The 114,527-nt window shown below is 61.4% G+C and carries 98 protein-coding genes (2 of these 98 running past the window's edge); 57 read left to right on the top strand and 41 right to left on the bottom strand.

Annotated features, from left to right (window positions below):
• From AC1D11_RS18210 to AC1D11_RS18200, 3 genes are all read right to left on the bottom strand, one after another.
• Positions 1-1,535 carry the 5' portion of a putative 2-aminoethylphosphonate ABC transporter permease subunit gene (locus tag AC1D11_RS18210; protein ID WP_477648791.1) on the bottom strand. The gene continues 181 nt to the left of window position 1, outside the view, so only the first 1,535 of its 1,716 coding nucleotides appear in the window; it begins with the start codon at positions 1,533-1,535; its stop codon lies beyond the left edge, outside the window.
• Positions 1,535-2,587: a putative 2-aminoethylphosphonate ABC transporter ATP-binding protein gene (locus tag AC1D11_RS18205; RefSeq protein ID WP_477648792.1), complete on the bottom strand. Its 1,053-nt coding sequence runs from the start codon at positions 2,585-2,587 to the stop codon at positions 1,535-1,537. Before AC1D11_RS18205 ends, AC1D11_RS18210 begins: the two co-directional genes overlap by 1 nt.
• A gap of 136 nt (positions 2,588-2,723) precedes the next feature.
• Positions 2,724-3,782: a putative 2-aminoethylphosphonate ABC transporter substrate-binding protein gene (locus tag AC1D11_RS18200; protein ID WP_477648793.1), complete on the bottom strand. Its 1,059-nt coding sequence runs from the start codon at positions 3,780-3,782 to the stop codon at positions 2,724-2,726.
• 189 nt (positions 3,783-3,971) lie between these two features.
• On the opposite strand from AC1D11_RS18200, the gene AC1D11_RS18195 reads away from it, so the two are divergent.
• From AC1D11_RS18195 to AC1D11_RS18170, 6 genes are all read left to right on the top strand, one after another.
• Positions 3,972-4,778, top strand: coding sequence for a phosphonate utilization associated transcriptional regulator (locus AC1D11_RS18195; RefSeq protein ID WP_457282058.1), 807 nt, complete (start codon positions 3,972-3,974; stop codon positions 4,776-4,778).
• Positions 4,765-6,003, top strand: coding sequence for a phosphonoacetate hydrolase (gene phnA, locus AC1D11_RS18190; protein WP_477648794.1), 1,239 nt, complete (start codon positions 4,765-4,767; stop codon positions 6,001-6,003). The genes AC1D11_RS18195 and phnA overlap by 14 nt, the downstream gene beginning before the upstream one ends.
• A 95-nt stretch (positions 6,004-6,098) precedes the next feature.
• Positions 6,099-7,520: a phosphonoacetaldehyde dehydrogenase gene (gene phnY, locus AC1D11_RS18185; RefSeq protein ID WP_477648803.1), complete on the top strand. Its 1,422-nt coding sequence runs from the start codon at positions 6,099-6,101 to the stop codon at positions 7,518-7,520.
• 16 nt (positions 7,521-7,536) lie between these two features.
• A complete protein-coding gene (locus AC1D11_RS18180) occupies positions 7,537-8,106 on the top strand; it encodes a phosphonate degradation HD-domain oxygenase (RefSeq protein WP_477648795.1) in 570 nt (189 codons plus the stop codon).
• Entirely contained in the window at positions 8,096-8,953 is an 858-nt protein-coding gene (locus AC1D11_RS18175; RefSeq protein WP_477648796.1) for an EamA family transporter, read from the top strand. The genes AC1D11_RS18180 and AC1D11_RS18175 overlap by 11 nt, the downstream gene beginning before the upstream one ends.
• Before the next feature lie 30 nt (positions 8,954-8,983).
• Entirely contained in the window at positions 8,984-11,407 is a 2,424-nt protein-coding gene (locus AC1D11_RS18170) for a GcvT family protein (protein WP_477648797.1), read from the top strand.
• Between the two features lie 104 nt (positions 11,408-11,511).
• Here the strand turns inward: AC1D11_RS18170 and AC1D11_RS18165 are convergent, their stop codons facing one another.
• From AC1D11_RS18165 to AC1D11_RS18155, 3 genes are all read right to left on the bottom strand, one after another.
• Positions 11,512-12,969 (bottom strand): sensor histidine kinase N-terminal domain-containing protein, encoded by a 1,458-nt coding sequence (locus AC1D11_RS18165; RefSeq protein WP_477648804.1) that lies wholly within the window; start codon positions 12,967-12,969, stop codon positions 11,512-11,514.
• 190 nt (positions 12,970-13,159) lie between these two features.
• Positions 13,160-13,834: a response regulator gene (locus AC1D11_RS18160; RefSeq protein ID WP_007870259.1), complete on the bottom strand. Its 675-nt coding sequence runs from the start codon at positions 13,832-13,834 to the stop codon at positions 13,160-13,162.
• Positions 13,835-13,961: 127 nt separating this feature from the next.
• Complete coding sequence (locus AC1D11_RS18155; RefSeq protein WP_477648798.1) at positions 13,962-14,468, bottom strand: MarR family winged helix-turn-helix transcriptional regulator; 507 nt, start codon at positions 14,466-14,468, stop codon at positions 13,962-13,964.
• Positions 14,469-14,633: 165 nt separating this feature from the next.
• Between AC1D11_RS18155 and recA the strand changes: the two genes are divergently transcribed.
• The 3 genes from recA to AC1D11_RS18140 all read left to right on the top strand — a co-directional run bounded on the left by recA (position 14,634) and on the right by AC1D11_RS18140 (position 18,396).
• Positions 14,634-15,770: a recombinase RecA gene (gene recA / locus AC1D11_RS18150; protein WP_477648799.1), complete on the top strand. Its 1,137-nt coding sequence runs from the start codon at positions 14,634-14,636 to the stop codon at positions 15,768-15,770.
• A gap of 103 nt (positions 15,771-15,873) precedes the next feature.
• The gene (gene recX / locus AC1D11_RS18145) at positions 15,874-16,371 is read left to right on the top strand and encodes a recombination regulator RecX (RefSeq protein ID WP_477651205.1); all 498 of its coding nucleotides are present in this window, start codon (positions 15,874-15,876) and stop codon (positions 16,369-16,371) included.
• Between the two features lie 156 nt (positions 16,372-16,527).
• Positions 16,528-18,396, top strand: a complete 1,869-nt coding sequence (locus tag AC1D11_RS18140; protein ID WP_477650135.1) for a tetratricopeptide repeat protein — start codon at positions 16,528-16,530, stop codon at positions 18,394-18,396.
• A gap of 46 nt (positions 18,397-18,442) precedes the next feature.
• On the opposite strand, the gene argC is transcribed toward AC1D11_RS18140, so the two are convergent.
• Positions 18,443-19,354 carry an N-acetyl-gamma-glutamyl-phosphate reductase gene (argC, locus tag AC1D11_RS18135; RefSeq protein ID WP_477650134.1) on the bottom strand — a complete coding sequence of 304 codons (912 nt, stop codon included), beginning with the start codon at positions 19,352-19,354 and terminating at the stop codon, positions 18,443-18,445.
• 237 nt (positions 19,355-19,591) lie between these two features.
• Between argC and sucC the strand changes: the two genes are divergently transcribed.
• The 13 genes from sucC to AC1D11_RS18070 all read left to right on the top strand — a co-directional run bounded on the left by sucC (position 19,592) and on the right by AC1D11_RS18070 (position 38,052).
• Complete coding sequence (sucC, locus tag AC1D11_RS18130; protein WP_477650133.1) at positions 19,592-20,752, top strand: ADP-forming succinate--CoA ligase subunit beta; 1,161 nt, start codon at positions 19,592-19,594, stop codon at positions 20,750-20,752.
• 16 nt (positions 20,753-20,768) lie between these two features.
• Entirely contained in the window at positions 20,769-21,662 is an 894-nt protein-coding gene (sucD, locus tag AC1D11_RS18125; protein WP_477651204.1) for a succinate--CoA ligase subunit alpha, read from the top strand.
• A gap of 146 nt (positions 21,663-21,808) precedes the next feature.
• A complete protein-coding gene (locus AC1D11_RS18120) occupies positions 21,809-22,510 on the top strand; it encodes a TerC family protein (RefSeq protein WP_477650131.1) in 702 nt (233 codons plus the stop codon).
• Positions 22,511-22,852: 342 nt separating this feature from the next.
• Complete coding sequence (locus tag AC1D11_RS18115; RefSeq protein ID WP_477651203.1) at positions 22,853-25,561, top strand: CHASE2 domain-containing serine/threonine-protein kinase; 2,709 nt, start codon at positions 22,853-22,855, stop codon at positions 25,559-25,561.
• A 13-nt stretch (positions 25,562-25,574) separates the two neighbouring features.
• Entirely contained in the window at positions 25,575-26,360 is a 786-nt protein-coding gene (locus tag AC1D11_RS18110; protein WP_477650671.1) for a Stp1/IreP family PP2C-type Ser/Thr phosphatase, read from the top strand.
• A 37-nt stretch (positions 26,361-26,397) separates the two neighbouring features.
• Positions 26,398-27,054 (top strand): FHA domain-containing protein, encoded by a 657-nt coding sequence (locus AC1D11_RS18105; protein ID WP_477651202.1) that lies wholly within the window; start codon positions 26,398-26,400, stop codon positions 27,052-27,054.
• 59 nt (positions 27,055-27,113) lie between these two features.
• Positions 27,114-29,363, top strand: a complete 2,250-nt coding sequence (locus AC1D11_RS18100; RefSeq protein WP_477650488.1) for a CHASE2 domain-containing protein — start codon at positions 27,114-27,116, stop codon at positions 29,361-29,363.
• A gap of 36 nt (positions 29,364-29,399) precedes the next feature.
• The gene (locus AC1D11_RS18095; RefSeq protein WP_477651201.1) at positions 29,400-30,191 is read left to right on the top strand and encodes a 3',5'-cyclic-nucleotide phosphodiesterase; all 792 of its coding nucleotides are present in this window, start codon (positions 29,400-29,402) and stop codon (positions 30,189-30,191) included.
• Positions 30,188-32,593 carry a GspE/PulE family protein gene (locus AC1D11_RS18090; protein WP_477650590.1) on the top strand — a complete coding sequence of 802 codons (2,406 nt, stop codon included), beginning with the start codon at positions 30,188-30,190 and terminating at the stop codon, positions 32,591-32,593. The genes AC1D11_RS18095 and AC1D11_RS18090 overlap by 4 nt, the downstream gene beginning before the upstream one ends.
• Positions 32,594-32,765: 172 nt before the next feature.
• A complete protein-coding gene (locus AC1D11_RS18085; RefSeq protein WP_477651200.1) occupies positions 32,766-33,266 on the top strand; it encodes a pilin in 501 nt (166 codons plus the stop codon).
• Positions 33,267-33,949: 683 nt separating this feature from the next.
• Positions 33,950-34,450: a pilin gene (locus AC1D11_RS18080; RefSeq protein WP_477651199.1), complete on the top strand. Its 501-nt coding sequence runs from the start codon at positions 33,950-33,952 to the stop codon at positions 34,448-34,450.
• A gap of 233 nt (positions 34,451-34,683) precedes the next feature.
• On the top strand, positions 34,684-36,321 hold the full coding sequence (locus AC1D11_RS18075) for a PglL family O-oligosaccharyltransferase (RefSeq protein WP_477649047.1): 1,638 nt from the start codon (positions 34,684-34,686) through the stop codon (positions 36,319-36,321).
• Positions 36,322-36,450: 129 nt separating this feature from the next.
• Positions 36,451-38,052, top strand: a complete 1,602-nt coding sequence (locus AC1D11_RS18070; RefSeq protein WP_477649046.1) for a PglL family O-oligosaccharyltransferase — start codon at positions 36,451-36,453, stop codon at positions 38,050-38,052.
• Between the two features lie 8 nt (positions 38,053-38,060).
• Here the strand turns inward: AC1D11_RS18070 and moaC are convergent, their stop codons facing one another.
• Complete coding sequence (gene moaC / locus AC1D11_RS18065) at positions 38,061-38,585, bottom strand: cyclic pyranopterin monophosphate synthase MoaC (protein ID WP_477649045.1); 525 nt, start codon at positions 38,583-38,585, stop codon at positions 38,061-38,063.
• Positions 38,586-38,591: 6 nt separating this feature from the next.
• On the opposite strand from moaC, the gene tfpZ reads away from it, so the two are divergent.
• Together tfpZ and AC1D11_RS18055 are read left to right on the top strand one after the other, a co-directional pair.
• Complete coding sequence (gene tfpZ, locus AC1D11_RS18060; RefSeq protein WP_477649044.1) at positions 38,592-39,371, top strand: TfpX/TfpZ family type IV pilin accessory protein; 780 nt, start codon at positions 38,592-38,594, stop codon at positions 39,369-39,371.
• 64 nt (positions 39,372-39,435) lie between these two features.
• The gene (locus AC1D11_RS18055) at positions 39,436-40,989 is read left to right on the top strand and encodes a M48 family metallopeptidase (protein WP_477649048.1); all 1,554 of its coding nucleotides are present in this window, start codon (positions 39,436-39,438) and stop codon (positions 40,987-40,989) included.
• Here AC1D11_RS18055 and AC1D11_RS18050 read toward each other — a convergent pair.
• From AC1D11_RS18050 to AC1D11_RS18040, 3 genes are all read right to left on the bottom strand, one after another.
• On the bottom strand, positions 40,945-41,298 hold the full coding sequence (locus tag AC1D11_RS18050) for a phage holin family protein (protein WP_477649043.1): 354 nt from the start codon (positions 41,296-41,298) through the stop codon (positions 40,945-40,947). The genes AC1D11_RS18055 and AC1D11_RS18050 overlap by 45 nt on opposite strands.
• Positions 41,299-41,465: 167 nt before the next feature.
• Positions 41,466-41,915, bottom strand: coding sequence for a hypothetical protein (locus AC1D11_RS18045; protein WP_477649042.1), 450 nt, complete (start codon positions 41,913-41,915; stop codon positions 41,466-41,468).
• 79 nt (positions 41,916-41,994) lie between these two features.
• Positions 41,995-42,723, bottom strand: coding sequence for a TerC family protein (locus tag AC1D11_RS18040; protein ID WP_477649041.1), 729 nt, complete (start codon positions 42,721-42,723; stop codon positions 41,995-41,997).
• Between the two features lie 493 nt (positions 42,724-43,216).
• Here AC1D11_RS18040 and AC1D11_RS18035 point away from each other — a divergent pair, with 493 nt between their 5' ends.
• Positions 43,217-43,681: a DUF3717 domain-containing protein gene (locus AC1D11_RS18035; RefSeq protein ID WP_477649040.1), complete on the top strand. Its 465-nt coding sequence runs from the start codon at positions 43,217-43,219 to the stop codon at positions 43,679-43,681.
• A 77-nt stretch (positions 43,682-43,758) separates the two neighbouring features.
• Positions 43,759-44,073: a DUF2007 domain-containing protein gene (locus AC1D11_RS18030; protein ID WP_477649039.1), complete on the top strand. Its 315-nt coding sequence runs from the start codon at positions 43,759-43,761 to the stop codon at positions 44,071-44,073.
• 184 nt (positions 44,074-44,257) lie between these two features.
• On the opposite strand, the gene purB is transcribed toward AC1D11_RS18030, so the two are convergent.
• Complete coding sequence (gene purB, locus AC1D11_RS18025) at positions 44,258-45,649, bottom strand: adenylosuccinate lyase (protein ID WP_457282439.1); 1,392 nt, start codon at positions 45,647-45,649, stop codon at positions 44,258-44,260.
• 176 nt (positions 45,650-45,825) lie between these two features.
• On the opposite strand from purB, the gene AC1D11_RS18020 reads away from it, so the two are divergent.
• A complete protein-coding gene (locus AC1D11_RS18020; RefSeq protein WP_457282438.1) occupies positions 45,826-46,443 on the top strand; it encodes a glutathione S-transferase family protein in 618 nt (205 codons plus the stop codon).
• A gap of 641 nt (positions 46,444-47,084) precedes the next feature.
• On the opposite strand, the gene AC1D11_RS18015 is transcribed toward AC1D11_RS18020, so the two are convergent.
• Entirely contained in the window at positions 47,085-47,702 is a 618-nt protein-coding gene (locus AC1D11_RS18015) for a glutathione peroxidase (RefSeq protein WP_477649038.1), read from the bottom strand.
• Between the two features lie 357 nt (positions 47,703-48,059).
• Between AC1D11_RS18015 and AC1D11_RS18010 the strand changes: the two genes are divergently transcribed.
• Genes AC1D11_RS18010 through rfaE2 form a run of 3 tightly spaced genes read left to right on the top strand, consistent with a single transcriptional unit; the run spans position 48,060 to position 49,795 of the window.
• Positions 48,060-48,929, top strand: coding sequence for a ferritin family protein (locus tag AC1D11_RS18010; protein ID WP_457282437.1), 870 nt, complete (start codon positions 48,060-48,062; stop codon positions 48,927-48,929).
• On the top strand, positions 48,929-49,279 hold the full coding sequence (locus AC1D11_RS18005; protein WP_477649037.1) for a Rid family hydrolase: 351 nt from the start codon (positions 48,929-48,931) through the stop codon (positions 49,277-49,279). Before AC1D11_RS18010 ends, AC1D11_RS18005 begins: the two co-directional genes overlap by 1 nt.
• A 9-nt stretch (positions 49,280-49,288) precedes the next feature.
• The gene (gene rfaE2, locus AC1D11_RS18000) at positions 49,289-49,795 is read left to right on the top strand and encodes a D-glycero-beta-D-manno-heptose 1-phosphate adenylyltransferase (protein WP_477649036.1); all 507 of its coding nucleotides are present in this window, start codon (positions 49,289-49,291) and stop codon (positions 49,793-49,795) included.
• A gap of 51 nt (positions 49,796-49,846) precedes the next feature.
• Here the strand turns inward: rfaE2 and AC1D11_RS17995 are convergent, their stop codons facing one another.
• The 8 genes from AC1D11_RS17995 to glnE all read right to left on the bottom strand — a co-directional run bounded on the left by AC1D11_RS17995 (position 49,847) and on the right by glnE (position 62,147).
• Positions 49,847-51,079, bottom strand: coding sequence for a beta-ketoacyl-[acyl-carrier-protein] synthase family protein (locus AC1D11_RS17995; RefSeq protein ID WP_477649035.1), 1,233 nt, complete (start codon positions 51,077-51,079; stop codon positions 49,847-49,849).
• A gap of 27 nt (positions 51,080-51,106) precedes the next feature.
• Positions 51,107-51,346 (bottom strand): acyl carrier protein, encoded by a 240-nt coding sequence (locus AC1D11_RS17990; protein WP_477649034.1) that lies wholly within the window; start codon positions 51,344-51,346, stop codon positions 51,107-51,109.
• Positions 51,347-51,460: 114 nt separating this feature from the next.
• Positions 51,461-52,507: an SDR family oxidoreductase gene (locus AC1D11_RS17985; RefSeq protein WP_477649033.1), complete on the bottom strand. Its 1,047-nt coding sequence runs from the start codon at positions 52,505-52,507 to the stop codon at positions 51,461-51,463.
• A 144-nt stretch (positions 52,508-52,651) separates the two neighbouring features.
• Positions 52,652-55,786 carry an efflux RND transporter permease subunit gene (locus tag AC1D11_RS17980; RefSeq protein ID WP_477649032.1) on the bottom strand — a complete coding sequence of 1,045 codons (3,135 nt, stop codon included), beginning with the start codon at positions 55,784-55,786 and terminating at the stop codon, positions 52,652-52,654.
• 11 nt (positions 55,787-55,797) lie between these two features.
• Positions 55,798-56,976, bottom strand: a complete 1,179-nt coding sequence (locus AC1D11_RS17975) for an efflux RND transporter periplasmic adaptor subunit (protein ID WP_477649031.1) — start codon at positions 56,974-56,976, stop codon at positions 55,798-55,800.
• Between the two features lie 49 nt (positions 56,977-57,025).
• Positions 57,026-58,552 carry an efflux transporter outer membrane subunit gene (locus AC1D11_RS17970; RefSeq protein WP_477649030.1) on the bottom strand — a complete coding sequence of 509 codons (1,527 nt, stop codon included), beginning with the start codon at positions 58,550-58,552 and terminating at the stop codon, positions 57,026-57,028.
• The gene (locus AC1D11_RS17965) at positions 58,539-59,297 is read right to left on the bottom strand and encodes a DUF1956 domain-containing protein (RefSeq protein WP_477649029.1); all 759 of its coding nucleotides are present in this window, start codon (positions 59,295-59,297) and stop codon (positions 58,539-58,541) included. The genes AC1D11_RS17970 and AC1D11_RS17965 overlap by 14 nt, the downstream gene beginning before the upstream one ends.
• A 45-nt stretch (positions 59,298-59,342) precedes the next feature.
• Positions 59,343-62,147, bottom strand: coding sequence for a bifunctional [glutamate--ammonia ligase]-adenylyl-L-tyrosine phosphorylase/[glutamate--ammonia-ligase] adenylyltransferase (glnE, locus tag AC1D11_RS17960; RefSeq protein ID WP_477649028.1), 2,805 nt, complete (start codon positions 62,145-62,147; stop codon positions 59,343-59,345).
• 67 nt (positions 62,148-62,214) lie between these two features.
• Here glnE and AC1D11_RS17955 point away from each other — a divergent pair, with 67 nt between their 5' ends.
• From AC1D11_RS17955 to AC1D11_RS17940, 4 genes are read left to right on the top strand one after another with little or no spacing between them, the layout of a single operon-like run.
• On the top strand, positions 62,215-66,426 hold the full coding sequence (locus AC1D11_RS17955) for a YhdP family protein (RefSeq protein ID WP_477649027.1): 4,212 nt from the start codon (positions 62,215-62,217) through the stop codon (positions 66,424-66,426).
• A gap of 2 nt (positions 66,427-66,428) precedes the next feature.
• A complete protein-coding gene (locus tag AC1D11_RS17950; protein ID WP_477649026.1) occupies positions 66,429-67,235 on the top strand; it encodes a carbon-nitrogen hydrolase family protein in 807 nt (268 codons plus the stop codon).
• Between the two features lie 10 nt (positions 67,236-67,245).
• Positions 67,246-69,339: a two-component system sensor histidine kinase NtrB gene (locus AC1D11_RS17945; RefSeq protein ID WP_477649025.1), complete on the top strand. Its 2,094-nt coding sequence runs from the start codon at positions 67,246-67,248 to the stop codon at positions 69,337-69,339.
• Positions 69,340-69,349: 10 nt separating this feature from the next.
• Positions 69,350-69,976: a response regulator transcription factor gene (locus tag AC1D11_RS17940; protein ID WP_457282424.1), complete on the top strand. Its 627-nt coding sequence runs from the start codon at positions 69,350-69,352 to the stop codon at positions 69,974-69,976.
• Positions 69,977-69,995: 19 nt separating this feature from the next.
• Here AC1D11_RS17940 and AC1D11_RS17935 read toward each other — a convergent pair whose 3' ends face one another.
• A complete protein-coding gene (locus tag AC1D11_RS17935; RefSeq protein WP_477649024.1) occupies positions 69,996-70,199 on the bottom strand; it encodes a hypothetical protein in 204 nt (67 codons plus the stop codon).
• Between AC1D11_RS17935 and mltA the strand changes: the two genes are divergently transcribed.
• Together mltA and AC1D11_RS17925 are read left to right on the top strand one after the other, a co-directional pair.
• On the top strand, positions 70,189-71,334 hold the full coding sequence (gene mltA / locus AC1D11_RS17930; RefSeq protein WP_477649023.1) for a murein transglycosylase A: 1,146 nt from the start codon (positions 70,189-70,191) through the stop codon (positions 71,332-71,334). The two genes, AC1D11_RS17935 and mltA, sit on opposite strands and share 11 nt — an antisense overlap.
• Before the next feature lie 35 nt (positions 71,335-71,369).
• Positions 71,370-71,708, top strand: a complete 339-nt coding sequence (locus AC1D11_RS17925) for a hypothetical protein (RefSeq protein ID WP_477649022.1) — start codon at positions 71,370-71,372, stop codon at positions 71,706-71,708.
• An 81-nt stretch (positions 71,709-71,789) separates the two neighbouring features.
• Here the strand turns inward: AC1D11_RS17925 and AC1D11_RS17920 are convergent, their stop codons facing one another.
• Together AC1D11_RS17920 and AC1D11_RS17915 are read right to left on the bottom strand one after the other, a co-directional pair.
• Positions 71,790-72,446 carry a hypothetical protein gene (locus AC1D11_RS17920; RefSeq protein WP_477649021.1) on the bottom strand — a complete coding sequence of 219 codons (657 nt, stop codon included), beginning with the start codon at positions 72,444-72,446 and terminating at the stop codon, positions 71,790-71,792.
• 135 nt (positions 72,447-72,581) lie between these two features.
• Positions 72,582-73,067: an Lrp/AsnC family transcriptional regulator gene (locus AC1D11_RS17915; RefSeq protein ID WP_477649020.1), complete on the bottom strand. Its 486-nt coding sequence runs from the start codon at positions 73,065-73,067 to the stop codon at positions 72,582-72,584.
• A gap of 185 nt (positions 73,068-73,252) precedes the next feature.
• Here AC1D11_RS17915 and AC1D11_RS17910 point away from each other — a divergent pair, with 185 nt between their 5' ends.
• The 5 genes from AC1D11_RS17910 (at position 73,253) to AC1D11_RS17890 (ending at position 82,817) form a co-directional block, all read left to right on the top strand.
• A complete protein-coding gene (locus AC1D11_RS17910; RefSeq protein ID WP_477649019.1) occupies positions 73,253-76,819 on the top strand; it encodes an indolepyruvate ferredoxin oxidoreductase family protein in 3,567 nt (1,188 codons plus the stop codon).
• A gap of 228 nt (positions 76,820-77,047) precedes the next feature.
• The gene (gene yajC, locus AC1D11_RS17905) at positions 77,048-77,389 is read left to right on the top strand and encodes a preprotein translocase subunit YajC (protein WP_477649018.1); all 342 of its coding nucleotides are present in this window, start codon (positions 77,048-77,050) and stop codon (positions 77,387-77,389) included.
• A 68-nt stretch (positions 77,390-77,457) separates the two neighbouring features.
• The gene (gene secD / locus AC1D11_RS17900) at positions 77,458-79,332 is read left to right on the top strand and encodes a protein translocase subunit SecD (protein WP_477649017.1); all 1,875 of its coding nucleotides are present in this window, start codon (positions 77,458-77,460) and stop codon (positions 79,330-79,332) included.
• Positions 79,333-79,369: 37 nt separating this feature from the next.
• Positions 79,370-80,323, top strand: a complete 954-nt coding sequence (gene secF / locus AC1D11_RS17895; protein WP_477649016.1) for a protein translocase subunit SecF — start codon at positions 79,370-79,372, stop codon at positions 80,321-80,323.
• A 28-nt stretch (positions 80,324-80,351) separates the two neighbouring features.
• Positions 80,352-82,817, top strand: coding sequence for a DUF1631 family protein (locus AC1D11_RS17890; protein WP_477649015.1), 2,466 nt, complete (start codon positions 80,352-80,354; stop codon positions 82,815-82,817).
• A 67-nt stretch (positions 82,818-82,884) separates the two neighbouring features.
• Here AC1D11_RS17890 and AC1D11_RS17885 read toward each other — a convergent pair whose 3' ends face one another.
• The 3 genes from AC1D11_RS17885 to AC1D11_RS17875 all read right to left on the bottom strand — a co-directional run bounded on the left by AC1D11_RS17885 (position 82,885) and on the right by AC1D11_RS17875 (position 85,932).
• Positions 82,885-83,397, bottom strand: a complete 513-nt coding sequence (locus AC1D11_RS17885) for a Smg family protein (protein WP_477649014.1) — start codon at positions 83,395-83,397, stop codon at positions 82,885-82,887.
• Positions 83,398-83,456: 59 nt separating this feature from the next.
• Positions 83,457-84,605 carry a DNA-processing protein DprA gene (gene dprA / locus AC1D11_RS17880; protein WP_477649013.1) on the bottom strand — a complete coding sequence of 383 codons (1,149 nt, stop codon included), beginning with the start codon at positions 84,603-84,605 and terminating at the stop codon, positions 83,457-83,459.
• A 103-nt stretch (positions 84,606-84,708) separates the two neighbouring features.
• Entirely contained in the window at positions 84,709-85,932 is a 1,224-nt protein-coding gene (locus tag AC1D11_RS17875; RefSeq protein WP_477647236.1) for a LysM peptidoglycan-binding domain-containing protein, read from the bottom strand.
• Between the two features lie 217 nt (positions 85,933-86,149).
• On the opposite strand from AC1D11_RS17875, the gene def reads away from it, so the two are divergent.
• The 8 genes from def to AC1D11_RS17835 all read left to right on the top strand — a co-directional run bounded on the left by def (position 86,150) and on the right by AC1D11_RS17835 (position 94,507).
• Complete coding sequence (def, locus tag AC1D11_RS17870; RefSeq protein WP_477647220.1) at positions 86,150-86,671, top strand: peptide deformylase; 522 nt, start codon at positions 86,150-86,152, stop codon at positions 86,669-86,671.
• A gap of 79 nt (positions 86,672-86,750) precedes the next feature.
• Positions 86,751-87,737, top strand: coding sequence for a methionyl-tRNA formyltransferase (gene fmt, locus AC1D11_RS17865; protein WP_477647219.1), 987 nt, complete (start codon positions 86,751-86,753; stop codon positions 87,735-87,737).
• Between the two features lie 34 nt (positions 87,738-87,771).
• Positions 87,772-88,518 carry an AzlC family ABC transporter permease gene (locus AC1D11_RS17860; RefSeq protein WP_477647218.1) on the top strand — a complete coding sequence of 249 codons (747 nt, stop codon included), beginning with the start codon at positions 87,772-87,774 and terminating at the stop codon, positions 88,516-88,518.
• Positions 88,515-88,850: an AzlD domain-containing protein gene (locus AC1D11_RS17855; RefSeq protein ID WP_477647217.1), complete on the top strand. Its 336-nt coding sequence runs from the start codon at positions 88,515-88,517 to the stop codon at positions 88,848-88,850. The genes AC1D11_RS17860 and AC1D11_RS17855 overlap by 4 nt, the downstream gene beginning before the upstream one ends.
• 324 nt (positions 88,851-89,174) lie before the next feature.
• A complete protein-coding gene (locus AC1D11_RS17850; protein ID WP_477647216.1) occupies positions 89,175-90,368 on the top strand; it encodes a phosphoglycerate kinase in 1,194 nt (397 codons plus the stop codon).
• A 178-nt stretch (positions 90,369-90,546) separates the two neighbouring features.
• The gene (gene pyk, locus AC1D11_RS17845) at positions 90,547-91,980 is read left to right on the top strand and encodes a pyruvate kinase (RefSeq protein ID WP_477647235.1); all 1,434 of its coding nucleotides are present in this window, start codon (positions 90,547-90,549) and stop codon (positions 91,978-91,980) included.
• Between the two features lie 431 nt (positions 91,981-92,411).
• The gene (fba, locus tag AC1D11_RS17840; RefSeq protein WP_477647215.1) at positions 92,412-93,476 is read left to right on the top strand and encodes a class II fructose-bisphosphate aldolase; all 1,065 of its coding nucleotides are present in this window, start codon (positions 92,412-92,414) and stop codon (positions 93,474-93,476) included.
• A 122-nt stretch (positions 93,477-93,598) separates the two neighbouring features.
• Positions 93,599-94,507: a phosphoribosylaminoimidazolesuccinocarboxamide synthase gene (locus AC1D11_RS17835; RefSeq protein ID WP_477647214.1), complete on the top strand. Its 909-nt coding sequence runs from the start codon at positions 93,599-93,601 to the stop codon at positions 94,505-94,507.
• Between the two features lie 112 nt (positions 94,508-94,619).
• Here the strand turns inward: AC1D11_RS17835 and trxA are convergent, their stop codons facing one another.
• Complete coding sequence (gene trxA, locus AC1D11_RS17830; RefSeq protein WP_477647213.1) at positions 94,620-95,519, bottom strand: thioredoxin; 900 nt, start codon at positions 95,517-95,519, stop codon at positions 94,620-94,622.
• Positions 95,520-95,687: 168 nt separating this feature from the next.
• Between trxA and purE the strand changes: the two genes are divergently transcribed.
• Genes purE through AC1D11_RS17815 form a run of 3 tightly spaced genes read left to right on the top strand, consistent with a single transcriptional unit; the run spans position 95,688 to position 98,463 of the window.
• Positions 95,688-96,209: a 5-(carboxyamino)imidazole ribonucleotide mutase gene (gene purE / locus AC1D11_RS17825; protein WP_477647212.1), complete on the top strand. Its 522-nt coding sequence runs from the start codon at positions 95,688-95,690 to the stop codon at positions 96,207-96,209.
• A complete protein-coding gene (locus AC1D11_RS17820; RefSeq protein ID WP_477647211.1) occupies positions 96,206-97,474 on the top strand; it encodes a 5-(carboxyamino)imidazole ribonucleotide synthase in 1,269 nt (422 codons plus the stop codon). The genes purE and AC1D11_RS17820 overlap by 4 nt, the downstream gene beginning before the upstream one ends.
• On the top strand, positions 97,474-98,463 hold the full coding sequence (locus AC1D11_RS17815; RefSeq protein ID WP_477647210.1) for an L-threonylcarbamoyladenylate synthase: 990 nt from the start codon (positions 97,474-97,476) through the stop codon (positions 98,461-98,463). The genes AC1D11_RS17820 and AC1D11_RS17815 overlap by 1 nt, the downstream gene beginning before the upstream one ends.
• Before the next feature lie 197 nt (positions 98,464-98,660).
• Here the strand turns inward: AC1D11_RS17815 and AC1D11_RS17810 are convergent, their stop codons facing one another.
• Together AC1D11_RS17810 and dacB are read right to left on the bottom strand one after the other, a co-directional pair.
• Positions 98,661-98,924 carry a SemiSWEET transporter gene (locus AC1D11_RS17810; RefSeq protein WP_457282398.1) on the bottom strand — a complete coding sequence of 88 codons (264 nt, stop codon included), beginning with the start codon at positions 98,922-98,924 and terminating at the stop codon, positions 98,661-98,663.
• Positions 98,921-100,426: a D-alanyl-D-alanine carboxypeptidase/D-alanyl-D-alanine endopeptidase gene (gene dacB, locus AC1D11_RS17805; protein ID WP_477647209.1), complete on the bottom strand. Its 1,506-nt coding sequence runs from the start codon at positions 100,424-100,426 to the stop codon at positions 98,921-98,923. Before dacB ends, AC1D11_RS17810 begins: the two co-directional genes overlap by 4 nt.
• Before the next feature lie 176 nt (positions 100,427-100,602).
• On the opposite strand from dacB, the gene tsaB reads away from it, so the two are divergent.
• Genes tsaB through AC1D11_RS17790 form a run of 3 tightly spaced genes read left to right on the top strand, consistent with a single transcriptional unit; the run spans position 100,603 to position 102,619 of the window.
• Positions 100,603-101,358, top strand: coding sequence for a tRNA (adenosine(37)-N6)-threonylcarbamoyltransferase complex dimerization subunit type 1 TsaB (tsaB, locus tag AC1D11_RS17800; protein ID WP_477647208.1), 756 nt, complete (start codon positions 100,603-100,605; stop codon positions 101,356-101,358).
• Complete coding sequence (rimI, locus tag AC1D11_RS17795; RefSeq protein ID WP_477647207.1) at positions 101,355-101,834, top strand: ribosomal protein S18-alanine N-acetyltransferase; 480 nt, start codon at positions 101,355-101,357, stop codon at positions 101,832-101,834. The genes tsaB and rimI overlap by 4 nt, the downstream gene beginning before the upstream one ends.
• Positions 101,831-102,619, top strand: coding sequence for a uracil-DNA glycosylase family protein (locus AC1D11_RS17790; protein ID WP_477647206.1), 789 nt, complete (start codon positions 101,831-101,833; stop codon positions 102,617-102,619). The genes rimI and AC1D11_RS17790 overlap by 4 nt, the downstream gene beginning before the upstream one ends.
• A gap of 153 nt (positions 102,620-102,772) precedes the next feature.
• On the opposite strand, the gene AC1D11_RS17785 is transcribed toward AC1D11_RS17790, so the two are convergent.
• The 3 genes from AC1D11_RS17785 to AC1D11_RS17775 form a co-directional block, all read right to left on the bottom strand.
• Positions 102,773-103,663, bottom strand: a complete 891-nt coding sequence (locus AC1D11_RS17785; protein ID WP_477647205.1) for a DMT family transporter — start codon at positions 103,661-103,663, stop codon at positions 102,773-102,775.
• 234 nt (positions 103,664-103,897) lie between these two features.
• On the bottom strand, positions 103,898-104,677 hold the full coding sequence (locus AC1D11_RS17780; RefSeq protein WP_477647204.1) for a hypothetical protein: 780 nt from the start codon (positions 104,675-104,677) through the stop codon (positions 103,898-103,900).
• A 21-nt stretch (positions 104,678-104,698) separates the two neighbouring features.
• Positions 104,699-105,523, bottom strand: a complete 825-nt coding sequence (locus AC1D11_RS17775; protein ID WP_477647234.1) for a cupin-like domain-containing protein — start codon at positions 105,521-105,523, stop codon at positions 104,699-104,701.
• 270 nt (positions 105,524-105,793) lie between these two features.
• On the opposite strand from AC1D11_RS17775, the gene pyrF reads away from it, so the two are divergent.
• Positions 105,794-106,633, top strand: a complete 840-nt coding sequence (gene pyrF / locus AC1D11_RS17770) for an orotidine-5'-phosphate decarboxylase (protein ID WP_477647203.1) — start codon at positions 105,794-105,796, stop codon at positions 106,631-106,633.
• 703 nt (positions 106,634-107,336) lie between these two features.
• Here the strand turns inward: pyrF and AC1D11_RS17765 are convergent.
• Positions 107,337-107,981, bottom strand: coding sequence for an NAD(P)-dependent oxidoreductase (locus tag AC1D11_RS17765; RefSeq protein WP_477647202.1), 645 nt, complete (start codon positions 107,979-107,981; stop codon positions 107,337-107,339).
• Between the two features lie 98 nt (positions 107,982-108,079).
• Between AC1D11_RS17765 and AC1D11_RS17760 the strand changes: the two genes are divergently transcribed.
• Positions 108,080-109,006: a LysR family transcriptional regulator gene (locus AC1D11_RS17760; RefSeq protein ID WP_477647201.1), complete on the top strand. Its 927-nt coding sequence runs from the start codon at positions 108,080-108,082 to the stop codon at positions 109,004-109,006.
• Here AC1D11_RS17760 and AC1D11_RS17755 read toward each other — a convergent pair.
• From AC1D11_RS17755 to AC1D11_RS17725, 7 genes are all read right to left on the bottom strand, one after another.
• Entirely contained in the window at positions 108,981-109,901 is a 921-nt protein-coding gene (locus AC1D11_RS17755) for an EamA family transporter (protein ID WP_477647200.1), read from the bottom strand. The two genes, AC1D11_RS17760 and AC1D11_RS17755, sit on opposite strands and share 26 nt — an antisense overlap.
• Positions 109,902-109,918: 17 nt before the next feature.
• Positions 109,919-110,365, bottom strand: coding sequence for an acyl-CoA thioesterase (locus AC1D11_RS17750; RefSeq protein ID WP_477647199.1), 447 nt, complete (start codon positions 110,363-110,365; stop codon positions 109,919-109,921).
• Positions 110,366-110,393: 28 nt separating this feature from the next.
• On the bottom strand, positions 110,394-111,365 hold the full coding sequence (locus AC1D11_RS17745) for a dipeptidase (RefSeq protein WP_477647198.1): 972 nt from the start codon (positions 111,363-111,365) through the stop codon (positions 110,394-110,396).
• 73 nt (positions 111,366-111,438) lie between these two features.
• Positions 111,439-112,203: an ABC transporter ATP-binding protein gene (locus tag AC1D11_RS17740; RefSeq protein WP_477647233.1), complete on the bottom strand. Its 765-nt coding sequence runs from the start codon at positions 112,201-112,203 to the stop codon at positions 111,439-111,441.
• A gap of 23 nt (positions 112,204-112,226) precedes the next feature.
• The gene (locus AC1D11_RS17735) at positions 112,227-113,075 is read right to left on the bottom strand and encodes an ABC transporter ATP-binding protein (protein WP_477647197.1); all 849 of its coding nucleotides are present in this window, start codon (positions 113,073-113,075) and stop codon (positions 112,227-112,229) included.
• Positions 113,072-113,986, bottom strand: a complete 915-nt coding sequence (gene nikC / locus AC1D11_RS17730) for a nickel transporter permease (RefSeq protein ID WP_477647196.1) — start codon at positions 113,984-113,986, stop codon at positions 113,072-113,074. Before nikC ends, AC1D11_RS17735 begins: the two co-directional genes overlap by 4 nt.
• A protein-coding gene (locus AC1D11_RS17725) for an ABC transporter permease (protein ID WP_457282384.1) crosses the window boundary here: on the bottom strand, positions 113,983-114,527 show its final stretch. The gene runs 550 nt beyond the window's last position; the window shows 545 of its 1,095 coding nt (coding positions 551-1,095); the start codon falls outside the window, past its right edge; it ends in the stop codon at positions 113,983-113,985. The genes nikC and AC1D11_RS17725 overlap by 4 nt, the downstream gene beginning before the upstream one ends.

The following is a 114,527-nucleotide window of genomic DNA, read 5'->3' as shown; positions in this document are numbered from 1 at the left end:
GAATAGAGAAACACCACGGCAGAGATGGTGGTCATGGCGTTGATGAAGAAGTAGCGCGCAATGTCGACCAGCGCCGGCGTGCAGATAGGCAGGGTGACGCGCCAGAAGGTCTTGAAGAAGGGTACCTTGAGCGAGGCGCTGACGGCTTCAAATTCGCCATCAAGGCTCTTGAGTGCGGTTACGGCTGTCAGGTGGCCGGTGGTGTAGAAGTGCACGATGGTGCACAGCGTAAGCAGGGTCAGCGTGTGGTACAGGCCGTTCAGCGGATTGCCGGGCGCATTGAAAAAGAAGATGTAGCCCAGGCCCAGCACCAGGCCGGGTACGGCCATGGGCAACATGGCCAGCATGCGCACAAAGCCGCGCAGGCCGTCCATGCCTTTGGTTTTTTCGAGCAGGTAGGCGCTGCAAAACACCAGCGCGGTGCCGAAGAAGGCCGTGCCCGCAGCCATCTTCAGGCTGTTGAGAAAACCGACACCGACTTCCGCGTCGATCAGGCCCATGGTGTAGTGGCGCAGGCTGGGCGTTAGGTTGTAGGGCCAGAAGCTGGCGAAGGATGCGAACACCGCCATGCCCAGCATGGCCAGCACCAGGAAGGCGATGGCGCAGCAGTACAGCGTCATGACCCGGTCGTAGCCGAGCGAAGGCGTGGGTCGGTAGGGCACGGCACGCGCCGTCAGCATCGCGGTCTGGCGTTTGCTGACGTAGCTGTCCACCGCGAATGTCAGGACGGCGGGCGCCAGCAACAGGATGGCGACCACTGCGCCCTTGGCGAAATCCTGCTGGCCGATCACCAGCTTGAAAACGTCGGTGGCCAGCACATTGAAGTTGCCGCCTATCACCTTGGGAATGCCGAAGTCCGTCATGACCAGCGTGAAGGTGACGAGCGCTGCGGAGATGAGACCGTATTTGGCGCCGGGCAGCGTGATGGTGAAGAACTTGCGCCTGGCGCTGGTGCCCATGGCATTGGCTGCCTCGTACAGCCGAGCGTCGGACAGGCTGAGCGCGGTAACCAGAATCATCAGCGCATGCGGAAACACCGCAAAACATTCGGCCACCACAATGCCGGGCGCACCATAAATCTGGTCGATACCGATACCCTGCATCCAGCCCTTGAGCACCCCCTGGTTGCCAAACCAGTAAATCAGCGAAATGGCTGACAGCAGGGAAGGTGCCAGCAGGGGAACCAGCGTGATGCCGCGAAACAGCGCCTTGTATTGCATGCACGAACGGGTCAGCGCATAGGCAAAACCAAACGCCAGGGGTACCGCAATCAGGGTGACGGCGCCCGAAATCCAGAGACTGTTCCACAGGCTTTCCAGTAGAGCCGGAGTCTTGGCGTACTCGATGAAGTTGTCAAGCCAGATGAAATCCCCGGCCTTGTCCTGTACGGCCTGCTGCAGGATCGCCAGCAGCGGGGCTGCCAGAAACGCTATCAAAATAATAGCCGCCAGCGCAAGGGCAGCGTAGGCCAGGTGGTCAATCCAGTGCACGCGCTGCCGCACCAGGGGCAAAGCAGGAGGTGTGTAGACGGGCATCAGAACACCTTGATGCGCTCTGGCAGCAACTTGAGGGGGAGGGTCGAGCCTACCTGCAAGGATTGCTCCGACAGGAAATTGAGCGAGAGGTAAACCGTGAGCTTGTGGTTGCCCAGTGCTGGAGAGGCCACGTGAACGTGGCAGAAGGAGCCGAGGAATTCGATCTTTTCAATGACGGCGTCGAACACGTGGGCATCGCCCACCGCAATGGGGCGGGCCAGCACATCTTCAGGACGCAGGTAAACCTTGACCTCGCGGTCGGTGCCGTCGCAAGGCAGGCACAAGGTGCCGAACCTCATCTGGCCACCGCTGACCTGCGCCGGCATGACATTGACCTTGCCGACAAAGTCCGCCACAAAGGGCGAAGCCGGCTCGCGGTAAATCTCCATCGGTGTTCCCACCTGTTCGATCAGGCCGTGGTTCATCACCACAATGCGGTCGGCGACGCTTAAAGCTTCTTCCTGGTCGTGCGTCACCATGATGGTGGTCACGCCCAGTTTTTGCTGCAGCGCACGGATCTCCTGTCGCAGGCGTACGCGCTCCAGCGCATCGAGCGCTGACAGGGGCTCGTCCAGCAGCAGCAAGCCTGGAGATGTGGCGAGCGCGCGCGCCAGCGCAATGCGCTGCTGCTGGCCGCCCGAGAGCTGGCTGGGATATTTCGCTTCGCTGCCCGGCAGGCCCACCAGCTTGACCAGCTCGCTCACGCGTTGGGCCGCTTCAGCCTTGGGCGTCTTGCGATTGACCAGCCCATAAGCCACGTTGTCCGCCACGCTCAGATTGGGAAACAGTGCATAACTCTGAAACACGATGCCGTAGTCCCGCAAAGCCGGCGGCAGCCGCGAGATGTCACGGCCACCCTGGTGCACTTCACCCGAAGTCTGCACTTCCAGCCCGGCAATGATGCGCAACAACGTCGTCTTGCCGCAACCCGAAGGCCCCAGAAAGCAAACGAACTCGCCCTTGCGGATGTCCAGGTTGATGTCTTGCAGCGCGGTGAAGGCACCGAATTCCTTGCGGATATGGCGCAGGTTCAGAAAAGTGTCGTTGTTCATTCGTGGGTCATACGTGTATTACCTGAACGGTCGGCGCCAGTGCAAAGGGCAAGCGGCGGCGTGGAACCGGCTCCGCCGGGCCACAGCGGCTGTCCCCCTGAGGGGGAGAGGCGGCCGACAGGCCGCCTACAGGGGGCTACTTCTTCTCTGTTTTGGAGTTATAGCGCTTCGTCCACTCGTTCAAAATGCGCTCGCGGTTGTCCGCTGCCCAGCTGAAATCCATCTTGACGAGGCGGGCCTCATAGTCTTTTGGCACATTGGCCAGCGGCGGCGCCAGTCCCGGCTGCGCGGTGATCGCGAAGTTTTTGCCGTACAGCATCATGGCGTCCTTGCTGGACGCCCAGTCAGCCAGTTTCTTGGCGGCGTCCAGCTTCTTGGTGCCCTTGTGGATGGCAAAGGCTTCCAGGTCCCAGCCCAGGCCTTCCTTGGGGAACACCAGATCAATCGGCGCTCCCTTGGCCTTGTTGGTGTTGCCGCGGTATTCAAACGAAATGCCCGCCAGGAATTCTCCGGAGGCGGCCATGTTGCAGGGCTTGGAACCCGAATGGGTGTACTGCGCAATGTTTTCGTGCAGGGCGTCCATGTACTTCCAGCCGCCGCCCTTGCCGTCCTTGTCGCCGAAAAGCGTGAGCCAGGCGGTCACGTCGAAGTAGCCGGTGCCGCTGGAGGCTGGGTTGGGCATGACGATCTGGCCTTTGTAAATGGGCTTGGTCAGGTCCTGCCAGGTCTCGGGTGTGGGAATGTTTTTCTTCTTGGCTTCGACGGTGTTGAAGCACACGGTGGCGCCCCACACGTCCATGCCGAACCAGGCGGGGACTTTTTTCTTGTCGCGGTACTGGCTCATGATGCCGTCAAGGTTGATCGGCGCGTAGGGTTCGAGCATGCCCTGCTTGTCGAGCAGGGCCAGGCTGGAGGCGGCCACACCCATGATGGTGTCGGCCTGGGGGTTGGATTTTTCGGCGAGCAGTTTGGCGGTGATCACACCGGTCGAGTCGCGGACCCATTTGATTTCGATATCGGGGTAGACCTTGTTGAAGCCCTCTTGATAGGCCTTGATCTGGTCGGTTTCCAGCGCGGTGTAGACCAGCAGCTGGGTTTTCTGGGCGAATGCGCTGGTGGCAGCGGTGAGCAGGCCAAAAAAGCCGATAAGAGCGATCGCCTTTGGCAGGGATTTGAGATGGGTAGCCAGCTGCATAAAAAGTCCTTTGTGGAAAACCTGCAATGTTGTGACCTGTTCGTGTCGGGGCAGTGACACTGCGATGACCAACCTGTGTTCAGGTCATATCAACCCAGCTCAATATTTATTTAACGCTGCCCCTTTTATCTTGTCAATTGTTTTTTGCAGATTGTTGACAATCCTGTGTTTTGTGCTTCAATGCAGGGCATGAATGCCGTGTTCCATCCCACTATCGCGCTGTTGCAGACCAGTTCCCTCACCACGGTGGTGCAGCAGGAAATCGAGCGCGCCATTCTTGTTGGCGAATACGAACCGGGCAGCAAGCTCATTGAAGCGGCGCTGGCCGAAAAAATGGGCGTCTCCCGCGGGCCGGTGCGTGAAGCCTTCCGGATGCTGGAGGAAGCGGGCCTGGTGCGCAACGAAAAAAATCGCGGCGTCTTCGTGCGTGACATTCCCATCGAGGAAGCCGTCGAGATTTTCGACCTGCGCGCCGCGATGGACGAACTCGTAGGCCGCCAGCTCGCGAGGAACATCACGCCGGCCCAGCTCAAGGAAATCCGGGGTCTCGTCGACTCGATGGAAAAGGCCGTCAAGGCAGAAGATGCCTACAACTATCACCTGCTTAATTTGAAATTCCACGACCGGCTGGTTGAAATGGCCGGCAACAGCAAGCTCACGGCCATTTATCGCAAGCTCATCAAGGAGCTGTCGCTGTTCCGGCGCCTGAACCTGGCCGACGGCTGGCTCATGCCGATCTCGGCCAACGAACACCGGCAGATCGTCAAGGCCATCGCCTCCGGTGACGCGGACGTCGCAGGCCGGGCCATGTATGACCACGTGATCGAGAGCAAAGAGCGCACGATTGAAAACGACCTGCGGCGACAGGCGCGCCTGCAGGCCAGCCCCGCTGCCCGTGCGGCACAGGCCAGGGCGTCGCATCTTGTCGATGACGACATCGCAAAAGGCCCAGAGAAAAACATGGACAAGGGAAGGCTCCAACGTGGCAGTCGCTGATCAAAAGACCGAAGTGAAAGTCAATGGCCGGGCGTACCGGTTGCCGACCCAGCCCGTTGTGGTGGTGTGCGTTGACGGCTGCGAGCCCGACTACCTGGCGCAGGCCGTGGCCACCGGCCACATGCCGTGGCTCAAGCGCACCCTGGCGCTGGGTTCGGGCCTGACGGGTGATTGCGTGGTGCCCAGCTTTACCAACCCCAACAACCTGTCCATCGTGACGGGCGCACCGCCCAGCGTGCACGGCATCTGCGGCAACTACCTGTTCGATACCGCCACCGACACCGAGGTCATGATGAATGACCCAAAGTGGCTGCGTGCGCCCACGCTGCTGGCGGCCCTTGCAGACGCGGGCAAGTCCCTGGCGGTGGTGACAGCCAAAGACAAGTTGCGCAAGCTGCTGGGCCACAAGATGAAGGGCATCTGCTTTTCGTCCGAGAAGGCCGACCAGGTCACGCTGGAAGAAAACGGCATTGAAGACGTGCTGGGCCTTGTGGGCCAGCCGCTACCCAGTGTCTACAGCGCAGACCTGTCGGAGTTCGTGTTTGCCGCCGGCGTCAAGATCATGCAGAAATACAAACCCGATGTGATGTACCTGTCGACCACCGACTACGTGCAGCACAAGCACGCGCCCGGCACCGACGGCGCCAATTCCTTCTACCGCATGATGGACGGCTATATGCAGCAGCTCGACGACCTGGGTTGCGTGATCGTCCTCACGGCCGACCACGGCATGAATGCCAAGGTCGCCATGGACGGCACGCCCGACGTGATCTACCTGCAGGACTGGTTTGACAGCTGGCTGGGCGCGGGCGTTGCGCGTGTGATTCTTCCGATCACCGACCCCTATGTGGTGCATCACGGCGCGCTGGGATCCTTCGCCACGGTCTACCTGCCCGAGGGCACAAACATCGAGGCCGCCCGCAAGCGGCTGGCGGGGCTCAAGGGCATGGAGCTGGTGCTTTCACGTGAACAGGCCGCCGAGCGCTTCGAACTCCCGGCAGACCGGATCGGCGACATTGTGGCGGTGTCCGAACGTTTCACCGTGATCGGTACGTCGGTCTCGCGCCACGATCTCTCTGCGCTCGAAGTGCCTTTGCGGTCCCACGGCGGCATGAGCGAGCAGCGTGTCCCGCTGATCGTGAACCGGGACCTGCCGGGCCTGAACCGCAACCGGCGGTTTCGCAATTTCGATGCCTTCGACCTGGCGCTCAATTACGCCCAATAGATATCCGGCAACAAACGCAAGACCTGTCCGCACATAACCTGTTTGAAAGCTGCAGAGTGATTGACCAGTACATCCGCGACCACCAGCTCAACGCCATGCGACTGGCCGGCCGCAAGGTTGGTGCCGGCCGGACCGGTGACCGCGCGATCGAGGTGTTCGATCCGTACACGGCCAAGCTGCTGGGGAGCGTGCCCAAGGCCACGCTGGAAGAAGTCCGTGAAACCTTCGCCAAGGCACACGTCTGCAAACCTCAATTGAGCCGTTATGAACGCGCAGCCATCCTCAACCGTGCGGCGGCCATTGTCCAGTCCCGGTTGATGGAGGTCGCGAATCTCATCACGGCGGAGGCAGGGCTGTGCCTGAAGGACTCCATCTACGAAGCAGGCCGTGTCAGTGACGTGCTGCTCTTCGGCGCAACCGAGGTGCTCAAGGACGACGGCCAGATCTTCAGCTGCGACCTCACGCCGCACGGCAAGAAGCGCCGCGTCTACACGCACCGCTCCCCGCTGCTGGGCGTGATCACCGCCATCACGCCTTTCAACCACCCGATGAACCAGGTGGCGCACAAGGTGGTGCCCAGCATCGCGACCAACAACCGCATGGTGCTCAAGCCGTCCGAGAAAGTGCCTTTCTCTGCCCTCCTGTTCGCCGACATCCTTTATGAGGCGGGTTTGCCCCCCGAAATGCTCAGTGTGGTGACGGGCGACCCGCGCGAGATTGCGGACGAATTGATCACCAACCCGCTGGTCGACCTGGTGACATTTACGGGCGGCGTGGCCATCGGCAAGTACATCGCCGGCAAGGCAGGCTACCGGCGCGTGGTGCTGGAGCTGGGCGGCAACGACCCCATCATCGTGATGGAAGATGCCGATCTCAACGAGGCCTCCACGCTGGCCGTGCAAGGTTCCTATAAAAATTCAGGCCAGCGCTGTACGGCCATCAAGCGGCTCATGGTGCATGAGGCAGTGGCGGGCGAATTTGTGGAGCAGGTGCTGGCCAAGACCCTGGCCTGGAAATATGGCGACCCGGCCGACAAGGCCAACGACATGGGCACGGTGATTGATGAGCCGGCGGCCATGCTGTTTGAGTCACGTGTGAATGAAGCGGTGGCGCAGGGCGCGAAATTATTGGCGGGCAACCACAGGCGCGGCGCGCTTTACTCACCCACGTTGATCGATCATGTGTCGCCGCAGATGACGGTGGCGCGCGAGGAGACCTTTGGACCGGTGTCCCCGGTGATCCGCTTCAAAAACATTGACGAAGCCATCCAGATTTCGAACGGCACGGCCTACGGTCTTTCAAGTGCTGTTTGCACCAACCGCCTGGACTACATCAACCGGTTTGTCAGCGAGCTGCATGTCGGCACCGTCAATGTGCGCGAGGTGCCTGGGTATCGCCTGGAGCTCACGCCCTTCGGCGGCATCAAGGATTCAGGCCTGGGCTATAAAGAGGGCGTGCAGGAAGCGATCAAGAGTTTCACCAACCTCAAGACCTACTCGCTCCCCTGGAATGCCTGACCTGTGAGGAATCTACATGCTGAACTTTGACGACATCGAACAACTCTTCAAAGAGCGCGGCGGCGAGCAATACAGCGGCGAACCCGTAACGCAGCTCCAGCACGCGTTACAGACTGCGGCGCTCGGCGAAGCCGAAGGCGCGAGCGATGCGCTGGTGACCGCGGCGCTGTTGCATGACCTGGGGCACCTGTTGCATGACCTGGGCGAAACGCCGTCGCTGCGTGGTGTGGACGACGTGCATCAGTACCGCGCACTGCCTTTTTTGCGGGGTCTTTTCCCCGACGAGGTGCTGGACGCCATCAAGCTGCATGTGGACGCCAAGCGCTATCTGTGCGCGGCGCGGCGCGGCTACCATTCCAGCCTTTCAGCAGATTCCAAACGCAGCCTGCAGTTGCAGGGCGGCATCTTTTCAGCTGAAGAAGCGGCGCACTTCATCGCGCAGCCCGGTGCCGGGGATGCGGTGAAGCTGCGCCTCTGGGACGATCTCGCGAAAGATGCGCACAAGGCCACGCCGCCACTGGCGCACTACCTGGCACGGGCCAGGCGCTGTGCCCTTCCCGCCGCAGAGCCCTCGCTTGCCGCCTGAAATCCTGGCCCTGACCTGGCCGGTGCTGGGCGCCGTGCTGTTTGGCGCGCTACTGCACGCAGGCTGGAATGCCCTGGTGAAATCCAGTGCCGACAAGGCGCTGGACATGGCGGTTATCCACCTGATCGGGTCGGTGCTGGCGTTGCCGCTGGTGCTGCTGGTCGGCTGGCCGCGGGCTGAGGCCTGGCCATTCATCGGCGCATCGGTACTGATTCACATCGGCTACTACATTGCCACCACGCGCGCCTACCAGCATGGCGACCTGGGCCTGACCTACCCGCTGATGCGCGGCGTAGCGCCGCTGCTGGTGGCGCTGTCGGCCAGTTTCACCCTGGGTGAAACGCTCACGCCGCTGGCCTGGGCAGGCATCCTGGGTATTTGCTGCGGTGTGCTGGTGCTGGGCCTGAGCCGCCACGCCCTGCATGCGCCCAAGGCCGTCGGTTTTGCGCTGGCCAACGCCGTCATCATTGCCGTCTACACCGTGGTCGATGGGCTGGGTGTCCGCGCTTCAGGCAACGCGTTGCAATACGTTGCGGCTCTCTTCCTGTTTGATGGCTGGCCATTCGGCCTGCTGATGATGGCGCGGCGGGGGCGCGCCATGGGCCACTATGCGCTGCATCGCTGGCCGGTGGCCACCGGCGGTGCGCTGGCATCGTTGGGCTCCTACGGAATCGCGCTGTGGGCCATGACGCGCGCGCCCGTGGCTACGGTGGCGGCGTTGCGCGAGACTTCGGTGCTGTTCGCGGTGCTGCTGGGTTGCTGGCTGCTGAAAGAAGTTTTTACCGTGCGCCGCTTTGTCGGCACGTGCGCCATCGTCGGCGGCGTAATGGCGATACGGCTAGCTTGATCAAAACTTCCAATCTTTGAGGCATACGCCATGACCACCACGACGCTTCCTAGCCATGCAGAGATCGTGATCGTGGGTGGCGGCATTGCCGGCTGTTCTGTGGCCTATCACCTGGCCAAACTGGGCAAGACAGACGTGCTGCTGCTCGAGCAGGGCAAGCTCACCAGCGGAACCACCTGGCATGCGGCCGGCCTGGTCGGCCAGATGCGGCCCAACCGCAACATGACGCAGATGAGCAAATACGGCATTGAGCTGTATGCGTCTCTGGAAGCCGAGACAGGTCTGGCCACTGGCTGGAAACAATGCGGCAGCGTCAACGTCGCGAGCACGCCCGAGCGCATGAAGGTGCTCAAAAAGCAGGTCGCCATGGCCAACAGTTTTGGCGTGGAGTGCCATGAGATCTCGCTGCAGGAAGCCGGCGACAAATACCCAATCATGCGCATCGATGACCTGCAGGGCGCGATCTGGCTGCCGGGCGACGGCAAGGCCAATCCGGCGGACCTCTGCATGTCGCTGGCCAAGGGCGCGCGCAACCGCGGCGTGAAGATGGTTGAAGGCATCGAGGTGACCGGTGTCATCATTGAAAACGGCAGGGCTGTGGGCGTGAAGACCGCGCAGGGTGACGTGCGCTGCGAAGTCGTCGTCAATTGCGCCGGCCAATGGGCGCGGCAGTTCGGCAAACTCGCGGGCGTGAATGTGCCGCTGTATTCGGCCGAGCATTTCTACATCGTCACCGGCAAGATTCCGGGCGTGCACCCCATGCTGCCGGTCATGCGCGACCCGGACGGCTACATCTACTACAAGGAAGAAGTCGGCGGCCTGGTGATGGGCGGCTTTGAACCCCAGGCCAAACCCTGGAAGATGGACCCGATTCCGGCGACCTTCCAGTTTGAGCTGCTGGACGAAGACTGGGACCAGTTCGAGCCGCTGATGACCGCAGCCATGCACCGCACGCCCTGCCTGGAGACGGCCGAAATCAAGATGCTGCTCAACGGGCCGGAGAGTTTTACGCCCGACGGCAACTTCATCCTGGGTGAGGCGCCTGAACTGCGCAACTACTTTGTCTGCGCGGGTTTCAACTCCGCCGGCATTGCCAACAGCGGCGGCGCGGGCCGGCTCATGGCCGAATGGATTGTGGGTGGCGAGCCCAGCACCGATTTGTGGGACGTGGACATACGCCGTTTCGGCAGCTTCACCGGCAACCGCAAGGCCCTGGCGGAACGCACCGGCGAGACTTTGGGCCTGCACTACGCCATGCGCTGGCCGAGGCAGGAACTGGAAACGGCGCGGCCGTTGCGTACCTCACCGCTGTACGACATCCTGGCCGCCAGGGGCGCGGAGTTCGGCAGCAAGAATGGCTGGGAGCGTGCAAGCTATTTCAGGCCGAAGGGCCAGGCGCGCCCGAAATACTCCCTCGACAAACCGGTCTGGCTACCCTGGATGATTGAGGAGCAAAAAGCCACGCGCGAAGCCGTGGCGCTCTACGACCAGACCTCGTTCTCCAAATACCTGTTGCAGGGCCGCGATGCGCTGGCCGTGTTGCAGCGCCTGTGCGCCAACGAGATGGACGTGCCTGTCGGCAAGATGGTCTACACCGCAATGCTCAATGAGTGCGGTGGCTTTGAAAGTGACTTGACCGTGATGAGGCAAGCCGCGAACCAATTCCTCATCATCACCGGCTCTGCGCAAACGGTAAGGGACTTCGACTGGATCACGCGGCACATCGGCGAGGCGGAGCATGCGGTGCTCACCGATATGTCTGCGATGTACTCGGTGCTGTCGGTGATGGGGCCTAAGGCGCGCGAGTTGCTGGCGCTCGTTAGCCCGGACGACCTGTCGCCCGAGGCGTTGAAGTTCTCATGGACGAAGGACATCGACGTGGGCTTTGCCCGCGTGCGCGCCGCCCGCATGAGCTATGTGGGCGGGCCGGGCTTTGAGCTGTACACGCCGATCGAAATGGCGCGCCATGTGTACCTGGCGCTGATGGAGGCCGGCAAGGCTCTCGGTATTCGTGATGCAGGCTACTACGCGCTGGATGCGCTGCGCATCGAGCAAGGCCGGCGCGCCTGGGGCGCAGAGCTCGGCCCGGACGAAACGCCGTGGGAGGCGGGGTTGGCCTTCAGCGTCAGGCTCGACAAGCCGGCTGACTTTATCGGCAAGGCCGCGTTGCTCAATTCACAGGGGCTGGCGCTGCGCAAGAAACTGGTCACGCTGGTGTTTGACACGCCGGATGCCTTTGCCTGGGGCGGCGAGGCGATTGTGATGGACGGGCAAATGGTGGGCGAAATTTCGTCGGTCGGCTGGAGTCCGCTGGCCGGCGCCTGCGTGGCCCTGGGGTATGTGCGCGGCCGCAGTGCCAACCAGCCGCATGCCGGCACACCGGCGCAAATCGAGCTGTGGGGCGAGCGCATCGGTGTGAAGCTCTACGACAAGTGGCCAATCGTGAAATCTTGATTGCTATGCTTTTAGGAGCTGCCTGCGCCCGTCGTTTCTGGGCAAGAAGCCGATTTGGCTCAAGAATTTGCAAAAAAAACGCCACGGGGATAGCGCTGTTGCCGCTACGCCATGTCAGGTAAATCCATGCCGACAAAACGCACGGTGACACGCGTGCCCGGCGTTTGTGGATGACCCGCCAAGGCCGCGTCTTCAATCGTGATGGTGGCACCGTGTTGCTTGGCGATTTCCAGGACGATGGCCAGGCCCAGGCCGGAGCCGTCGACGTTGGTGCCCAGCGTGCGGTAGAACGGCTGGAACACCAGCTCGCGCTCCGACTCCAGAATGCCCGGCCCCGAGTCTTCTACCAGCAGCACCAGCACGCCGCTGAAGCGGTCGGTCATCAGCCGCAGTGTGACCTGTCCTTTTTCGGGCGTGTAGTTGATGGCGTTGTCCAGCAGGTTGCGCACCAGTTCCTTGAGCAGGGTCGGGTTGCCTTCCAGTTGCGTCGCCTGCTCGCCGGCGGCGGGCCCGTCGTAGCCAAGATCGATCTGTTTTTCAAGAGCACGCGGCACCGAGTCGGCCATCACTTCCGAGACGATGTGCACCAGGTCGATGTGCAGCTTGGCGAGGCTGCGGCCCGTGGTTTCGGCGCGTGCCAGCGCCAGCAGCTGGTTGACAGTGTGGGTGGCGCGTATGCTGGCGCGGCCGATATGCTTGAGCGACTTTTTGAGTTCGTCGGCATCGGTTTCTCGCTGCGCCAGGTCGGCCTGCATGCGCAGGCCCGCCAGCGGTGTCTTCAACTGATGCGCGGCATCGGCGAGAAAGCGCTTCTGCGTGGTCAGTGAGACCTTGAGACGGCTCAGCAAATCATTGATGGAGGACACCAGCGGTGCTACCTCTTCCGGCACCGCGGTTTCATCGAGCGGGCTCATGTCGTCGGACTTGCGTGCGCGGATGCGTTTTTCGAGCTGGGCCAGAGGCTTGATGCCGCGCACCAGTGCCAGCCACACCAGCAGCACGGCCAGCGGCAGCGTCACGAACTGCGGCACCATGGTGCCCTTGACGATCTCGGTGGCCAAGGTCTTGCGTTTTTCCAGCGTTTCGGCCACTTGCACCAGCACCATCTGGGTGGGGGCAGCTTCGGATGTGCCAGCGCCCTTGTCGCTGCGCGGTGCAGCCGCCTTGCCTGTCGGCGCCGGTGCTTTGACCTCGACCTTGAGCCAGGTGTAGGCCACACGCACATCTTCGCCCTGGATCAGGTCTTCGCGCAGCCGCACCTCGCCGTTGATGGGCTTGTCTTCATCGGGCGGCATCGGCAGGTCGTGCTCGCCGCTGAGCAGTTCGCCTTGCGTGCCCACGACCTGGTAATAGACCAGGTCGGTATCATCGGCGCGCAGGATTTCACGCGCAGGCGCCGTCAGGTTGAACTGCACCTGGTTGTTCTTGACCGCCACCAGCTTGGCCAGTGCCTGCACGTTGTATTCAAGCGCACGGTCAAAAGGCTTGCCGGCAATGTTCTGCGCCACCAGCCAGGTCAGCGCCAGGCTGATCGGCCACAGCAGCAGCAGCGGCGTGAGCATCCAGTCGAGGATTTCGCCGAAGAGGCTGCGGCGTTCGCGTTGAAAGAGCCGTAATGCCACAGCTAAAGCGCAATGGCGTTGTCTTCAAGCCAGCAGGAGCCGCGGAACCGGCTTTGCCGGGCCGCAGGCGGGGCGGCCCCCCCGGGGGGCAGGGAACTACACGAAGTGAGTGACCGTGAGGGCTCCATTTCTAGCCGGGAATCTTTTCAAGGCAGTAACCGAGCCCGCGCACCGTCGCAATCCGCACCGGACCCTTTTCAATCTTCTTGCGGAGCCGGTGGATGTACACCTCGATCGCGTTGTTGCTGACTTCTTCACCCCATTCGCAGAGGCGCTCGACCAGCTGGTCCTTGCTGACAAGGCGGCCGGCGCGTTGCAGCAGCACTTCGAGCAAGCCAAGCTCTCGCGCCGACAGCTCCAGCATCTGGCCGTCAATGGTGGCCACGCGGCCGGCCTGGTCGTACACCAGCGGGCCGTGCTTGATGGTGCTGCTGGCGCCGCCCATGCCGCGGCGGATCAGCGCCCGCACACGGGCTTCGAGTTCCTGCAGTGAAAACGGTTTGGCCATGTAGTCGTCGGCGCCGTAGTCCAGGCCTTTGACGCGTTCTTCCACGCTGTCTGCGGCGGTCAGGATCAGCACCGGCATGGCCGAGCCGCGGGCGCGCAGTCGCTTGAGCACTTCCAGCCCGTGCATGCGCGGCAGGCCCAGGTCCAGGATCAGCAGATCGAATTCGGTGTTGGTAAGCAGCGCGGCGTCGGCTTCGGTGCCGCTGGCCACGTGGTCGGCTGCCGCACCGGAGGCGCGCAAAGTGCGCAGCAGGCCGTCGGCCAGGACCTGGTCATCTTCGGCAATCAGGATACGCATGGTTGTCTCCGGGTGGGGCGGCAGCGCCTGCTGCGCCGCAAGTTAGTGTGTTTGCCCGAATTTTAGGCGCTTGCGTCTGTCCCAGGTGCAGGGAGTTACACGCGGTGAGCGACCGTGGGTGCCACATTCAGCCTGCATATGCTTCCAGTCCCAGCGCCACCACTGTGGCCACATCATGCCCGACGGCCTGGCGGAACTCGTCTTCGGCTTGGCGCACCGCCCGGTGAAAGGCTTCCAGCCAGAGCAGGCCCGATTCGGTGAACACCACCTGGCGCGCGCGTTTGTCGTGCGGGTCGGGCTGGCGCGTCACCAAACCCCAGGCTTCGCATTGGTCGACGAGGTCGCCCATGGCCTGCTTGCTCATGCCGGCGCTTTGCGCGAGATCCGTCAGGCGCGAGCCGCCCACGGCCAGGTGGCGTGTGATGTGGATATGCGCTGCGCCGACCTGGTCTCGTGCGGCGAGGTTTGAGAGCGCCAGCGGCACTTCGATGCTGCTGGCCATCAGCGCCAATACACGCTCGTCGAAGCGGCGCAGGGCGTGGCCCATGAGTCGACCCAGATGGGTTTGCCGCCAGCTGGCCTCGGTGGCGCCGAAAGGGCTGGACAGTGTCGATAAAGCGGCCGTTTCTGTCATGAAATCATGGTACCTGAATTGGTCAGGTAAACTGACTAAAAATAGGGTTTACTTATTTTAATAGCGCCCATAAAGTACTGATCATACATCCAGCGCTGTGATTAAAAGCAGAGGCCGGAAACTAGAGCAAAAAGTTTTACATCATTGATTTTCAAGGAGTTTTTCATGGAACTGACCAGCAAACTGAACCCCGCCCAAAACCCTGTACAAAGCGCCGCCCTGAACACCGAGAAGGCCAAGGCCCTGCAAGCCGCCCTGGCCCAGATCGAAAAGCAGTTCGGCAAAGGCACCATCATGAAGCTGGGCGACGGCGAGGTCATCGAGGACATCCAGGTCGTTTCCACCGGCTCTCTGGGCCTGGACATCGCCTTGGGCGTCGGCGGCCTGCCGCGCGGCCGTGTGGTTGAAATCTACGGCCCTGAATCCTCGGGCAAAACCACGCTGACCCTGCAGGTCATCGCCGAAATGCAAAAGCTGGGCGGCACCTGCGCCTTTGTCGATGCCGAACACGCGCTGGACATCCAGTACGCGCAAAAGCTGGGCGTGAACCTGCAAGACCTGCTGATCTCTCAGCCCGACACCGGCGAGCAGGCGCTTGAAATCGTGGATTCGCTCACCCGCTCCGGCGCGGTCGACCTGATCGTGGTCGACTCGGTGGCGGCGCTCACGCCCAAGGCCGAGCTTGAAGGCGAAATGGGCGACTCGCTGCCCGGCCTGCAGGCCCGCCTGATGAGCCAGGCGCTGCGCAAGCTCACCGCCACCATCAAGAAGGCCAACTGCATGGTCATCTTCATCAACCAGATCCGCATGAAGATCGGCGTGATGTTCGGTTCGCCCGAAACCACCACCGGCGGCAATGCGCTGAAGTTCTACGCCTCGGTGCGGCTGGACATTCGCCGCATCGGCTCCATCAAGAAAGGCGAAGAGGTGATCGGCAACGAAACCCGGGTGAAGGTGGTCAAGAACAAGGTGGCCTCGCCCTTCAAGACGGCGGAGTTCGACATCCTCTACGGCGAGGGCATCAGCCGGCTGGGCGAGGTGCTGGACCTGGGTGTGGCCGGCCACATCGTCGAAAAAGCCGGCGCCTGGTATGCATTTAACGGCGAAAAAATCGGCCAGGGGCGCGACAATTCGCGGGAGTTCCTGAAAGAAAACCCCGAACTCGCCATCGAGATCGAAAACAAGGTGCGCGAATCGCTGGGTATTCCGCTGGTGCAAGCCGCGGCCGGTACCGAGCCAGCACCGGTTGAAAAGGCTGCCAAGGCCGAGAAAGCCGAAAAACCCGCCAAAGTAGCCGCCTGAGCCTGTTTTTGAATGCCAAATAAGGCGAAAGACCAATCAGAACGGGCGCAAGCAGCTATCAAAAAAATAGCGCTTGCATTCCAATCTGGCTGAGTCCTTTGACATGGAAAACCTGGCAGACAGCTCCCCCGCCAAACCCGCCCGCCGCGCGGGTTTTGGCCTTTCCCTCAAGGGCCGCGCATTGCGTTACCTGGCCGCGCGCGAACATTCACGCGCCGAACTTGAACGCAAGCTGGCTCCGCATGAAGAAACCCCGGGCCAGCTGAAGGCGGTGCTCGACGACCTTGAGCTCAAGGATTTCATCAGCGAAGAGCGTGTCATCGATTCGGTCATCAACCGGCGTTCCCGCAAGCTGGGCGCCTCGCGCATCCAGCAGGAGCTGCAGGCCAAAGGGCTGGACGTGACGGCCATACGGGAAGCGGTTGGGCAGCTTAAGGCCACCGAGCGCGAACGGGCGCGAGACATCTGGCAGCGAAAGTTTGGCACAGCCCCGGCCAACCCCGCAGAACATGCCCGGCAAATCCGGTTTCTGGCGGGAAGAGGTTTTACACTGGAGGTTGCATCGTGGGTGCTCAAAAATCCCGATAACGAAGGAGATTGAGATCCAGGCTGTAGCGGCCCTTCCTCGCAAAGTCTGGCCCGGGAATGTGAAAGCTTTCAGGAGTCAGCCATTTTCCAGAGTATCCGCACCCTTCTGGCACGCAATAAAAGTGCCGTACCTGCCGGCCCGGTTGTCCCGGGTGAAGATGCCCAGCCATTGCGCTCACGTGGCAACGAATTGTTGGCACAAGGCAGGATTTCCGAGGCCACCGACTGCTATCGCCAGGTAGTCGCCATGACACCGAACGATGGTTTGGCCCATGTCAACCTGGGTTACGGCCTGATGGAACTGGGCGAACTGCCTGAGGCCAGCGCTAGCTTCGGGCAGGCCCTCGCGCTGGACGGCGGTCTTCTGGATGCCCATTTCCTGATGGGACAGGTGCAGATGCGCCAGACGTTGGTTGAAGACGCGGTCCGCAGTTTCCGAGCGGCTTTGACTTTGAAGCCTGATTTTGATTTGGCCTGGTTTGAGCTGGCCCGCGTGCAGGAAAGTTTGCACCAGGTGGATGCGGCGCTGGATAGCTACCAGCAGGTTCTGCGTATCAATCCGGCCTTTGTAGATGCGGCAGCCAACCAGGTCAAGCTGCTGCTTGACTTGCAGCGCTGGCAGGAGGTCATCACGGTGGCGGACGGGCAGATGAAAAACGGAGCACCCCATGACTTCGGCATCCAGAAAGCGTGCGCGCTGAACGGTTTGGCCCGCCATGACGAAGCCCTTGCCCTGATCGATGCCATTCTGGCTGAACATCCCGGGAATGTTCCGGCGCTCGACGGCAAAGCGGCGATTCAGGCTGCACAGGGCAAGCATGCGTTAGCCTTGCAAAGTTACGAGCAGGTGATCGCATTGCAGCCCCAGCATGCGGACGCGCTGTCGAATGCCGGTGCGGCCTGCGACCGGTTGGGTCGGCTTGATCAGGCCATGGCTTTTCATGAACGCGCCGTTAGCCTGCAGCCGCAAAATACGCACGTTCTGTACAACATGGGCTGCACCCTGCTGAATCTGGGTCGCTGTGCTGAAGTGGTGACGGTTGCTGATCGCGGTCTCGCGGCGGAGGGCGACCATGCCAATCTCCACTGGAACAAGGCCGTTGCCCATTTGCTGCTTGGCGACCTGCGCCAAGGCTGGCCTGAATACGAATGGCGGTGGTTTGCCAGCGCGCTTGGTCCGCGTCCGCCTAGGCCCAATTTCGGCAAGCCTATTTGGACCGGCGAGTCGCTTATTGGTAAAAGCATTTTCCTGTATGGTGAACAAGGCTTGGGCGACACCATACAGTTGCTGCGCTACATCCCTTTGATTGCCACCAGAGGCGCGAAAGTATTTTTATCGGTCCCGGCTTCGATAGAGCCGCTCTGCGCGGACTTCAAGGATGACTGCATTCTTGTGGGCCGCGGGCAATTGCCTGGGGATTTTGACTTTCACTGCCCATTGTTCAGCCTGCCGTTCGCGTTTGAAACCGACCTGACCAGCATTCCGGCGGCCATTCCCTACTTGCGGAGCATTCCTGCCCTGAAGACAGGATGGGAAGGAGAGTTGCGAAAGCTCAGCACAGGGCGCGGCCCAAGGCTGGGCTTGGTCTGGTCAGGTAGCGCGACCCATCAGAATGATGCGAACAGGTCGATGCCGCTGGCGACGCTGCTGGACGCTTTGCCGCAGTCCTGCCAGCTGGTGTGCCTGCAAAAAGAGGTGCGTGAGGCTGACCAAGAGCTGGTCGAGTCGGCCGGCATCTTCTTTGCAGGTGACGCGCTGAAAACCTTTGCAGACACAGTTGCTCTGGCTGATTGCGTGGACCTTGTCATCAGCGTCGACACCAGCGTCGCCCATCTGGTTGGCGCGATGGGAAAACCGCTGTGGCTCATGCTGCCTTATCGGCCAGATTGGCGCTGGATGCTTGAACGGGACGACAGCCCCTGGTACCCCACGGCGCTCCTATTCCGCCAAGGCGAGAGCCGCTGTTGGGAAGAAGTAGTAAAGAAAGTCGGCAGTGAATTGCCAAAGGCGCTTGAACACATCAAAATAGAAGACTGAGCCTCAACTTTGGGAGGCAAGGAGTTTGGTTGTCTGGTCCGGACGATTAGAGACCCAGCATCAGCTTCAGGTTCTGGACTGCAGCGCCGGATGCGCCCTTGCCCAGGTTGTCCAGCCGCGCCACCAGCACCGCATGGCGGTACTCTTCATTGGCAAACACGCGCAACTCCATCTTGTTGGTGTCGTTGAGCGCCAGCGCATCCAGCTTTCCCGACTCGGGCGCGGCTTCGGCGGTGACCCATTCGCTGCCGGCATAGTGTTTGGCCAGTACGTCCTGCAACTGCGCTCCGGTTGGTTTGCCGGGCAGCAAGTCAAGGTGCAGAGGCAATTGCACCAGCATGCCCTGCTTGAAGTTGCCTACCGACGGAATGAACACCGGGCGGCGTGTGAGCCCTGTGTATTTCATGATTTCGGGCAGGTGTTTGTGCTTCAGGCCCAGGCCATAAAGTTCAAACAGGGGAGCGGTGCCAGCTTCGTAGTCTTCAATCATCTGCCGGCCGCCGCCGGAGTAACCACTCACGGCGGGAAGGCTCAGTGGGAAGTCGGCGGGCACCATGCCAGCATCGACCAGCGGGCGGATCAGCGCGATCGCGCCGGTGGCGTAGCAGCCGGGGTTGCCCACGCGGTCGGCAGCGGCCACGGCGGCGCGCTGGGTCCGGGTCAGTTCGGGAAAGCCGTAAACCCAGCCGGACACGGTTCGGTGAGCCGTGGAGGCATCAATGATTTTGGGCTTTTTGCCGGTCAAGCTGTCAATCATGGCGACCGACTCGCGTGCCGCGTCGTCGTGCAGGCACAGGATCACCATATCCACTTGCGCCATCAGGGCGCGCTTGGCGGCCGCGTCCTTGCGCAGTTCGGGCGCGATGCTGACGAGCTCGATCTGCGGCATGGCTTGCAGCCGCTCGCGGATTTGCAGGCCCGTGGTGCCGGCTTCGCCGTCAATAAATACTTTAGGCATGAGCTTCCAGGTACAAACAAATTGGGCGGCTGGCCGCCCCAGAGGTCAATTTCGGCCCATTTCGGGGTGTAAGGCGGGCACAAGAGTTGTGCGTCGCACCATGATACAGTTCTGCGTTGCTGCCTGCAGTGACCGCCGACGTGGTTTTTTGGGCCGGTGTGGCCTGTTTCCGACACCCCATTCCTCTGCCCGAATCCCTGTTGCACCCCCTCTTTTACTGAATTCTGAAGGTCTTTCATGAAAATTCACGAGTACCAGGGCAAGGAAATCTTGCGCAATTTTGGTGTGCCAGTGCCGCGCGGCATCCCGGCCTTCACGGTGCAGGAAGCGGTGGAAGCCGCCCAGAAGCTAGGCGGCCCGGTGTGGGTGGTCAAGGCCCAGATCCACGCAGGTGGCCGCGGCAAGGGTGGCGGCGTGAAGGTTGCCAAAACCATCGACGACGTTAAACGCATTGCCGGCGAAATCCTCGGCATGCAGCTGAAAACGCACCAGACCGGCCCTGAAGGCCAGAAAGTCCGCCGCCTCTATATTGAAGACGGCGCCGACATCAACAAGGAATACTACATTTCGGCCGTCACCGACCGCGAGTCGCAAAAGGTGGCTTTCATTGCTTCCAGCGAAGGCGGCATGGACATCGAAGAAGTGGCCCATTCCAACCCTGAAAAAATCATCAAGGTGTTTGTCGATCCGCTGGTCGGCATGACGGACGCCCAGGCCAAGGAAGTCGCGGCCGGCATCGGCATGCCTGCCGACTCCGTGGCGCAGACCGTCGACATCCTGCAAAAGCTCTACAAGTGCTACATGGAGACCGACGCGTCGCTGGTTGAAATCAACCCCTTGAACCGCAACAGCAAGGGTGAAGTCATGGCCCTGGACGCGAAGTTCAACTTTGATGCCAACGCGCTGTTCCGCCATCCCGAAATCGTGGCCTATCGCGACCTGGACGAAGAAGACCCGGCCGAAGTCGAAGCCAGCAAGTTCGACCTGGCTTACATCAGCCTGGACGGCAACATCGGCTGCCTGGTCAACGGCGCAGGCCTGGCCATGGCGACCATGGACACCATCAAGCTGTTCGGTGGCGAGCCAGCCAACTTCCTGGATGTGGGCGGCGGCGCAACGGCTGAAAAAGTCACCGAAGCCTTCAAGATCATGCTGAAGAACCCTGATGTCAAAGGCATCCTGGTCAACATCTTCGGCGGCATCATGAAGTGCGACACCATCGCCGACGGCGTGATCACCGCCTGCAAGGCCGTGAACCTTTCGGTTCCACTGGTCGTGCGCATGAAGGGCACCAACGAAGACCTGGGCAAGAAGATGCTGGCCGATTCCGGCCTTCCCATCATCGCCGCAGACACCATGGCCGAAGCCGCGACCAAAATCGTCGCCGCTGTCAAATAAGCCCGGAGCCAAGAATATGTCCATCTACATCAACAAAAACACCAAAGTCATCACCCAGGGCATCACCGGCAAAACCGGTCAATTCCACACCCGCATGTGCCGCGACTACGCGAACGGCAAAGAAGCTTTTGTGGCCGGTGTGAATCCCAAGAAAGCCGGCGAAGACTTCGAAGGCATCCCGATTTTTGCCAACGTGACCGAAGCCGCCAAGGCGACCGGCGCAACCGTGTCGGTCATCTATGTGCCCCCTGCAGGCGCTGCCGCCGCCATCTGGGAGGCTGTTGAAGCCAACCTGGACCTCGCAATCTGCATCACCGAAGGCATCCCTGTGCGTGACATGCTGGAAGTGCGCAACCGCATGAAAGCCAAGGAAGCCGCCGGCGGCAAGAAAACCCTGCTGCTGGGCCCCAATTGCCCCGGCCTGATCACGCCTGAAGAGATCAAGATCGGCATCATGCCCGGCCATATTCACCGCAAGGGCCGCATCGGCGTGGTCAGCCGCTCCGGTACGCTGACCTATGAAGCTGTGGCGCAATTGACCGAAATCGGCCTGGGCCAATCGAGTGCAGTCGGTATCGGCGGCGACCCGATCAATGGCCTCAAGCACATCGACGTGATGAAAGCCTTCAATGACGACCCGGACACTGACGCCGTGATCATGATCGGCGAGATCGGCGGTCCCGATGAAGCCGAAGCCGCCCAGTGGTGCAAGGCCAACATGAAAAAACCGATTGTTGGCTTCATTGCTGGTGTGACTGCCCCTGCCGGCAAGCGGATGGGCCATGCGGGCGCACTGATCTCCGGCGGCGCCGACACGGCCGATGCCAAACTTGCCATCATGGAAGCCTGCGGTTTCACCGTGACGCGCAATCCGTCGGAAATGGCCAAATTGCTCAAGGCGCTGCTGTAGGCCACCAACGAAAAAGTGATTTAAAAACTTGACCACGGTCAAGCAGGTAAGCAGTAATACCAATCGGGATTGGCCTATTGCGGCTTAGACTCTCCAAAACAAAAAAGCGCTTCCCGGCGCTTTTTTAATTCATAACAGGAGCTGCCATGTTTTTCGGACTGGACCTCGCGTCCCCCCTTTTCTGGAGTGCTTTCGGCTCCATCCTTCTTGCCAACATCGTGCTGTCTGGCGATAACGCCGTGGTAATTGCCATGGCTGCGCGCACACTCAAACCCGAGCAGCGCGGCAAGGCGATCTTCTGGGGAAGTGCTGCCGCGATCGTGATGCGGATCGTGCTGACCATCGTAGCCATTCAGCTGTTGAGCTTGCCGTACCTGAAGATGATCGGCGCCGTTCTGCTGGTCTACATTGGCGTGGACCTGCTTAAAGGCGAAGAAGATGAAGATGGCGAAGGCCACGAAATCAACGGCATGATGGCTGCGATTCGCACTATCCTGATTGCCGATCTGGTAATGAGCCTGGATAACGTTCTGGCAGTGGCAGCAGCCGCCAAGGGCAACCTCCCGTTGCTGGTACTGGGTCTTCTGGTGAGCATCCCACTGATTATTTTCGGCGCCACCTTGTTGACCAAGGTAATGGAGCGCTTCCCCATCATCATTACCATCGGCGCAGCCCTTTTGGGCTTCCTGGCGGGTGAGATGCTGCTGACGGATCCTGCGGTAGTGAGCTATTTTGGTGCCGTTAGCGACCATACGGTGACTGCCGGTGGGATTGTGGGTGCCGTGCTTGTGGTGGCACTGGGCACTTACCTGACCAAACGGCAGCAGGCAAAGGCGCCTTCGGCCTGAACCGGCGTGCCGGTCCAGCCGCCGCAGCGCTCCCGGCGGTTAGGGCCGTTTCTTGGCGTTCGCCACCTGCTGCGGACCGGATGCGCGCCGCGCATACCAGAAAACCACTTATTTGCAACAGTCGGTACGGTTGCGGTGCAGAAGTCGCTTGTCCAGCCGCACCTCGTCTGTTAATGTCCATTATCAGGAGACTTGTAACCTGCCGAAACAGTTGGCGGGCGGTATCCGGCGCACGAAATTTGCAGCCGGAGAACCGGTAGTACAAAGCAATTACAAAAATGGCTGGGGCTATGCATAGCGAATCAGGACAAGGGACGGGAAGTGGCCAAAACATCTAGGAAATTGAGTCAGTTCTGGCGGGCCGACTGGTTTGTGGGCGTTCTGGTGGTGCTGGCCGTCCTTTTTCTGCATGGCCTGACAGATTTTTTCGGCACACTTGAGCGTCGCTACTATGACTTTGCCAGCACCAGCACTTCGCGGCAGCCCTCAGACCGCATAGCCATCATTGCGATCGACGACCAAAGCATCGCCAACATAGGCCGCTGGCCCTGGCCGCGCGACGTGCATGCGCAGCTGATTGACCAGCTTTCGGCCGCCAAGGCCAAAACCATTGCGCATACAGCGTTCTTTTTTGAACCGCAAACCGATAGAGGCTTGGTGTTCATCCGCAAAATCAAGGAGGCCCTTGGTCCGGTAGCCGATCCGGCGGCCGCTCCAACCGGTGGTCTGCCTGAACAATTGGGCAAAGTCATCGCCGAGGCTGAAATAGCCCTGGACACTGACGCCAAGCTCGCGGCCAGCATGACCAAGGCCGGCAATGTCTTGGTACCTTCGGTTTTTTCGCTGGGAGTGCCGCAAGGGCGTCCGGACAATCCGCTCCCGGCTTACGCACTGAAGAGTGCTGTAGACGAGCTTAATGGGTTTTCCCTACCGGCCATCCGCGGTCAGCAGCCCATTGAGCTGATTGGTACGGCGGCGGCGGGCATCGCTCACCTCAACCAGGTGCAGGATGTGGACGGTGCGGTGCGGCAGGAGCCCCTGCTGATCAACTATTACGGCAAGGCCGTGCCTTCCATGAGCCTGCTCGCCGCGGCCAGGAGCCTGAACCTGGGGCCTGCCGACATCAAACTCAATGTGGGTGAGTCTGTGCAGATCGGCAAGCTGATGGTCAAAACCGACGAATCAGCCTTGATGCTTCCACAGTTTTACAAGGGCAAGGACGGTCGGCCAGCCTTTGCCGTTGATTCGTTCTATGACGTGATTTCCGGCAAGATTCCGGCTGCCAAATATGCCGACAAGATCGTGATCATCGGCGCCACCGCCGCGGGGGTCGGTACCCAGTTCCCGACGCCGGCGGGCCCGGGGCTCTCGCCGGCAGAAACCATTGCGCATATTACGTCCAGTATCCTGAGTGAGCATTTCATCGTGCAGCCCGGCTGGGGCGTCTGGGCTACTCTGGGTGTGCTGCTGGTGGTTGTGGCTTATCTGGTTGCCGGACTGCCACGGCTGTCGGCCGGCAAGGCCGCGATCATCACGCTGCTGTTATTCGTGGTGTTGCTGGTGGTTGAGTTCGGCCTGCTCTCAGCCGCCGCGACCTGGCTCAAACTTGTCTTTCCCGCGGCCCTTCTGGTGATCGGCCATCTGGCACTGACCACCAAGCGCTTCCTCATGACCGAGGCCGGCAAACTCAAGTCCGACGAGGAATCGGCAGAGACCAATCGCATGATGGGTCTGGCGCTGCAAGGTCAAGGCCAGCTCGACATGGCGTTTGACCGCTTTCGCCGCGTGCCCTTCACCGATGCGCTGATGGACAACATGAACAACCTGGCGCTGGATTTCGAGCGCAAGCGCCAGTTCAACAAGGCTCAGGCCGTGTACGAGTACATGGCCACCTACAACAAGAACCACAAAGACCTGCAGTCCAAGCTCAATCGGGCCAAAAACCTGTCGGAAACGGTCATTTTGGGCGGTGGCGGTGCGCACCCGGGCGGGACCATGCTCCTTGACGGCGGGGGTGTTGAAAAGCCCATGTTGGGTCGCTATCAGGTTGAAAAGGAATTGGGCAAGGGCGCCATGGGCGTGGTGTACCTAGGCAAGGACCCAAAAATCGGTCGTGTCGTCGCCATCAAGACCATGGCCTTGAGCCAGGAATTCGAGGGCGAGGAGCTTGACGATGCGCGGGAGCGCTTCTTCAGGGAAGCCGAGACCGCTGGCCGGCTGCAGCACCAGAACATCGTCACGATTTTTGATGCAGGTGAAGAGCACGACCTGGCATTCATTGCCATGGAGTTTCTGAAGGGCAAGGACCTGGCCGATGTCACCAAGGACGGCCATTTGCTGCCGGTTCCGAAGGTCCTGTCCATCGTGGCACGGGTGGCTGAAGCACTGGCTTACGCGCACAAGCAGAACGTGGTGCACCGGGACATCAAACCGGCCAACATCATGTATGAAATCGAAAGCGATACGGTGAAGGTGACCGACTTCGGCATCGCCCGTATTACGGATTCAAGCAAAACAAAGACCGGTCTTGTACTGGGGACGCCCAGCTTCATGTCGCCGGAGCAGATTGCCGGTAAAAAAGTCGACGGGCGCTCGGACTTGTACTCGCTGGGCGTCATGCTATTTCAGATGCTGGCTGGGGTGTTGCCGTTCCGGGGCGATTCCATGGCCGAACTGATGTACAAGATCGCGAACGAAGAAGCCCCCGATATCCGTATCATCCGTAAAGAGCTGCCGGCGCGACTTGCCGAGGTTGTTGCGCTGTCTCTGGCCAAGAAGCCGGAGTTGCGGTATCAGGACGGTGATCGATTGGCGGCAGACCTGCGCGCTGTCATTGCCGCAATGGAAGGTACTGCACCGGCTCCGTCGTTTGCCCCTCAACAGGTTGCGCCAGCAGCCCAATTTGACGCCACAGTCGTGCAATCAGCGGCTACGCCGGCTGCCGGCCCGAGGACCTATGATGCGACCCAGGCCGTGAATGTCGACGGCACGCAGACGTTTGAGAAAACCGTGGTTTCCAAAGCACCTGCTGCCGATACCGACACCCAGTGATCACACGAACAAGATGAACTACGAGATTTGTACACATACCGACCCGGGGTTGACGAGGGACAACAACGAGGATGCGGTTGCTTTTGACGCTGTAACGCGGCTTTGCATCCTGGCGGACGGAATGGGCGGCTATAACGCAGGCGAAATTGCAAGCGGCATGGCTGCCGCTTTCATCAAGTCGGAAATGGGCCGCTGGCTTTCCCAGGCGGGCAGACATGCCAATGCCAAGGAAGTGCGCCGGGCTCTGGAAATCTGCGTGGAAAATGCCAATCATTCGATCTTCAACGCGGCAAACTCCAACCCCCAGTACGCGGGAATGGGTACCACGCTGGTGGTAGGGGTGTTCCAGGACGGGCGACTAATGCTGGGGCATATTGGCGATTCCCGTTGTTATCGCCTGCGCGGCCAGGAGCTGCAGCAAATCACCAAAGACCACTCGCTGCTGCAAGAACAGATTGACGCCGGGCTGATAACTCCCGAGCAGGCGCTGACTTCCCTGAACAAGAATCTGGTCACACGCGCCTTGGGAGTCGAGGATACGGTGCTGGTTGAGGTCAATGAGCATCGTGTGGACGCAGGAGACCTTTATCTGATGTGTTCGGATGGGCTCTCGGACATGGTTGCGGATCCGGGTATTGCGGCTATCCTTACAGGCGCAGGGACCCTGGAACAAAAAGCAAGGCAGCTGATTGCTGCGGCGAATGAGGCTGGTGGACGCGATAATATTTCCGTACTGCTGGCATATGCGAAAGAAGACTCGACCAAGCGCGGCCTTTTGTCCAGAATGCTGGGAAAATAACGATGACTGAAATATTACAAACAGACAGGAGTCGGCCATGCCGAAAATGATCGTCTCTATTGACGGCGTTGTGATCAAGGAAGTCCAGTTGACGAAAGACCGGACTTCCTTGGGGCGTAGGCCTTACAACGACATCGTCATCGACAACCTAGCTGTCAGTGGGGAGCACGCCGTTTTGCAAATGACCGGCAACGAGGTCTATCTGGAAGATCTCAACAGCACCAATGGCACCTATGTCAACGGGAAGGCCGTTAAAAAGCTGCTGCTGCAGAACAGCGATACCGTTGAAATCGGCAAGTACAAAATCAAGTATGTCAACGAAGCTGCACCCGCAGGCTTTGAGAAGACCATGATTATCAAAGCCGGCTCTGCCGGTCTTGTGCCCCCGCCGCCGACAGGTTCGCCGGCGGCATCGACTGAAGCCGGTACAGGCCTCACAGCGGCTATCAAAGTGATGTCGGGCGCAGCGGCCGGCCGTGAAGTGGCATTGGTGAAGGTAGTCACAACCATCGGAAAGCCCGGGGTAGCAGTTGCCGCCATTACCAAGAGGCCACAGGGTTTTGTCGTTGCTCATGTTGAGGGCACTGGCAAGCCGACGCTTAACGGAGCCCCCATCGGTGCAGAGCCGGTTGTCCTGAAAAATGGGGACATGCTTGAGCTGGCCGGAACGCAAATGCAGTTCGTCCAACACTGACATTGGTGTTGAGCGGTCTCGCATCACGCGGACCGCAAGCATCCTTCAAACGAGGTCGCATGAGACTCCTCTCCCGGCACTGGCCTCGTATCGCCGTCACGCTGATTCCGCTGGTGTTTGCATTGATGCATGCCAGTGGGGTCGCACGCATTGGCGTTCTGCAAAGGCTGGACGACATCATCTACGATGCACGTCTTCGCGCGACCATGCCGCATACGCTGGACGAGCGCATTGTTATCGTTGACATCGATGAAAAAAGCCTTGCGGAGGTTGGGCGCTGGCCCTGGGGCCGTAACAGATTGGCGGAGCTGGTCGAAGAGCTGCAGGATCGTCAAAAAACGGCACTGCTGGGGTTTGACGTCGTATTTGCCGAGGCCGACGAAAGCTCGGGCCTAAAGCGGCTAAAGCAGCTTGCCCAGGCGGAGCTGAAAGATCAACCGGGCTTCCCGGAAAAACTGAGCCAGCTGCAGACCAGCCTGGATTACGACGCGATTTTCGCGAAAGCGATCGAAAAACGCCCTGTCGTGATGGGGTATTACTTCACCAGCGACAGAGATGGTCGGGTCAATGGCGTTTTGCCGCCGCCGGTTATGGGCAGCGATGCGCTCGGTGGCCGTCCTATCAAATTCACCAGCTGGAACGGATATGGAGCCAACATAGAGTTGCTGGCCAAAGCGGCCCCTTTGGGGGGCTTCTTTAACTCCATCACCGAGGGCGATGGCGTGGTGCGCTCCATTCCCCTGCTGGCGGAGTTCAAAGGGCAGTACTACGAATCATTGGCGCTCGCCATGTTTCGCATGCTGGCGGGTTTGCCCAAGGTCGAGCCTGGGTTCCCGCAGGAAAAATTCCTGACCCGGAACTACCAGGGGCTGGAAAGCATTCTGCTCAAGCAAGGCAACAAAACACTGGCGATTCCGGTCGATGATCGCGTCGCTACTTTGGTGCCCTTCAGGGGTAATGGTGGTGCGAACGGCGGCTCGTTCCGGTATATCTCCGCGGCGGATGTCCTGGCCAAGCGCCTTGCGCCTGGAACGCTCAAGGACAAGATCATTCTGGTTGGCACCACAGCGCCCGGCCTGCTCGATTTGAGAGTAACTCCGGTGGGGGAAACCTATCCTGGGGTGGAAACGCATGCCAATGTGATTTCCGGTTTCCTTGACGGGAAGGTATTCGTCAAGCCCGACTATGCCGTCGGATTCGAGGTAGTCATCCTGCTTTTTTCGGGGTTGACGCTGGCTTTTGCACTGCCGCTGCTTTCAGCCTCCCGTGCGGTGCTTGTCAGCCTGGCGGTGATTGCCACGATAGCCGGCTTGAATTTCTGGCTTTACTCCGGTTACGGTCTTGTGCTGCCGCTGGCCAGTGCGCTGGTTATGGCTTTGACCGCGTTTGCGTTGAACATGAGTTATGGATACTTCGTGGAAAGCCGATCCAAGCGGGAGTTGGCTCATCTGTTCGGCACCTATGTACCCCCCGAACTGGTTGACGAGATGGTGAAAGATCCCGACAGCTACAGCATGAAGGCGACCACCAAAGAGCTGACGGTCATGTTTTGCGACATGCGCGGGTTCACCAAAATGTCGGAGTCGATGGAGCCTACCCAACTACAGGCTTTGCTAAACAGTGTTTTCAGCCGGTTGACAGACTTGATTCGCGGCAATCGCGGCACCATAGACAAATACATGGGTGACTGCGTGATGGCTTTTTGGGGGGCCCCTGTCGATACGCCGGACCATGCAGGTCTTGCAGTCAAAACGGCACTTGAGATGTCGAATGCAGTCAGGAAAATCAACGAGGAACACAAAATCAAGGGTTTACCCGAGATTGGTATAGGCATAGGTGTCAACACAGGCACGATGTGCGTGGGTGACATGGGTTCGGATATCCGCCGCAGCTACACCGTGATCGGCGATTCGGTGAATCTGGGTTCGCGCCTGGAAGGCCTGTCAAAGACTTACGGGGTGGATATCGTAATCAGCGAGTCCACGCGAAAGCAGGCGAACGATTTCGCGTGGCAGGAACTCGACAAGGTTCGCGTGAAAGGCAAAGATCAGGCGGTTTCCATTTTCTGGCCGTTGGCGCCGATAGACCGGATCGATAAGGACATTACGGATGAGCTGAAAACCTGGGGAATGGCGTTAAAAGCTTACCGCGCGCAGGATTGGGATCAATGCGATGTGCAATTGCTTAATTTACATCGGATAAATGGCAAAAAGTTCCTTTACCGGCTGTATGCGGAGCGTGTAGCCTCCATGAGGCTGTTGCCTTTTGATCCGGAATGGGATGGCGCAACCAATTTTGAAACCAAATAGCACAATCCTCCAAGTCAAGGTCAACTGGAAAATCTCATGAAAGTACGTGTACTCGGCTGTTCGGGAGCCATTGCCAAAGACTGCCGAACCACGTCTTTCTTGCTTGACCATGATTTGTTGGTTGATGCCGGTACGGGGGTGGGAGATCTCACGCTTGACGAAATGGCTGGCGTTGACCATGTTCTTTTGACGCATTCGCACCTCGATCACGTGGCCGCCCTGCCGTTGATGGTGGACGCCATTGCCGCCCGGCGAACAACACCTATCCAGATTCATGCGCTGCAGGGCACGATTGACGCACTGAAAACGCATATTTTCAACAACACCATTTGGCCCGATTTTTCCCGCATTCCCAGCCCAGAGGCCCCATTTGTCAGTTTCCATCCACTGGAAATCGGGCAAACCTTATTATTGGCGGGTAAGCAAATCGAGGTGCTACCTGCCGTGCATACCGTTCCGGCTGCAGGCTATGCGGTGGCCACGGGCAAGGGGTACTGGGTGTTCACGGGCGACACAGAGCAGAACCCGGCTCTGTGGGCCCGCATTAATCAGATAAGGGTCGCCATGCTGGTCATCGAAACGGCTTTCAGCAATCGCGAGCGCGACCTTGCCAAGCGGAGCCTTCATCTTTCTCCTCATGCGCTTGCAAACGAGCTCGATTGCATCGAGCGAGGACACAGTTATCCCATCTACATTACCCATACCAAACCGGCCGAGACCGACCTGATCATGGCCGAGATACAGCGTTTTGACCAAACCCGCCCGTTTGGCCCAAATGTATCGCATGACATCCGCTGGTTGAGGGCGGGCCAGGAGTTTGAGCTATGAGCGCCGTATTGCAACGTGACCCCGAGGACGAGTTTTTTGACTCGCAAATGCTGCCTCCCCAGGAGCGCGGCGTTACTTTTGAGGCCTTGTATTTTCGGCAGCTTCAGCTGGTTACCAACCGGATTCACGAAACGGAAAATGTCGAGCAAATCATGCTCGAAGCCAGCCAGGACATCTGCAAGCTTTTTAATGCGGACCGGTTAACACTTTATGCAGTCAACGAAGACCGCAGTTCCATTGTTTCCAAGGTCAAGACGGGGCTCAATACCAGCCGCGACCTGAAACTTCCGGTTAGTGCGCAGAGCATTGCGGGATATGTTGCGATGGCTCGCCAGATGGTGAATATTGCGGACGTCTACGATGAGGAGGCACTGAAGAAAATTCATCCCGCATTGAGCTTTCTCCAGGCAGTCGACAAGCGATCCGGGTACAGAACCAAGCAGATGCTGGTGGCTCCCGTCATGGACGGAGATACGTTGTACGGCGTTCTGCAGGTGATCAACAACCGAAGCGATCAGCCTTTTGGAAAGCTTGAGGAAGACGGCGCACTGCAGCTATGCAAGACTTTGGGCATTGCCATACGTCAGCGCATGCAAAGAGCGGGGGACAGCCAAAGGCGCAAAGCCACCAAGTACGACGGTCTTGTGACCGAGGGTGTGTTGTCTCAGGAAGAGTTGCAGCAATGCATCCTCCAGGCTCGAGAAGAGGGCAAGTCGGTTGAGCATATGCTGATGGCCAGCTTCCACATTCGGCCTACTCAGATCGGTGCGTCGCTCGCCAAATTCTTCGGCGTTGCCTACGAACCATTCAACGCCGGGCGGATTCGCTCGGAAATGCTGCACGGAGCATTGAAACGGGATTTTATTGAACAACAGGGCTGGATCCCGCTGGAGGAAACCACGGACGGCCTGGTGATCATGTGTGTGGATCCGGAAGCTGTGCGGGGTGCACGCGTAGTTCCGCAGGTATTTCCCCGTGTCTCCAAATTCTCGTACCGGGTGACCACCCAGACGGAATTTGAAGAAACGCTGGGGCAGCTGTTTGGGGCAGCTGCAGAAGGCAGCTCTATCGATCAGCTGCTCGCAGATATGGACTCGCCACTGGACAGCGAGTCTGGTGATGACTCTTCCCTGGAGTCTGCGGCGGCCGACAATGAATTGGTCAAATTTGTCAACAAGGTCATCATCGACGCGTATAACCAGAAGGTGTCGGACATTCATATCGAGCCCATGCCCGGAAAAGCCAAAACCGGTATCCGGTTTCGCATTGACGGTACCTTGCAGCCCTACATCGAAGTGCCGGCGCAGTTTCGCCAGGCCATGGTCACGCGGCTCAAGATCATGTGCGATCTTGATATCTCTGAAAAGCGCAAACCGCAAGACGGGAAGATCAAGTTCAAAAAATACGGCCCACTCGACATCGAATTGCGTGTGGCCACGATTCCCTCTGCCGGTGGCGTGGAAGACGTGGTGATGCGGATTTTGGCTGCGGGTGAACCGATTCCACTTGAAAAACTCGGCCTGACGGCGCACAACAAAGAGCGACTGGAAAAGACCGTTTCTAAACCCTATGGACTTTTCTACGTATGTGGCCCCACGGGCTCCGGCAAGACCACGACGCTGCATTCCATCCTGAAATTTCTCAACACGCCGGATACCAAAATCTGGACCGCCGAAGACCCCGTGGAAATTACCCAGAAGGGTTTGCGCCAAGTGCAAATCAACCGGAAAGCGGGCATCGACTTCGCGCTGGTCATGCGCGCATTCTTGCGGGCCGATCCCGACATCATCATGGTCGGTGAGTCTCGGGACAAGGAAACCGTGGCCATGGGGGTGGAAGCCTCACTGACGGGTCACATGGTTTTCTCGACGCTGCACACCAACTCCGCCCCTGAATCCATCACGCGCTTGTTGGACATGGGCATGGATCCTTTTAATTTTGCTGATGCACTGTTGGGCATTCTGGCCCAGCGCCTGGCCAAAAAACTCTGTGACTGCAAAGAAGCCTATCAACCGAGTGCGCAGGAAATCAAGGATTTCATCAAGGAATACTCGGAAGAACTGCGCAATACCGAAGCCTGGAAAGCCGATCCCGGTGGCGAGTCACAAAAGCTTTATGAAGAATGGATGGAACGATACGGCAAAGACGACAAGCTAACCTTGTATCGAGCGGTTGGCTGTGACAAATGCAATAAAACCGGCTACAAGGGCCGCGTGGGTCTGCATGAGCTGATGATTGCGGATGATGCGGCCAAAAAACTGATCCAGGAACGGGCACGCGTGGCGGAGCTATTTGCAAGCGCAGTCAACAGCGGCATGCGCACGCTCAAGATGGACGGCATGGAAAAAGTGCTCATGGGCCTGACGGATCTCAAGATGGTCCGATCTGTCTGCATCAAGTGACGAAAATGTCATTGAATTTGGGCAGATAAGCCAAAAAGGTAAAACTTTGGATTTTGAAAGTCCCCATATCCTGAAAAAGGAGATCTTTTGATATTGGCATAAGAACTGCCATAACTGTTTAAATTACTAAAAACGTTTAAATTGATGTGACTGTTCTTAACTAGGGGAATTTATGACACGCTCAATCCAAAAGGGTTTTACCCTGATCGAACTGATGATCGTTGTGGCGATTATCGGTATCCTGGCTGCGGTGGCTCTGCCTGCGTACCAGGACTACACCATTCGTGCAAAAGTGTCTGAAGTGATTTTGGCTGCATCACAGTGCCGTACCAGCATCACTGAAACTGTGCAATCTTCCGCCAGTACGGTTCTGCCTGCTGCCAATAACTGGGGCTGCGAAAAGAACGCCAGCAGCCCTACAGCCCCAAGCGCTCCCACAAAGTACGTTTACAACATCACCACCACCAATGCCGGTGTAATCACCGTCCAAACGCAAAATGCGGCTGACCTGAAAGATGCCGCCAGCACCTCGATCCAGCTGGTTCCTTTCAAGACTTCCTCTGCGGTACTTACCAACACCGATGTCGGTGCAACCATCTTCAAATGGGTTTGTGGTCCTACCGCCTCGGGTGGAACACCTTCCAAATACCTGCCTGGTTCTTGCAGGGGCTAATTGCTGCGTTGCTGCCTAAGGCGGCAGCTCGGTATTGCATGTAAAGCGGCGCGTCATTCGATGCGCCGTTTTTGTTTTTGGATATGAAGATGAGGATGAGGATGCCAATGGAGTTCATCACTTGATTTCGGAAACTTTGGTGCGGTAGCAGGCCCTTACTGCGTTGGCTGGGGTTTCACAAGGACTCTGAAGAGTTGCGCAATAGCGAAGCCCGGAAAGCCGGTCCTGGTGGGGAGTCACAAAAAGCGGTATGAGGACTCGATGGAGCGCCACGGGGAAAGACGAAAAACTCACCTTGTATAGCGCGATCGGTTGCGACAAATGCAATAAAGCTGGCTACAAGGGCCGCGTTGGTTGTATGAGCTGATGACTGCAGATGACGCTGCCAAAAAATTGATTCAGGAGCGGGCCCGTATGGCGGAGCTGCTTTCAAGCGCTGTCAACAGCGGCATGCGGACGCTCTGGATAGATGGGATGGAAAAGGCGCTCATGGGTATGACGGATTTGAAGATGGTCCGATCCACCTTCATCAAATGACGAAAATGTCATTGAATTTAGGAGTAAGGGTCAAAAAAGTAAGCTGGCCGCTTATTACGGTCCAAAAATCACGAAAAACAAGGCTCTTTTACGTGGCACAAAAACTGCTCTAACCCTAAGCTAGTTTTTTTAACCAAGGAGTTTTTATGAAGCGTTCAATCCAAAAGGGTTTTACCCTGATCGAACTGATGATCGTTGTGGCGATTATCGGTATCCTGGCTGCGGTGGCTCTGCCTGCGTACCAGGACTACACCATTCGCGCAAAAGTGTCTGAAGTGATTTTGGCTGCATCACAGTGCCGTACCAGCATCACTGAAACTGTGCAGTCTTCTGCCAGTACAGTTCTGCCTGCTGCCAATAACTGGGGCTGTGAAAAGAACGCCAGCAGCCCTACAGCCCCAAGCGCTCCCACAAAGTACGTTTACAACATCACCACCACCAATACCGGTGTAATCACCGTCCTCACGCAAAATGCGACTGACCTGAAAGATGCCGCCAGCACCTCGATCCAGCTGGTTCCTTTCAAGGATTCCGCCACCGCACTTACCAACACCGATGTCGGTGCAACCATCTTCAAATGGGTTTGTGGTCCTACCAGCACGGGTGGAACACCTTCCAAATACCTGCCTGGTTCTTGCAGGGGCTAATTGCTGCGTTGCCGCGTAAGGCGGCAGCTCGGTATTGCATGTAAAGCGGCGCGTCATTCGACGCGCCGCTTTTATTTTGGCGTGATACTAAAAATATCAATGGAGTCTACAAGTTGATCTCGCAAACCTGGGTGCGGCAGAGAGCCTTCACGTGGTTGTCAGTGCTGGTATTTCTCGCGTATTTATTGCCTAACCACTATTCTCCATGGCTTACCGCTCATCAGGAGTGGACGATGGCTTTGGCATTCCTGCCACTAACCTTGTGGGCTGCAATCTATCGCGTGCCAAGTGTGCCGCTACTGTCGTGCGCTGCCTGGGTTCTGGCGATAGTGCCTATAGTGCAGCTCTGCTTTGGGTTGGTGGCGTTCGGAGGCGATGCGGTGATGGCATTTTTGTACCTCTTGGGTTTCGGACTCGCCGTTTTCACGGGCTCCCGCTATGTGAAGCCTCATGATGACCATCCGGTTGATCTCACGCGCGTTACGGGCCTGTGGCTCGCCATTTCGATGGCGGCAATTGTGTCCATGGGCATCGCGTTTCACCAATGGCTGGATCTGGGCAAGCTTGCGCTCTTTGTGATCGACCTTGAGCCTGGCGCACGAATCTACGCTAATCTGGCACAGCCGAATCATTTCGCCACGCTATTGCTGCTCGGCCTGACTGGGCTGTTGTTTCTATTCGAAGCAAGAAAAATAAATGTCAAGGCGGCAATGGGTGCGGTCCTTTTGCTGGTGTTGGGGCTTGTCATGACGGGCTCCCGCTCTGTCTTGTTGGCATGGGCTTGGCTCCTTGTTTTATATGTCCCGTTGCGTAAGCGATGCCAGCTGCGGATCAGCGGGGGCGCAATTACCGTGGTCGGGGTCTTCTATTTCACCGTTGTGTTCGCATGGCCTGCGATCAATGAATGGCTGTTGCTTGGGAACGATGCAAGAACTGTTGTCAACCGCTTGACCCCCGGAATTAGAACCATCTATTGGCAATCAATGATGGAAGCGATTTCCTTGGCGCCATGGCAGGGTTACGGTTGGGAGCAGATAGTAGGGGCCCAGCAAGCCACGGCACTTTCTTATCCTCCCACCTACACATTCTTTGAGAGCGCCCATAATCTTTTTCTTGACTTGGTGTTGTGGAACGGCCTGCCAATTGGGCTGGCGGCTACCTTACTGATCATTATTTGGTTTTTGTGGCAATACCGCATTGTTTGTGATTCCCTGTCCTGGTGTCTATTGCTCGGCACGGGTTTCGTATTCAGCCACGCCATGGTTGAGCTCCCTCTGTATTACGCCTATTTCCTGTTGCCCGTAGGGTTTTGCATGGGGGCTTTAAGTGCGAAGCCTGGCGCATTTTTGGGCTTGTGGAAAATCCCCCGCGGAAGCCTTTTGCTGCGATCGTTTGTGCCCGCTGTCACTGCCATCACAGTCCTGCTTTTTATCTTGATATCGAAAGAATATCCGGCATTCGAAGAGGACTGGCAAGCCATGCAATTTGAAGGTCGCCGCATCGGCATAGGGGCAGTGCACGTTCCTCCCCGTGCATTTTTGCTGACCCAGCTTGAGGCGCTGCTTCGCTTTACGCGTACGGAGGCCAGCCCAAACATGACGGCAGAGCAACTCCGCTGGATGCGTCAGGTGTCGGTGCGATACGGGTACTCTTCCGCACTTTTTGGCTATGCCACCGCGGCTGGCCTGAATGGTGCCGACGGCGATGCAGTCCAGGCCTTGCGGCTTCTCTGCAGTTTGCATCCACCCAAGACGTGTGTGGACGCCCAGGAAGCATGGGCAGACCTCTCCAGGACAAAATGGCCACAACTGTCAAAAATCCCGTTTCCAGCTCCGCCAGCCAACAGCAATGCAGCCGCAGCCGGAAAATAGGGCGCCCACCATATTGCAGTTGACGGCTCGTCGGAAAACGTACGAGCCGTAAGCTCATACACTTGCGGCATCGCCAAGTACCGGGCTTGTTGCTGATACTCTCGCACGGTGTGGATGCACCCCAAAAGAATGAAATTCTCCGCTGATACGTGGACGGTGCCTGTCACCTTGCTAGTTCTGTTGCCTTGGCTGCATCCGTTCGCTCCGGGCCCGTCGCCCAATGTTGTTCCGTTGCTGACAAGCCTCGCGGCCGTCGCTGGCTTGATTCTTCTTCAAGTCATCTTGCCGGGTATCGACAAAGCGGCAGGCAACGCTCCGTTTGATCGCTATTGGAGCGCCCCGGTTTCCTGCGCCTGGATTCTGGCGGGAACGATCAGCAGCGTTTTTGCCTTGCTGCAATACTCTGGCCATGCCGATGCCTTCGCTCCCTGGGTGGCCAAAGCCGGTTTGGGTGAGGCGTTCGCGAACTTGCGCCAGCGTAATCAATTTGCCACCCTTACCAATATCGCCATGGCTGCGGTGATCTGGTGGATGGTGAAGGATACCGGGCGTCATGCCCTCGCTGTGAAGGCCGATTACTTGCGGCTACTGGTACCTGTCTTTTGTGTTGGGGTACTTGCGCTGGGAAATGCCGCCTCCTCTTCCCGTACGGGTATGGTTCAACTATTCTTTGTAGCTGGATTGTGGTGGTATTGGGGTGCGCTGCGAGCGTCTCCTGCCCGCTGGCTGCTGGGGATGGCAGTGGTCGTGTACGTACTGGGCATACTCTTCCTCCCGTGGCTGGCCGGACTCGACCCGTCGCTGTATGGGGCGGCGGCCCGATTTCTGGCAGGAGATGAGCTGTGTGTTAGCCGCTGGACGCTTTGGTCGAACGTGTGGAACCTGATTGCCCAGAAACCGTGGTTTGGCTGGGGATGGGGTGAGCTGGACTACGCGCACTACATCACGCTCTATAACGGCCCGCGGTTCTGCCAAATACTCGACAACGCCCACAATTTACCGTTGCAGCTCGCTGTTGAGCTTGGGCTTCCCGCCTCGCTGTTCGTTTGCGGTGCCTTTACATACTGGACAATTCGCCGCGCACCATGGCGCGAGACTCAACCGACGCGTCAGCTCGCATGGACAGTCCTTCTTGTGATTCTGCTCCACAGCATGCTTGAGTATCCGCTATGGTATGGCCCATTTCAGATGGCTTTCTGCCTTTGCATCGCAATGCTCTGGAAGCGGGAGAATGCGGCCCCGAATGCGGTGACCCCCCAAAAACCTGTATTAATCGGCCGTGTATCAGCCATGAGTATGTCTTTGCTGGGGGGCGCCCTGGCAATAGGCGTTGTCTATGCTGCGTGGGACTATCGCCGCGTAAGCCAGATCTATCTTCCTGTAGATGAGCGAGCTGCCGCCTATCGCAGCGACACGCTTGCCCAAATTGAGGGCTCGTGGTTATTCGCCGATCAAGTGCGCTTTGCCCAGATATCTCTCACTCCGCTGACTCCTGCAAATGCCCAATGGATATTCAATACCGCGAGCGCATTGCTGCACTACTCGCCGGAGCCACGAGTCATCGAAAAGCTCATTGAAAGTGCAGTGATGCTCGGCGCTGATGATGTGGCTGTCGAGCATCTGGCGCGCTACAGGGCTGCTTTCCCGGCGGAATACGCACAATGGGCGCGGCAAAACAGCAAATCTATACCGGGGCAGGCTCCACCGACGGGAGCGGCGGCAGCCAGATAAACACGGTACTACAAGGGTTCGTGGACGAAACTGCCTGATTTGCCGCCGTGTTTCTCAAGCACATGCACGTCGGTGATGGCCATGCTTCGATCTACGGCCTTGCACATGTCGTAGATCGTCAAGAGAGAAATTTGCACCGCGGTCAGTGCTTCCATTTCGACGCCTGTTGGCCCAACGGTCTCTACCGTTGCGGTACAGGCAATGCAGGTGTTTTTCTCATCCGGGGTGAATTTGATGGCTACCCGTGTCAAAGCCAAGGGATGGCATAGCGGTATCAGGTCACTGGTTCTTTTGGCCGCCATGATCCCGGCGACGCGAGCAATGCCCAGCACATCCCCTTTTTTTGCGCTACCGGTGAGGATGATGGACAGCGTTGCGGAATTCATTACTATACGGCCCTGCGCGATGGCCACACGGTGCGTGGCAGTTTTACCGGATACATCCACCATATGGGCCTGGCCCTGAGCGTCAAAATGGGTGAGTGGTGAGTCGGACATCGTGCAGCAAGAACCTTTACATGTATCCAGCATCATAAGACCATGTTCAAGAATTCAGAGTTTTGGAGGAGCCGGCTTCAGGCTTCCGGTATTCACCTAGGCATTAGCCTGGCAATAGCCTTGTTCGCGGCGCTGCTGGTTTTTATCGTTTGGTATCCCTATCCTTATCGTGAAATATCGGGGGGGCGCGAGCTTTTCCTGTTGGTCATTACGGTGGATGTGATCATGGGGCCGCTGATGACCCTTGCTGTATTCAACACCGCCAAGCCGCGCAAGGAGCTGCGCCTGGACCTGTGCGTGATCGGGCTGTTGCAGCTGGCTGCGCTTGCTTATGGAATCTGGACGGTCGCAGTGGCCCGTCCCGTGCATCTGGTTTTTGAAGCTGATCGGTTTCGTGTCGTTCACGCCATTGAAATTGAGCCGCAGCTTCTTTCGCTTGCACCCGAGGGCCTGCGGCAACTGCCGTTGACCGGGCCTACGCTGTTGTCAGTGCGGGAGTTCAAAGACTCCAAGGAAAGCTTTGATGCGACCATGGCCGCGCTCAATGGCGCAGCTCTGGGTGCTCGTCCCGATCTATGGCAAAGCTATGAAGCAGCCAAGCCCCAGGTCCTGAAGCAGGCCAAGCCTCTTGCAGAACTCAAAACCCGTTTTCCGGCGCACGTTGTTAGTATTGATAACGCATTGGCATCAGCGTTGGCATCGGGGCGCAAGATCAGCGATATTGGTTATATCCCGATGATCGGACGCAAGACTTTCTGGACTGTCCTCATCGATACCAAAACGGCAGAGGTAATTGCATTTGTACCCATTGACTCCTTCTAGGCGAACTGTGTCCATGAAGCAGCGTCCAGCCGTGAACCGCCTTGCCCTGGCCTGCATTGTTTTCATGGCTTTGGGTGGTTCCTCGCTGGCCCAGGCTCCCGTTGGTGCAGCCGGAGGCTCGACGGGTTCATTGCCATCGCTGGGTGAAACTTCCGACCTGGCAGCGGCCGCAGAGCGCCGTATTGGCGACCGTATCGCCGTCAGTATCTACCGCGACCCCGACTACATTGATGATCCGGTGCTCGGCGATTACCTTCAGAGCATCTGGTTGCCGCTGGTGGCCGCCGCAAAAGCCAGGGGAGAGCTCAATGCCGAACTTGAAGAGCGGTTTGCCTGGCAGGTTTTCCTGATCCGGGACCGCAGCATCAATGCTTTTGCATTGCCCGGCGGCTATTTTGGCGTGCACCTGGGCCTGCTGGCCGCGGTGGGAAGTGCCGATGAAATGGCCGCAGTGATGGGCCATGAACTCAGCCATGTCACCCAGCGGCATATTGCGCGCATGCTGACGCAGCAATCACGCCAGACCCCCTGGATGATTGCCGCCATGATCCTTGGCGTGCTGGCTGCCGGGAAGAGCAGCAATGTCGGCAGTGCCGCCGTGGTCGGCGGGCAGGCCGTGGCGATGCAGAACCAGCTCAACTTTTCCAGGGACATGGAGCGGGAGGCTGATCGCGTGGGTTTCGGGGTCATGACCGATGCGGGTTTTGAAAGCCGCGGTGTTTCGGCCATGTTCGAAAAGCTGCAGCAGGCCTCGCGCCTGAACGACAACGGCGCCTTTCCCTATTTGAGGTCCCATCCATTGACGACCGAGCGGATTGCCGAGGCGCGCGCACGTGTGCAACTGTCTTCCACGGACGCGGCAAAACCCTCGCGCGAAAAAGAAACCGAGGCTGGCAGGGCCCGTGTGTTGCACGCCATGATGGCATCGCGGGCACGCATCCTGGCCGCCCCGGGGGTTGATGCGCTGCGCTCCATGGTGGCGGAGGCCCAGCGCCAGACTGGCCCGGTAGCCGCATTGCAGTCGCTTCCCACGGCCGACAATGTGCGTGATGCCGGAGTCTTGTATGGTGGCGCTTTTGCGGCGGCCCGGCTGCGCGATTTCCCCATCGCGAAAAGCCTGCTGGAACGGTTGAAACCGCTTGCCGCGGGTGTTCCACATGTCGCCAATACAGTGGATTTGCTGGCCGTTGAAATTGACCTGATGGCCGGCGTGGTTCCCCCGACAGCAGCATCTGCCGACATTTCCAGGGCGACATCCCGCGCTGAGGTGCTGCTGCAGTCCCAGTCGCTGATGGCCGCGAACCGTGCGCAGGACGTTTCGGGCCGGCTGCAAAGCTGGGTGACGCTGCATCCCAAGGATGCGATGGCCTGGCAGCTGTTAGCGGTCGCGTACGGCAAGCAAAACAAGCAGGTTCAGGCGATTCGCGCCGATGCGGAAAGCCGCGCTGCCCAGCTGGATTACCCTGCAGCGCTGGACCGCTTCAAGGCGGCGCAGGGCCTGATGCGCAGCAGCCCCGGCAGCGCAGATTACGTGGAGGGTTCGATCATCGACACACGAACCCGCCAGACGGAACTACTTGTTAAAGAGCAGGCGCTCCAGGACAAAATCGATCGCTAGCTGCAGCACCGAATAAATCAGCGAGCCTATCAGCGCGGCAGTAAAACCCGTGACGTTCAGGCTGCTGATCAGGCTGGCCGCGGCCCAGAACATCAGCGCGTTGATGACAAACAGGAACAAGCCCAGCGTCACCAGCGTCACCGGCAGCGTCAGCAGAACCAGGATCGGGCGCACCAGCATGTTGAGCGCACCCAGAACCGCCGCGGCAATCAGAGCGCCGGTGAAACTCGTCACCACGACTCCGGGATAGAGATAAGCAACGGCCAGCAAGGCCACCGCGCTTAAAAGCCATTTGAGGATAAGTTTCATGGGCAAAGAATACCACCGGCCTGCCCGATTCGGCCCCTCATCCCTCCGGCGAGCAGAAGCTGCATTCCCGGGCGGCACAGGCTTTTTCAGCCAGAGCGCAGCCCGATTTCAGCGAACCAGACCGGGGAAGTAACCCTCCCCGGGATTCCAGCACGAGGTGAAAGCCGTCAGTCGCTTGCGACCAGCAGCCCGGCACCTGCCAGCGCCGTGGCATAACCCAGGATGCCGTGACTTTCCTGGGCCTGCGTTGCCGTGACCGGTTGCATGTCCTGGCCGAATTTCGGGCGCCGGGCATCCAGCACGCGTGCAACGCCATACTGCTTGATGAGGCCCTCGGTCTGGGTGATCAGGGTGGCCTGCGCCAGCTGGGTCAACACGGTGTTGCCCTCTTTCTGAAGAAGGGGCGTCAGCTGCCCGAACACTTTCTCGGCCCACTTGCCGCGCCAGCTTTCGCGCGCACTGTGTGTCACCCATTTGCTGACGCGGTGCGTCACGCGGGGTGCGCAGCCGACCACGATCCAGCGAGTGGGGCTGTGGGCCTCGCCGGCCGGCAGCATGGGTTGCAGCATCTGCAGGGCATATGCGGCGTCGTCAATGTACACAATGATGTTGTCCATAAAGTTCTCCTTGAGTTGTCGTCGTTTTAGAAGCTTGCTGGCTGAAAGAGGGGCATACGCCCCCCACGGGTTGCTGGTTTCAATGTGGAATCAGGTCGGCATCCTGCGCGGACCGGGAGCGCCGCGTGGCCCACCACCCCGCGCCCAGCACGCCTGCCACCGCGAGGGCGTAGGTTGCCCACTGCGCGGCAAGGTGCAGGGTTTCAGCCGAAGGCATGGTGCCCGGGCCGCCATAGATCGGGTCGAGCAGCTGTTCGCTCACAATCATCTTCGCGGCGGTAAAGGCCAGAACAGCGGCGCCGACATTGATGATGATGGGGAAACGCTCCACCAGCTTGAGCACCATGGTGCTGCCAAACACGACGATCGGGATGCTGACCAGCAGGCCGATGACTACGAGGTCAAACGAGCCGTGCGCAGCGCCGGCCACACCCAGCACGTTGTCGATGCCCATCAGGGCGTCGGCCACCACGATGGTTTTCATGGCGCCCCAAAAGGTGTGGGCAACCGGGCCGTCGTGCTCCTTGTCACCCTGGTCGGCCAGCAGCTTGTAGGCAATCCACAGCAGCCCCAGGCCGCCCACCAGCATCAGGCCGGGAATTTTCAGCAGCCACACCACGCCAACCGTCATGGCAGAGCGGACCACAATGGCGCCGACCGTACCCCAGACGATGGCTTTTTTCTGCAGGTGGGATGGCAGGTTGCGCGCGGCCAGTGCGATCACGATGGCGTTGTCGCCGGCGAGCACCAGGTCAATGAGGATGATCGCCAGCAGGGCGGACCACCACGGGGCAGTAAATAGTTCCACGTTCACACTCCATGTCAAGTTTCGACTTGGAAATCCGAGTGACGGCGCACGACGGATTCCCGGCTTCGTGAAACCGGAACGGGTGTGATGGGTGGCTGGGGTCGGCGCCGGTGGACGCCGCAGATACCTCGATCAAACCTGTTCAGGTTTCAATCGAAGGTCTGGCTCGACATGCAGTGTCGCTGCATGCCCAACAAGCCGGAAGTGTCAACTTCGTAATGACGACTTGTTGTTAGCGATTTTGCTGTGGTGTCTGTTTTCGTATATTGCAGCAAAACGAGGGAGTTACTCCCCTTCGTCTGGGTATTTGACAATAAAAAAAGATTTTTTGCAACCCGGTCTTGCCGCGCAGCGGCGCGATGCGGGGACATGCCCCCATTTCCCCCATAGACGTCCGGCCCGCCCGTCTGGCCGATAATGAATGGCCCGGCGTTGCCTTTTCACTCGCGCTCGCTTCATCCGCTCAGCGGCAGCCTCTTAGACCCACCGTTCCATGCCCGGCATCCACATCACCGATATTGAAGCCGCCATCAACTACTGGCGCGACAAAAAGCCTTCGCCCGACGGGGTGACGCTGGCCCCTGAGCTGCGTGCGCTCGCCGAGGTCTACGCGCTCCTGGTTTTCTACCATGAGGACGAGGCCGACGAAAAAAGCTTTCCGCCCAAGGCGCTGGCGGCGTGGCGGGTCTGGTACGACACAACCGCCGACACGCCCTGCATTGCCATTTGCTCAACCAGCCAGGGGGACGCCCTGTGCAAGGGCTGCGGCCGCACGTTTGACGAAGTGCAGCACTGGCCCGAGATGACGCCTGCCGAGAAGCGCGGTACCTGGCGGCGCATCACGCAGGAAGCAACTGCCTGGCGGTTTGGCCGCTACGCTGACCGCGCGCTTGAGAACAGGGACAAGGATGCGCAGAAAGACGCGACACCCGCTCCGATCGCTACGCCAAAAAGCTAAGCCTTTTGGGCTTGCAGCCCATAAACGGCGAGCGCAAGCAGCTATGAATTTGATAGTGATTTCGCTACACTGGCGGCATGCTCAGACTGACGCGTGCCCCGAATATCGCCATTGCCGCGCTGTGGGTCGACGTGTTGCAGCAGGCCGGTATTGCCGCCAGCGTGCAGCGCTATTTTCTGGGCAGCGTCGCTGGGGAACTCCCGCCGGACCAGTGCCAGCCCGAAGTCTGGCTCACCCACCATGAAGAAGAACCCCGTGCGCGCGAGCTGCTCGACAACCTGCAGAACATGCCGCAGCGGCGATGGCTGTGCGTCTGCGGTGAAGTCGTTGAAGGTGGCTTTGAGCAGTGCTGGAATTGTGGACTAGCCCCCACGGGCGCTCACTTCGTGTAGTTTCCTGCGTCCCGAGGTGTGGCCTGGCAACGCCGGTTCCACGGCTCATGCCGGTTTGAAAATTTCAGGGCGTAATTAGTGGAGGATTTCACCAGTGGGGGCCGCGGGTCCGGCTTTGCCGGCCCCAGGCGCCGCCCCCTTGAGGGGGGAACGGGCTACACGAAGTGAGCCCGGACGGGGGTGTTCATACCCTCTTCGCCAGTTCGGCTGCCATGCCGACATAGCTGCCAGGCGTCATTTTCAGCAGGCGCTCTTTTTCTGCGGCAGGAATTTCCAGCGAACGGATCAGCGCGTGCAGGTCTTCGGCCTTCACGGTTTTGCCGCGCGTGACTTCCTTCAACTTCTCGTAAGCGCCCTGCACGCCGTAACGGCGCATCACCGTCTGGATCGGTTCGGCCAGCACTTCCCATGAGGCGTTCAGGTCGTCGCCCAGCGCTTCGCGGTTGAGTTCGAGCTTGTTCAGCCCCACACCCATTGAGTTGTAAGCCAGCACGGCATAGCCGAGCGCCACACCCATGTTGCGCAGCACGGTGGAGTCGGTCAGGTCGCGCTGCCAGCGGGAAATCGGCAGCTTTTCGCTCAGGTGGCGCAGCAGCGCATTGGCCAGGCCCAGGTTGCCTTCGGCGTTTTCAAAGTCAATCGGGTTGACTTTGTGCGGCATGGTCGAGGAACCTATTTCGCCGTCCTTCAGGCGCTGCTTGAAGTAGCCCACGCTCACGTAGCCCCAGATGTCGCGCGCCAGGTCGATCAGGATGGTGTTGGTGCGGGCTACTGCGTCAAACAGTTCGGCCATGTAGTCGTGCGGCTCGATCTGGATGCTGTAGGGCTGGAAGGTCAGGCCCAGGCCCAGCGGCTCCGGCGTTTCGATCACGTTGCGGCTGAAGGCCTCCCAGTCGAAGTCGGGCCAGGCCGAGAGATGCGCGTTGTAGTTGCCCACCGCGCCGTTCATTTTGGCCATCAGCTTGATGCCGGCGATCTTGTCACGCGCATTGGCCAGGCGCACCACCACGTTGGCGATTTCCTTGCCGACCGTGGTCGGGCTGGCCGTCTGGCCGTGCGTGCGGCTCAGCATGGGTTCTTCGGCATAGATGTGGGCCATTTCGCGCAGCTGCGCAATGACCTTGTCCAGCGCCGGCAGCACCACCAGGTCGCGGCTGCTTTTAAGCTGCAGCGCGTGGCTGGTGTTGTTGATGTCTTCGCTGGTGCAGGCAAAGTGCACAAATTCGCTGGCGCCCTGCAGCTCCGGCCGGGCTTCGAACTTCGACTTGATCCAGTACTCGACAGCTTTCACGTCGTGGTTGGTGGTCTTTTCAATTTCCTTGATGGCCGACGCGTCGGCCTCCGAGAAGTTTTTGACCAGACCCAGCAAATAGGTGCGGGCACCTGGGCTCAGCGGCTTGAATTCGGCGAATTTGGCATCGGACAGCGCGATGAACCACGCCACTTCGACCTGTACGCGGCGGTGCATATAGCCCTGTTCGGACATCAGGGGACGTAACTGGTTCAGTTTGTTCGCGTAGCGGCCGTCCAGCGGGGACAGGGCGTTGATCGTGGAAAAAGGGGGGGAAGAGCTCATGGCCCAATTGTAGGCCGGGTGCCTGCCGCGCCGGCCGTGCCGGGAGCCGCTGCCGCGAGCCCGAAAAGATGTGCATATTTGCGAATCTTCTTGCCCGGCGCGTTACACCCCTGTCAGCCCGGCTGCCGGCTTACTCGATAGAATGCTCTTCCCCCGGACCACGATCTCACACCATCATGAAACTCATCGGATCCGCTACCAGCCCCTATGTGCGCAAAGTGCGCATAGTGATGGCCGAGAAAAAGCTCGACTACCAGTTTGTCCTGGAAGATGTCTGGGCAGCCAACACCACCATCCAGGCCTCCAACCCGCTCGGCAAGGTGCCCTGCCTGGTCATGGAAGGCGGCGAAGCCGTATTTGATTCCCGCGTGATCGTCGAATACCTCGACACCCTGTCACCCGTCGGCAAGCTCATCCCCAGCCAGGGCCGCGAGCGCGCTGAAGTCAAAACCTGGGAAGCCCTGGCCGACGGCCTGATCGACGCAGCCATCCTGGCGCGCCTCGAAGCCACCTGGGCCGGCCGCAGCGTCAAGCAACGCAGCGACGCCTGGATCGACCGCCAGATGGGCAAGATCGAAGCCACCCTCAAGGCCATGAGCACCGGCCTGGGCGACAAGTCGTTCTGCAGTGGCATCCACTTCAGCCTGTCCGACGTCGCCGTCGGCTGCGCGCTCGGTTACCTCGACCTGCGTTTTGCGCAAATCAACTGGCGCGAGATGTATCCGAACCTGACGAAGCTGCAGGACAAGCTGATGCAACGGCCCAGCTTTGCGGAAAGCATTCCGCCTGGCTGATGCGGGTACTGGGATACTGAATGGTGGAAGAGGCGGCACTGCGCGCTGATGCCAAATCACCAAATCGCATACCAACTCAAGACACCGCCTGCTATTGCTATGAATTTGGTAGCTGCTTGCGCCCGTCTTTATTGGGCGCGGGCTACTATTCGCGTTTGAAAGCCGTCGAAAAACAGGCTCAACGCCTCATGGGCGGCCTTTTCAGGTGTTTTGCGGCCGAAACAGCCTGATTTCAATCATCAAAATGGCCTCTGGCCCAGTCAGGACGAGCGCAAGAAGCTATCAAAATAATAGCGCTTGCGGGGGCTTCAAGGGTTCCCGGTGATCACGGGGAAAGTCCACCAAGCCATCGGCGGTGAACTTTGGGCGGGCGCAACGCATGTGTTGGCCCTGGCCCGGCAAGGGGCCGGAATATAAAAATGCTGCGAAGCGCCCCGGCGCGAACGAGGGAGGGAGGGAGGAGGAGGAGCGCCCCGGGATTGCAGCTGAACCTGGACGGCTCAGAAGGCTTCGCAACAATGAAACTGTTTTTTGCCAGCGCTACCGGTGAAGGCAAATCGCGCTTGCAGAAGTATGAGAGCACAAGTGCGGGGTAGTTCCCGCAAATAAAAGATCCCTCAGGTAAATTTTTGTTAACGGGCCTACGGCTTGATGGCCAGCTGTTTTTCGATCTCTTTGACCAGCGTGCCGCCGGCCGGGTCGGCCATGGAGTTGAAGCTGGTGACGCTGGCCCCGTCGCGTGCAATGACGTATTTGTAAAAATTCCAGCGCGGCGTGGTGCCTGTTGTGGCCGCCAGCTTCTGGAACAGGGGGTTGGCGTCCTTCCCGGTCACGCGGGTCTTGGTGAACATGGGGAACTTCACGCCGAAGGTGTTTTCGCAGAAGTCCGCGATCTCCTTGTTGCTGCCCGTTTCCTGCGAAAAATCATTGGACGGAAAACCCAGCACCACCAGGCCCTGGTCTTTGTATTTGGCGTAGAGCGCTTCAAGCCCCTGGTACTGCGGGGTAAAGCCGCAAAAGCTGGCAGTGTTGACCACGACCACCACTTTTCCGCTGTATTGGCAAAGCGTCTGGGGTTTTTCGTCCTGCAGACGTAAAAACGTCTGCTGCAGCAGCGCGGGGCAGGTTGCCGGTACGGGCACGGCGGGCGCTACGGCAGGTGCCGGTGGCGCAGCCAGCGCGCCGCGGGAGGCCAGCATGATCAGCAAAAGGAACTGGGCCGCCTGGCGAAGGGCGCAAAAAGAGGCAGTGGCAGTCATTGGCTAAACTCGCGGGCTGGTGATCGGGCCGATTCAGGTTTATTCTGGCGCTGTCATACATGTTTCACAACATGCCCTGACGATACGCCCGTATCGCGGTGAATGGATTCAGCGGGAATTCAGCCCCCGGAATATCCAGGGCCTGCATGGCATTATTTGGCACAATGCAGTCCGAAAAAGAGCACTTGTGTGGTCCAACACGCCGGAATGGGGTCCGAATTACCCTGATTTGCCGGTAAATAGCGCATAAGTCGCCCGTTGTCACATTAGCCGCCTAAAATCGTTACAAGTACCCAGGATGCTCCCGCAGGACATCCGAGGCAGATATATCTGCATATCCCTTGCGAAGGAGTTCTCATGCTTTATCCCGAACTGTTCAAACAACTTGAATCCGTCCGCTGGGACATGGACAAGGATATTCCATGGGCAAGTTTTGACGCGTCCAAGCTGACCGACGAGCAGGCCCAGACCATCAAGATGAATGCCATCACGGAATGGTCTGCGCTGCCCGCCACGGAAATGTTCCTGCGCGACAACAAGGACGACAGCGATTTCTCGGCCTTCATGTCCATCTGGTTCTTTGAAGAGCAAAAACACTCGCTGGTGTTGATGGAATACCTCAAGCGCTTCCGCCCGGACCTTGCTCCCACGGAAAAGGAATTGCACGAAGTGCGTTTCGAGTTTGAACCCGCGCCCGCGCTGGAAACGCTGATGCTGCATTTCTGCGGCGAGATCCGCCTGAACCACTGGTACCGCCGCGCCAGCGAATGGCATACCGAGCCCGTCATCAAGCAGATTTATACCCAGCTGAGCCAGGACGAAGCCCGCCACGGCGGCGCTTACCTGCGCTACATGAAACGCGCCATCAACAACTTCGGCAATGAAGCCAAGTCCGCCTTCACCAAGGTGGGCGTGCTGATGGCCAGTGCACGGCGTACCGCCCAGGCGCTGCACCCGACCAACCTGCACGTGAACAAAAGCCTGTTTCCGCGCGACACCATCCAGAGCCGCCTGCCCAACCCCGAGTGGCTGGAGCACTGGCTCGATACGCAGATCAAGTTTGATGCGGTGTGGGAGGGCAAGGTGGTCGAGCGTATCCTGCACAACCTGAGCCTGCTGCTGAACCAGAGCTTCAAGACCGTGCAGGAACTGAACCGCTACCGCAAGGAAGTCGCCAAGGAACTGGCGGAGTCCATCGCCGCCAAGCCGGCACCTGCCGGCGCCTGATGCAGGACGTCCGCTGGCCGAGTGCCTCGGGCGGCAGAAGCCGGGTGGTCGCCCGCGGCGCGCAGGTGTTTGCGGTGGCCAATGCCAGCGATGCTTCGCTGGACTTTGCCGGGCAACTTTCGCAGACGCTGGCGATGCTTGATGCCCACCTGTTGCATGCAGGCGCTTCACGCGCCTCGCTGCTCAGCGTGCAAATATTCCTGGCGGACATGCAGTGCAAAAAACAACTGGATGCAGCCTGGCGCGAGTGGATTGGCGACGACAGCAGCGCCTGGCCGCAGCGCGCGGTGATCGGTGCGCAACTTGATGGCGGCTTGCAGATTGAGATCGTGGCCCAGGCCTTCCGTTAAAGTGGCGGGATGCCCAGCGAGTCCCCTACCCCTTCCCCTGCCCACTTCCTGCAAAAAATAGCCCCGCGCGAAGAAGCGCGGCAGCGGCTGGCCTCCATGCCGCGTCCCATTGTCTTTACCAATGGGGTGTTTGACGTGCTGCATCGCGGGCATGCTACCTATCTGGCCGACGCCCGTGCACTGGGCGCAAGCCTGGTGGTGGCGCTGAACACCGATGCCTCCGCACGGCGGCTGGGCAAGGGCCCAGACCGGCCGCTCAACAACGAGCACGACCGCGCCGCCATGATGGCTGCGCTGGAGTCGGTGAGCCTGGTCACCTGGTTTGACGAAGACACGCCGCTTGAACTGATCCGTGAGCTCCAGCCGGACCTGCTGGTGAAGGGCGGAGACTACGACATGGACAAGCTGGCAGAAACCGCGGTGGTCAAGGCGTATGGCGGCAGTGCGCGGGCGATCCCGTTTGTGGATGGCTATTCGACGACGGCGCTGGTGAAAAAAATCCGCGCCACGCGCTGATCCGCTGATATCCGCCGGTATCCGGGAGAGCCCGGCCGAGGGTGACCGCCCTCAGGCGGACTTCGCCACCAGCACGGCGTTGGAGCCGCCAAAGGCAAACGAGTTGGACATCACCGCGCGCAGGCCCGTCGCATCGCGCGCCTCCAGCGGTATGTAGTCCAGGTCACAACGCGGATCGGGGTTCACCAGGAATGCCGTTGGCGGCAGCTGCCCCGCGCGCAGTGCCATCAAGCTCGCAATGAATTCCATCGCCCCCGCAGCGCCCATGGCGTGCCCGTGCACCCCTTTGCTGGAGCTGATGGGCAGGCGCGCGGCCAGGTCCTTGAAGGCCAGCTTGATGGCGCTGGTCTCGACCACATCGCCGACATCGGTGGCGGTTCCATGGGCGTTGAGGTAGCCGATGTCGGCTGCCTGCAATCCCGCGTCTGCCAGCGCCAGCGTCATGGCGCGCGCCTGGCCCTGGGCGTCGGGCTGTGTCAGGTGATGGGCGTCGGTGGTGGACGCGTAGCCGCAGAGTTCAGCCAGTATGTCGGCGCCGCGCCTTTTGGCGCTTTCCCACTCTTCCAGGACCAGCATGGCGGCGCCTTCGGCCAGCACAAGGCCTGAGCGGTCAACGGAAAATGGACGGCATGAGGTTTCGGCACCGTCGGCATGCGGCCTGGCCAGCGTGTGCATGGCTTGCCAGGCCTTGATGGTGCCGCGGTTCAACAAGGCTTCAGAACCACCAGCCAGCATGGCGTCGGCGTAACCATGGCGGATCTGCCGAAAGGCTTCTCCAATGGATGTGGCCGACGATGCGCAGGCATTGGAAACCGTGCTGCTGGGGCCCTTCAGCCCGAACTCCATGGACACGTGGGCGGCGATGGCGTTGTGCATGGCCAGCACGACCGTCATGGGGCGCAGCCGAGCCACTTTTTGCTCCAGCAATGCTGTGTAAGCCACATCCGTGGATCCTGCGCCGCCGCTGCCTGTGCCCAGTGAGACTCCGAAACGCTCGGGTAAGAAGCCACTCTCAGGGCCCCATCCCGCCTGTGCCATGGCTTCGCGGCCAGCCACCACCGCGAGCTGGCTGACCCGGTCCATGGTCAGGAGCCGGGCGCGGGGGAAATGCTGGTCGGGGTCGAACTGGATGGCGCCGGCCAGCACGCTTTCGCTGCCGGTGGGAAAGCCAATGTCAATGTCCCGGATGCCGGAGCGGGCGGAAAGCAGGGAGTCGAAGAATGCGGGAGTGCCGGTTCCAACGGCGGAAACAACGCCAAGACCCGTGATGGCTACGCGACGCATGGGCGGTCTGGCGGGCCTGGGCAGGGCTCAGGCGGCGGGCTTGCCCGATGGCAGCAGGGGTTCAATCAGCTGGACCATTTCGGCGAGGGTGCGCGGCGGGCTGGCCTGGTCTGGAATCTGGATGCCAAACTGATCCTCGATCTGGAACATGAATTCGATGACGGCCAGGGAGTCCAGGCCCAGGCTTTCCAGCGTGGCATCCGGCAGCAGTTTTTCCTCGCTGATGCCAAATGTCTCGGCAAAAAGATTAATCAAATCAGAATTCATCACGAACCAGTAAATATGTAATGCGAACCGCCATTGTCCCACCATCGATATGACGGCCGACCTCTTCGGGCCTGTAGGAGCATTTTACAAAAGCAGCCGCGTTGTTTTCGTACCTCAGGGCGTGTACATCTGCCTGACGGCGTCCGACAGGCTGAAGGTTCCCAATAATTCACCCAGATAACTAATGGGCGCCGGCGCGACAGCTGCCGCACCAATTTCTGCCCGCAGGCGCGCATTGCTGAACACTGCGTCGGCGGTCAGGAAAGGCAAATACGGCTGCAATGCTTCAAACATCCAGCGTTGGCGGGCAAACTTCGGCGTGGGCACGAAGTCCCTGCCGCGCATTACCATCTTGCCGATGCCGGGCATGCTGGCTTTCAGTTCTTCGGCCAGCGCCGCGAACGTCATGGAGTCTTCGCCCGTGGACACGTGATAGCAATCGTGCCGGAGCTCGTCCTTGAGCAGCATCTCGGCGAAGGCGCTTGCGATGAAATCCACCGGCGCGAAGTCAAGCTTGCCCAAGGGGTCCAGCGGCACGTCACCGAGTTCGGCCATGACCGGGATGGACCACAACATGTTGCGTGCCAGTTTGGCGTCGTCAATGCCGCGCGACAGCACAATGCCCGGGCGCAAGCTGACAAAAGGATGGCCCTTGCCGCGCAGCAGGGTTTCGGCATCGCGCTTGGAGCGGATGTAGTCGTTGGCGTAGCCGGCAAACGGCATGTCTTCTGTGATCACGCCGCGCGGCTCGGTGGTCACCGCCGCCGTTCCGACGAAAAAACCGCGTTGTGAGGGCCGCAGGTCTTTCAGGATGCCGGAAAACTGCTCGGCGGCCTTGAGATTGATGGGGTAGACCCCGGCGCCGGGCTTGAACGAGGTGCTGGCAGCCGAGTGCAGGATGACATCGGCAGACTGAAGGACCGCTGGACTGAGGCCAAAACCGGGCTCGACCACATCACCGGCCTCGGCAGACACCATGTCGGCAAATTCGGGCTTCCACAGGACGCTCTTTTGAAGGCGGTCCAGGAGGCGGTCGCGCGCCTGGTTCGAATCGGCAGCGCGCACCACAGCGGTGCTGTAGACGCCGCGCGCGGCCAGAAGAAGCATTAACTCGCCGCCAATCAGGCCGGTTGCGCCCGAAAGCAGTACGCGTTTTGACATGTTAAGAAATGTAAAGCTAAGCCCGCAAGTATAAGCGAGGGGTTTTGATCGGCCCACCTTAAATCGCTGGGATGGGCCGGTCTAAACCAGCAAAATTACACGTCTTGGTTGCCTTTTACAAAACGGTACGCCCAAGCATGTGCATTATTTCGCGGTCGCTTGCGTACCGGATTCGGCCACCGGATGGCCGTTTTCATGTGCTTCACCCTTGTGGCCGCGCAATCTTGCCGCCATGCGCTTGATCAGCCGCTCAAGGTCATCGATATAGGTAAATACGGCAGGCACCACCAGCAGGCTGAGCACGGTGGAGGTGATCAGGCCGCCGATCACCGCGATCGACATCGGTGAGCGAAAGCTGGAATCGGCCGCGCCGAAGCCCAGGGCAATCGGCATCATGCCCGCCCCCATGGCCAGCGTGGTCATGATGATGGGCCGCGCCCGCTTGTGGCAGGCGTCCAGCAGGGCGTCCCAGCGCGACAGGTTGTGGTCGCGCCGCGCGACGATGGCGTATTCCACCAGCAGGATGGAATTCTTGGTCGCGATCCCCATCAGCATGATCAGCCCGATCAGCGAGGGCATGGAAAAACTCTTCTGCGCGATCAGCAGGCCGACAAAGGCGCCTCCCAAGGAAAGGGGTAGAGCGGCAAGAATGGTCACCGGGTGCAGGAAATCCTTGAACAGCAGCACCAGCACGATATAGATGCAGAGCACGCCCGTCAGCATGGCCAGGCCAAAACTGGCGAACAGCTCGCCCATGACCTCTGCATCACCGACTTCCACCACCTTGACGCCGGCCGGCAGGTTCTTGACAGACGGCAGCAGTTTCACGGCTTCGGTGATGTCACCGAGAGCCCGGCCCGACAGCTCAATCTCGAACTTGACGTTGCGGGAACGGTCGTAGCGGTCAATCACGGCCGGCCCGGCCGTGATTTCCAGGCTCGCCACCTGACCCAGCATAACGGGCCCGACACCCGGCTTGACACTGGGAACCGCAAGGCGCTCCAGCACGCTGAGGTCCTTGCGCGCTGCTTCGTCCAGCTTGACGACAATAGGCACCTGCCGCTGCGAAAGATTGAGCTTGGGCAAGGACTCTTCGTAGTCACCGACCGTGGCGATGCGCAGGGTCTCGCCCATGGCTGAACTGGTCACACCCAGGTCTGCTGCCCTGGCGAAATCCGGCTTGATGGCAATCTCGGGGCGCACCAGGCTGGCGCTGGACGAGATATTGCCCAGGCCGGGAATGGTTCGCAGGTCTTTTTCAATCGCGAGCGCCGCAGTTTGCAGGGCATTGGAGTCTTCGGCGGTCAGCATGAGGATGTACGCCTCTCCCGAGCCGCCCAGCCCCACCTTGCTGCGCACGCCCGGAAGGGTTTCCAGCGCCGTCCGCATCTTGCTTTCAATGCCCTGCTTGCGCGGCCGTTCGCTGCGCTCATCCAGCAACACTGTCAGCGTGGCTTTGCGGGTTTCTGCCGCGCCCTGCATGGCAAACGGGTCTGTACCGGCCGAACCGCCACCGATGGTGGTGTACACGCTCTTCACATGCTTTACCTTGCTGATCAGCAGGCGCGCATGTTCAGCCGAGGCCTTGGTCTGCGTCAGCGAAGCGCCTGGGGGAAGCTCGAGGTAAACCTGGGTTTGCGAGTTGTCATCGGGCGGGATGAAGCCGGTCGGCAGCAACGGGATCAGCATGACCGAACCGAAGAAAAAGACCGTAGCCGCCGCCATGGTCGCTACCCGGTGCTTCATGCACCAGGCCGCTGCGCGCATGTAGGTGTTCATCCACTTCGGGTCGGAATGGGCGCCCACCACTGGCTTGAGGATGTAGGCTGCCATCATGGGGGTCAGCACGCGCGCCACCACCAGCGAGGCAAACACCGCCAGCGAGGCCGTCCAGCCGAACTGCTTGAAGAACTTTCCCGCTACGCCGCTCATGAAGGCGGTGGGAAGGAACACGGCGATCAGCGTGAACGTGGTGGCCACCACGGCCAGGCCGATTTCGTCTGCCGCCTCCATGGCGGCTTCGTACGGCGACTTGCCCATGCGCAGGTGCCGCACGATGTTTTCGACCTCGACGATGGCATCGTCGACCAGGATTCCGATCACCAGCGACAGCGCGAGCAGTGTGATGACGTTGATCGAAAAGCCAAGCAGGTGCATGCCGATGAAAGCCGGGATCACCGACAGCGGCAACGCAACGGCCGACACAAAGGTGGCGCGCCAGTCGCGCAGGAACAGCCACACCACCAGCACCGCCAGGATGCCGCCTTCGTACAGCAGGTGCATGGAGCCGTCGTATTCCTCCTGTACCGGTGTGACGAAATTGAAGGCTTCGTGGACTTCCACTTCAGGGTACTGCTGCTTCAGCTCGGCCAGTGCCGCCTGCACGGCGGCGCCGACAGCCACTTCGCTTTCGCCCCGGCTGCGGGACACCTCAAAGCCGACGACAGGCTTGCCGTCGAGCAGCGCGGCGGCGCGCGGCTCGGCGGTCGTGTCGCTCACGGTGGCGACCTCGCTGAGGCGAATGCGCCGCCCGTCGCTGAGCGCCAGCTCAAGCTGAGCGAGCTCCTGCGCGGACTTGACCGTCGCCAGCGTTCGCATGGGCTGCTCGCTGCCGCCCAGGTCGGCGCGCCCACCCGCGCTTTCAGTCTGCACCTGCCGCAACTGGCGGGAAATGTCGGAAGCCGTGGCGCCCAGGGCCTGCAGCTTCGAGGGATCCAGCGCGATGCGGACTTCGCGTGAGACGCCGCCCACGCGGTTGACCGCGCCAACGCCGCGCACAGCCAGCAGCTTGCGGGAGATGTCGTTGTCGACAAACCAGGACAGCGCCTCTTCGTCCATGCGCGGTGAGCGGATGGTGAAGGCCAGCACCGGCTGGCTGGCCAGGTCCATCTTGCTGACCACCGGATCGCGCACGTCGCCGGGCAATTCGCTGCGCACTTTCGACACGGCCGCGCGCACATCGTCCACGGCTTCCTGTACCGGCTTTTCCAGCCGGAATTCGGCGGTCACGCTCACACCGCCGTCCTGCACCTTGGTGTAGATGTGCTTGAGGCCCTGCACCGTGGCAATGGAATTTTCAAGCTTGCGGGCCACTTCCGTCTCGAGCTGGGCGGGCGCGGCGCCCGGCAGCGAGGCAGAGACCGTCACGGTCGGCAGGTCGATATCGGGAAAGTTTTGCACCTTCATCGCCTTGAACGACAGCATGCCGGCGAACGTCAGCAGCACAAACAGCATGACGGCGGGTATCGGGTTCTTGATTGACCAGGAGGAGACGTTCATCGAATCGCTCCTTATTTGATAGCTGCTTGCGCACGACTGGCGGGCGCCACGGTCGGATTTGCCGTAACTCCGGGGGCGGCGTCGCTGACCCGGACGAGGTCGCCGTCGTTGAGGAAGCCCGCCCCGCTGACGATCACCCTTGTATCGGCAGCAAGGCCGGAGGTAATTTCGACCCGGTCGCCGGCGAGCCGTCCGGTCTGCACCTTGAGCTGGCTGATGCGGTTGTCCGGGTTGAGGCGAAAGACATAGTTGAACCCATCGCGCACGACCAGCGCAGGTTGCGGGATGGTCAGCGCGGAGGTGCTGCCCAGATCGAATTCGCCGCGGGCAAACATGCCGGCCTTGGCCGGAGAGGCCATGCCTGCCGAAACCGGAAGGTCCACATAGACCAGCGCCGCGCGGGTCTGGGGATCCACGCTCGGGGCGATCATGCGCACCCGGCCCTTGAGTTCGGCGCCGCTGGCCGCCACCACGTTGGCGACTGTGCCGGCCTTGATCCGGCCCAGTTCGGCCGAGGTGACTTCCGCGCGCCATTCGAGGCGACCGCCCCGGATCAGGCGGAACAGCTCGGTGCCCGCCGGCACCACCGAGCCTACCGTTGCGGTGCGGGCGGAGATCACGCCGTTGTCGGGCGCCAGCACCTGCGTGTTTTTACCGCGTACCTGCTGCACCTCAAGGAGCGCCCTGGCTGCCTCGACACGCGCCTTGGCGGTTTGCTCGGAGGTGTTGTACTGGTTGATCTGCTGCTCGCTTAAAGCGCCCGAACTCGCCAGCGTGCGCGCACGCGCGGCGTTGTCTGCTGCATCGGCCGCGTTGGCCTGGGCCTCGATCAGGCTGGCTCTGGCCTGGGCCGTGTCGGCCTGCACGCTGTCACCAGAGAACACCGCCAGCACTTGCCCGGCCTTGACCTGGTCGCCCACATTGGCCTGCACCTGCACCAGCCGCAAGCCGTTCGATTCGGAACCGATCACGGCCTCCTGCCAGGCGGTGATATTGCCGTTGGCGCTGAGCTTCACCGGCAAGGTCACTTGAGACGGCAGCGCGGTGGCGACAGTCAGTGCCGGCTTTGCGGTGACTGCCTTGTCTTCATTTGCGTTGGCCTTCAGAAGAAAAAAAGCTGCGGCCCCGGCAACGAGCACGGCACCGGCGATCACAGCGAGAGCGACGGGTTTGAGTTTGAAGTTTGGCATGGTGTTCAAAGGATCTGTCAATAGGTGTGGCAGGGTCGACAACCGCGCCTCAGGGGGCGGTGAGGGCAGCAGGGGTGAAAGGTGCCGGCACATCGGAGACCAGCGGCGGCACAGGGGGTTCGGCGGTGGTCCAGCCGCCGCCGAGCGCCCGGTACAGCGCAACCCAGGCGCTGCGCCGGTCACGTTGCAGCGTGACCAGGGCGCTTTGTGCGGCCAGCAGGGTGCGACGGGCGTCTTCAAGTTCGACCAGGCTCGCCAGCCCGCTCTTGTAGCGGGCTTCGGTGCCGACGAATGACGCGCGGTAGCCTTGTGTGGCGACCAATGCATCCTGGCTGCGCTCGGCCGTGCTCTGCAGGTTGACCAGCGCTTCCTCGACTTCCCGCACGGCCTTTCGCACGCTGCCGCGGTATTGGGCGGCGGCGTCCTCGTAGCGCGCCTTGGCGGCTTCTACATTGGCCTCGCTGGCGCCGCCGTCAAAGATCGGGATGGTCAGCTGCAGCGGCCCGACGGTCCAGGTGTCAAAGCGTTGCGTGGTGCTGGCCGTGTACGACTTGGAGGCTGCTATCGAGCCGCTCAGGTTGAGCCTTGGAAAGCGCTGCGCGCGTGCGCTGCCGACTTCCAGGTGGGCGGCGTCCACTTCGCGTGCTGCATTGAAGATATCGGGCCGCTGGGCCAGCACTTCCGCCGGCACGCTGATGACAGGCGCTACCGATTCCAGAGTCAGGTCGACCGGTGTGCTGGCCAGTTTTTGCCGCAGTGCGGGTTCGTCGATGGCAGTCAGGGCCACCAGTGCCTTGACATCCAGGTCGCACAGTGCGCGCTGCTGGATGGCGTTGCTGTTGCCTTCGGCCGCGCTGGCCCTGGCCAATGCCGCGGTGGCGGGAGCCTGAAAACCTGCCCTGGTGCTGAGTTCCGCCAAACGTGCAGTTTCACCCCGGGATGCGGCATCGGAGCGCGCAACCTCGAGCAGCTTTTCGCAAGCGCGCAGGCTGTAGTACTGGGTGGCGACCTCGGCGGCAACCGATACACGCGCCGAATGCCACAGCGCCTGGGAGCCCTCCAGCCGCTGCTGATCGGCATCCCGGCTCGCGGCGTACTGACCGAAGAGGTCGATTTCCCAGGAGGTCTGCAAACCCACCTGGGCGGTTGTGGAAATGGGTGGCGCTGTACGGTTCACGGGTGCCGAACGTCCGCGGCTGACGCTCGCGGTGCCATCGAGTGTGGGAAGCATGGCTGCGCCCGAGGCCACGCGTGAAGCCCGCGCCTGCTCGATGTTGGAGCGCGCGGTGGAAACGGTCGGGCTGACCGATTCCGCCGCCATGATCAGTTCCACCAGCAAGGGGTCATTTTGCTGTTGCCACCATTGCGACAGCCCTTTCAGGCTGCCGCCGTGGGGCAATGCCGCTGTGGTGCCCGCCGTCGGTAAAGGCGTTTGCCATTGCGCGGGAATCGAGACGGAAGGGGGTGTGTGCGGATTGTCGGAAGCGCAGCCGCCCAGCAACAGCGCGAACGCGCCGAACAGCGGCGCCGCTGCCAGCAAGCGCAAGCGTTCGCGTCCGGAGTCAGTTTTTTTCATGGTGTGCTGTTTTCAATCGCGGCGTGGCGGCCACGGGGTAATCGGAAAGGTGATTTCGGCGTGCCATTTCGACGCCCACCATGGCTTCGGCATAGGCCACCAGGCTGACAGCCCACTGCTCCAGGGCTTCAGGTGTTCCGAACAGCTGGGGCCGGATCGCCTCCACGACCTCGCGGCTGAGGAACATCTGAAGTGCCAGCCCGGTGATGGAAAACGCCAGCCTATGCACTTCGTCGTCGGCTTTTGTGACGCCTAAATGGCGGCAAAGCACGGTGACCAGCGCGGTATGCGCCGGCTTGATGCCCTGGTCGATTTCTTCGGCCCACAGGCCTGTGGGTTCCAGCATCTCGCGAAAGTGGAGCTTCATGCACAACTGCACCAGTTCACCTTGGCGCAAAGGTTCGAGGAAGCTCGAAAAAAAGCCTTCAAGGGACTGCCGCAAGGTGAAGTGGGGCTGGTTGTACAGCGCAATGTCATCGCGCGCGCTGCCCAGCGGTTCGGTGAAAACGGCCCGGTACAGGCCGGCTTTATCGCCGAAGTAATAGCTGATCGCCGCCACGTTGGCCCCCGCGGCATGGGCGATATCTCGAATCGAGGTTTTGGCAAACCCTTTTTCGGAAAACAGCCTGAGTGCCGCGAGCAACAGGTGCGCCCTGGCGTGGGCGCCGTCGGAGCGCTGTTTTCGGCTTTCGCTTTCAGGCTTGGCTGAGCGCGAAGGTGTTTGAGAGGGCCGGTCGGGTGTCATGTGCCCGGATTAGAGCACATTAATCAAACGGTCGATTGAATTAAATCAATTGTTTGATTTAAAAGTGGCGACCCACAGTTGCTGGATCGCGCTGCGTTCTGCCTCAAGCGCAGGCGGGTTGACCTGCGTGGGTTCTTCGTTGAGGCGTGCGCGGTGCTGGATACGCCGCAGTTCGCGGTAGGCGCTTGCCGCCCGCTGGCCGACGCCGGCCGGCAGCAGGCCAGCAGTTTCTGCGCGTTGCAGGAGCGAGATGTTGCCGACGTTGTCCCTCAATTCCGGGTGCCGGGCTGATTGGGAAAGCACCAAGAACTGCACCGCGAACTCGGCATCCACCATGCCGCCCGCACTGTGCTTGACGTCAAATTTTTCAGCCTTGAGCGGAGGCTGGCTCCCGGAAGACGGTGTGTGAATGCTCTTGACCGGATGGGCATCGCGAACCTTTTCGCGCATGGCCACAATTTCATTGCGCAGCGCAACGATGTCGCGCGGTGCAGTGATGACGGTTTGCCGGACTTCGTCAAACCGCAGGCGCAGCGACTCGTCCCCCAACACGAAGCGCGCACGTGTCATGGCCTGGTGTTCCCAGGTCCAGGCGGTATTGCTGCCGCGCTGCTGCTGGTAACGGGTATAGGCCTCAAAACTGGTGACCAGCAAACCCGAATTGCCGTTGGGGCGCAAGGCGGTGTCAATTTCAAACAGGTCGCCTTCACCGGTCTTGATGGTCAGCCAGTTAATCAGCTTGCGCACAAATGCCGCATAGACTTCGGGGGCCCGCTCGTCGTCGTCCTCATAGACGAACACGATGTCGAGATCGCTGCCGTAACCCAGTTCTTTGCCGCCCAGCTTGCCGTAGGCAATGATGGCGAACTGCGGTGTTTCACGGTGCCGGTTCTTCAGGCGCTGCCAGCACCAGTCGGTGGTGATGCTCAGCACCGCTTCGGCGAGAGCCGTCAGATCATCGGCCACCTGCTCGACGGTGAGTACGTCTTCCAGATCGCGCGCCAGGGTGCGGAACACTTCCGCATGATGGGCGCGGCGCAGCAGGTTCAGGCAGGTTTCCTCGTCGTCCTCGCCGGTGCTCCTGAGCGCGGCCAGGCGCTGTTGCAGGTCACGCGCGAAGGCTGTTCCGTCAAAGCGTTCCTTGAGCAGCTCATCGCTGGCCAGTTCATCAATGACGCCGGGGTGTTGCAGCAGGTAGCGCGCGGGCCATTTGGCGGCCCCCAGCAGGCGTAGCAGGCGCTCATGCACCGCGGGCCGTTCCAGCAGCAGCGCCAGGTAGCTCTCCCGCCTCAGGAGCGGCTCTATCCAGTCGATGATGCGCACAGCCGCTTCCTCGGTGACCGTGCCTTCCGCCAGCCAGGCGGCTGTGCGCTGCACCAGCCGCGCCAGCCGCGCACGGGAATCTTCGCGCAAGGCCAGCACCCGGGGATGCTGGCGCCACAGCGTGAGGCGCGCGCGAAACTGTTCCGGCCATTGTTCCGACAATTGCTCCAGCAGGTCTTCGAGCTGCTGCGGCGCCGCTTTGGCCGTTTTTCCGCAGCCTTTGCAGTCGGGCTTGCCGCCCAGCAATTTGTCGAATTCCCCGGCCACCAGCTCCCGGTGGGTGTCGAGTTCGCTGAGGAAAAGGCAGCAATTGCTGTAGCCCAGCGTTTCTGCGATCCACGCAAGGTCGTCATCACGCGTGGGCAGGACATGAGTCTGCTGGTCATCGAGGTACTGGATGCGATGCTCCACGCGGCGAAGAAAATCATAGGCCCGTGCCAGCGCATCGGCGGTTTCCTGCAGCATCAGGCCCGCGCGTGCCACGCGCTGCAAGGCGTCGACCGTGGGGCGGGTGCGCAACTCGGGAAACTGTCCGCCGCGCACCACCTGGAGCAATTGCACGGTGAATTCGATTTCGCGAATGCCGCCGCGCGACATCTTCACGTCGTTGGCCCGCTCCGGGTGGCCGGCGCAGCGCTTGGCGGCATGCTCGCGGATTTGCCGGTGCAAGGTGCGCAGCGCATCGAAGACGTTGTAGTCAAGGTAGCGCCTGAACACAAAGGGCAGCACGGAGCCCCGCAGGGCCTGCGCCGAGCCGTCCTGCACGCATTCAAGCGGCGCCACCACCCGGCTCTTGAGCCAGGCAAAGCGTTCCCATTCACGACCCTGTGCCTGGAAATACTCCTCAAGCGCGCTCAGTGAAATGGCCGCAGGCCCGGAGCTTCCATTGGGCCGGAGCGCCAGGTCCACCCGAAACACAAAACCGTGCTCCGTGGCGTCGCCAATCAGGCTGAAGACGGCCTTGACCTGGTGCGCGAAGTACTCGTGGTTGGATATTTGCCCGCGGCCATCGCTGCGCCCCCGGGTTTCGCCGTCGTGGTCGTAGACATAGATGAGGTCGATGTCACTGGAAACATTGAGTTCGCGCGCACCCAGCTTGCCCATGCCCACGACCCACATCCGGGCGCGCTCCCCGTCGGGGCCTTGCGGTGCGCCATGCAGCCCGTCAAGTTCGGCTCCCGACTCGCGCATGGCGACATCCAGGGCCAGCTCGGCCAGCTCGGTCATGGCGCAGGTCACCACGGCAAGCGGGGCCTGGCTTTCGAGGGCGCCGTCACAGTCGAGCACCACCAGCCTTTCCATGACCAGCTGGCGAAGCACCCGAAGCGCCGCGCCTGTCGCCATGCCCTGCGCCAGCAGCGCGTCCAGTGCGACCTGCATGGCGGCGCGCACGGGGGCACCCGCTGGCAGGAGGAAGAGTTGATCGGCGTAGCGGCGGCGGATGCGCTGAACGAACCGTGAATAGTCCGACGCGGCCGGCCCGGCGGCGAGTAAGGTATCAGGGCAGGCGGTTTGGGCGACGGTCATCACACTACTTCACAAAACTTCATGGTTCACCGCCGGGCGAACGCTGGCCCCGGCGGTCATAATTCTCATGTCAATGGAGCCAACGATCCCCAGCCTGCCTACCCTGCCGCCGCAACCACTGCGATGGCTTGCTCTTACCCTGCGCGTATTGCTGTGGCTTGTTGCCACGGCCTGGGTGCTCTTTGGCCTGACCTGGTTCGTGCTGCATGGCTGGATTGTGCCGCGAATCGGGGAGTTTCGTCCGCGCCTGGAAATAGAGGCCAGCAAGGCTTTGGGGGTGCCTGTTCGCATTGGCGGAATTACCGCACATTCCCAGGGGATGATTCCTTCGTTCGAGTTGCGCGACGTGACCCTGCTCGACGCCCAGGGGCGCGAGGCCCTGCGGCTGCCGGTGATTCTCGGCGCCCTGTCCGCTTCTTCGATCTGGGGGCTGGGCTTCGAGCAGCTTTATATCGACAAGCCCGAGCTGGACATACGCCGAACCGCTGACGGAAAGATCTATGTCGGCGGCCTCGATGTTTCGCAGGACCGGGCGGCCGGCGAGAGCGCCGCTGCCGACTGGTTCTTCTCGCAGACCGAGTTTGTCATGCGAGGCGGCACCGTGCGCTGGACAGATGAAATGAATCCGGCACCACCCCTGGCGTTGACGCAGGTTGACTGGGTGATGCGCAATACGCGGCGGCGCCACCTCATGCGCCTGGATGCCACACCCCCTGCAGAATGGGGTGACCGCTTCACTGTCAGGGGCATATTCCGCCAATCGCTGCTGTCAAGCAGCGCCGGTGATTTTGATGCATGGACAGGCCAGCTATTTGCCGGGTTCGACCGGGTGGATGCGTCCCGCATCAGGCCATACCTCAACCTGGACGCACTGGGCATTGAGCTGACCCGCGGGAATGGCGCACTTCGCGCATGGGCAGATATTTCCCAGGGCCGGGTGACCGGCGGCACGGCCGATGTGGCACTGCAGGATGTAGATGCCCGCCTGGGTGCCAAGCTGCAGCCTTTGGCCTTTGATTTTGTCGCCGGGCGTGTGGGTGGCGGCCAGCGTACCAATGGTTTTGATTTCAATACCGAAGGCCTGCGCTTTCGTACCCGCGACGGCCTGCAGTGGCCAGGCGGCAATGTGGCGCTGGTACACACAGGGGACGAGGCCGGCGTTGCGCAGCACACCGAACTCAAGGCAGACAAGCTCGATCTTGCAGCGCTCGCACAGATTGCCAATCGCCTGCCGCTTGATGCTCCCGTCCATGGGCTGATCGCTTCATTTGCCCCGAAGGGACTGGTCGAAAGCGTTGAGGCCCGCTGGCAGGGACCGCTGGATGCCCCTGTCGCCTACGCCGCAAAAGGACGCGTCGCCGGGCTGAGTGTTGCTGCCCTGCCCGCGCCGTCCAGCCCAGCGTCAGTGCATCCCAAGCCTGGCAGGCCGGGAATCAGTGGCGCCACCATTGACTTTGACCTGACACAAGCGGGTGGACGGGCCGGGATCAAGATACTCAACGGCTCGCTCGACCTGCCGGGCGTGTTTGAGGATTCGCTGGTGCCGTTTGACCAGCTTTCCGCCGAGACGCAATGGAAGTTTGCGGGCCGGAAAATCGAAGCGCAGCTGAACAACCTGCGATTTGCCAATGCCGACGCGCAGGGAGAAGCGCAAGCCGCATGGCATACCGACGACGTGGTTTCCAGCAAGCCGCATGCTGCAGATGCAGCAGACCCCAGATTCCCGGGTGTGCTGGATCTGCAGGGCGTTTTGAGCCGCGGTGATGGCGAGCGGGTACATCGTTATTTGCCGCTGGTATTGCCGGACCGGGTACGCCACTATGTGCGTGACGCAGTCGTGCAAGGCCAGGTCAGCGACGTGAAGTTCAAGGTCAAGGGGCCGTTGGCGCAATTGCCTTTCACCAACCCGGCGCAAGGGGACTTCCGGGTGACCGCCAGGGTGCGGAACGGGCACTATGCCTATGTGCCCAAATCCATACAGCCAGCCGGAGCGGCGGGGTGGCCGGCCTTGACTGAACTCAACGGCGAACTGGTGTTTAACCATGCGGCACTTGAGGTCAACGACGTGACCGGCAAGGTCAATGGCCTGCCGGGTTTGCAGCTGGTCAAGGGTAATGCGCGCATCCCTGACCTGACCCATGACACCACTGTCGAGGTGAACACACACCTCAAGGGGCCGCTTGCTGATGCGCTGGGATTTGTCAACCAGTCCCCGGTTGCCGGCATGACCAACCATGTGCTGGCCAAGGCGGTTGCGGCCGGAACGGGCGAATACCGGTTCCGGCTGGACTTGCCCATCCACACCATCGATAAGTCCCGAGTGGACGGAACCGTCACGTTGCCCGGCAATGACCTGCAATTTGGCGCGGATACTCCAGCGCTGACAAAACTCAAGGGTGTAGTAACCGTGAGCGAACGCGGCTTCACCGTGACGGGTGCCCAGGCGCGGCTGCTCGGCGGCGATGTGCGTTTTGACGGTGGCACGCGGGTGCAGGCGCGATCGGCCGGCAATGCTGAGCCGGAAAGCCAGGTGGCGTTCAAGGCGCAAGGCGTTGTCACCGCTGAAGGGCTGCGCCAGGCCAGGGAGCTCGGCGCGCTTTCGCGAATGGCCCAAAATGCCACGGGCAGCGCGGCTTACACCGCCTCGTTGGGCTTTCGCCGTGGCGTGCCTGAGCTGGTTGTCGCCAGCAGCCTGCAGGGCATGGCGCTTAACCTGCCCGCGCCCCTGAGCAAGACAGCAGAAGCGGCATTGCCGCTGCGGTTCGAGAACGCTCTTTTGCCGGCATCCATGGGGCCAGGGCAAAAACTGGAGGACCAGCTGTCGGTGACCATCGGCCGTGTGGCGTCCATCATGTATGTGCGCGACGTCAGCGGCACTGAGCCTCGTGTAATACGGGGCGGAATTGGCGTCGGGCTTGAGCCGGGCGAGACAGTGCCTGTGCAGGAAGCAGGTGTGACGGCCAATATCAACCTGGCCCACGTGGACCTCGATGCCTGGCAAAAAATACTGGCAGATTCTTCTTCCGGCAGCGCGCTCCAGACACCTCCGCCGGTGGCTGCCACTGCGGCGACCAATCGGGCGGCCGCGAATGCGTCCCTGACTTACCTGCCGACCTCCATGGCCATTCGCGCAAAGGAGCTGGTGATTGAAGGGCGCAAGCTGAACAACGTGGTGGTGGGCGGCTCCCGTGAAGGCCTGACATGGCGTGCAAATATCGACGCGTCGGAGCTCAATGGATATGTCGAATTCCGGCAGCCTGGCGGCATAGGCGCGGGGCGGGTCTATGCGCGGCTTTCCCGGTTGAGCCTGGCGCCAGGTACGGCCAGTGACGTGGAAGCTATCCTGAACGAGCAGCCCGCCAGCATCCCTGCCCTGGACATCGTGGTGGAAGACCTGGAGCTGCGCGGAAAAAAACTGGGGCGCGTCGAGATCGACGCCGTCAACCGCGGAGCATCTGCCGCGGCCCGCGAGGGCGTGCGCGAATGGCGCCTGAACAAGTTCAATGTGATCCTTCCCGAGGCGGTGCTGACGGCAACGGGCAACTGGGTGGCGATCAATGCCCAGAGCGTTGCGGCAAATGCGCCGCGTGCCGCGCGTGCGTTTGCCGAGCGCCGCCGCACCGTGATGAATTTCAAGCTGGACATCGCCGATTCGGGTGAGCTGCTCAAGCGCTTCGGCATGGGTGAGGTCATTCGCCGCGGCAAAGGAAAACTGGAGGGGCAGGTCGCATGGATGGGGTCGCCTCTCAGCCTGGACTATCCCAGCATGAGCGGACAGTTCAACGTCAATGTGGAGTCAGGGCAGTTTGTCAAGGCTGACCCGGGCATCACAAAACTGCTGGGCGTGCTGAGCTTGCAGTCTTTGCCCAGGCGGCTGACCCTGGATTTCCGGGACGTTTTTTCCGAAGGCTTTGCCTTCGACTTTGTTCGCGGCGACATCAATATCAACCAGGGCGTCGCCTATACCAACAACCTGCAGATGAAGGGCGTGAATGCCGCCGTGCTGATGGAGGGCAGTGCCGATATTGCCAAGGAGACGCAGAACATCAAGGCGGTCGTGGTGCCGGAAATCAATGCCGGTACGGCTTCCCTGATCGCCACAGTCATCAACCCGGCGATCGGCCTGGGCAGCTTCCTTGCCCAGATGTTCTTGCGCCGGCCTTTGATGCAGGCGGCGACCCAGGAATTCCACATAGAAGGAACCTGGTCTGACCCGAAAATCATCAAGGTGGATCGCAAGGCACAGGCTGCAGCAGAGCCTGTTCAGGAGGTTCGTTAACCATGAAGATAGCTGCCATCCAGATGGTCTCAGGTACGCGCGTGCAGGACAACCTTGCCGCGGCGCGCAGCCTGCTTGAACAGGCTGCGGCCCAAGGCGCCGAACTGGCCGTGCTGCCGGAGTATTTCTGCATCATGGGCTTCAAGGACACCGACAAGCTGAAAGTCCAGGAGAGCGTCGGAACGGGCTTGATACAGGACTTCCTGAGCCGGTCGGCGCGTGAGCTCGGCCTGTGGATCGTAGGCGGCACGCTGCCCATGGCCACGTCTGATCCGGCGCGCGCGCGCAACTGTTCGCTGGCCTATGCGCCGACGGGCCAGTGCATCGCGCGGTACGACAAGATCCATCTTTTTCGCTTTGCGCAGGGAAAGGAAGACTATGACGAGACGCGTGTGCTGGAGCCCGGCGCACAGCCCGTCCGGTTTGATCTGGCTTCCCGCGATGGCCATGTCTACGCTGTCGGCATGAGCATTTGTTATGACCTGCGCTTCCCGGAGTTGTACCGCGCCCTGAAGGCCGATGTATTGCTGGTGCCCAGTGCTTTTACTTACACCACCGGGCAGGCGCATTGGGAAGTGCTGTTGCGCGCACGTGCCATTGAAAACCAGGCCTATGTCATTGCGGCGGCGCAGGGCGGTACGCATGAAAACGGCCGCCGTACCTGGGGCCACAGCATGCTGGTGGATCCCTGGGGTGAGGTGGTGGCCCAGCAGGCTGAGGGTGCAGGCGTTGTTCCGGGTGAAATCTCCACCACTCACACGGAAGGCGTGCGAAACCGTTTGCCTGCATTGAACCATCGCTTCCTATGAGGCTGGCCGCGTGAGGTTTCCGTTTGCAAACGGCGTCAGCCGCGCCAGCAAGCGCTGGTCCCTGTGGGCCCTGCTGGTGGCCCTGCTGGTCGCGTTGCTGGGCATTCTGGTGTGGCTGGCGGGACGGTATGAGTCCAGCATGGTGCAAAGCCGGCTGGAGCATGACGCAGCGGAAGCCGTGACCGACATCCGCTCGGGACTGACGCGCAATATCCAGACCTTGCAGGCGCTGCAGTCCAGCGACCGCACACCGGAGTCGTGGCATTCATCCGCCGCCGAGCTGCTTCGCGAGCGCCGTGAAATCATGCGGCTTGAATGGCGCAACGAAGCGCTCGATGTGCTCGGGTTTGTGGAGACGCCCTATCGCACTTCGGTGTTCGAGCGGCTCGGGCGGGGCAGTTTGCAAACCGACGTGAGCCTGACCTGCACCACGGCTCGGCGCCTGAGCGGTGCGGCTTACTCCACCAGTTATTTCATGCCGCAGCGCGATGGCCTGGGCCTGGAAGTGCTCGACATGTGCCTGCCCATCACGGTGTCGGGGCGCCTCACGGGGTATAGCGTGGTCACCTATTCGCTGCAGGACATTCTGGGGGAACTGGTCGGCCGCCAGCTCGCACGGGGCATCGGCCTGTCTTTTACCGAAGCGGACGGCACGCGCCTGGCCCTGCAAGGCGTGCCTTCGCGCGGCAGCCGTATCTATATTGCGCAACAGTTGCTGGACCTGCCCGGCAATACGCTGGTGGTCAGGATGGAAAGCCGGCTGGGCACGCCGGCTCTTTTCCCCAATGTGCTCACCGCACTGGTAACCGCCATGTCCCTGGCGCTGCTTGCCGTGCTGTACCTTCTTGCAAGGGATATGCGCCGCAGGCTGAAAGTCGAGCATGACCTCGGCGAGGCCCTGGCTTTTCGCAAGGCCATGGAGGACTCTGTGCTGACCGGCCTGCGCGCGCGTGACCTGCAAGGGCGCATCACTTACGTGAACCCGGCGTTTTGCAAGATGGTTGGCGTGGACGCCAAGGACCTGCTCAACCAGAGCTTTCCCTCGCCCTATTGGCCACCCGAACTGGCCGGTGTGTACCAGCAGCGCCAGGAAATCCGGCTGGCAGGCAACAGCCTGCCCAGGGAGGGCCACGAGTCGGTGTTCATGCGGCGCGATGGCACGCGGTTCCCCGTGCTGATCATGGAGGCCCCGCTGATCAACGCTGTGGGCAAGCACACCGGCTGGATGAGTGCGATTCTGGACGTCAGCGAACAGCGCCGGGTGGAAGAGCTTTCCCGTGCCAGCCAGGACCGCCTGCAGGCTACCGCACGGCTGGCGATGGTTGGTGAGATGGCTTCACTGCTCAGCCACGAACTCAACCAGCCGCTGGCCGCCATTTCAAGCTACGCTACCGGCTCACTCAATCTGCTGCAGGATGGCATGGACCATGACAAGCCGCTGGGAGCGAATGCCAGCTTGGCGGTGGCGCCGTTGTCGGAAGATTTGCAGTTGGCCATGCGCCGCATTGCGGAGCAGGCCGAACGCGCGGGAAAGGTCATCAAGAGCGTGCATGATTTTGTGAGGCGGCGCGATCAGGTGCGTGAAGCCGTGCAGCCCCGCGCCCTGCTGGACGCCATCATGCCGCTGGTGACCCTTCAGGCACGCAAGCTCGGCGTGCGCGTGGTGATCGAGGTCGACGAGACCTGCACGCCCGTGCTGTGTGACCGCACCATGGTTGAGCAAGTTCTTCTCAACCTCTCGCGCAACGGCATGCAGGCGATGCAGGCTGCGGCCCATGAAGGCGGGGCGGCGGAGGCGGCCCCGCGGGAGAAAGTGCTGACGCTGCGTATCCGTCCGGCCGCATCGAACGCGCAGAGCCGCTGGGTGGAATTTGCGGTGATGGATTGCGGTGAAGGCATTTCCAGTGAAGTGGCCGAGCAGCTCTTCACGCCATTTTTCACCACCAAGGAAGAGGGCATGGGGCTGGGCCTGAGCCTGTGCCGCACGGTGATTGAGCAGCACGGCGGCTTCCTGGGGTTTGAGCCCGCCCAGCCGCGGGGTACGATTTTCAGTTTCACCCTGCCGGCGGCCCTGCCGCATGATGCAGGTGCGCATACAGCCTGAAGGACACAGCATGGAACCCATACAAAATGCCACGGTTTATATCGTCGACGACGATGCCAGCGTGCGCGACGCGCTGGCCTGGCTGCTGCGCTCGCGCCGCCTGCTGAGCGAAACCTTCGACAGTGCAGAGGCGTTTGATGCGCGCGTATCACAGCAATTCGCGGTCAAGTCGCCTTCCTGCGTGCTGCTGGATGTACGCATGGCGGGCCTGAGCGGTCTGGCCATGTTTGAGAAGCTGATTGCCTACGGCTTGCTGCCCACGCTGCCGGTGATCTTTTTGACGGGCCATGCGGACGTTCCCACGGCTGTCGACGCGGTCAAGCGCGGCGCTTTTGATTTTTGCGAAAAACCCTTTTCAGACAACGCATTGGTAGACCGCATTGAACAGGCGCTGAACCATTCCGCCGGGGCACTGGCGCAGCATAGCGAGTCGACGGGCCTGCAGGCCCGTCTTGACGGCCTGACAGACCGTGAGCGTGATGTGATGAAGCTGGTGGTGGGTGGGCTGCCCAACAAGCTGGTGGCGGACCAGCTTGACATCAGTGTGCGCACGGTGGAGGTCCACCGTGCCCGGGTTTTTGACAAAATGGGTGTCAAGTCGGCGGTGGAACTGGCCAATCTGTTGCGTAACCTGTAATTGCAGCGCTGCGCCGGGCTTATTTTTTTTCGGGCTCTGCCGGGGTCTCTGAGTGGACCGATTCCTTCAATTCGCCATTTTTACGGCCCGAAAACATCGTCCACCACACAATGAACACCAGCAGCAGCAACGCCCCCAGGGCTTCGAGCAAAAGTAGGGCCATGACATTTCCTTGGATTTCAAAAAAGGCTTCGATGCCTGTGCCGCCGTCAATGCGTTCCATGCGGCTTGTCCCAATTATCGCCATGGCGGCGCTGCTTGCTTCCTGCGCAAGCCCGCCCCGGCCGCCTTCGGCCATCCCGGCGGGCGAGCCCCCAGCCCCGGGTGTGCGCGCCGGCGATACCGGCCCATTGCCTGCGCCCATGGTGCAGGGGAAAAGCCGCTGGGTCGCGGTCCGCTGGGCCGAGTTGCCCGGCTTCGAAGAAGACGTGCTGTTTGAGGCCTGGAACGCCTGGCTCAAGAGCTGCGAGCGTCCCGGCCCGGGCTTTGCACCGCTGTGCGGTGAGATCCGGCGCCTTAGCATTGCGTCTGCGGATGAGCAGCGCAACTGGATGGTCAGGCGCTTGCAGCCCTACCGGGTGGAGAGCCTGCAAGGCGTTGCCGAGGGGCTGCTGACCAGTTACTACGAGCCTGTGCTCAGGGCCAGCCGGCAGCCCGGTGCGGGCTACGAGGTGCCGCTGTACCGTCCTCCCGCATCCCTGGGCAGCCGCAAGCCGTGGTTCTCCCGGCAGGAAATCGACACCCTTGCTGAAGCCAAAGCGGCGCTGCGCGGGCGCGAGATCGCCTGGCTGGCCGACCCGGTCGAGGCGATGTCGCTGCACATACAAGGCTCGGGCCGATTGAACATCACCGAAGCCGATGGCTCACAGCGTGTCGTGCGTGTGGCCTATGCCGGCTCGAACGAGCAGCCGTTTCGCAGCGTGACCCAGTGGCTGCTGGAGCAGGGCGAAGGCCGCATGACGGCGCCCTGGGTGGAGTCCACCAAGGCATGGGTTGCGAAAAATCCGCAGCGCGCGCAACAAATGCTCTGGAGCAACCCGCGCTACACTTTTTTCCAGGAGCAGCCGCTGGGTGAACTGGATACTGCCTTTGGGCCCAAAGGTGCGCAGGGCGTGGCGCTGACACCCGGCCGCTCGATTGCAGTTGACCCGGGAAGCATTCCCTACGGCACGCCGGTGTGGCTGGCGTCCCGTGGCAGTGCGGCCAACCTGCAGAAGCTGGTGCTGGCGCAGGACACCGGCAGCGCCATCGTGGGTGCGGTCAGGGCCGATTACTTTGCCGGAACCGGCCCCGAAGCCGGCCTGCTGGCGGCGCGTGTCAACCAGCCGCTGCGGCTCTGGGTGCTCTGGCCGAAGTGAGTGCTCGAAACGTTGGGCAAGCTGAAGGAGATTCCATGAAACAACTGTCGGCCCGAACCGGGATGGCCTTGGTGGCGGTGACCGGAGCGCTTGTGCTGGCAGCCTGCGCGGCAGGTGGCGGGCCTTCGTCTGCCGCGCAGTACCGCTGCGAACACGGCGCTGACTTCAAGGTGAAGTTTGTGGACGACACCGCCGTGCTGGATAGCGCCGGCGGCTCGGACCTGCTGTTTCGCGACGCAGGCGGCCAGGGTGCGCAGCAGACGGTGTACAGCAATCCGCGCATGCGCGCCGAGTTTGGCCTGGGCGCCAGCGGCCGCGAGGCGGTGCTGCGTTATCCGCTGCTGCCGCTGACGGCACACTGCGTGCGCGACTGATTCCCTGGAAAAACCTCTTTGCGTTGTTGTGCGGAACTGCCGTGCCACAGCCGTTTCACCGGGATTTGTGGACGGCTTCTTTTAGCGCACGGAGAGGCGGACCTCCACCCTCATACCGTCCCGACGGGTCGATTGCCGGCTGTCGGCGATGCCGCTGCTGCTGCCGGCGCCCGCATCGTCCGACTCGGCCACGGTGACCCATTCCCCGAGGCGAACGGTCAGCGAGGTGCTGGTGGACGATGAGGACACGGGAGCCTGCGGCGACGAGCCTGTGCGGCTGGCCTGCCCCGCGGCCAGTTCCAGCTCCACGCTGTCGCCGCCGTACCAGGTGGGCCTGGCTGAAAAGCCGCTGTTGGCCTCGATGAACACGGTGCCGGCCTGGCGCGCCTGTACCAGCCGCAGCGGCTGGCTGTTGCCCAGGTTGATGTTGGCGTTGCGGCCATTGAGCACCAGCACGCGCTGCACCAGGTCGCGTGAATCGCTGCGCTGGCTCTCTTGGGCTGTGATCTGGGCATTGAGGCCCGAACGGCCCGGTTGCAGCACAACGCCGCCCTGCGCGCCGAGGGCGCTCTGGGCGCGCAGGCTGCTGCCGGCCTGCCGCACTTCGATCTGCAGGTTGCGCATGGGCAGTGCCTCCGGGCTTGCTCCTGAATTGATAGCTGGTTGCGCTTGCAGGGCGGGCGCCAGGGCCATAAAAAGCATAAAGGCCAAAGAGGCGGGGCTGGAAGATGGTTTCATGCGGGACTCCTTGAAGCGTTGTCTTGCAGGGGTTTCATGCGCGGGCATTGTGCACAGCGAGAGAGCTTGATGCTATTAAATCAATAGCTGGTTGCGCCCGTCGGTAAAGGGTTACAGGCACTATTTTCTTGAATTTTAGGCTGTAATCCGCGTCAGGTGCCCGAGTGGCAGCGCGCTGCTGGCTTTGACTTCGCCCAGCGAAAAACTGGTGTGCAGGTCTTTTACATTGGGCAGGTTGATCAGGTTCTGCAGCGCAAATTTGCTGAAGGCTTCCAGGTCTTGCGCCACCACCTGCAGCTCAAAGGTGCCGGTGCCGCTGATGTAGTGGCAGGAGACGATTTCGGGCAGCTTTTTGATGGCTTCTTCCAGCTGGCGCGTTGCGTCGCCACTGTTGCGGTCAGCGTCCAGCCGGACAAAAGCCAGCACGCCCAGCCCGATTTTGTGGCGGTTAATCTCGGCCCGGTAGCCGGTGATGAAGCCGCTTTCTTCCAGCGCCCGCACGCGCCGCCAGCAGGGCGCGGCCGACAGTCCCACACGCGAGGCGAGTTCCGTGTTCGTCAACCGGGCGTCGAGTTGCAACTCATTCAGGATGGCGATATCGAACTTATCTAACGTTTCCATATTCGCCACTTTACAGCAATATTCTTTCTGAAAGTGGCCTAAATCGGGCAAACAAAGCAAAGACATATCACGGCTGGCGGCATACACTTTGCATGCAACTAGAGGGAGACCCCTATCCGGGTGTAGCCCTTCTGCCAGCCTGCCCACAAGGCAGTACTAAAAAACAGTCCTGGAGACCCACGAACATGAACGCGCCCCTACCTGAACACATCCGCAAGGCCCTGGAAACCGTCACCTTGGATGACAAATACAGCTTGGGCCATGGCCGCGCCTTCATGAGCGGCGTCCAGGCGCTGGTTCGCCTGCCCATGCTGCAGCGCACGCGCGATGCAATCGAAGGGCTGAATACGGCGGGTTTTATCAGCGGCTACCGCGGCTCGCCATTGGGCGGTTATGACCAGGCCCTGTGGGCCGCCAAAAAGCACCTGGCCGCGCAGAACATCGTGTTCCAGCCCGGCGTCAATGAAGAGCTGGGCGCGACCGCCGTCTGGGGCACGCAGCAGCTGGACCTGTACCCGCAAAGCAAAAAATTCGACGGCGTGTTCGGCATCTGGTACGGCAAGGGCCCGGGCGTGGACCGCTGCTCGGATGTCTTCAAGCACGCCAACATGGCGGGCACCGCCAAACACGGTGGCGTGATCGCCATTGCCGGCGACGACCATGTGTCCAAGAGCTCCACCGCCGCCCACCAGAGCGACCACATCTTCAAGGCCTGCGGCCTGCCGGTGTTCTTTCCGTCCAACGTGCAGGACATCCTCGACATGGGGCTGCACGCGTTTGCCATGAGCCGTTTTTCCGGTGTCTGGTCGGGCATGAAAACCATCCAGGAGGTCGTCGAGTCATCGAGCTCCATCCTGGTCGACCCGGACCGCGTGAAGATCATCATTCCCGAAGACTTCGAGATGCCGCCTGGCGGCCTGCACATCCGCTGGCCGGATGCCCCGCTGGAGCAGGAAGCCCGGCTGATGGACTACAAATGGTATGCGGCGCTCGCGTACATCCGCGCCAACAAGCTCAACTACAACGTCATCGCCGGCCCCAAAGACCGCTTCGGCCTGATCGCCAGCGGCAAGGCCTTCAACGACACGCGCCAGGCGCTGGCCGACCTGGGCCTGGACGAAGACACCTGCCACCAGCTGGGCATCCGCCTGCACAAGGTCAACGTGGTCTGGCCGCTGGAAGCCACCATCACGCGCGACTTTGCTGAAGGCCTGCAGGAAATCCTGGTGGTCGAAGAAAAACGCCAGGTCATCGAGTACCAGATCAAGGAAGAGCTCTACAACTGGCGCGCTGACGTGCGCCCCAATGTGCTGGGCAAGTTCGACGAGCCCGAAGGCGACCAGTCGGGCGGCGAATGGGGGCGCTCCAACCCGAGCGACAACTGGCTGCTGCGCGCCAAGGCCGACCTCACGCCGGCCATCATCGCCAAGGCGATTGCCAAACGCCTGAAGAAGCTGGGCGTGCCGGCCGACATCATCTCCCGCATGGACGAACGCCTGGCCATTATTGAGGGCCGCGAACGCGCACTGGCCGCAGGCAAGTCCGACACCGGCGAGCGCGCACCCTGGTTTTGCAGCGGCTGTCCGCACAACACCAGCACGCGCGTGCCCGAGGGCTCGCGCGCCGTGGCCGGCATCGGCTGCCACTACATGGCAACCTGGATGGACCGCTCCACCTCCACCTTCACCCAGATGGGCGGCGAAGGCGTGACCTGGGTGGGCCAGGCGGCTTTCACGACCGACGAACACATTTTTGCCAACCTGGGCGACGGCACCTACTTCCACAGCGGGCTGCTGGCGATCCGCCAGGCCATCGCCTCGGGCGTGAACATCACCTACAAAATCCTTTACAACGACGCGGTGGCCATGACGGGCGGCCAGCAGGTCGGCGAGCGGCCCGAAGGCCACTCGGTGCTGCAGATCATGCAAAGCCTGCGTGCCGAAGGCGTGGCCAAGCTGGTCATCGTGACCGATGAGCCGCAAAAATATGACGGCGCGCCGCTGCTCGACGGTGTGACGGTGCACCACCGCGATGAGCTGGACCGCATCCAGCGCGAGTTCCGTGAACTCAAGGGCACGACCGCCATCATTTACGACCAGACCTGCGCGACCGAAAAGCGCCGCCGCCGCAAACGCGGCACCCTGGTCGACCCTGAAAAACGCGTGGTCATCAACGAGCTGGTCTGCGAGGGCTGCGGCGATTGCTCGGTGCAGTCGAATTGCCTGTCGGTGGAGCCGCTGGAAACCGAGTTCGGCCGCAAACGCCGCATCAACCAGAACACCTGCAACAAGGATTACTCCTGCGTGAAGGGCTTTTGCCCGAGCTTTGTCACCGTTGAGGGCGGGCAGCTGAAGAAGCCCAAAAAAGACAAGAAGGGCGCGCCCAGCAGTCTGTTTGCGGTTCCCGAGCCCGTGTTGCCGGTGGCGGAAAACGCCTGGGGCATCGTGGTGGGTGGCGTGGGCGGCACCGGCGTCATCACCATCGGCCAATTGCTGGGCATGGCAGCCCACATTGAAGGCAAGGGTGTGGTCACGCAGGACGCGGGCGGCCTGGCGCAAAAAGGCGGCGCCACCTGGAGCCATATCCAGATCGCCAACCGGCCGGAGGCCATCTACACCACCAAGGTCGACACCGCCAAGGCGGATCTGGTGATCGGCTGCGACCCGATCGTGGCCGCCAGCAAGTACACGCTGACGGTCATGCAGCCAGGCCGCACCTATGTGGCGATGAATTCACACGGTACGCCGACGGCGGCCTTTGTGACCAACCCCGCCTGGCAGTTCCCGGGCGGCAATTGCGAGACGGCCGTGACCGCCGCAGTGGGTGCTGACTTGCTCGGCAGCTTTGATGCTGAGCAGGTCGCGGTGCAGCTGGTGGGGGATTCGATCTACACCAACCCGCTCATGCTCGGCTTTGCCTGGCAAAAAGGCCGGGTGCCGCTGTCGCACGCCGCGCTGATGCGCGCGATTGAGCTCAACGCTGTGCAGGTTGACAACAACAAGGCCGCCTTTGAGTGGGGCCGGCGCTGCGCGCACGACCTGGCGGCGGTACAGGCCTTGTTCAAGGCGGCCCAGGTGATCGAGTTTGTGAAGCGCCCGTCGCTGGCGGACATGCTGGCCAAGCGGGTTGACTTCCTGACGGCCTATCAGAACGCGGCTTATGCGCAGACCTACCAGGCTTTTGTGGAGAAGGTGCGCGCTGCGGAAGCGCCGCTGGGCAAGACGCTGCTGACCGAGGCTGTGGCCAAGTACCTTTTCAAACTCATGGCTTACAAAGATGAATACGAAGTGGCGCGCCTGCACACCGACACTGGCTTTCTGGACAAAGTCAACGGCATGTTTGAAGGCGACTTCAAGCTCAACTATCACCTGGCACCGCCCATGATTGCGTCCAAAAACGAGAAGGGTGAGCTGCAAAAGCAGCAATTCGGCCCCTGGATGCTAGGCGCATTCAAGGTGCTGGCCCGCCTCAAGGGCCTGCGCGGCACGCCGCTGGATGTCTTTGGGCGCACCGAAGAGCGCCGCACGGAGCGGGCTCTGATTGAGGAATACCGCGCCAGCGTGGAGGAGGTTTTGGCCGGCCTGAGCGCTGAAAACCATCCCGTGGCGGTCGAAATCGCCCGGATTCCGGAAATGATCAAGGGTTATGGCCATGTCAAGGCGCGCCACCTGGCCGCCGCGCGGCCCCAGTGGGCCGCGTTGATGCAATCCTTTCGTACCCCCGGATCTACCGTCCAGCGGGAAGCGGCTTAAAGCCCAGGCCGGCACTGGCCTCGCCGCCGGCCCGGTGTTTCTTCATGGGACGGCTTTGCTGCGGAGCTTGCAGCAGCCCTTTGCGCGCAACTCCGGCTTGAAAAGCCCCTGGAGCGCGCCAGTTACCCCCTTCTGCGGATGCCCCGCCGCATACAATCGTGAACTCTGCGCCCCGTCCGTGCCGGACGACGCGCGCCAGTTTGTTTTTAAAACGTTGTGGAGTTAGCCGTGTTCATTTCTTCTGCCTTTGCCCAAACCGCTCCTGCCGCTGCTGCCGGCGGCGACATGATGTCCTCACTCACGGGCATGTTGCCTCTGGTGCTGATGTTTGTGGTGCTGTATTTCGTCATGATCCGCCCGCAGATGAAAAAGCAGAAAGAGCACCGCTCCATGATTGAGGCGCTGGCCAAAGGTGACGAAGTCGCCACCGCAGGCGGCCTGTTGGGCAAGGTGACCAAGCTGGGCGACGTGTACCTGACCCTCGAACTGGCGCCGGGCGTCGAAGTCCAGTTGCAGCGCAGCGCGATCATCCAGGTGCTGCCCAAAGGCGCCATCAATCCAGCCAAATAAGGCTTTCGCCGACCGCAACGGCCGGCAGGCCTGACATTGTTCATTCGTCCACCAGGAACAGCCCTCTCATGAATCGTTATCCGGCCTGGAAGTACGCCATCATTGTGATCGCGCTCATCGTCGCAGCCCTGTACACGCTGCCTAACTTTTTCGGCGAAGCTCCTGCGGTCCAGGTTTCCAGCGCCAAGTCCACCGTCAAGATCGACAGTACGACGATGGCGAAAGTGGAGCAAACACTGAAGGAAGCCGGCATTGCGGCGGATGTCATCACCCTGGACGGTAATTCCGTCAAGGCGCGGTTTGGCGATACCGACACGCAACTCAAGGCCAAGGACGCGATCCAGAAAGCGCTGGCCCCTGATGCAGGGGACTCCGGTTATGTGGTGGCGCTTAACCTGGTGTCCCGATCGCCTGCCTGGCTGACATGGCTGCATGCAAACCCCATGTATCTGGGGCTGGATTTACGCGGAGGCGTGCACTTCATGCTGCAGGTGGACATGCAGGCCGCGCTGACCAAGCGCGCCGAGTCCCTGGCCGGAGACCTCCGGGTATCGTTGCGCGAGAAAAATATCCGGCACGGCGGCATCGCCCGCAACGGCCAGGCTATTGAAGTCAAGGTGCGTGACTCTGCGACGCTGGCATCTGCCAAAAGCCTGATTCAGGACCAGTTTCCAGACCTGCAGACGGTGGAGGCGCCGGAAGGAACCGAGTACAAACTGACGGCCACGATCAAGCCCGAGGCTGCGCGCCGCATCCAGGACCAGGCTCTCAAGCAGAACATGGTGACGCTGCACAACCGGATCAACGAGCTCGGGGTGGCTGAGCCGGTGATCCAGCAACAAGGCGCAGACCGCATTGTGGTGCAGCTGCCGGGCGTGCAGGACACGGCCAAAGCCAAGGATATTCTGGGGCGCACGGCGACCCTGGAAATGAGGCTGGTGGATGACAGCGCCGGGGCCCGCGCAGCCATGACCGGGGGAGGCATGGTGCCCTTCGGCTCGGAAAAATTCCCTGATATCAGCGGCAATCCGGTGATTGTGAAGAAGCAAGTCCTTGTTACCGGCGAGAGCCTGACGGATGCCCAGGCTGGTTTCGATTCGCAAAAGCAGGAACCCAATGTATCCCTGACGCTGGATGCCAAGGGCGGGCGGGTGATGCGCGAAACAAGCCGCGAGAACATGGACAAGCCGATGGCCATCCTGCTGTTCGAAAAGGGTAAAGGCCAGGCTATTTCGGTGGCAACCATTCGCGGTGAGTTGGGTACGCGGTTCAGCATCTCGGGCGCCATGAACATCAACGCAGCCAACGATCTCGCCCTGCTGCTGCGCGCAGGCTCGCTGGCCGCTCCCATGGAAATCATTGAAGAGCGCACCATTGGCCCGACGCTGGGCGCCGACAACATTGCCAAGGGCTTTCACAGTGTGTCGTGGGGCTTCGTCGTGATCGTGGCTTTTATGGCGGCCTACTACATGCTTTTTGGCCTGTTTTCAGGCCTGGCGCTTGCCGTCAACCTGTTGTTGCTCGTCGCGGTGCTGTCCATGCTGCAGGCTACCCTGACCTTGCCTGGCATGGCGGCGATGGCGCTTGCGCTGGGTATGGCCATCGACTCCAATGTGCTGATCAATGAGCGTGTGCGGGAAGAATTGCGAAACGGTGCCTCCGCGCAAGCGGCAATTCATGCAGGTTATGAGCGGGCCTGGGCGACCATTCTGGACTCCAACACCTCGACATTGATCGTGGGTCTTGCCTTGCTGGCTTTTGGTTCCGGCCCGGTCCGCGGCTTTGCGGTTGTGCATTGCATCGGTATTCTGACCAGCATGTTCTCGGCGGTGTTTTTCTCGCGCGGCCTGGTCAACCTCTGGTACGGCCGCCAAAAGAAGCTTAAGACGGTTTCCATTGGCACCGTGTGGCGGCCCGCCACTTCGGGTGCGGTTGCGAAGTAAGCCCGGCCCTTTTCCCTGAATTTCCCAAGGACTCCAGATGGAATTTTTCAAAATCCGGCGTGACATTCCGTTTATGCGGCATGCCCTGATCTTCAATGCGATCAGCTTTGCCACGTTCGCTCTGGCCGTATTCTTCCTGTTCTCGCGCGGCTTGCACCTGTCCGTCGAATTCACCGGCGGCACCTTGATGGAGGTGAATTACACCCAGGCTGCCGATGTCGGAAAAATCCGCGATACGGTGGCGGGGTTGGGCTTCGCCGATGTGCAGGTCCAGAACTTTGGCACCTCACGCGACGTGATGATCCGCTTGCCGGCACAAAAGGGCGTAAGCACCGCGCAGCAGAGTGACAAGGTGCTTGCGGCCCTGAAAGCTGCCAGCCCGGATGTGACGCTGCGGCGCACGGAATTCGTCGGTCCGCAGGTGGGCGAGGAACTCGCCCACGACGGGCTAAAGGCGCTCGCCATGGTGGTTTTCGGCATCATGGTCTATCTGGCTTTCCGCTTTGAATGGAAATATGCCGTGGCGGCCATCATCGCCAATTTGCACGACGTCGTGATTATTCTGGGGTTTTTCGCTTTTTTCCAATGGGAGTTTTCGCTGGCAGTGCTGGCTGCCGTACTCGCGGTGCTGGGCTACTCGGTCAATGAATCGGTGGTGATTTTTGACCGGATTCGCGAGAATTTTCGCCGGTACCGCAAGATGAATACCACCGAGATCATCGATAACGCGATCACATCCACCATCAGCCGTACCATCATTACCCACGGTTCCACCCAGATCATGGTGCTGTCCATGCTTCTCTTTGGCGGGCCGACCCTGTTTTACTTTGCCCTGGCGCTGACCATCGGCATCCTGTTCGGGATCTATTCGTCGGTATTTGTGGCCGCTGCAATCGCCATGTGGCTTGGCATTCGCCGTGAAGACCTGGTGAAAGGGCCGGCCAAAAAAGACGAAGATCCCAATGACCCCAACGCCGGGGCCACGGTGTAAGCTATGACTTAATCATCCTAGGGCGGTTGTGGCTCCAAGTAACAAAAATAACAGGCTTCTGGTCGAGCAGGCACGTGCGCTGTTCACGGAGCGTGCTGTACGCGTACTGCCTGTGCTGGCGAAAACCATTCAAGACAGGCTCACCGCCGCAGTTGATCAGACCGGCAGCGTCCGTGAGATGCAGGACCGGCGTGACGCCTGGATGGCTTTTCAGAAAAGTGGCGCCACCTGGGTCCGTGGCACAACCGCCGCATGGACCACTGCCCAGACGATTCCCGCGCCAAATTCGCCCTCGAGGTTTGCCGACAGCGGCAAATTTGAATTGATGGGTAACGACGTGATGGAGGACAAAATCCTCGCTTCGCGGCTTGCGCTTCGGCTGCTGGATTTTGCGAGTTGGGAGTTGAACGACCTCCGGCTGCGCATCCAGAACCTCGAAGCCATCGCGGAACTGCACAAGCAGGACATTCTTCGGCCCGAAGTGCTTGCGCAGCACATGGTTGAACAATGGAGTCTTGCATCGCTGCCACGGGATGTGTGGCTTGTTGTCCAGGATGTCATCCAGAAGGACATGGGTACACACCTGCTGGAGACTTACCATGCCACCAACGAATTTTTGGTGCAGCAGGGGGTGATGGCGGAAATTGATTTACGGCCGCTGGTCAAGCGCACTCCCTCCGCAGCGGATGCCGGGGCGTCTGCCAGGAAAGCCTCCAGTCCTGAGAAAGAACGCGGAAAATTCGGCGGCGAAACCGGCTCCAGGGCCGGCGGGTCCGAAAGCGGTGGCGCACGTGGTTTTGGCGGAGGCCAGGGCGATGGGCCTGTTAGCCGTGTTCAGGGTATGGGCGGCGGGCGATCTTCAGCCTCTGCCGGCCGCCAGGGTGCAGCTTTTTCAGGTGCTGCGTCCGAAGGAGCAGGGTCGCAGCCAGCAGGTGTATCCAGGCAAGGCAGCGCAGTCTACGATGAAACCCGCATGCAAACGGCGACCACGCCGCTCGCCAGGGCACGGATGAGGGCCCAGGGTGTGATGGGGCACCTCAAGCGTTTGCTGTCGAACCAGGTCGCAGGGTTCGACGATACCCGCCCCACACAGGCTTCGCCTCAGCTCGCGCAGGCGATGGTCAGCGTGCAGAAGCAGGAAGAAACCGGTGCAGAGCGTACCTTGCTCGCAGATGCGCAAGGGCAGATTTATGGACAGGTGCATGTCGACAATGCTGCAACTGCCTTGCGGGAACGAACCAACACGCTCAAGCAGGCGGCATCCACCTCCTCCGAGAAGGCGACGATTGAAATAGTCGCGCTGATGTTCCAGAGCATTCTTGCTGAAGACCGCATTCCGCCGGTGATCCGGGTCTGGTTTGCCCGCTTGCAGATGCCGGTATTGCGTGTGGCGATTTCCGAGCCGGAGTTCTTTGAATCGCTGCAGCATCCTGCTCGCCGCCTGATTGACCGTATGGGTTCCTGCGTGCTGGGCTTTGACGTTACGGTGGCCGGCGGTGCCATGGAGTCCGAAGTCAAGCGCATCGTGCAGGTGATAGAGCAGTATCCCGAAACAGGGCGCCGGGTGTTTCAGCTGGTTTATGACGAGTTCGAAAAGTTTTTATCCAAATTCCTTTCCGAGCATGGCAGCGCCGCCCGTGTTGTGAGCGTCGCGCAACAGGTCGAACAAAAAGAGACCATGACGATCCAGTACACCATTGAGATGCGGAACATGCTCAATGACATGCCGGTTCGTGACGAGATCCGCGAATTCCTCTTCAAGGTATGGGCCGAAGTACTGGCAATCGCCGCGATGAAGAACGGGCCTCAGCACGAGGAAACCATTACGCTCAAGCGGGCCGCCGCTGATCTGGTGTGGGCCGCGAGCGCCAAACCGAACCGTAACGACCGTGCCCGCGTGATTGCGGACCTGCCGAAATTGCTGCAGCTGCTGCGCCTGGGCATGTCCATGCTGGGCCTGGGCGTGCCCGACCAGGATGGGCACCTGAAGATCATCAGCGATACGCTGGCCGATGCGTTCATGTCCAAAACCGACACCATTTCCCAGGAGCGGGTGGAGATCATGGCCAAACGGCTGATGAACCTGGAAGACTATCTTTCCGATGAGGACGTCGGCGACCTGCCGCTGGATACGGACAGCCTCGTCACCATGATCGGGATCGATGCGACCGACATTGAAGTGATTGCCGATGGCGGCAGCCAGCCCACGGAAGCCATGCGCGCGTGGGCCCGGGAGCTCCAACTGGGCACATGGTTCAGCCTGGACCACAACGGCAAAATCAGCCATGTGCAGTTTGCCTGGTGCAGTGATCGCAAGCAGTTGCACCTGTTTGCTTCCGCCGACGGCCGGAACTTCCTGATCCAGGCTCGTCGGCTCGCGGCCTACCTGCAGTCGGGTTTGCTGGTGCCCACGGAAGAGGAGGCGCTCACGGTACGTGCCACGCGCGATGCGCTTGCCAAGCTGGATGCAAATCCTGAGCGTTTGCTCGGCTAAAGGTTTCGTTGTCCGGAACGGCCGGGCAACCGGTGTAAAAAATGTCGTTTTTGCGCCGCAGTGCTATTCAGTGAGCAAGGCGACCTTCCGCGTCGTCGCACAATTCATCCAGAACCAGCGCATCGGGTTCTTCGCCGAAACTCCAATAGACCATCAATACGATGATTTTCAGGTCATCCAGCGTGACTGGGTCGCCCGGTGCCGCCATGGCGCGGTCAATCACAATCTCGCGCATGTGCGGAGGCAATACGCCGGACGACTCAAGGAAGCTCACAAATCCCAGGCTCTGTGCGCCAAGTTGGGTTTGCTCGGCAACCGAATAAACGCGAAGGCTATCGGGGGATTGAGGCTGAATGACAGGATGCACGCCGGGCTCGGTGAGCTCTGACGGGGTAGTAGCCGGCAGGCTGATTTGCGTGCCTTGGGCGGCGATATTCAAGCCGTCGAGCCAGACGAGGGCCGCCTGGATTTCTTCCGCTTCAAAGCCCGCCGCTGTCAGTTTGCGGCCGAGCCGCTGAAGTTCGGGGCAAGCGTCACCTTGCCAGTAATTTTCGTAGACGTACACAAGTACTTCGAACATGCGTCCAATATAACGCAGTTGGCGGCAGCATTGTCAAGCCGGTGAAAAGAGTGCGGTGTTTATGCGTCAGCGCGTCGCTGGAACAAGCCGCCGGGAAGCCTGAAAACCTGTCCGTCGAGTTCCAGCTCAAGCAACTGTCCCTGCAGCAAGGCTGTTTCGATCCCGGTGCGCGCCTGTAGTGTGTCCAGGCTCACCACGTCGAATCCCAGTGCGGCGATCAGGGCGGTAGATGGAGAGGGCTCGACCAATGGGCCGGTTTCTTCCTCTGTTGGCTTATATGCCACTGCACCCGGCGCCACGCCCCGCGCAGGGAGATTTAATTCCTCCAATACGTCCTGCGCAGTTTCCACCAGCTTGGCTCCCTGCTTGATCAGCGCATGGCAGCCGCGTGACTGGGGCGAATGGATGGAGCCAGGTATGGCAAACACTTCTTTGCCCTGTTCGGCAGCCAGCCGCGCGGTGATCAGTGAGCCGGATTGCATGGCTGCCTCGATGACCAGAGTGCCCAGCGACAGGCCGGAAATAATGCGGTTGCGTCTCGGGAAGTTCGCGGTCAGCGGAGGCGTGCCGAGCGGGAATTCGCTGATGAGCATGCCTTGCTGCGCAATACGGTGCGCCAGCTCGAGATGTTTTTTGGGATAAACGCGGTCAAGTCCGGTACCCACCACGGCAATGGTATCCCCACCGCCCTGCATGGCGCCGTCATGCGCCGCGCCGTCAATTCCCAGAGCCAGTCCCGACACGATGCAAAGATTTGCGCCGGCAAGTGCTTTGGCGAATTGGCGCGCGTTGGTTTCGCCTTGCGGCGTCGGATTGCGGCTGCCTACGATTGCGATGTGGGAAGCGCTGTGTTGCGACGGCGCCTGCGGTGAGCGTACCTGCTTGCCGAGCATATAGAGCATCAGTGGAGGATCCGCAATGTCGAGCAGGGCTGTGGGGTAGGCCGCATCTCCCAACGCGACCACGCGCCGGTCATCCCCAGCTTGCAGCCATTCCAGTGTCATTTGCAACTGGGCCGCCAGATTCGGAGGTTCTGCCTGGAGAGCTCGTGCCAGTTTCTCAGACCCCAGTTGTTCCAGAGCCGTCGAATCCTGGTCAAAAATCCCCTGAGCTGAGCCAAACGCGGCTAACAGCTTGCGGGAATTCTCATTTCCCACCCCCGTCGAGAGGGTCAGGCGCAACCAGGCCCGGAGCTCTTGTTTTTCCACGTGATGGCCAGGGGCTGAAAGAAAGGGTCAACGAATTCGAAAACTTGTCTCGAACGTCGAGGGCCCCGGGCTGCCCGAGTTCGTGCGTTGGTTGTCCGCAGGCTTAGTTGGGATTGACGAAGCGATCCCCAACCTTCACGCCGTCGGTCACCTGCAGGACGAGGGCATAGGAAACGGCGTCAAAAGTGCGAAACACCATCATCAGGCCATTTCGTTCGTTGGGCAACTTGATCGGTGTACGACTACTGTCGGTTTTGTCCAGCAGCCGCTCACCGTCCTTGAGGATGGCCATAACATGGCCACGCTCCATGCCGTCCCTGGCGCCGCGATTGATGACCACGACCTGGTTCTCTGCGGCATTGGTCACGGCACTGCCGTAAATCGACACGATCTGTCCGGCAACGGCAGAAGAAGGCGCGTGCGGTATGTAGTTCAGCAACTCGCGGGGTGGCTCGACCAGCAGCCGGTCACCCACGCGCATTTCCTCCTTGGTGGCAACGATGTCGATCGTCGCCGGCACGATTTCGGATTGCGGTTTGCCATCTTTACCGGCTGTTTCCGTGACGGATTCGCCGCGCGCTAATTCCGCCTTGCCGACATATTGCGCCTCATAGCCCAGAATTGCCTTGGTCGTCGGGTCTTTGAGCGGTGTTGCGTTGCGAAACACCCGGTAATTGAGCGGTTCGCCTTTTTCGGTGCTCAGGGGTTTGCCGGTGGTGCTGCCGGTACCGTATTGGCTGCGCGCATAGGCGCGATCTCCGCGGCTAAGCAGAACGCGGCCTTCCTGGGCCGCCACAATGCGGGGCGCATTGGAAAGCACGGCCTCGTCGACGATCAAGGCCTCATTCAGGAAGGGCTCGATCAGGTTGGGCGCGATCGTGGGAATGGATGCGTCCGCCAGGGTTTCAAAGCGGGTGCGCGGAGAAACGCGTACGGTGTCTGTCGGCGGGCCATCGGTTTGGGCCTGGCGGGTCCGTAAAACGGCACGCCCATTGGATTTCTCCAGGTAGAGCTGTTGCCCCGGGTAAATGCGGTGAGGATTGCGGATGTCCTGGAGGTTCATGCCCCACAGCTCGGGCCAGCGCCAGGCGTTTTTCAGGAATAAACCGGAAATTGCCCACAAGGTGTCGCCGCGCTTCACGGTGTAGGTATCGGGTGCATTGGGGGCCAGGTCGCCCAGGGGAACGCCTGTCTGGGCCACTTGGGCCGCCGTGGCTTTTTGGTCGGCCGTGATGGGGAAGTTCTGAGCATGCAAGCCGACCGAGATGCCCAAAAGAGCTGCGGCGGCTATTGAAATTTGACTGAAACGACCAGAAATTGTTTGCATCTTGTAGGCCTTCGGCGCTTTTATGGGGCTAGTACGGCGTTTTCGGGGGGGTAGCCCCACGAAAAAACGGTGTGCATATCTTGATAAATCACTAACGATTTTGTACCTAAGCCCTTGATTAAGCAACGAATACGCGATTCTGGGAATATCAGGATGCCGAAAAACAGAGAAAAGTGGCGAAAATAGCGACATCTCACCCATTGCCCAGCCTTCCTCCATGAGCCAGTTAACCATTCTTCGTTACCCTGACCCCCGCCTCCACACCGTTGCCAAGCCCGTGGCGGCCGTTGATGCACGCCTGCGCAAGCTGGTCGACGGCATGCTTGAAACAATGTATGCGGCAGAAGGCATTGGCCTGGCGGCAACCCAGGTGGATGTCCATGAGCGTCTGGTTGTGATTGATGTCAGCGAAGACCGGAACCAGCCCCTGGTGTTGATCAATCCCGAGATTGTCTGGGCCAGTGAAGAAACACGCGTGGGCGACGAAGGCTGCCTGTCGGTGCCTGGTATTTATGACGGCGTGGAACGTTCTACCTCCATCAAGGTACAGGCGCTGGATCTTGACGGAAAGCTGCAGGTGCACACAGCCGAAGGCATGCTGGCGGTTTGCATCCAGCATGAAATGGACCACCTGATGGGCAAGGTGTTTGTGGAGTACCTGTCCCCGCTGAAACGCAACCGCATCAAAACCAAGATGATCAAGCAGAAAAAAGACGAGGAGCGTGACTCGGCCCGTTAATTTTGTCCGTATGTACGTCGGCGCGTTGTACCGCGCCGGAACCACGGGATTTCCCTAGGAGTCTTTAGAATCGGACTCCATGCGTGTCATTTTTGCCGGTACCCCTGAGTTCGCCCGTGTGGCCCTTGAAAAACTGCATGCGGCCGGTTTTGAGATTCCCCTCGTACTGAGCCAGCCTGACCGCCCGGCAGGCCGCGGCATGAAACTGCAGGCTTCGCCCGTCAAGCAATGGGCCGAAACCTTACACACACCCATTGCCCAACCCAGAAGCTTGCGGCTGGACGGCAAATTCCCTGACGATGCAGCCGCAGCGCACAAAGCCATCACCGCAGCGCGCGCGGACGTCATGGTGGTGGCAGCCTATGGACTCATTCTTCCGCAGTGGGTTCTGGATGCACCGCGGTTGGGCTGCCTCAATATCCACGCGTCGCTGTTGCCGAGATGGCGCGGCGCCGCACCGATTCACCGGGCCATCGAAGCCGGTGATCCGGAAACCGGCGTCACCATCATGCAAATGGATGCCGGGCTGGACACGGGCGACATGCTCCTGACGGAAAAGCTGCGCATCGCACCCGGCGACACCACGGCTTCGCTGCACGACAGGCTGGCCAATCTGGGCGGGCAGCTCATCGTGGAGGCCCTCGAGATCGCGGCATGCGGAGGCCTGCAGGCGGTCTCTCAGCCCGCAGAGGGCATCACTTACGCACACAAAATTGAAAAACATGAGGCATGGCTGGACTGGTCGCAAAGCGCTGCCGTACTCGAGCGGCGCATCCGGGCGTTCAACCCGTTTCCCGGCGCGGCCGGTGTTGTCGACGGGCAAACCCTCAAGTTCTGGCGTGCCGAAGTTCTGGCGGATGTGCGCCGGCCGAGTGGGGCCCCGGCCGGTGAAGTGCTGACCGCAGGGCCACAAGGTGTGGACATTTGTGCTGCCGATGGCGTCCTGCGCATGAGCCGGCTTCAAAAAGCCGGCGGCAAGGCGCTGGATGCATCCGAATTTTTGCGGGGATTTGAGATCCGTCCCGGCATGGTCTTCATTCAACCGGATATCGCCAAACAGGGGTGAAAAAAATGACGGGACAGAAAAGGGTGGGGTTTTTGTGAAGACATTGTTCAAGCATCCGGACTTCCGGCTCGGGGTGAGTGAGCTCGCCACCGTCGCGCCGGGTATCGCCGCCTGGGGCCTGATGACAGGTGTGGCGATGGTCAAGTCGGGCATGAGTCTTATCGAGGTGCTGCTGATGGCGGTGCTGGTTTTTGCCGGCAGTTCCCAATTGGCAGCCTTGCCACTTATCGTGGCTGGCGCACCCATGTGGGTGATTCTGGCCACCTCGTTTTGCGTCAACCTGCGCTTCATGGTCTTCAGCGCCCACCTGCGCCCCTATGTGATGCACCAGAGCCTGTGGCGCCGCATGGCTTTTGGCTACGGCATGGCCGACCTGAACTATGTTCTCTTTACCAAACGCTTCCCGCACCCGGCCACCGATGTTGCCGGCATTGAAGCCCAGGACGCCTACTGGGTAGGCAGCTGCGGCATGAGCTGGGTCAGCTGGGTGGGCGCCACGCTGGTGGGCATCGCGCTGGCCAATTCCATTCCGCTGTCCTGGGGCCTGGGCTTTGCCGGCATCCTGGCGCTGCTGGGCATCATGTGGTCGCTGGCCACCACCCGACTGCGCGCGGTGTCTGCAGCCATCGCGGGTGCCGCCGCTGTCGCCACCTTCGCCTTGCCGCTCAAGCTCAATATCCTGGTGGGCATTGCCGTGGCCGTCATCGTCTGCCTGGTGCTGGAAAAATCAGCGCCGGCCAAGCCTGCGGTATCCACTCCCGGAACCGGAGACGCAGCATGAACCAGACGGATCTCTGGACGGTGGTGACCATCATCGGTATGACGCTGATGACCGTCCTCACGCGCTCCTTCTTTTTTCTCTCCAGCAAGCCCTGGACGCTGCCCGGTTGGGCGCAGCGCGGCCTGCACTACGCGCCCATTGCTGCGCTGGCCGCAGTGATCGTGCCGGAAATGGTGATGACGCAGGGCCACTTCATCGCAACCTGGAAAGACGCGCGGCTCTTTGCAGTAGTCGCCGGCACCGCCTGGTATTACTGGCGTCACGGCGTGCTGGGCACCATCCTGGCCGGCATGGCGGTGTATTTGCCGCTGCATATGGGGTTGGGTTGGTAGCCCCCACGGTAAAAATTAGTACACCCCTATCGGGCTCACTGCGTGTAGCCCTTTTCCCCTTGCAGGGGACGGCGCCTGCGGCCCGGCAAAGCCGGTTCCGCGGCCCCCGCTGGCCTTGGCGTTACTCGCTTCGCATCGTGTTTGGTGTCGACTGCTATCAAATCAGTAGCTGCTTGCGCTCGTTCTGTGCGGGCTGGAGGCCGATTTGATGCCTAAATTTACGCTTTCCCGGCTTTGTCTGACGGGCCCAGGCACATACAGGCACCTACAATTTAGGGCTTTGGGCGCTGTGGCCCAAAGCCTTTTTTATTCTGCGAGCGATTTATGAACTTCATCCGTTTCTCCGACCTGTGCGCCAGCGGCAAAGTTGCCGGCAAGCGCGTGTTCATCCGTGCCGACCTCAACGTGCCGCAGGATGACAGCGGCCACATCACCGAAGACACGCGCATTCGCGCTTCCATTCCCTGCATCCAGATGGCCCTGGACGCAGGCGCGGCGGTCATGGTGACATCTCATCTCGGGCGGCCAGTGGAGGGTGAGTTCAAGCCGGCCGATTCTCTGGCGCCTGTGGCCAAACGAATGGGCGAGTTGATGAAGCGCGACATTCCCCTGGCCTCCGGCTGGGTGGACGGTGTGGATGTCAAACCCGGCCAGCTGGTAATGCTGGAGAACTGCCGGCTCAACAAGGGCGAGAAGAAAAACAGCGAAGAGCTGGCGCGCAAGATGGCTGCGCTCTGCGATATTTTTGTGCACGACGCTTTCGGCACGGCGCACCGCGCCGAGGCTTCCACCTATGGCATTGCGCAATATGCGCCTGTGGCCAGCGCCGGCCCATTGCTGGCCGCCGAGATGGACGCCATCTCCAAAGCCCTTTCCAGCCCGCGCAGGCCGCTGGTGGCCATCGTGGCCGGCAGCAAGGTCTCGACCAAGCTCACCATCCTCAAGTCGCTCGCCGCCAATGTGGACCAGCTCATCGTGGGCGGGGGAATTGCCAACACTTTCATGCTGGCCGCCGGTTTGAAAATCGGCAAAAGTCTGGCCGAAGCCGACTTGCTGGCTGAAGCCAAAGCCGTGATCGAGGCCATGAAGGCGCGTGGCGCCGAGGTGCCGATTCCGACCGATGTCGTCACCGCCAAAACCTTTGCCGCTGACGCGCCGGCTACCGTCAAGGCGGCCACTGACGTCGCCGATGACGACCTGATTCTTGATATCGGCCCGCAAACCACCGCGAGGCTCGCGGCGCAGCTCAAGGCGGCCGGCACCATCGTCTGGAACGGCCCGGTCGGTGTGTTTGAGTTTGATGCGTTCGCCAAGGGCACCGAAGGCATTGCGCGTGCCGTTGCGGACAGCAGCGGGTTCTCCATCGCCGGAGGCGGGGACACGCTGGCCGCCATTGCCAAATACGGCATTGAAAAGCAGGTCGATTACATCTCGACCGGCGGCGGCGCTTTTCTGGAAGTGCTGGAAGGCAAGACGCTTCCGGCCTTTGAAATCCTGCAAAAGCGCGCAGGCCACTGAGGCGCTAACTGCAAAATGCGGCAAAACCGGTTTGCAGGTTCAGGGCGCGACACGCTGTATGCAGCGGGCCCCCCTCCGGCTTCTGGTCAATACCCCGGATGCGGCGATGGCCTGGTAACCGCTACGTAACTCATTCGTGTAAAAATAAGAAACTAAATTACAGGAGACAGACATGAAGATGCAGCGCCGCGGCACAAAAATCGTTGCCACCCTTGGCCCCGCCTCCAGCGATCCGGCCCTGCTGGAGCAGATGATTCGCGCTGGCGTCAACTGCGTGCGGCTGAATTTCAGCCACGGCACGGCGCAAGACCACATCGACCGTGCCAGGCTGGTGCGGGAGGCCGCCACCCGCGCCGGGCGCGAGGTCGCCATCATGGCCGACCTGCAGGGCCCGAAAATCCGTGTCGGCAAATTTGCCGAGGGCAAGGTGCAGCTTGAGCAAGGCATGAAATTTGTGCTCGACGCGTCCCGCACCGAGCTTGGCGACATTAACGGCGTGGGCCTGGACTACAAGGAACTGCCGCGCGACGTCAAGGCCGGTGACACCTTGCTGCTCAACGACGGCCTGATCGTCATGACTGTTGACAAGGTGAAGGGCGAGCAGGTCCATGCGACGGTCAAGATCGGCGGCGTGTTGTCCAACAACAAGGGCATCAACAAGCAGGGCGGCGGCCTGACGGCGCCGGCGCTGACGGCCAAAGACATGGAAGACATTCGCACCGCCATGAGCTTCCAGGCCGACTATGTCGCGGTGAGCTTTCCGCAGAACGCCAGTGACATGGAAATGGCGCGCCAGCTGTGCAATGTGGCCGGTGCCGAGCACCGCCACAAGCCGGGCTTGATCGCCAAGATCGAGCGTGCCGAGGCGATCCCGAACCTGGAATCCATCTGCCGGGCCAGCGACGGCATCATGGTCGCGCGCGGCGACCTGGCCATCGAGGTCGGCAATGCCGCTGTGCCGGCGCTGCAAAAACGCATGATCAAGATGGCCCGTGAGCTGGACAAGGTGGTCATCACCGCGACTCACATGATGGAGTCCATGATCACCAACCCGGTGCCCACGCGCGCCGAGGTCAGCGACGTGGCCAACGCGGTACTCGACGGCACCGACGCCGTCATGACCTCGGCCGAGACCGCCGCCGGCCGTTATCCGCTGGAGACCATCATCGAGATGGCCAACATCTGCGCCGAAGCCGAAAAAGCCGAGGACGTGAAACTGGACGCCGACTTCACCGGCATGACCTTTGACCGCATCGACCAGTCCATCGCCATGGGCGCCTTGTTCACGGCCCATCACCTGGGTTGCAAAGCCATTGTGGCGCTGACCGACTCGGGCTCTACGGCGCTGTGGATGAGCCGCCACCGTATCCATATCCCCATCTACGCCCTGACGCCCAAACTGACGACCCAGCGCAAGATGGCGCTGTACCGCAACGTCAGGCCGCTGCTGATGGACCAGAGTGTCGAGCGCGACACCGCGCTGGGCGATGCCGAGGCTCACCTGAAAAAACGCGGTATCGTCGAAAGCGGCGACATCTACGCCATCACTTGCGGCGAACCCATGGGCGCGCCGGGCGGCACCAATATGCTGAAGATCTGCAGGGTAGCTTGAGCCCCCACGCTTTTTACTTCGTGTAATGCGCTGCCCCCCGAGGGGGGCCGCCCGCCCTACGGCCCGGCAAAGCCGGTTCCGCGGCCCATGCTGGCATGAAGAATCAGTAGCGTAACCAGCGGGGGTTTTCACCAGCGGGGGGCCGAGGGTCCGGCTTCGCCGGCCCAAGGCGCCGTCCCCTGGAAGGGGAGAACAGGCTACACGCAGTGAGCCTGGACAGGGGTGAACCAGCTTACATGCAGTTACCCCGCGTATTTCCTCGCAACATATGCGCAAGTTCGCCCAATAACCCCAGTTTTCGCAGCCGTTAGAATCAAAGCTTCGGTTACCCGGCGGTTACGGCCCATCAAGCAGCCCTTGCGCTGCCCGGCTTTCCGCCCCGTAACCCGCCTTCTTCTGGCAGCTTTTTTTAACTTTCTGGGGATCTGATCATGGCACTCGTTTCGATGCGCGAGCTGCTGGACCATGCAGCAGTCAACGGCTACGGCATTCCGGCTTTTAACGTCAACAACCTTGAGCAGGTGCAAGCCGTGATGGAAGCGGCCAAAGAGACCGGCGCGCCCGTCATCCTGCAGGCCAGCGCAGGCGCCCGCAAGTACGCCGGTGAACCCTTCATCAAACACCTGATCGAGGCGGCCATCGAGATGTATCCCAACATCCCGCTGGTCATGCACCAGGACCATGGCCAGAACCCCGATGTGTGCCAGGGCGCCATCAACCTCGGCTTTTCGTCGGTGATGATGGACGGGTCGCTCGAGGCGGACGGCAAGACCATCGCCAGCTATGAATACAACGTCGAGGTGACGAAGAAGGTTTCGCAGCTGGCTCATAAATACGGTGTTACCGTCGAAGGTGAGCTCGGCTGCCTGGGTTCGCTGGAAACCATGAAGGGTGACAAGGAAGACGGCCACGGCACCGACGCCACCATGACGCGCGAGCAGCTGCTGACCGACCCGGAGCAGGCTGCCGACTTCGTCAAGCGCACGCAAATCGATGCGCTGGCGATTGCCATCGGCACCAGCCACGGCGCCTATAAATTCACCCGCAAGCCCACCGGCGACATCCTGGCGATCGACCGCATCAAGGAAATCCACAAACGCATCCCGAGCACTCACCTGGTGATGCACGGCTCGTCCTCGGTGCCGCAGGAATTGCTGGCCATCATTCGGCAGTACGGCGGCAACATGAAGGAAACCTACGGCGTGCCCGTCGAGGAAATCCAGGAAGCCATCAAGCACGGCGTGCGCAAGATCAACATCGACACCGACATCCGACTGGCCATGACGGCCGCCGTGCGCAAGTTCCTGGCCGAAAACCCCGAGAAGTTCGACGCCCGCGAATGGCTCAAGCCCGCGCGCGAAGCCGCCAAGCAGATATGCAAGCAGCGCTACATCGAATTCGGCTGCGAAGGCCAGGGCGCCAAGATCAAGGGCGACAACCTGCAGGTCGTGGCCGCCAAGTACGCCAAGGGCGAGCTCGCCCAGGTCGTGCATTAAAGAGCATCGTAAATTCCCGCCGCCCGCCCGCGCGGATTGGCGATAATTCGAAGCCCGTGGACTCTTTCTGAGTCGCGCGGGCTTTTTACTTTGACTCACTTCCGTTACGTTGCCGCCCCACCATGACCCAAGCTCTCCATACCTCTGCCCTGACCTCTCTGCCCCTGCTGGCGCGCGGCAAGGTGCGCGACAACTACGCCGTGGGCAAGGACAGGCTGCTGATGGTGGCCAGCGACCGGCTAAGTGCGTTCGATGTCATTCTCGGGGAGCCAATCCCCGGCAAGGGCGCGCTGCTGACGCAGATGGCGCTGTTCTGGTTCGGCAAGCTCGGGCACATCTGCCCCAACCACCTGACCGGCGAGACACCCGAAAGCGTGGTCACCCCGGCCGAGGTGCCGCAGGTCGTCAACCGCTCCATGCTGGTCAAGCGCCTCAAGCCCATTCCGGTTGAAGCCGTGGTGCGCGGCTACCTGGCCGGCAGCGGCTGGAAGGAATACCAGGAGAGCCAGGCTGTCTGCGGCGTGCCGCTGCCAGCCGGCCTGAAGAACGCCGGCAAGTTGCCCGAGCCCATCTTCACCCCGGCCGCCAAGGCCGAAGCCGGCGAGCACGACGAAAACATCAGCTACGAGCAGGTGGTGAAAGTAGTAGGCGCCGACATGGCCGCGCAGATCAAAAAGATCAGCATTGAGATCTACAGCACCGCCGCCGCCTTCGCCCTCACCAAGGGCATCATCATTGCCGACACCAAGTTCGAATTCGGCCTTGACGAAGACGGCACGCTTACGCTGATGGACGAGGTGCTGACACCGGATTCGTCACGCTACTGGCCGATTGAAGGCTATGAAGCGGCCTACGCGGCTGGCCTGAACCCGCCGAGTTACGACAAGCAGTTTGTGCGTGACTGGCTGGAAAGCGTACGCATCAACGGCAAGCCTTGGGACAAAACGCCGCCCGCGCCGCACCTTCCGGCCGATGTGGTGGCCAAGACTGCCGCCAAATACCAAGAAGCTTTAGCTCGGCTGACGGCCTAAGCGATAGGTTCTCCCCTGTCTCGGCTCACTTCGTGTAGCCGGAACCCCCTCAAGGGGGCAATACCTGCGGCCTGGCAAAGCCAGTTCCGCGGTATTTCTTGATAAGAATCCTTTAACTTAATACGACGCTGGACAAGCGCCGGCGGTAAGTGGCTACGACAGGGTCCTCGGGCGGAATCTGTCCGTCGGCCACCTTGGGCTTGGGCGCCTCCATGACGTCGAGCACGGCGATGTAGGTCTTGCGTGCCAGGTCGTCGTTCCAGGATTTGTCGCGCATCAGGATTTCCAGCAGTTCGTCCAGCGCTTCGGTCCAGCGCTGCTGTGCCATGAGCCAGCGGGCCTTGTCAAAGCGTGCTTCGAAGTCGCGCTTGTTGGTCGCAATCTTCGCGTCAAAACCGGCTGCAGCACCCGCCCCATGAGCGCCGGTAGCTACAAAATCCATAGCATCCATCCAGCGCTTGAGCGAGTCAAAACGCCGCACCACCGTGGTTTGTGCAATCACCGGTGCGAATGCCACCTTGGCGTCGTCTTCGCGGCCCAGTTGCAGCAGCAGCTTCACATAGTCAAAGCGGGCGTTGTCGTCGGCCGGGTTGGCGGCGACGGCATGTTGCAGTTTTTCCAGCACGGCGGCAGGGTCTGCGCTTTCTTCTTCGAGCGTCAATTCAGGCTCTTCAGGCTGTTCCTCGGCCGGCGGCAAATGCTTGTCGAGGAATTCCTTGACCTTGCCTTCGGGAAGAGCACCGGCAAAACCGTCCACCGGCTGGCCGTTCATCATCAGAATGCAGGTCGGGATGCTGCGGATGCCGAAAGCGGCGCCCAGTTGCTGCTCCTGGTCGGAATCGATCTTGACCAGCTTGAAGCGCCCGGCATATTCCACTTCCACTTTTTCAAGGATGGGCCCGAGCGACTTGCAGGGGCCGCACCATGGGGCCCAGAAGTCGATCAGCACAGGCGTGGTCATGGACGCGGCAACGACTTCCGCTTCAAAGTTGGCAATGGTGACGTCGATCATGGTCTTGCAGAGTTGGGGTGTGAGGGGTGTTTTTTCAACCGGTTCGGCGCAGTGTGGCGCCCGGGAGGCAAGAGCGTAGCACGCAAGGTACAGCCCGCCGGTGGCCTGCCCTTAAAATCAGGTGTTACTGCAACGCAACCTGCAACCCCGGCCTTGAAGGTCCCCTAAATGACAACAAGCAACAATTCGACGACCTCTGGAGTTGTACCCCTGGTGGGCGTGGTGATGGGATCCAGCAGCGACTGGGAGACCATGCAGCACGCCGTGCAGATCCTCACGCAGTTCGGCGTCGCGCACGAAGCCCGGGTGGTGTCGGCCCACCGCATGCCCGACGAGCTGTTTGCCTATGCGGAAGGTGCCGGCGGACGCGGCCTGCAGGCCATCATTGCCGGCGCCGGCGGCGCAGCGCACCTGCCCGGCATGCTGGCCGCCAAAACCACCGTGCCGGTGCTGGGCGTTCCCGTGGCCAGCAAACATCTGCAGGGTGTGGACTCGCTGCACAGCATCGTGCAGATGCCCAAGGGCATTCCGGTCGCCACCTTTGCCATCGGCAACGCTGGCGCAGCCAATGCAGCCCTGTTCGCGGTGGCCATGCTGGCCCTGCACAACCCGGCGCTGGCCGCCCAATTGCAGGCTTTCCGTGCAGAGCAAACCGCTACTGCGCACGCCATGACGCTGCCGCCCGCATGACCGCCTCCGCCTCTTCCCGGGCTGCCTCCAGTTTGCCGGAGTTGCCCATTTTTCCCGGCACGGCCTCGGCCTCCGGCCAGCCCGCTACCCTCGGCGTGATGGGCGGTGGCCAGCTGGGCCGCATGTTTGTGCATGCCGCGCAGCGCCTGGGTTACTTCACGGCGGTGCTGGACCCCGATCCGCAAAGCCCGGCGGGCCTGGTCAGCCACCACCACATCCAGACCGGCTACAGCGACGAAAAAGGACTGGCCCAGCTGGCCGCACTGTGCGCCGCCGTCACCACCGAATTTGAAAACGTGCCCGCTGGTGCGTTGCAGGCACTGGCTGCCAGCCGGCCCGTGGCGCCCGGCGCCACTGCCGTGGCCATCGCGCAAAACCGCATCGAGGAAAAATCCCACTTCACCGCCAGCGCTGCCGAATCCGGCGTACTGGCTGGCGTTACCTGCGCACCCTACGCCGTGATTGAAACAGCCGAACAGCTGAAGGCGGTGCCCGCCGGTTTGCTGCCCGGCATCCTCAAGACCGCGCGCATGGGCTACGACGGCAAGGGCCAGGTCCGCGTCAAGAATGCGGACGAACTGGCCACCGCCTGGGCCGGCCTGAAGCAGGTGCCCTGCGTGCTCGAAAAAATGTTGCCGCTCAAGGCCGAGTGCTCGGTCATCGTGGCGCGCGGCTGGGACGGCAGCGTCGTGGGCTTTGCGCCCCAGTTGAACGTGCATGTCGACGGCATTCTCGCGGTGACGCAGGCTTATGAAGGAAATATGCCCGCAGCGCTTGCCGATCGTGCGCAGGCAGCTACCAAAACCATAGCAAAACACATTGACTATGTCGGCGTTCTCTGCGTCGAGTTCTTCCTGGTGGACGACGGCAGCGCCGATGGCGCGCTCATCGTCAATGAAATGGCGCCGCGGCCGCACAACAGCGGCCACTACACGATGGACGCCTGTGACGTGTCGCAGTTCGACCTGCAGGTGCACGCCATGGCCGGCCTGCCGCTGCCGCAGCCGCGCCAGCATTCTCCCGCCATCATGCTCAACCTGCTGGGTGATGTGTGGTTTGACGCCCATGGAAAGATGCGCACGCCCGACTGGCAGGCCGTGCTGGCACTGCCCGGCACCCACCTGCACCTTTACGGCAAAACTGAAGCCCGCACCGGCCGCAAGATGGGCCATCTCACCATCGCAGGCCCCGACGTCGCTTCAGTCAAGGCCACGGCGCGCCAGGCCGCATCCATCCTGGGCTTGCCCGGCCTGGACCTCCTCTGATGATTCTTCCCGGTTCGAACCCTGAAGCCATTCTTGAAGCCGCACGCCGCATCCGGGCCGGCGGGCTGGTGGGCTTCCCGACGGAGACGGTATACGGCCTGGGCGCCGACGCTTCCAGCGATCAGGCCGTCGCCGGCATCTTTGAAGCCAAGGGCCGTCCGTCCGACCATCCGCTCATCGTGCATGTGGCCGATGCGGCGCACGTAGACGCTTACGCCAGCAGCGTGCCGCCGTTTGCCGTGCGCCTGATGAAAGCCTTCTGGCCCGGGCCGCTCACCGTGATCCTGCCGCGCAAGGAAGGCGTGGCGGCGGCTGCAGCCGGCGGCCAGGATTCCATCGGCCTGCGCTGTCCCTCGCACCCCGTTGCGCTGGCTTTTCTGAAGGCTTGCGACACCGGCGTTGCCGGCCCCAGCGCCAACCGTTTCGGCCGCGTCAGCCCCACCACCGCGCAGCACGTGCAGCAGGAGTTTGGCGACAGCCTGCTGGTGCTCGATGGCGGGCCCTGCGATGTCGGCATCGAGTCCAGCATCGTCGACTGCACGCGCGGGCGCCCCGTGCTGCTGCGCCCGGGCATTCTCACGCGCGCACAACTCGAGGCCGCGTGCGGCGAAGCCGTGCTGGGGAAAGACGAATTCGAGCAAGAGGCTCTGGGCGATGCGCCGCGTGCTTCCGGCACGCTGGAAGCGCACTACGCGCCCGACGCCAAGGTGCGCCTGATGGACGCAGGTCCCATACAAACCGCACTCGATTTGCTGGGCGCCGACGCCGCACATATCGCCGTCTACGCGCGCAGCATCGTGCGCATCAAGTCCGACAAGGTGTTGTACCGCCGCATGCCCGACGACGCGCTGGCCACCGCGCAGCAGCTGTTTGCCGTGCTGCGCGACTTTGATGCCAAAGGCGTCAAGCTGATCTGGATTGAAAACCCGCCGGCGGCCACCGAGTGGGATGGCGTGCGCGACCGGCTGGGGCGTGCCGCCGCGAGCTGAGGCGCCCTTCCCGGGAGGCCGCTAGGGCGGTTGCCCAAATTTCGGGCATTGTGGCGCAATGCCGCGCCAAGCGGTGTTTTCGTCCACAAGTCCCGCCGCCATCAACAGCCTTGTCCACAGGCGGCAGGGATAACTTGCAGGCACATCGATGAAAGCATCCGTGCCTGCCGCGCGGGGTGCGTGTGGTACCGGGCTATTCAGTCACCGCGTCCGTACACCAGCTTCATCACCAGAATGGCCAGCGCCAGGCCCAGCGTGACCGCGTTCGCCAGCACGATGGGCCAGGCGCCCGCCAGCACGCCGTAGGCCAGCCAGAGTGCCACGCCAACCGTAAAGGCGCTGTACATCGCCAGTGAAATGCCGCTGACATCGCGGCTGCGAAAGGTCAGCCAGGCCTGCGGCGCAAAGCTCGCCGTGGTCAGCACGGCGGCCAGAAAGCCCACGATGTCTGTTGCGTTCATCGCTTGCCCTCCTTGACGGCCCATTCCAGCATCGCATCCAGCGCCGGGCGCGCAGCGGGCGCGTTCGGGTGGTTGATCAGCCCCACCACGATGTAGCGTGCGCCGCTGTTGCCATTGGCATAACCGGCAACCGCGGTCACGTCGCGCAGCGAGCCGGTCTTGACGAAAGCCAGCCCGGCCACCGGCTTGGCGCGTTCGCGCATGGTGGCGTCGGTGCCGGCCACCGGCAGCGAATCGGCGAGATCGGCGGCAAAAGGGCTTTTGGCGGCGTGTTGAAGCAGGGCCGACAGGCTGGCGGCACTGATGCGCTCCTCGCGGCTCAGGCCCGAGCCGTTGTCCATCACCGGGGGCGTGCTGCCGGGCAGGCTTTTGCGCCACCAGGCGGTGAGCGCTGCGCGGGCGGATTCAAGCGTGCCGGCTTTGGGCTGGCCCAGGCCGGCCTGCAGCCCGAGTGTCAAAAAGAGGTGTTGGGCCATGATGTTGTTGGAGTATTTGTTGACGTCGCGCACCATTTCCAGCAACGGTGGCGACTGGTATTCAAACCGCACCGCGGCCTTTTCGCCCGAGAGGGTACCGGTCCTGTGCAGCATGGCCAGCTCTGCCGGCGTGGCGTCGCGCACCGTTCCCGTCAGCAGGCCGCCCAGCTGGCGCCACGACCCTTCGATGGCGCGCGCCGCAAAACTCGCGGGGTCGGCATAGGCGCTGGGCCACACCTTTTCGCCACAGGCCGAAGAATAGGTACCCAGGAACTCGATGTTGACGGGGTTTTCAACGCTGGCGCGCAGCTCGCTGCGCCAGTCGCCGCAACGCGCCACACGCACGATCGGCACCGTCGCCCCCACCTGCACACCTGCCAGCGGCGGTTCATAGCGCACCAGCGCACGGCCGCTGGGCAGGTCCGGCGTGAAGGTCATCACGATGGTTTTGAAATTGATCAGCAGCGCATCGGGCCGGGCGTTGTAGGGCCGCAGCGGCTCACCGTCAAATTCACCCGGGTCGGTGGGCGGCACGCTGAAGGCGCTGCGGTCCAGCACGATGTCGCCGCGGATCGCCCGCGCCCCGCCGGCCTGCACCTCGGCCAGCAGGGCCTGCAGGCGCTCAACGACCAGCTTGGGGTCGCCGCCGCCCTGTACCACCATGTTGCCGTTGAGCAGGCCGCCCGAGGTGCTGCCGTCCAGTATCACCTTCGTCTTCCAGGTGAAGTCACGGCCCAGCGCGTCGAGCGCCGAGTACGTGGTCACCAGTTTCATGACGGAGGCAGGGTTCATCGGCACATCGGCGCGCCAGCTCAGGCGCGGCACGGGTTTGCCGCTGCCGGCTTCCACCACCAGCATGGACACTGCATCGCGCGGCACCCTGGCGCGCGACAGGGCTTTTTCAATCGGGGCCGGCAGGCGTGCGGTTTGTGCCAGGCCGGGGCTCGCGGCCAGGGCTGCCATGGCCGCCAGGGCAGCCAGCGCAACAGTGTGTGTCGTGCGCAGGCGCAGCAAGTCGTGGGTCATGCGGGGATTATCGCGGTTGAGCGTTCTGCAAGGCGCTGCCGGTGGGTGCGGGGGTAGCCGGCCATTGGCGCGGATAATCAGGGCTTACCCATCGGCCGCAGCCTCCGGGTACCCGCAGATTGCTATGAATTTAATAGCTACTTGCGCCCGATATATAAGGGCTTGAGCCCGATTTAATGCCTGAACTTGTGAAATTCCTCGCTTTTGACACCAGCACTGACCGCATGTCCGTTGCACTGACCGACGGTGTGCGCGTCTGGCAGCACAACGGCCCGGGCGGCGCGCAGGCTTCCACCACGCTGATCCCAGCCATCCTGGCGTTGCTGGCCGAGGCTGGCCTGGCGCTGGGCGAGCTGGATGCCATCGCCTTCGGGCGCGGCCCCGGCTCCTTTACCGGCCTGCGCACCGCCTGCGCGGTGGCGCAAGGCCTGGCGCTGGGCGCCAACCAGGGCGCCGGCATTCCCGTGCTGCCTGTTGACACGCTGATGGCTGTGGCTGAAGAAGCGCGCTTTCAGCAGCAGGGTGATGGCGAAGCGTCCCTGCGCGTCACCGCGCTGCTGGATGCGCGCATGGACGAAATGTATGTGCAGGGTTTTGAGTTCAGCGGCGGGCACTGCCGGGCGCTGGGCGAATGCGGGCTGGTCCGGCCCGAAAACCTGGTGCCTGACACTGCGGCCGGTTTGCTCGCGGGCAATGTTTTTACGGTGTACGCCGGGCGTTTGCCGGGCAGCCTTGCGGCATTTGCGCAGGCTGATGCCTTGCCCACTGCCACCGCCATGCTGCGCCTGGCGCCGCAGCTGGCTGCTGCCGGCCTGTGCGTCAGCGCCGACCTCGCCCTGCCGCTCTACGTTCGCGATAAAGTAGCGCTGACCACCGAAGAGCGCGACCAGGTCAAGGCCGCCAAACTGGCGGCCGCCCCACCTCTTTCATGAACGCCATCCTCAAGCCCCTCGAAGCCCAGTTCGAAGCCATGACACCCGCATGGCTGGATGAGGTGGTGCGCGTGGAAAAAACCGCGTATGGCCACCCCTGGACGCACGGCAATTTCAACGATTCGCTCAACGCCGGCTACCAGGCGCAACTGCTCACTGCCGGCAATGCGCCCGACGCCGTGCTGCTGGGTTATTTCGTGGCCATGAAGGGCGTTGACGAAGTACACCTGCTCAACATCACCGTGGCCCCCGAACACCAGCGCCAGGGCTGGGCCCGCATCATGCTGGATGCGCTGGCCCTCTGGTCGCGCGGAGAGGGCGCGCAGTGGCTGTGGCTGGAAGTGCGCCTGAGCAATGTGCGGGCCAAGGCCATCTATGAACGCTACGGCTTTCGCCACGTCGGCACGCGCCGCAACTACTACCCGGACGGCGCTTCCACGCGCGAAGATGCGGTCGTCATGAGCCTGGCGCTATGAGCCTGGACCTCGACAAACGCCAGCGCGCCATGCTGCGCGAAATGGGTGTGCGCGTGTGGCTGCCGGTTGCCGCTGCGCCTGCTGAAGCTGCCGCTGCTATTGATTTGGTAGCCGCTGGCGCACGATCAGTAACGCCCGCAAGTGAATTTGATCAAAAAGTCAATGCACCTTCCAGGTCCACTGTACCGCCAGAGGCTGCGCCGCCCGTGCGGCCCATGCAGGCGCCGGCTCGCCCGCAGGCCGAAGTGCGCGAAACCGCTGCACCCGGCACGACGGCTGCGTGGCGCATGGGAGACGCGCAAGCCCTGTACGCTGACGCCGCCCATGCTGAAGGCGCGCGCTGGCTGGTGCTGGCCGAAACGCCGGCGGCTGCACTGCAGCGGGAGCCTTTCAACCCCTTTGAAGGCGATGCCGGCAAGCTGCTCGACAACATGCTGCGCGCTGCGCGCCTGCACAAGGCCGGCATGGTGCTGCTGGCGCCGCTGGTCCGGCAGGCGGCATCCGGTGCGGGTGCCGGCCTGCCAGAAGCGCTGCCCGCCCTGGTGGCCAGCGCGCAGCCCGATGTCGTGCTCGTCATGGGCCGCCTGGCCGCGCAGGCGGTGTTGCAATCGACAGAGCCTTTCGGCAAACAGCGCGGCCAATTGCACAGCCTGCATGGAGCCAGCATGGTCGTGACCTACGACGCCACCTATTTGCTGCGCAACCCGGCCGACAAGGGCAAGGCCTGGGACGACTTGTGCATGGCCATGAGTCTGGTACTGCCACCCGGAAATATCGAAACATGAAAGCGCGTCTTCGCGCCCATGGCAGCGTTGCAACCCTTGCGAAGGCGTATAGCCTTCGCTGCGGCTTGCGCCTCGCCCTGGACGCGAATCCATCACTTTCATTGTGTTTCGCTACTTCCGGGTGGCAGTACTAGCGCCCTCGGCTGATTTTTGTCAGGCCTTTTCAGGTACTGTGCGGCTGGGCGCCAGCACTGAAGCAATCGCCACCACCATCAGCACCACGGCAGCCCAGTCCTGCCAGTGCAGTACTTCGCCCAGCCCCAGAGCGCCTGAAAACACCCCGAGGATGGGAATCATCATCACGCTCAGCGTGGAAGCCACCGGCGGCAGCGCGCGCGCCAGCGTGAACCACGCCGCGTGCGCGAAACCGAAAATCAGCACCGCGTTGTAAAGAATCGCGCCCCAGGTCGTGGGCGAAGGTGCCTTCCACTGCGGCATCTCAAACACGACACCCAACACGGTCAGCATCACGGCAGTCATCACCGTCATCCAGAACGACAACGTCAGCGTCGCGGCCGGTATCGTAGTCTTGCGCAGCAGCTGTGTGCCCAGCGCCCACACGCTGGCGGCTACCAGTGCGCACAGCACCCCCAGCGGCCGGCCAGACAGGTTTGTCAGCTCATACCAGAGCAGCAGCGCCACGCCCAGCGCGGCGGCGGCCACACCCAGCCAGTTGCGGGGCTTGAGCTTGGCGCCAAAAAACCATGCGCCCAGCAGCGCCGAAAAAATCGGCATGGTGTAGCCCAGAATCGCCGCGCGCCCGCTGCTGAGGTTTTTGACGGCGAGGATGATCAGTGCATGCCAGACAAACATGTTTGCCGCCGCCAGCCAGAAGAGCTCACGCCACTTGCCCCGCGGCACCCCAAACGGCACCTTCAGTACCACCATGGCAATGCCCAGCACCGGAATGCCCAGCCAGATCGACATCGCCCGAAACGTCAGCGGCGGAAAGTCCGCAATCCCCAGTTTCATCACCGGCCAGTTCAGGCCCCAGACCAGGGTGAGCAGAACCAGCAGGATGAGTTGGCGTTGGGAGAGTTGCATTGAGTCATTGTGCCCCCACGGTCGCTCACTGCGTGTAGCTCCCTGCCCCCCGAGGGGGCCGCCCGCCTGCGGTCTGGCAAAGCCAGTCCCGCGGCTCAGCTGGCTTGAAGAATTCTGTGAGTACGACCAGTGCTGGAGGTATTTCACCAGCGGGCAGCCGCGGGACTGGCTTGCGCCGGGCCGGCATTGCGTGCGCCCAAAGTCTGGCCGGGCTGCGCAACACGGGTTGAACGGCTACGCCGCCTCTGGCTCAGCGGCCGACCTTGTTCGTGCGGGCACCCCGTCGTCTTCTGGAATGGCATAGCGTGGCGCCAATGCTGCAAGCGACCTCAACACCGGGACGGGTGTCCAGCGAAATAGCGGCGTGAGCCAGGGATACGGCACCCTGGATTTCAGAATGGCGCCGTAATCACACGAGGCTTCGTGGGGGAAGTAGTTCTCACGCACGGCCACAAGCTCACAAAACCCCTTGCCGTGGTAGTAGCGCAGCTGTGGATCAACCGGCAAACCGGCCCGCGTAGTTCGTGCATAGGCCTCTACCGATGCGCCTGGTTTTCGTTGCAAATGACGCTTGAGCCCGGGCATGGGAGAGCCCAGAAACACTTCACGAGTGCCGCATTTCACCGCATACAGATAGTTGAATGCGATCAGCTGCAAGGCAGCGCCGGCATCAACGCTGGTCAGGCTGATGCCAAACAGGCAGCGGGAGGCGTGCTTGTTCCTCGGCACCTTGCCGTCCAGGGCGGCACTCTTTTGCCAGTCGCCCGGGTTGACCCACTCTGTCTCCGTGGTGGGCTTGCAAAAGAGCGACGCCAGCAATTCACCCGTTTCTGCGCAAAATGCACCCCCGCTCAAATCGGGATGCGCGGCAATGCGTGATCGAAAGTCTTCTGCGGTGGCTTGCTGCTCTTGCGTCCATTGCTTGCGCTCCAGATCCAGCAAGGCTGGAATATCGCCGATACGCAAATTGCGGGTGATGTAGTTGCGCTTTTTGATGGTCGGTTGGGTTGTCATGGGTAACGGGTTGCGTGGGTGTTAAAGGAGTTGACTGCCCGGAACTTCGCGGACTGGTGGCGGGTGTGCGGTACCCGAATGGCAGGCGCAATTGCGAGTGCCCAAGGGCTGGAAGTCATGCATCAGCTGCACAGCACCTGTGGCGAGCCACAGCCGGGTGACCCGGGCCTTGCTGCCGAAAAATCCACTCAGAAAAATGCTGGCTTGCAAATTCACAACCTCATGCCACCAGCCATGAGGCACGTAGATGGCATCACCCGGGTACAGATCGACAGCAAACAGTGCGTCTGCCGGCACATCGCTTTGCGCCAGGTCGCGCATGCCTACCGATGCCAGCTTGGCCCAGCGGTCATATTTCTTTGACAACGCACCGAGGTGTTCCACGGTGCCGGGGCGGGCCAGGTAAAAGCGTTTGACTCCGCGCGTGAGCACCGCCAGGTTGTCCAGCAAGTCGTAATGCAAACCTGTGTGGGCGCCTTGCGGGCCAATCCATGCGCTGCTGGAGACGATGTTGCCTGGCGGGAATAATGCGCCTTGTTGCACGTCCTGGCGCAATGAGGGTATCTCCTTGAGCAGGTCAAACTCTTTGAGGTAGCCGATATGCGAGCCCTCTTCCTGCGTGGCTGTCTGCAACTCCAGCTGTGCCACATAGCGGTCAAGTGTGGACGTCACAAACCGGGTGCTGGACCTCTCCCGATTCCCTACCACCAAGGTCACAGGCCTGGCCCCGCCCAGATGGGCAAGGTGCTGAAACGTCCAACGCTCCAGCGCGGCCCAGTTGCGCCCCATGCCCCGCAAAACAACAGGGCCATGACCTATCCACTCATGCCCTTGGGGCGACACCATCTCTGGCACAGCCCCGAGCCTTGAACGAGGTATTCCCAGCGGGCATTCGCCTTGACTGATCCGCAAATTCACAACGACCTCCAGCACTTGCAATGCGGTGATCGTAAAAATTCACTGTGAAATCCTCATGACGCTAGCGCTTGTTTTTTGTTGCATCGTGTAAAACGCCAGACAGGCAGCCCCTGGAGACAGTCGTGCGTTTGGCATACAAGGGGTCTCCCCCCAAGGGCGCGGCGCAAGCTGCGGAGATCGTGGAGCTTAAAATGGGACATGACTTTTCTCGACATGCTGGGCGTCGCAGAACGCCAGAACCGCTCCATGCTCTGCGTCGGCCTGGACCCTGAACCCACCAAATTCCCTGGCAAGCTCAAGGGCGACGCCAACAAGATCTACGATTTCTGCGCGGCGATTGTCGACGCCACCGCCGACCTGGTGATTTCCTTCAAGCCGCAAATCGCCTATTTCGCCGCGCACCGCGCCGAAGGCCAGCTTGAACGCCTGATGGAACACATGCGCCGCGTGGCGCCGCAAGTGCCCATCATCCTGGACGCCAAGCGTGGCGACATCGGCAGCACGGCGGAGCAATATGCCAAGGAAGCCTTTGAGCGCTACGGTGCCGACGCGGTGACGTTGTCGCCCTTCATGGGGTTTGACTCGGTGGCACCGTATTTGAAGTACGAAGGCAAGGGCGCCTTCCTGCTGTGCCGCACCTCCAACCCCGGCGGCGACGACCTGCAGAACCAGCGCTTTGCCTCGATTGAAGGCCAGCCGCTGCTTTACGAGCATGTGGCGCGCCTGGCGCAAGGGCCGTGGAACCTCAATGGCCAGCTTGGCCTGGTGGTGGGCGCGACGTACCCGGCGGAGATTGAGCGTGTGCGTGCCGTGGCGCCGACCTTGCCGCTGCTGATTCCGGGTGTGGGGGCGCAGGGTGGCGATGCGGTGGCGACCGTGAAGGCGGGTTGGCGAGCCGGCGCTCCCATCATCGTGAACTCGTCGCGCGCGATTTTGTATGCCTCTTCGGCGGATGATTTTGCGGAGGCTGCGCGGCGCGAGGCGGTGAAGACCCGGGATGTGCTGGAGGCGGCTCGGGGTGAGGCTCTGAAGCTGTAGTCTTTTTTGTTCCTGCGCTTTTTGCTGAGGGCGGCTGGCCGGGGGTTGCCCGGCATGCAACTCACTTTCTTTTGCTTCGCCAAAAGAAAGTAAGCAAAGAAAAGGCGACCCTGGTTCCTGCGTCCCTCCGCTGCGCTGCGGGCAACCTGCGGTGCTCGGTCCAGCCGGGGTCAAAAACAACTCGCTTCGCTCAAACAAGTTTTTGCCCTGATCCGTCTGGCCCTGCGCTCCTCGGCGCATACACAAGGGCCCATCGGGGATGGGGACCGAATACCAAAGACAAATACCAACAAGGACTCGCCGCGGCGAGTCCTTGTTTCTTCTGGTATCCCGGGTTCTGTCTTCGGCTGTTGGGTATTCCTGCCTCCACCCCCTTCTGTATGCGCCGAGGAGCGCAGGTTCAGGCGGATCAGGGATCGCGATTGTCTGAGCCGAAGGCGAGTTCGAGCGAGACCCCGCCTGAATCGAGCACCGCAGGTTGCCCCGGAGCGAAGCGCAGGGGTCGCAGACAGCAGGGTCGCCTTTTCTTTGGTGACTTTCTTTTGGCGACGCAAAAGAAAGTTACTTGCCGCCGGGCAACCCCCGGCCAGCAACACTCAGCAAAGGGCGCGCCCGTCAAATCAACAGCAACCCCAAAAGAGTTTGCTATTAATTCAGGAGCTGCTTGCGCTCGCTCTCATTGAATCAGAGCCCAATAAGACCATTAATTAGCAACCGTAAACCGGCGCCGAACATGCCGCGCGTTTTCAATCTCGTCCACGATGGCCACAGCCAGGTCGGGCACCGAGATACCGGCCGGCTTGTCACCCTGGCCAGGCAGCAGGTCGTCCGCGCCCAGCCGGTACTTGCCGGTGCGCTCACCGGGTGCCAGGCCAATGGGAGGCGAGACAAAGCTCCAGTCCAGTGAGGTTTCGAGCTTGAGCTGGTTCAGCGCCTCGCGTGCGGCGAGCGCGCCCTGCTTGTATTGCGCGGGAAACTCCGGCGTGTCCACCAGCTGCAGGCCGGGCGCCACATACAGGCTGCCGGCGCCACCCACCACGAGCAGGCGTTTGACGCCCGCCTGCTTGACGCCGCTCACGATGGCTTTGCTCGCCTCAAGGTGCAGGTCGTGGATTTTCGGCTCGCTCCAGCCCGGGTTGTAGGCGCTGATGACGGCGTCGTGGCCGGCCGCAGCCTTGGCGACCTGGCCGGCATTCAGTGCGTCTGCAGCGACCACACTCAGGCCGGTTTGCGGGGTGACTTTGCCAGGGTTGCGGGCCAGCACAGTGACCTTGTGGCCGCGGCTCAGCAGTTCGGAAAGAATGGGTGCGCCGATAAAACCTGTGGCGCCGATCAGTGCGATGTTCATAAAAACTCCTGTGGGTGAAAAGAGCCTCTAGTGTCATTACTTCACAACGGCCTGAATAGACGGCAAAATTGACTAACACTGTGAAGTAGAGCTAACTAATGAGCGATAAATCCATGGACCAACTCAAGCGCATGGCCATTTTTGCCGAGGTGGTTGCCAAGGGATCTCTGACCGCGGCGGCGCGGCAGCTGGGCATGACGCCTTCGGCCGTGAGCCAGCATTTGCGGCAGCTTGAGCAGTCGCTCGGCCTGGCCCTGCTGCATCGGTCCACGCGGCGCCTGACGCTGACAGAAGCGGGCGAGCGCTACCACGCCGGTTGCGCCGCCATGGTGGCGGCTGCGCGCTCGGCGGAACAGGCGCTGGTGCGGCTGCGCGACGAACCCGAAGGCGAGCTGCGCCTGGCCGCGCCGGCCGGCTTTGGCGGCCTGCTGGCAGCGGCGCTGGCGCCGCTGCGCGGCTATCCCCGGCTCACGCTGCGCTTGCTGCTTGACGACAAGCTGGTGGACCTGATCGGCGAACGCGTGGATATCGCGGTGCGCGTGGGGGAGTTGGCCGACTCCAGCCTGGTGGCACGCAAGCTGGGCGATATGACGCGCCAGCTCTGCGCCTCGCCGGCCTACCTGGCCGAACGCGGCTGGCCCGCCATGCCGCAGGATTTGCTGCGCCACGACTGGCTGGCCAGCAAACCCGACAGCAGCAACAGCGCGGACATGCTGGAGTTGCTGGGCCCGTCCGGCGAACGCGAAACCCTGAGGCTGGAAGGCCGGGTGCAGGCCTCGCAGGTCACGGCGCTGCATGCGCTGGCCATAGCCGGCTGGGGCATCAGCATGGGCGTGAGCGAGGACGACCGCAAGGCGATGGCCGAAGGCCGCTTGCTGCCGATACTGCCGGGCTGGCGCATGTCGGATGTTCCGGTCTACGCCGTCACGCCGCGGCGCGGTGATCAGCCGGCCAAGGTGCGCTACACGCTGGAGCTGCTGGCGGCCTGGTTCTCAGGCGTCAGGCCTGTTGCGGACGCGGCCTGAACACCAGCCCGCCCAGCATCACACAAGCCAGCGCGGCCACTACAAACGCGACGCCGGCCCATTGCCAGGGCGTGACGACTTCGCCGAGCACCAGCATGCCGGTGGCCAGGCCCACCACCGGCACACCCAGGCTGAAAGGCGCGACGCGGTTGGCCGGGTGGCGCTTGAGCAGGTTGGTCCACAGGCTGTAGCCCAAAATGGTGGCCGCCCAGCCGAGATAGGCTACGGCGGCCCAGCTGGATGCACGCGCTTCCATCCAGTGCCAGCGCACGGCCTCGGGGTCGAAGGCCCAGGACAGGGCGGCAAAGGGCAGTATCGCCACCAGGCTGCTCCACACCACAAATGCCAGCGGCGAATAATCCTTGTACGTTTGCTGCACACGTCGCGCCACGATGTTGGACATGGCCCACATGGCCGCCGCGCACAGCGTGAGCGCAAAGCCCAACGGTGTGGTGGCGCCGGTGCCATTGGCGCCCACGTAATTGAGCGCAAAGCAGGCCAGGCCCAGGGCCGCGAGCACCAGGCCCGCCTGCAGCGGCCGGCTGGCGCGCTCATGCAGCAGCACAAAACCGAAGAGCGCGGTCCAGAACACCTGGGTCTGCTGCAGCACCGAGGCCAGCGCCGCGGTCATGCCGACCTTGAGCGCCAGAAACAAGATGCCGAACTGGCCCACACCCTGAAAGAGGCCGTAAAACACGATCCACTTCCACGCGATTTTGGGCGGGCAGATCAGCAGCGCCAGCGGCAACACGGCAAACACGTAGCGGGCCGTGCCCAGCTGGAAAGGCGTGAAATCGCGCAGCGCGAATTTCATCACCACGAAGTTAACGCCCCAGAGTACGACCACCGTGAGGGCGGCCGCCAGGTCGCGGCCCGTCAGGGCATTGGGCTGCATCTGCGCAAGACGTGAAGTCAGCCCAGCTGCATGGAGCGTGCGGCATCCAGGTGCGCCTTGACGCGCTGGGCCAGCGCGACGTCGCCGGGGGTCTCCGGCCGCCATTCCTGGGCGGGCAAGGCCTTGCCGTCCAGGTCTACCGCAACAAACACCACCAGGCATTCGGTGATGACCTGCATCTGCCCGACTTTCATGTCGCCGGCGCGCACTTCCACCGAGATGTTCAGGCTGGTCGTGCCGGTATAGGCCAGGCGGGCTTCGACTTCGACCAGGTCGCCGATCATGATGGGGCGCTGAAAACGTATGCTGCCCACCGATACGGTGACGCAATAACGTTTCGCCCAGCTGGTGGCACAGGCGTAGCCGGCTTCGTCAATCCATTTCATGACGGTGCCGCCGTGCACTTTGCCGCCGAAGTTGACGGTGCTGGGTTCGGCCAGGAAGCGGAGGGTGATAGAGGACATGGGGCTTGCGGGTAGTTTTATGAGGTTCTCATGCGTGCTGCCAGGCGATGCCGGCGACACGCATCATATTGTCGCCCATCACGCCTTCGATCTCGGTTGCGCTCAGGCCCACCTGGCGCAGCGCTTCGGGCAGCAGTTGCCAGGTTTCAACCGGCGTGTAAGTCATGCGCTGCACGGCGCGGTCGTAGCCGGCTGACCTGGGCCACCAATAGGTGGGGTCGTAGTCGCCGGGAGGGTTGTCATTGAGCTCGTCCTGCCGGAAGCTGATGTCCAGGCCAATGCCCACATGTTGCGCGCCGACCAGGCCCGCCACATAGGCCACATGCCGCGCCATATCGTCGGCCGTAGGAGTGCGCGTACCCAGGAATGCAGAGACGCCCGAGACGCACACCACCCCGCCGGTTGCGGCGCAGGCGCGTATCTGCTCGTCGGTGATGTTGCGCCCGTGCTCTACCAGCGCAAGCGGGTTGGCGTGGCTGAAGATCACCGGTTTGGCCGAGGCAGCCATGATGTCCAGACTGCAGCGGCGGCCGGTGTGGGAGCAGTCCATCAGGAGGCCCGCCTCGTTCACTGCCTGCACCATGCGCACACCCAGCGGCGTGAGGCCGCGTGCTTCGTCGTGGCAGCCGTCGGCCACGCTGTTGTTGCGGTTGTAGGCGAAATGGATTTGCCGCACGCCGAGGTCGCGGTACAAGTTCACCATCTCGGGCCGCTCCTGCAGGGGCATCGCACCTTCCAGGTCAAAGCCGATGGCAAGCTGGCCCGCCGCCGCGGCCTCGCGGATCTCGTCCACGCTGGACACCAGCCGATAGCGCCCGGGGTTCGCGGCGATCTTCGCGCGGAAGGCCGCAATGACCGCCATGATTTGCGCCACCGGGTTCATGTCCATGCCGACATTGACGGACACATAGTTCACGCCCGCGGCGCGCAACGCGTCCATCGGCGAAAAATCGGCTGCCGGGTGCAGTGGCAGGCAAGCGTGGGCTTCCCAGTGGATCATGGCGTGGCGTGTGGTGTTGAAGAGAAATTAAAGCATGCGGCGCTGCGGCGCGCCAGACCTGCCTGGTAACGATTTATGCCGTGGCGGACACATCCGCCGCTGCGCGGCGTTTGAACCCGGTGGAGGCTTCCATCAGGCGCAGCGTATAGGCATTCGTGACCTTGTGTGCCGCCAGGTCGGCCGCAGGCAGCATCTCCACGGTCTGGCCGCGTTGCATCACCATCAGCCGTTCACACAGGTGCGTGACGACGGCCAGGTCGTGGCTCACCATGACGAAGGTCAGGCCGCGCCTGCGCCGCAGCTCTTCGAGCAGGTTCAGGACCTCGGCCTGCACCGAGGCGTCCAGTGCCGAAGTGGGCTCGTCCAGCAGCAGGATCTGCGGCTCGAGAATCAAGGCGCGCGCAATCGCGATGCGCTGGCGCTGCCCGCCGGAAAGCTGATGTGGATAACGAAAACGAAAACCCGTGCCCAGGCCGACTTCTTCCAGCGCGCGTTCGATGCGCGCTTCCGCATCGCTGATGCCGTGGATGGCCAGCGGCTCGGCCAGGATGCGGTCTACGGTGTGGCGCGGGTGCAGCGAGCCGTACGGGTCCTGGAACACCATCTGCACCTGCCGCCTGAAGGCCTTGCTGCCGGGTGCGCTGTCCTGGCCCAGCAACTTGACGGTGCCGGCCGTGCGCGGCGCGAGCCCGCAGATGGCGCGCAGCACGGTGGATTTGCCGGAACCCGATTCACCGACGATGCCGAAGCTTTCGCCGGGGCTCACGATGAAGGAGGTATCGGCGACGGCGACAAAGCTGTCGTACACCACGCGCAGGCCGCTGACTTCGAGACCCAGCGATGCGGATGAAGCCACCGGGTTCACAGCGCCCACTCCGGTTGCCTGTCCAGCGTCGCCAGCGGATGCGTGGACGCGCCCAGCTGCGGCAGGCACGCCATCAGGCCGCGTGTGTAGGGATGCTGCGCATTTGCCAGGCCGCCGGCGGCCAGCTCTTCCACCACTTTGCCGGCATACATCACCAGAATGCGGTCGCAGAAGGTCGACACCAGCCGCAGGTCGTGCGAGACCAAAATCAAGCCCATGCCGCGCTCAGCCACCAGCGTGTCGAGGATCGACAGCACCTGCAGCTGCACCGTCACATCCAGCGCCGAGGTCGGCTCGTCGGCGATCAGCAGGTCCGGGTCGGCGATCAGCATCATCGCGATCATCGCGCGCTGGCCCATGCCGCCCGACACCTCATGCGGGTAGAGCTTGTAGACGCGCGCCGGGTCGTCGATGCGCACGGACTCCAGCGCGGCGAGGGCCCGCTGTTTGGCTTCCGCCGATGAAACGCGGGTATGGGCTTGCAGCGTCTCCACGATCTGTGCGCCTATGGTCATGACCGGGTTCAGCGAAAACTTCGGATCCTGCAACACCATGGCGATGCGGCCGCCGCGCAGCTCGCGGCGTTGGGCGGGCGGGCAGTTGAGCAAGTCCATGCCGGCGAACTCAAGACGCCTGGCGCTGATGCGACCTTCCGGTGCGGTCAGCCCCATGATGGCGCGGCCTGTTTGCGATTTTCCCGAACCCGACTCGCCCACGATGCCCAGGCGCTCGCGGCCCAGCGTAAAGGACACACCGCGCACCGCCTCGGTCATGCCGCCGTCACGGCGCGGAAAGCTCACGCGCAAGTCGTCGACCACCAGCAGGGGCCTGTTGGTGCCCGTCATTTGGCGGCCTTCGGGTCCAGCGCGTCGCGCAGGCCGTCGCCCAGCAGGTTGAAGGCCAGGCTCACGACAAAAATCGCCGCGCCGGGCGCGGCGGCCACCCACCACTGGTCCAGCACATAGAGGCGGCCGTTGGCGATCATCGCGCCCCACTCCGGCATGGGCGGCTGCGCGCCCAGGCCCAGAAAACCCAGCCCGGCGGCGGTCAGGATGATGCCGGCCATGTCCAGCGTGACGCGCACGATCACCGACGACACACACAGCGGCATGATGTGCCCAAGCACGATGCGCCAGGGCGAGGCACCCAGCAATTGCACGGCCGCGATGTAGTCGGTCTGGCGTATCGTCAGCGTCTCGGCCCGCGCCATGCGCGCATAGGGCGGCCAGGAGGTAATGGCAATGGCGATCACCGCGTTCTGGATGCCGGGGCCCAACGCGGCGACAAAAGCCAGCGCCAGGATGAGGCGCGGGAACGCCAGGAAGATGTCGGTGATGCGCATCAGCACCGCATCGACCCAGCCGCCGGCGTAACCCGCCACGGTGCCGACGATGAGGCCCAGCGGCGCGGCCAGCACCGCCACCAGGATCACCACCATCAGCGTGATGCGCGAGCCGATGATGATGCGAGAGAGGATGTCGCGCCCCTGGTCGTCGGTGCCGAACCAGTGCGCCCAAGAAGGCGGCAACAGGCGTGTGGTGCGCAGGTCGCCGGTGTAGGCCGAGTAAGGCGCGAGCAGGTCGGCAAAAATCGCCACGAGGACCAGGCCCAGCACGATGAAGAGGCCCAGCATCGCCAGCCGGTTGCGCGAAGAATCGCGGCAGCCGTGGTACACGCGGCCCATGAAGGCCTGCCGGCGCGAGGCAGGGCGGTCGGTGCTCAGCCAGTCGCGCAAAGATGCAACCTTTGAAGTCATCGGATACGCGTCCTCGGGTCGAGCAGCTTGTACAAGACATCTGACAATAAATTCAAGCCGACAAAAATCGAGCCCACCACAATCGTGCCGCCCAGCACCGCATTCATGTCGGCGTTCTGCAGCGAGTTGGTGATGTAGAGACCCAGCCCCGGCCAGGCAAAGACGGTTTCCGTCAGCACCGAGCCCTCGAGCAGGCCAGCGTACGACAGCGCGATCACCGTGACCAGCGGCACCATGGCATTGCGCAGCGCGTGGCGCCAGATGATGCGCGACTCCGACAGGCCCTTGGCGCGCGCGGCAATCACGTATTCCTGCGCGAGTTCATTGAGCATGAAGGAACGCGTCATGCGGCTGATATAGGCCAGCGCGAAATAGCCGAGCAGCGAAGCCGGCAATATCAGGTGCGAAAACACATTGCGAAAAGCCTCCCACTCGCCGGTCATGGCCGTGTCGAGCAGCAACAGCCCGGTGATGGGCTTGAGTGTGTATTCATAACTCACGTCGATCCGGCCCGGCCCCGAGACCCAGCCCAGCCGCGCGT

It is taken from the genome of Polaromonas sp. P1_E11, assembly GCF_056405995.1.
The sequence above is the reverse complement of the archived record's forward strand: the minus strand, read 5'-3'. Positions and strand labels throughout refer to the sequence as shown.

What these genes read in the sequence shown, in the direction of transcription:
- mltA (WP_477649023.1), top strand. Translation starts at nt 70,189, where the DNA reads ATGCGTTCCATGCGGCTTGTCCCAATTATCGCCATGGCGGCGCTGCTT.
- AC1D11_RS17940 (WP_457282424.1), top strand. Translation starts at nt 69,350, where the DNA reads ATGGAACCCATACAAAATGCCACGGTTTATATCGTCGACGACGATGCC.
- tsaB (WP_477647208.1), top strand. Translation starts at nt 100,603, where the DNA reads ATGCCTGAACTTGTGAAATTCCTCGCTTTTGACACCAGCACTGACCGC.
- nikC (WP_477647196.1), bottom strand. Translation starts at nt 113,986, where the DNA reads ATGACTTCAAAGGTTGCATCTTTGCGCGACTGGCTGAGCACCGACCGC.
- AC1D11_RS17985 (WP_477649033.1), bottom strand. Translation starts at nt 52,507, where the DNA reads ATGTCAAAACGCGTACTGCTTTCGGGCGCAACCGGCCTGATTGGCGGC.
- AC1D11_RS18180 (WP_477648795.1), top strand. Translation starts at nt 7,537, where the DNA reads ATGCTGAACTTTGACGACATCGAACAACTCTTCAAAGAGCGCGGCGGC.
- AC1D11_RS17775 (WP_477647234.1), bottom strand. Translation starts at nt 105,523, where the DNA reads ATGGTGTCGCCCCAAGGGCATGAGTGGATAGGTCATGGCCCTGTTGTT.
- AC1D11_RS17965 (WP_477649029.1), bottom strand. Translation starts at nt 59,297, where the DNA reads ATGACACCCGACCGGCCCTCTCAAACACCTTCGCGCTCAGCCAAGCCT.
- purB (WP_457282439.1), bottom strand. Translation starts at nt 45,649, where the DNA reads ATGAGCTCTTCCCCCCCTTTTTCCACGATCAACGCCCTGTCCCCGCTG.
- AC1D11_RS17935 (WP_477649024.1), bottom strand. Translation starts at nt 70,199, where the DNA reads ATGGAACGCATTGACGGCGGCACAGGCATCGAAGCCTTTTTTGAAATC.
- AC1D11_RS17750 (WP_477647199.1), bottom strand. Translation starts at nt 110,365, where the DNA reads ATGTCCTCTATCACCCTCCGCTTCCTGGCCGAACCCAGCACCGTCAAC.
- AC1D11_RS18165 (WP_477648804.1), bottom strand. Translation starts at nt 12,969, where the DNA reads ATGCTCACGCCGCTGCTGCTGCTGTGGCCGATCAGCCTGGCGCTGACC.
- AC1D11_RS18045 (WP_477649042.1), bottom strand. Translation starts at nt 41,915, where the DNA reads ATGGACAACATCATTGTGTACATTGACGACGCCGCATATGCCCTGCAG.
- AC1D11_RS18030 (WP_477649039.1), top strand. Translation starts at nt 43,759, where the DNA reads ATGCTCAGACTGACGCGTGCCCCGAATATCGCCATTGCCGCGCTGTGG.
- AC1D11_RS18095 (WP_477651201.1), top strand. Translation starts at nt 29,400, where the DNA reads ATGAAAGTACGTGTACTCGGCTGTTCGGGAGCCATTGCCAAAGACTGC.
- sucD (WP_477651204.1), top strand. Translation starts at nt 20,769, where the DNA reads ATGTCCATCTACATCAACAAAAACACCAAAGTCATCACCCAGGGCATC.
- AC1D11_RS17910 (WP_477649019.1), top strand. Translation starts at nt 73,253, where the DNA reads ATGAACGCGCCCCTACCTGAACACATCCGCAAGGCCCTGGAAACCGTC.
- AC1D11_RS17745 (WP_477647198.1), bottom strand. Translation starts at nt 111,365, where the DNA reads ATGATCCACTGGGAAGCCCACGCTTGCCTGCCACTGCACCCGGCAGCC.
- AC1D11_RS17820 (WP_477647211.1), top strand. Translation starts at nt 96,206, where the DNA reads ATGACCGCCTCCGCCTCTTCCCGGGCTGCCTCCAGTTTGCCGGAGTTG.
- AC1D11_RS18050 (WP_477649043.1), bottom strand. Translation starts at nt 41,298, where the DNA reads ATGAAACTTATCCTCAAATGGCTTTTAAGCGCGGTGGCCTTGCTGGCC.
- AC1D11_RS17885 (WP_477649014.1), bottom strand. Translation starts at nt 83,397, where the DNA reads ATGTTCGAAGTACTTGTGTACGTCTACGAAAATTACTGGCAAGGTGAC.
- AC1D11_RS17785 (WP_477647205.1), bottom strand. Translation starts at nt 103,663, where the DNA reads ATGCAACTCTCCCAACGCCAACTCATCCTGCTGGTTCTGCTCACCCTG.
- glnE (WP_477649028.1), bottom strand. Translation starts at nt 62,147, where the DNA reads ATGACCGTCGCCCAAACCGCCTGCCCTGATACCTTACTCGCCGCCGGG.
- fmt (WP_477647219.1), top strand. Translation starts at nt 86,751, where the DNA reads ATGCGTGTCATTTTTGCCGGTACCCCTGAGTTCGCCCGTGTGGCCCTT.
- AC1D11_RS18035 (WP_477649040.1), top strand. Translation starts at nt 43,217, where the DNA reads ATGCCCGGCATCCACATCACCGATATTGAAGCCGCCATCAACTACTGG.
- AC1D11_RS17755 (WP_477647200.1), bottom strand. Translation starts at nt 109,901, where the DNA reads ATGCAGCCCAATGCCCTGACGGGCCGCGACCTGGCGGCCGCCCTCACG.
- AC1D11_RS18155 (WP_477648798.1), bottom strand. Translation starts at nt 14,468, where the DNA reads ATGACAGAAACGGCCGCTTTATCGACACTGTCCAGCCCTTTCGGCGCC.
- AC1D11_RS17810 (WP_457282398.1), bottom strand. Translation starts at nt 98,924, where the DNA reads ATGAACGCAACAGACATCGTGGGCTTTCTGGCCGCCGTGCTGACCACG.
- AC1D11_RS17875 (WP_477647236.1), bottom strand. Translation starts at nt 85,932, where the DNA reads ATGCAAACAATTTCTGGTCGTTTCAGTCAAATTTCAATAGCCGCCGCA.
- AC1D11_RS18205 (WP_477648792.1), bottom strand. Translation starts at nt 2,587, where the DNA reads ATGAACAACGACACTTTTCTGAACCTGCGCCATATCCGCAAGGAATTC.
- AC1D11_RS17760 (WP_477647201.1), top strand. Translation starts at nt 108,080, where the DNA reads ATGAGCGATAAATCCATGGACCAACTCAAGCGCATGGCCATTTTTGCC.
- pyk (WP_477647235.1), top strand. Translation starts at nt 90,547, where the DNA reads ATGCAGCGCCGCGGCACAAAAATCGTTGCCACCCTTGGCCCCGCCTCC.
- AC1D11_RS18055 (WP_477649048.1), top strand. Translation starts at nt 39,436, where the DNA reads ATGGCTTTGGGTGGTTCCTCGCTGGCCCAGGCTCCCGTTGGTGCAGCC.
- recA (WP_477648799.1), top strand. Translation starts at nt 14,634, where the DNA reads ATGGAACTGACCAGCAAACTGAACCCCGCCCAAAACCCTGTACAAAGC.
- purE (WP_477647212.1), top strand. Translation starts at nt 95,688, where the DNA reads ATGACAACAAGCAACAATTCGACGACCTCTGGAGTTGTACCCCTGGTG.
- AC1D11_RS18070 (WP_477649046.1), top strand. Translation starts at nt 36,451, where the DNA reads ATGAAATTCTCCGCTGATACGTGGACGGTGCCTGTCACCTTGCTAGTT.
- AC1D11_RS17920 (WP_477649021.1), bottom strand. Translation starts at nt 72,446, where the DNA reads ATGAAACCATCTTCCAGCCCCGCCTCTTTGGCCTTTATGCTTTTTATG.
- AC1D11_RS17970 (WP_477649030.1), bottom strand. Translation starts at nt 58,552, where the DNA reads ATGAAAAAAACTGACTCCGGACGCGAACGCTTGCGCTTGCTGGCAGCG.
- AC1D11_RS18100 (WP_477650488.1), top strand. Translation starts at nt 27,114, where the DNA reads ATGAGACTCCTCTCCCGGCACTGGCCTCGTATCGCCGTCACGCTGATT.
- AC1D11_RS18105 (WP_477651202.1), top strand. Translation starts at nt 26,398, where the DNA reads ATGCCGAAAATGATCGTCTCTATTGACGGCGTTGTGATCAAGGAAGTC.
- AC1D11_RS17955 (WP_477649027.1), top strand. Translation starts at nt 62,215, where the DNA reads ATGTCAATGGAGCCAACGATCCCCAGCCTGCCTACCCTGCCGCCGCAA.
- def (WP_477647220.1), top strand. Translation starts at nt 86,150, where the DNA reads ATGAGCCAGTTAACCATTCTTCGTTACCCTGACCCCCGCCTCCACACC.
- AC1D11_RS17765 (WP_477647202.1), bottom strand. Translation starts at nt 107,981, where the DNA reads ATGAACATCGCACTGATCGGCGCCACAGGTTTTATCGGCGCACCCATT.
- AC1D11_RS17990 (WP_477649034.1), bottom strand. Translation starts at nt 51,346, where the DNA reads ATGAATTCTGATTTGATTAATCTTTTTGCCGAGACATTTGGCATCAGC.
- AC1D11_RS17815 (WP_477647210.1), top strand. Translation starts at nt 97,474, where the DNA reads ATGATTCTTCCCGGTTCGAACCCTGAAGCCATTCTTGAAGCCGCACGC.
- AC1D11_RS17850 (WP_477647216.1), top strand. Translation starts at nt 89,175, where the DNA reads ATGAACTTCATCCGTTTCTCCGACCTGTGCGCCAGCGGCAAAGTTGCC.
- pyrF (WP_477647203.1), top strand. Translation starts at nt 105,794, where the DNA reads ATGACTTTTCTCGACATGCTGGGCGTCGCAGAACGCCAGAACCGCTCC.
- secD (WP_477649017.1), top strand. Translation starts at nt 77,458, where the DNA reads ATGAATCGTTATCCGGCCTGGAAGTACGCCATCATTGTGATCGCGCTC.
- AC1D11_RS17925 (WP_477649022.1), top strand. Translation starts at nt 71,370, where the DNA reads ATGAAACAACTGTCGGCCCGAACCGGGATGGCCTTGGTGGCGGTGACC.
- AC1D11_RS18085 (WP_477651200.1), top strand. Translation starts at nt 32,766, where the DNA reads ATGACACGCTCAATCCAAAAGGGTTTTACCCTGATCGAACTGATGATC.
- rimI (WP_477647207.1), top strand. Translation starts at nt 101,355, where the DNA reads ATGAACGCCATCCTCAAGCCCCTCGAAGCCCAGTTCGAAGCCATGACA.
- AC1D11_RS18010 (WP_457282437.1), top strand. Translation starts at nt 48,060, where the DNA reads ATGCTTTATCCCGAACTGTTCAAACAACTTGAATCCGTCCGCTGGGAC.
- tfpZ (WP_477649044.1), top strand. Translation starts at nt 38,592, where the DNA reads ATGTTCAAGAATTCAGAGTTTTGGAGGAGCCGGCTTCAGGCTTCCGGT.
- rfaE2 (WP_477649036.1), top strand. Translation starts at nt 49,289, where the DNA reads ATGCCCAGCGAGTCCCCTACCCCTTCCCCTGCCCACTTCCTGCAAAAA.
- AC1D11_RS18005 (WP_477649037.1), top strand. Translation starts at nt 48,929, where the DNA reads ATGCAGGACGTCCGCTGGCCGAGTGCCTCGGGCGGCAGAAGCCGGGTG.
- AC1D11_RS18200 (WP_477648793.1), bottom strand. Translation starts at nt 3,782, where the DNA reads ATGCAGCTGGCTACCCATCTCAAATCCCTGCCAAAGGCGATCGCTCTT.
- trxA (WP_477647213.1), bottom strand. Translation starts at nt 95,519, where the DNA reads ATGATCGACGTCACCATTGCCAACTTTGAAGCGGAAGTCGTTGCCGCG.
- AC1D11_RS17790 (WP_477647206.1), top strand. Translation starts at nt 101,831, where the DNA reads ATGAGCCTGGACCTCGACAAACGCCAGCGCGCCATGCTGCGCGAAATG.
- secF (WP_477649016.1), top strand. Translation starts at nt 79,370, where the DNA reads ATGGAATTTTTCAAAATCCGGCGTGACATTCCGTTTATGCGGCATGCC.
- AC1D11_RS17980 (WP_477649032.1), bottom strand. Translation starts at nt 55,786, where the DNA reads ATGAACGTCTCCTCCTGGTCAATCAAGAACCCGATACCCGCCGTCATG.
- AC1D11_RS18110 (WP_477650671.1), top strand. Translation starts at nt 25,575, where the DNA reads ATGAACTACGAGATTTGTACACATACCGACCCGGGGTTGACGAGGGAC.
- AC1D11_RS18015 (WP_477649038.1), bottom strand. Translation starts at nt 47,702, where the DNA reads ATGACTGCCACTGCCTCTTTTTGCGCCCTTCGCCAGGCGGCCCAGTTC.
- argC (WP_477650134.1), bottom strand. Translation starts at nt 19,354, where the DNA reads ATGCCTAAAGTATTTATTGACGGCGAAGCCGGCACCACGGGCCTGCAA.
- AC1D11_RS17780 (WP_477647204.1), bottom strand. Translation starts at nt 104,677, where the DNA reads ATGACAACCCAACCGACCATCAAAAAGCGCAACTACATCACCCGCAAT.
- AC1D11_RS17950 (WP_477649026.1), top strand. Translation starts at nt 66,429, where the DNA reads ATGAAGATAGCTGCCATCCAGATGGTCTCAGGTACGCGCGTGCAGGAC.
- AC1D11_RS17855 (WP_477647217.1), top strand. Translation starts at nt 88,515, where the DNA reads ATGAACCAGACGGATCTCTGGACGGTGGTGACCATCATCGGTATGACG.
- AC1D11_RS18120 (WP_477650131.1), top strand. Translation starts at nt 21,809, where the DNA reads ATGTTTTTCGGACTGGACCTCGCGTCCCCCCTTTTCTGGAGTGCTTTC.
- AC1D11_RS18090 (WP_477650590.1), top strand. Translation starts at nt 30,188, where the DNA reads ATGAGCGCCGTATTGCAACGTGACCCCGAGGACGAGTTTTTTGACTCG.
- recX (WP_477651205.1), top strand. Translation starts at nt 15,874, where the DNA reads ATGGAAAACCTGGCAGACAGCTCCCCCGCCAAACCCGCCCGCCGCGCG.
- AC1D11_RS17835 (WP_477647214.1), top strand. Translation starts at nt 93,599, where the DNA reads ATGACCCAAGCTCTCCATACCTCTGCCCTGACCTCTCTGCCCCTGCTG.
- AC1D11_RS18195 (WP_457282058.1), top strand. Translation starts at nt 3,972, where the DNA reads ATGAATGCCGTGTTCCATCCCACTATCGCGCTGTTGCAGACCAGTTCC.
- AC1D11_RS17915 (WP_477649020.1), bottom strand. Translation starts at nt 73,067, where the DNA reads ATGGAAACGTTAGATAAGTTCGATATCGCCATCCTGAATGAGTTGCAA.
- AC1D11_RS18170 (WP_477648797.1), top strand. Translation starts at nt 8,984, where the DNA reads ATGACCACCACGACGCTTCCTAGCCATGCAGAGATCGTGATCGTGGGT.
- AC1D11_RS18020 (WP_457282438.1), top strand. Translation starts at nt 45,826, where the DNA reads ATGAAACTCATCGGATCCGCTACCAGCCCCTATGTGCGCAAAGTGCGC.
- phnY (WP_477648803.1), top strand. Translation starts at nt 6,099, where the DNA reads ATGCGACTGGCCGGCCGCAAGGTTGGTGCCGGCCGGACCGGTGACCGC.
- AC1D11_RS18075 (WP_477649047.1), top strand. Translation starts at nt 34,684, where the DNA reads ATGGCTTTGGCATTCCTGCCACTAACCTTGTGGGCTGCAATCTATCGC.
- fba (WP_477647215.1), top strand. Translation starts at nt 92,412, where the DNA reads ATGGCACTCGTTTCGATGCGCGAGCTGCTGGACCATGCAGCAGTCAAC.
- moaC (WP_477649045.1), bottom strand. Translation starts at nt 38,585, where the DNA reads ATGATGCTGGATACATGTAAAGGTTCTTGCTGCACGATGTCCGACTCA.
- dacB (WP_477647209.1), bottom strand. Translation starts at nt 100,426, where the DNA reads ATGACCCACGACTTGCTGCGCCTGCGCACGACACACACTGTTGCGCTG.
- AC1D11_RS17975 (WP_477649031.1), bottom strand. Translation starts at nt 56,976, where the DNA reads ATGCCAAACTTCAAACTCAAACCCGTCGCTCTCGCTGTGATCGCCGGT.
- AC1D11_RS18080 (WP_477651199.1), top strand. Translation starts at nt 33,950, where the DNA reads ATGAAGCGTTCAATCCAAAAGGGTTTTACCCTGATCGAACTGATGATC.
- AC1D11_RS17735 (WP_477647197.1), bottom strand. Translation starts at nt 113,075, where the DNA reads ATGACGGGCACCAACAGGCCCCTGCTGGTGGTCGACGACTTGCGCGTG.
- AC1D11_RS17995 (WP_477649035.1), bottom strand. Translation starts at nt 51,079, where the DNA reads ATGCGTCGCGTAGCCATCACGGGTCTTGGCGTTGTTTCCGCCGTTGGA.
- sucC (WP_477650133.1), top strand. Translation starts at nt 19,592, where the DNA reads ATGAAAATTCACGAGTACCAGGGCAAGGAAATCTTGCGCAATTTTGGT.
- AC1D11_RS18160 (WP_007870259.1), bottom strand. Translation starts at nt 13,834, where the DNA reads ATGCGTATCCTGATTGCCGAAGATGACCAGGTCCTGGCCGACGGCCTG.